110 protein-coding genes, 1 tRNA gene and 1 pseudogene (2 of these 112 running past the window's edge) are annotated in these 114,911 nt (G+C 59.8%); 79 read left to right on the forward strand and 33 right to left on the reverse strand.

What is annotated here, in order from left to right; translation table 11 throughout:
• Positions 1–4,009: the 5' portion of a beta strand repeat-containing protein gene (locus G359_RS19675; protein ID WP_052699271.1), read on the reverse strand. 794 nt of this gene lie to the left of the window's left edge; the window shows 4,009 of its 4,803 coding nt (coding positions 1–4,009); its start codon is at positions 4,007–4,009; its stop codon lies off the left edge, out of view.
• Positions 4,010–4,250: 241 nt separating this feature from the next.
• On the opposite strand from G359_RS19675, the gene G359_RS19680 reads away from it, so the two are divergent.
• Complete coding sequence (locus G359_RS19680) at positions 4,251–5,021, forward strand: helix-turn-helix domain-containing protein (protein ID WP_156150717.1); 771 nt, start codon at positions 4,251–4,253, stop codon at positions 5,019–5,021.
• A 288-nt stretch (positions 5,022–5,309) separates the two neighbouring features.
• Here the strand turns inward: G359_RS19680 and G359_RS08845 are convergent, their stop codons facing one another.
• Positions 5,310–5,705: a RidA family protein gene (locus G359_RS08845; protein WP_045835825.1), complete on the reverse strand. Its 396-nt coding sequence runs from the start codon at positions 5,703–5,705 to the stop codon at positions 5,310–5,312.
• 17 nt (positions 5,706–5,722) lie between these two features.
• A complete protein-coding gene (locus tag G359_RS08850; RefSeq protein ID WP_082072878.1) occupies positions 5,723–7,081 on the reverse strand; it encodes an NAD(P)/FAD-dependent oxidoreductase in 1,359 nt (452 codons plus the stop codon).
• Positions 7,082–7,236: 155 nt separating this feature from the next.
• Here G359_RS08850 and glnT point away from each other — a divergent pair, with 155 nt between their 5' ends.
• Genes glnT through G359_RS08870 form a run of 4 tightly spaced genes read left to right on the forward strand, consistent with a single transcriptional unit; the run spans position 7,237 to position 11,585 of the window.
• Complete coding sequence (gene glnT / locus G359_RS08855) at positions 7,237–8,634, forward strand: type III glutamate--ammonia ligase (protein WP_045835826.1); 1,398 nt, start codon at positions 7,237–7,239, stop codon at positions 8,632–8,634.
• A gap of 28 nt (positions 8,635–8,662) precedes the next feature.
• Positions 8,663–9,559: a class II glutamine amidotransferase gene (locus tag G359_RS08860; protein WP_045835827.1), complete on the forward strand. Its 897-nt coding sequence runs from the start codon at positions 8,663–8,665 to the stop codon at positions 9,557–9,559.
• The gene (locus tag G359_RS08865) at positions 9,559–10,248 is read left to right on the forward strand and encodes a GltB/FmdC/FwdC-like GXGXG domain-containing protein (RefSeq protein WP_045835828.1); all 690 of its coding nucleotides are present in this window, start codon (positions 9,559–9,561) and stop codon (positions 10,246–10,248) included. The genes G359_RS08860 and G359_RS08865 overlap by 1 nt, the downstream gene beginning before the upstream one ends.
• A complete protein-coding gene (locus G359_RS08870; RefSeq protein ID WP_045835829.1) occupies positions 10,248–11,585 on the forward strand; it encodes an FMN-binding glutamate synthase family protein in 1,338 nt (445 codons plus the stop codon). The genes G359_RS08865 and G359_RS08870 overlap by 1 nt, the downstream gene beginning before the upstream one ends.
• A gap of 72 nt (positions 11,586–11,657) precedes the next feature.
• On the opposite strand, the gene G359_RS08875 is transcribed toward G359_RS08870, so the two are convergent.
• Complete coding sequence (locus G359_RS08875) at positions 11,658–12,329, reverse strand: helix-turn-helix domain-containing protein (RefSeq protein WP_052699273.1); 672 nt, start codon at positions 12,327–12,329, stop codon at positions 11,658–11,660.
• Positions 12,330–12,587: 258 nt separating this feature from the next.
• On the opposite strand from G359_RS08875, the gene G359_RS08880 reads away from it, so the two are divergent.
• The 4 genes from G359_RS08880 (at position 12,588) to G359_RS08895 (ending at position 19,690) form a co-directional block, all read left to right on the forward strand.
• Positions 12,588–14,339 (forward strand): APC family permease, encoded by a 1,752-nt coding sequence (locus G359_RS08880; protein WP_371199100.1) that lies wholly within the window; start codon positions 12,588–12,590, stop codon positions 14,337–14,339.
• Positions 14,340–14,910: 571 nt separating this feature from the next.
• Positions 14,911–15,780 carry a glycosyltransferase family 2 protein gene (locus G359_RS08885; RefSeq protein ID WP_082072879.1) on the forward strand — a complete coding sequence of 290 codons (870 nt, stop codon included), beginning with the start codon at positions 14,911–14,913 and terminating at the stop codon, positions 15,778–15,780.
• Between the two features lie 161 nt (positions 15,781–15,941).
• Positions 15,942–17,714, forward strand: coding sequence for an ABC transporter ATP-binding protein (locus G359_RS08890; protein WP_045835831.1), 1,773 nt, complete (start codon positions 15,942–15,944; stop codon positions 17,712–17,714).
• A 176-nt stretch (positions 17,715–17,890) separates the two neighbouring features.
• Positions 17,891–19,690: a hypothetical protein gene (locus G359_RS08895; protein ID WP_045835832.1), complete on the forward strand. Its 1,800-nt coding sequence runs from the start codon at positions 17,891–17,893 to the stop codon at positions 19,688–19,690.
• 9 nt (positions 19,691–19,699) lie between these two features.
• Here the strand turns inward: G359_RS08895 and otsB are convergent, their stop codons facing one another.
• Genes otsB through G359_RS08915 form a run of 4 tightly spaced genes read right to left on the reverse strand, consistent with a single transcriptional unit; the run spans position 19,700 to position 23,915 of the window.
• Complete coding sequence (gene otsB, locus G359_RS08900; protein ID WP_245279969.1) at positions 19,700–20,524, reverse strand: trehalose-phosphatase; 825 nt, start codon at positions 20,522–20,524, stop codon at positions 19,700–19,702.
• 18 nt (positions 20,525–20,542) lie between these two features.
• Positions 20,543–21,637, reverse strand: a complete 1,095-nt coding sequence (locus G359_RS08905; RefSeq protein ID WP_045835833.1) for a carbohydrate kinase family protein — start codon at positions 21,635–21,637, stop codon at positions 20,543–20,545.
• Entirely contained in the window at positions 21,634–22,392 is a 759-nt protein-coding gene (locus G359_RS08910) for an ROK family protein (protein WP_245279970.1), read from the reverse strand. Before G359_RS08910 ends, G359_RS08905 begins: the two co-directional genes overlap by 4 nt.
• 47 nt (positions 22,393–22,439) lie before the next feature.
• Entirely contained in the window at positions 22,440–23,915 is a 1,476-nt protein-coding gene (locus G359_RS08915; RefSeq protein ID WP_045835834.1) for an alpha,alpha-trehalose-phosphate synthase (UDP-forming), read from the reverse strand.
• 313 nt (positions 23,916–24,228) lie between these two features.
• Here G359_RS08915 and G359_RS08920 point away from each other — a divergent pair, with 313 nt between their 5' ends.
• On the forward strand, positions 24,229–25,287 hold the full coding sequence (locus tag G359_RS08920; RefSeq protein WP_045835835.1) for an HWE histidine kinase domain-containing protein: 1,059 nt from the start codon (positions 24,229–24,231) through the stop codon (positions 25,285–25,287).
• Here G359_RS08920 and G359_RS08925 read toward each other — a convergent pair.
• The gene (locus G359_RS08925) at positions 25,280–27,187 is read right to left on the reverse strand and encodes a glycoside hydrolase family 15 protein (protein WP_045835836.1); all 1,908 of its coding nucleotides are present in this window, start codon (positions 27,185–27,187) and stop codon (positions 25,280–25,282) included. The two genes, G359_RS08920 and G359_RS08925, sit on opposite strands and share 8 nt — an antisense overlap.
• An 84-nt stretch (positions 27,188–27,271) precedes the next feature.
• Between G359_RS08925 and G359_RS08930 the strand changes: the two genes are divergently transcribed.
• Positions 27,272–28,363, forward strand: a complete 1,092-nt coding sequence (locus G359_RS08930) for an ROK family protein (RefSeq protein ID WP_045835837.1) — start codon at positions 27,272–27,274, stop codon at positions 28,361–28,363.
• A gap of 32 nt (positions 28,364–28,395) precedes the next feature.
• Here the strand turns inward: G359_RS08930 and G359_RS08935 are convergent, their stop codons facing one another.
• The 4 genes from G359_RS08935 to G359_RS21115 form a co-directional block, all read right to left on the reverse strand.
• Positions 28,396–30,315, reverse strand: a complete 1,920-nt coding sequence (locus G359_RS08935) for a response regulator (RefSeq protein WP_045835838.1) — start codon at positions 30,313–30,315, stop codon at positions 28,396–28,398.
• Positions 30,316–30,325: 10 nt separating this feature from the next.
• Positions 30,326–36,022 carry a HAMP domain-containing protein gene (locus tag G359_RS08940; protein WP_082072880.1) on the reverse strand — a complete coding sequence of 1,899 codons (5,697 nt, stop codon included), beginning with the start codon at positions 36,020–36,022 and terminating at the stop codon, positions 30,326–30,328.
• 217 nt (positions 36,023–36,239) lie between these two features.
• Positions 36,240–36,764 (reverse strand): sigma-70 family RNA polymerase sigma factor, encoded by a 525-nt coding sequence (locus G359_RS08945; protein WP_045835839.1) that lies wholly within the window; start codon positions 36,762–36,764, stop codon positions 36,240–36,242.
• Positions 36,764–37,000 (reverse strand): NepR family anti-sigma factor, encoded by a 237-nt coding sequence (locus G359_RS21115; protein ID WP_082072881.1) that lies wholly within the window; start codon positions 36,998–37,000, stop codon positions 36,764–36,766. The genes G359_RS08945 and G359_RS21115 overlap by 1 nt, the downstream gene beginning before the upstream one ends.
• A 247-nt stretch (positions 37,001–37,247) precedes the next feature.
• Here G359_RS21115 and G359_RS08955 point away from each other — a divergent pair, with 247 nt between their 5' ends.
• A complete protein-coding gene (locus tag G359_RS08955) occupies positions 37,248–38,051 on the forward strand; it encodes a response regulator (protein WP_045835841.1) in 804 nt (267 codons plus the stop codon).
• Positions 38,052–38,210: 159 nt separating this feature from the next.
• Positions 38,211–38,738: an SRPBCC family protein gene (locus tag G359_RS08960; protein ID WP_045837833.1), complete on the forward strand. Its 528-nt coding sequence runs from the start codon at positions 38,211–38,213 to the stop codon at positions 38,736–38,738.
• A gap of 47 nt (positions 38,739–38,785) precedes the next feature.
• On the opposite strand, the gene G359_RS08965 is transcribed toward G359_RS08960, so the two are convergent.
• The 4 genes from G359_RS08965 to G359_RS08980 form a co-directional block, all read right to left on the reverse strand.
• Positions 38,786–39,403, reverse strand: a complete 618-nt coding sequence (locus G359_RS08965; RefSeq protein ID WP_045835842.1) for a response regulator — start codon at positions 39,401–39,403, stop codon at positions 38,786–38,788.
• Entirely contained in the window at positions 39,400–40,764 is a 1,365-nt protein-coding gene (locus G359_RS08970) for a HAMP domain-containing protein (protein WP_045835843.1), read from the reverse strand. Before G359_RS08970 ends, G359_RS08965 begins: the two co-directional genes overlap by 4 nt.
• Positions 40,765–41,151: 387 nt before the next feature.
• A complete protein-coding gene (locus tag G359_RS08975; RefSeq protein ID WP_045835844.1) occupies positions 41,152–42,318 on the reverse strand; it encodes a glycosyltransferase family 4 protein in 1,167 nt (388 codons plus the stop codon).
• Positions 42,319–42,362: 44 nt separating this feature from the next.
• Entirely contained in the window at positions 42,363–43,052 is a 690-nt protein-coding gene (locus G359_RS08980; RefSeq protein ID WP_245279971.1) for a polysaccharide biosynthesis/export family protein, read from the reverse strand.
• Between the two features lie 194 nt (positions 43,053–43,246).
• On the opposite strand from G359_RS08980, the gene G359_RS08985 reads away from it, so the two are divergent.
• Both G359_RS08985 and G359_RS08990 read left to right on the forward strand, forming a co-directional pair.
• Positions 43,247–45,490 (forward strand): lipopolysaccharide biosynthesis protein, encoded by a 2,244-nt coding sequence (locus G359_RS08985; protein WP_245279972.1) that lies wholly within the window; start codon positions 43,247–43,249, stop codon positions 45,488–45,490.
• A 28-nt stretch (positions 45,491–45,518) separates the two neighbouring features.
• A complete protein-coding gene (locus G359_RS08990; RefSeq protein WP_045835847.1) occupies positions 45,519–46,631 on the forward strand; it encodes a polysaccharide deacetylase family protein in 1,113 nt (370 codons plus the stop codon).
• Here G359_RS08990 and G359_RS08995 read toward each other — a convergent pair.
• Positions 46,600–46,809, reverse strand: coding sequence for a DUF2842 domain-containing protein (locus G359_RS08995; RefSeq protein WP_045835848.1), 210 nt, complete (start codon positions 46,807–46,809; stop codon positions 46,600–46,602). The two genes, G359_RS08990 and G359_RS08995, sit on opposite strands and share 32 nt — an antisense overlap.
• A 121-nt stretch (positions 46,810–46,930) precedes the next feature.
• Between G359_RS08995 and G359_RS09000 the strand changes: the two genes are divergently transcribed.
• A complete protein-coding gene (locus G359_RS09000; protein ID WP_045835849.1) occupies positions 46,931–48,049 on the forward strand; it encodes a COX15/CtaA family protein in 1,119 nt (372 codons plus the stop codon).
• Here the strand turns inward: G359_RS09000 and argC are convergent.
• The 4 genes from argC to rplM all read right to left on the reverse strand — a co-directional run bounded on the left by argC (position 48,024) and on the right by rplM (position 50,839).
• Entirely contained in the window at positions 48,024–48,968 is a 945-nt protein-coding gene (gene argC / locus G359_RS09005; protein WP_045837834.1) for an N-acetyl-gamma-glutamyl-phosphate reductase, read from the reverse strand. The two genes, G359_RS09000 and argC, sit on opposite strands and share 26 nt — an antisense overlap.
• A gap of 4 nt (positions 48,969–48,972) precedes the next feature.
• Positions 48,973–49,734: a TerC family protein gene (locus G359_RS09010; protein WP_045835850.1), complete on the reverse strand. Its 762-nt coding sequence runs from the start codon at positions 49,732–49,734 to the stop codon at positions 48,973–48,975.
• A gap of 155 nt (positions 49,735–49,889) precedes the next feature.
• Positions 49,890–50,372, reverse strand: a complete 483-nt coding sequence (rpsI, locus tag G359_RS09015; protein ID WP_045835851.1) for a 30S ribosomal protein S9 — start codon at positions 50,370–50,372, stop codon at positions 49,890–49,892.
• Between the two features lie 5 nt (positions 50,373–50,377).
• Positions 50,378–50,839 carry a 50S ribosomal protein L13 gene (rplM, locus tag G359_RS09020; protein WP_045837835.1) on the reverse strand — a complete coding sequence of 154 codons (462 nt, stop codon included), beginning with the start codon at positions 50,837–50,839 and terminating at the stop codon, positions 50,378–50,380.
• 399 nt (positions 50,840–51,238) lie between these two features.
• Here rplM and G359_RS09025 point away from each other — a divergent pair, with 399 nt between their 5' ends.
• The 5 genes from G359_RS09025 (at position 51,239) to G359_RS09045 (ending at position 54,433) form a co-directional block, all read left to right on the forward strand.
• A complete protein-coding gene (locus tag G359_RS09025) occupies positions 51,239–51,835 on the forward strand; it encodes a hypothetical protein (protein ID WP_045837836.1) in 597 nt (198 codons plus the stop codon).
• A gap of 51 nt (positions 51,836–51,886) precedes the next feature.
• Positions 51,887–52,702 (forward strand): enoyl-CoA hydratase, encoded by an 816-nt coding sequence (locus G359_RS09030; protein WP_045835852.1) that lies wholly within the window; start codon positions 51,887–51,889, stop codon positions 52,700–52,702.
• 1 nt (position 52,703) lies between these two features.
• Entirely contained in the window at positions 52,704–53,138 is a 435-nt protein-coding gene (locus G359_RS09035) for a VOC family protein (RefSeq protein WP_045835853.1), read from the forward strand.
• On the forward strand, positions 53,135–53,572 hold the full coding sequence (locus G359_RS09040) for a CoA-binding protein (protein WP_045835854.1): 438 nt from the start codon (positions 53,135–53,137) through the stop codon (positions 53,570–53,572). The genes G359_RS09035 and G359_RS09040 overlap by 4 nt, the downstream gene beginning before the upstream one ends.
• Positions 53,573–53,791: 219 nt before the next feature.
• Complete coding sequence (locus G359_RS09045; protein ID WP_045835855.1) at positions 53,792–54,433, forward strand: GTP cyclohydrolase II; 642 nt, start codon at positions 53,792–53,794, stop codon at positions 54,431–54,433.
• A gap of 9 nt (positions 54,434–54,442) precedes the next feature.
• On the opposite strand, the gene G359_RS09050 is transcribed toward G359_RS09045, so the two are convergent.
• Positions 54,443–56,218 carry a glucan ABC transporter ATP-binding protein/ permease gene (locus tag G359_RS09050; RefSeq protein ID WP_045835856.1) on the reverse strand — a complete coding sequence of 592 codons (1,776 nt, stop codon included), beginning with the start codon at positions 56,216–56,218 and terminating at the stop codon, positions 54,443–54,445.
• 126 nt (positions 56,219–56,344) lie between these two features.
• Between G359_RS09050 and G359_RS09055 the strand changes: the two genes are divergently transcribed.
• Positions 56,345–57,058: a RibD family protein gene (locus G359_RS09055; RefSeq protein ID WP_045835857.1), complete on the forward strand. Its 714-nt coding sequence runs from the start codon at positions 56,345–56,347 to the stop codon at positions 57,056–57,058.
• 3 nt (positions 57,059–57,061) lie between these two features.
• Positions 57,062–57,661 carry a cytochrome b gene (locus G359_RS09060; RefSeq protein WP_045835858.1) on the forward strand — a complete coding sequence of 200 codons (600 nt, stop codon included), beginning with the start codon at positions 57,062–57,064 and terminating at the stop codon, positions 57,659–57,661.
• Between the two features lie 15 nt (positions 57,662–57,676).
• Here the strand turns inward: G359_RS09060 and G359_RS09065 are convergent, their stop codons facing one another.
• The 4 genes from G359_RS09065 to G359_RS09080 are packed head-to-tail and all read right to left on the reverse strand — an operon-like array spanning position 57,677 to position 60,929.
• Positions 57,677–58,510, reverse strand: coding sequence for a class I SAM-dependent methyltransferase (locus G359_RS09065; protein ID WP_045835859.1), 834 nt, complete (start codon positions 58,508–58,510; stop codon positions 57,677–57,679).
• On the reverse strand, positions 58,507–59,553 hold the full coding sequence (locus G359_RS09070) for a glycosyltransferase family 4 protein (protein ID WP_045835860.1): 1,047 nt from the start codon (positions 59,551–59,553) through the stop codon (positions 58,507–58,509). The genes G359_RS09065 and G359_RS09070 overlap by 4 nt, the downstream gene beginning before the upstream one ends.
• Positions 59,546–59,950: a 6-pyruvoyl trahydropterin synthase family protein gene (locus tag G359_RS09075; protein WP_045835861.1), complete on the reverse strand. Its 405-nt coding sequence runs from the start codon at positions 59,948–59,950 to the stop codon at positions 59,546–59,548. Before G359_RS09075 ends, G359_RS09070 begins: the two co-directional genes overlap by 8 nt.
• A gap of 19 nt (positions 59,951–59,969) precedes the next feature.
• Entirely contained in the window at positions 59,970–60,929 is a 960-nt protein-coding gene (locus G359_RS09080) for a zinc-dependent alcohol dehydrogenase (RefSeq protein WP_045835862.1), read from the reverse strand.
• 85 nt (positions 60,930–61,014) lie between these two features.
• On the opposite strand from G359_RS09080, the gene mdoH reads away from it, so the two are divergent.
• Genes mdoH through G359_RS09095 form a run of 3 tightly spaced genes read left to right on the forward strand, consistent with a single transcriptional unit; the run spans position 61,015 to position 64,618 of the window.
• Positions 61,015–62,817, forward strand: a complete 1,803-nt coding sequence (gene mdoH, locus G359_RS09085) for a glucans biosynthesis glucosyltransferase MdoH (RefSeq protein WP_045835863.1) — start codon at positions 61,015–61,017, stop codon at positions 62,815–62,817.
• Positions 62,818–62,821: 4 nt separating this feature from the next.
• Entirely contained in the window at positions 62,822–63,568 is a 747-nt protein-coding gene (locus G359_RS09090) for an FkbM family methyltransferase (protein WP_045835864.1), read from the forward strand.
• Positions 63,569–63,604: 36 nt separating this feature from the next.
• Positions 63,605–64,618, forward strand: a complete 1,014-nt coding sequence (locus tag G359_RS09095) for a hypothetical protein (protein ID WP_045835865.1) — start codon at positions 63,605–63,607, stop codon at positions 64,616–64,618.
• Positions 64,619–64,632: 14 nt separating this feature from the next.
• On the opposite strand, the gene G359_RS09100 is transcribed toward G359_RS09095, so the two are convergent.
• Positions 64,633–65,526, reverse strand: a complete 894-nt coding sequence (locus G359_RS09100; RefSeq protein ID WP_052699276.1) for a TIGR01459 family HAD-type hydrolase — start codon at positions 65,524–65,526, stop codon at positions 64,633–64,635.
• A 415-nt stretch (positions 65,527–65,941) separates the two neighbouring features.
• Between G359_RS09100 and G359_RS09105 the strand changes: the two genes are divergently transcribed.
• The 48 genes and pseudogenes from G359_RS09105 (at position 65,942) to G359_RS09340 (ending at position 107,581) form a co-directional block, all read left to right on the forward strand.
• Positions 65,942–67,606, forward strand: coding sequence for a putative bifunctional diguanylate cyclase/phosphodiesterase (locus G359_RS09105; protein ID WP_052699277.1), 1,665 nt, complete (start codon positions 65,942–65,944; stop codon positions 67,604–67,606).
• Positions 67,607–67,731: 125 nt separating this feature from the next.
• On the forward strand, positions 67,732–68,103 hold the full coding sequence (locus tag G359_RS09110) for a YbjQ family protein (RefSeq protein WP_045837839.1): 372 nt from the start codon (positions 67,732–67,734) through the stop codon (positions 68,101–68,103).
• 255 nt (positions 68,104–68,358) lie between these two features.
• A tRNA-Trp gene (locus G359_RS09115) sits at positions 68,359–68,434 on the forward strand.
• Positions 68,435–68,525: 91 nt separating this feature from the next.
• Positions 68,526–68,723, forward strand: coding sequence for a preprotein translocase subunit SecE (secE, locus tag G359_RS09120; protein WP_045837840.1), 198 nt, complete (start codon positions 68,526–68,528; stop codon positions 68,721–68,723).
• Between the two features lie 50 nt (positions 68,724–68,773).
• Positions 68,774–69,349: a transcription termination/antitermination protein NusG gene (gene nusG, locus G359_RS09125; protein ID WP_045835866.1), complete on the forward strand. Its 576-nt coding sequence runs from the start codon at positions 68,774–68,776 to the stop codon at positions 69,347–69,349.
• A gap of 186 nt (positions 69,350–69,535) precedes the next feature.
• The gene (gene rplK, locus G359_RS09130) at positions 69,536–69,982 is read left to right on the forward strand and encodes a 50S ribosomal protein L11 (RefSeq protein ID WP_045835867.1); all 447 of its coding nucleotides are present in this window, start codon (positions 69,536–69,538) and stop codon (positions 69,980–69,982) included.
• A gap of 4 nt (positions 69,983–69,986) precedes the next feature.
• A complete protein-coding gene (gene rplA, locus G359_RS09135) occupies positions 69,987–70,736 on the forward strand; it encodes a 50S ribosomal protein L1 (RefSeq protein WP_045835868.1) in 750 nt (249 codons plus the stop codon).
• Between the two features lie 329 nt (positions 70,737–71,065).
• Positions 71,066–71,587 (forward strand): 50S ribosomal protein L10, encoded by a 522-nt coding sequence (gene rplJ, locus G359_RS09140; protein WP_045835869.1) that lies wholly within the window; start codon positions 71,066–71,068, stop codon positions 71,585–71,587.
• Between the two features lie 108 nt (positions 71,588–71,695).
• Positions 71,696–72,070 carry a 50S ribosomal protein L7/L12 gene (gene rplL / locus G359_RS09145; RefSeq protein WP_045835870.1) on the forward strand — a complete coding sequence of 125 codons (375 nt, stop codon included), beginning with the start codon at positions 71,696–71,698 and terminating at the stop codon, positions 72,068–72,070.
• 280 nt (positions 72,071–72,350) lie between these two features.
• The gene (gene rpoB / locus G359_RS09150; RefSeq protein WP_045835871.1) at positions 72,351–76,511 is read left to right on the forward strand and encodes a DNA-directed RNA polymerase subunit beta; all 4,161 of its coding nucleotides are present in this window, start codon (positions 72,351–72,353) and stop codon (positions 76,509–76,511) included.
• A 108-nt stretch (positions 76,512–76,619) separates the two neighbouring features.
• Positions 76,620–80,840 carry a DNA-directed RNA polymerase subunit beta' gene (gene rpoC, locus G359_RS09155; RefSeq protein WP_045835872.1) on the forward strand — a complete coding sequence of 1,407 codons (4,221 nt, stop codon included), beginning with the start codon at positions 76,620–76,622 and terminating at the stop codon, positions 80,838–80,840.
• A 500-nt stretch (positions 80,841–81,340) separates the two neighbouring features.
• The gene (gene rpsL, locus G359_RS09160; protein WP_045835873.1) at positions 81,341–81,712 is read left to right on the forward strand and encodes a 30S ribosomal protein S12; all 372 of its coding nucleotides are present in this window, start codon (positions 81,341–81,343) and stop codon (positions 81,710–81,712) included.
• Between the two features lie 74 nt (positions 81,713–81,786).
• Positions 81,787–82,257, forward strand: coding sequence for a 30S ribosomal protein S7 (gene rpsG / locus G359_RS09165; protein WP_045835874.1), 471 nt, complete (start codon positions 81,787–81,789; stop codon positions 82,255–82,257).
• Between the two features lie 41 nt (positions 82,258–82,298).
• Complete coding sequence (gene fusA / locus G359_RS09170) at positions 82,299–84,389, forward strand: elongation factor G (RefSeq protein ID WP_045835875.1); 2,091 nt, start codon at positions 82,299–82,301, stop codon at positions 84,387–84,389.
• Positions 84,390–84,506: 117 nt separating this feature from the next.
• Entirely contained in the window at positions 84,507–85,715 is a 1,209-nt protein-coding gene (tuf, locus tag G359_RS09175; protein ID WP_045835876.1) for an elongation factor Tu, read from the forward strand.
• A gap of 75 nt (positions 85,716–85,790) precedes the next feature.
• Positions 85,791–86,099 carry a 30S ribosomal protein S10 gene (gene rpsJ / locus G359_RS09180; protein ID WP_013215045.1) on the forward strand — a complete coding sequence of 103 codons (309 nt, stop codon included), beginning with the start codon at positions 85,791–85,793 and terminating at the stop codon, positions 86,097–86,099.
• Positions 86,100–86,162: 63 nt separating this feature from the next.
• On the forward strand, positions 86,163–86,864 hold the full coding sequence (gene rplC / locus G359_RS09185; RefSeq protein ID WP_045837841.1) for a 50S ribosomal protein L3: 702 nt from the start codon (positions 86,163–86,165) through the stop codon (positions 86,862–86,864).
• The gene (rplD, locus tag G359_RS09190; protein ID WP_045835877.1) at positions 86,864–87,484 is read left to right on the forward strand and encodes a 50S ribosomal protein L4; all 621 of its coding nucleotides are present in this window, start codon (positions 86,864–86,866) and stop codon (positions 87,482–87,484) included. The genes rplC and rplD overlap by 1 nt, the downstream gene beginning before the upstream one ends.
• Positions 87,481–87,777: a 50S ribosomal protein L23 gene (locus tag G359_RS09195; RefSeq protein ID WP_045835878.1), complete on the forward strand. Its 297-nt coding sequence runs from the start codon at positions 87,481–87,483 to the stop codon at positions 87,775–87,777. Before rplD ends, G359_RS09195 begins: the two co-directional genes overlap by 4 nt.
• Before the next feature lie 12 nt (positions 87,778–87,789).
• Entirely contained in the window at positions 87,790–88,614 is an 825-nt protein-coding gene (rplB, locus tag G359_RS09200; protein WP_045835879.1) for a 50S ribosomal protein L2, read from the forward strand.
• 23 nt (positions 88,615–88,637) lie between these two features.
• Complete coding sequence (gene rpsS, locus G359_RS09205) at positions 88,638–88,916, forward strand: 30S ribosomal protein S19 (RefSeq protein ID WP_045835880.1); 279 nt, start codon at positions 88,638–88,640, stop codon at positions 88,914–88,916.
• Positions 88,916–89,290 (forward strand): annotated as a pseudogene (gene rplV / locus G359_RS09210) (50S ribosomal protein L22); the annotation flags it as partial. The gene rpsS and the pseudogene rplV, both read left to right, overlap by 1 nt.
• 73 nt (positions 89,291–89,363) lie before the next feature.
• Positions 89,364–90,203, forward strand: a complete 840-nt coding sequence (gene rpsC, locus G359_RS09215; protein ID WP_045835882.1) for a 30S ribosomal protein S3 — start codon at positions 89,364–89,366, stop codon at positions 90,201–90,203.
• Positions 90,204–90,224: 21 nt separating this feature from the next.
• A complete protein-coding gene (rplP, locus tag G359_RS09220; RefSeq protein WP_045835883.1) occupies positions 90,225–90,635 on the forward strand; it encodes a 50S ribosomal protein L16 in 411 nt (136 codons plus the stop codon).
• 17 nt (positions 90,636–90,652) lie between these two features.
• Positions 90,653–90,859, forward strand: a complete 207-nt coding sequence (gene rpmC, locus G359_RS09225; RefSeq protein WP_045835884.1) for a 50S ribosomal protein L29 — start codon at positions 90,653–90,655, stop codon at positions 90,857–90,859.
• Between the two features lie 14 nt (positions 90,860–90,873).
• Positions 90,874–91,104 (forward strand): 30S ribosomal protein S17, encoded by a 231-nt coding sequence (gene rpsQ, locus G359_RS09230; protein ID WP_045835885.1) that lies wholly within the window; start codon positions 90,874–90,876, stop codon positions 91,102–91,104.
• A gap of 162 nt (positions 91,105–91,266) precedes the next feature.
• Entirely contained in the window at positions 91,267–91,635 is a 369-nt protein-coding gene (gene rplN, locus G359_RS09235) for a 50S ribosomal protein L14 (protein WP_013215056.1), read from the forward strand.
• Entirely contained in the window at positions 91,635–91,961 is a 327-nt protein-coding gene (gene rplX / locus G359_RS09240) for a 50S ribosomal protein L24 (RefSeq protein WP_045835886.1), read from the forward strand. Before rplN ends, rplX begins: the two co-directional genes overlap by 1 nt.
• A 3-nt stretch (positions 91,962–91,964) precedes the next feature.
• A complete protein-coding gene (rplE, locus tag G359_RS09245) occupies positions 91,965–92,648 on the forward strand; it encodes a 50S ribosomal protein L5 (protein ID WP_045835887.1) in 684 nt (227 codons plus the stop codon).
• A gap of 41 nt (positions 92,649–92,689) precedes the next feature.
• On the forward strand, positions 92,690–92,995 hold the full coding sequence (gene rpsN, locus G359_RS09250) for a 30S ribosomal protein S14 (RefSeq protein ID WP_045835888.1): 306 nt from the start codon (positions 92,690–92,692) through the stop codon (positions 92,993–92,995).
• 12 nt (positions 92,996–93,007) lie between these two features.
• Positions 93,008–93,406: a 30S ribosomal protein S8 gene (gene rpsH / locus G359_RS09255; RefSeq protein ID WP_045835889.1), complete on the forward strand. Its 399-nt coding sequence runs from the start codon at positions 93,008–93,010 to the stop codon at positions 93,404–93,406.
• Positions 93,407–93,448: 42 nt separating this feature from the next.
• Complete coding sequence (gene rplF, locus G359_RS09260; protein ID WP_045835890.1) at positions 93,449–93,991, forward strand: 50S ribosomal protein L6; 543 nt, start codon at positions 93,449–93,451, stop codon at positions 93,989–93,991.
• A gap of 11 nt (positions 93,992–94,002) precedes the next feature.
• A complete protein-coding gene (gene rplR / locus G359_RS09265; protein ID WP_045835891.1) occupies positions 94,003–94,365 on the forward strand; it encodes a 50S ribosomal protein L18 in 363 nt (120 codons plus the stop codon).
• Between the two features lie 24 nt (positions 94,366–94,389).
• Positions 94,390–94,965, forward strand: a complete 576-nt coding sequence (gene rpsE, locus G359_RS09270; RefSeq protein ID WP_045835892.1) for a 30S ribosomal protein S5 — start codon at positions 94,390–94,392, stop codon at positions 94,963–94,965.
• Between the two features lie 61 nt (positions 94,966–95,026).
• Positions 95,027–95,218, forward strand: coding sequence for a 50S ribosomal protein L30 (gene rpmD, locus G359_RS09275; RefSeq protein ID WP_045835893.1), 192 nt, complete (start codon positions 95,027–95,029; stop codon positions 95,216–95,218).
• 5 nt (positions 95,219–95,223) lie between these two features.
• Positions 95,224–95,778: a 50S ribosomal protein L15 gene (gene rplO / locus G359_RS09280; RefSeq protein WP_045835894.1), complete on the forward strand. Its 555-nt coding sequence runs from the start codon at positions 95,224–95,226 to the stop codon at positions 95,776–95,778.
• Between the two features lie 136 nt (positions 95,779–95,914).
• Positions 95,915–97,258, forward strand: coding sequence for a preprotein translocase subunit SecY (gene secY / locus G359_RS09285; RefSeq protein ID WP_045835895.1), 1,344 nt, complete (start codon positions 95,915–95,917; stop codon positions 97,256–97,258).
• Positions 97,255–97,848: an adenylate kinase gene (locus G359_RS09290; RefSeq protein ID WP_045835896.1), complete on the forward strand. Its 594-nt coding sequence runs from the start codon at positions 97,255–97,257 to the stop codon at positions 97,846–97,848. The genes secY and G359_RS09290 overlap by 4 nt, the downstream gene beginning before the upstream one ends.
• 184 nt (positions 97,849–98,032) lie before the next feature.
• Positions 98,033–98,410, forward strand: coding sequence for a 30S ribosomal protein S13 (gene rpsM / locus G359_RS09295; protein WP_045835897.1), 378 nt, complete (start codon positions 98,033–98,035; stop codon positions 98,408–98,410).
• 88 nt (positions 98,411–98,498) lie between these two features.
• A complete protein-coding gene (rpsK, locus tag G359_RS09300; RefSeq protein WP_045835898.1) occupies positions 98,499–98,900 on the forward strand; it encodes a 30S ribosomal protein S11 in 402 nt (133 codons plus the stop codon).
• A gap of 113 nt (positions 98,901–99,013) precedes the next feature.
• Positions 99,014–100,036, forward strand: coding sequence for a DNA-directed RNA polymerase subunit alpha (locus G359_RS09305; protein WP_045835899.1), 1,023 nt, complete (start codon positions 99,014–99,016; stop codon positions 100,034–100,036).
• Between the two features lie 184 nt (positions 100,037–100,220).
• Positions 100,221–100,649 (forward strand): 50S ribosomal protein L17, encoded by a 429-nt coding sequence (rplQ, locus tag G359_RS09310; protein WP_082072883.1) that lies wholly within the window; start codon positions 100,221–100,223, stop codon positions 100,647–100,649.
• Positions 100,650–100,998: 349 nt separating this feature from the next.
• Positions 100,999–102,027 carry an NAD-dependent epimerase/dehydratase family protein gene (locus G359_RS09315; RefSeq protein ID WP_045835901.1) on the forward strand — a complete coding sequence of 343 codons (1,029 nt, stop codon included), beginning with the start codon at positions 100,999–101,001 and terminating at the stop codon, positions 102,025–102,027.
• Between the two features lie 97 nt (positions 102,028–102,124).
• Complete coding sequence (locus G359_RS09320) at positions 102,125–103,561, forward strand: Do family serine endopeptidase (RefSeq protein WP_045837842.1); 1,437 nt, start codon at positions 102,125–102,127, stop codon at positions 103,559–103,561.
• A gap of 122 nt (positions 103,562–103,683) precedes the next feature.
• The gene (locus G359_RS09325; RefSeq protein WP_045835902.1) at positions 103,684–104,337 is read left to right on the forward strand and encodes a cadherin-like domain-containing protein; all 654 of its coding nucleotides are present in this window, start codon (positions 103,684–103,686) and stop codon (positions 104,335–104,337) included.
• Between the two features lie 368 nt (positions 104,338–104,705).
• A complete protein-coding gene (locus G359_RS09330) occupies positions 104,706–106,019 on the forward strand; it encodes a replication-associated recombination protein A (RefSeq protein ID WP_045835903.1) in 1,314 nt (437 codons plus the stop codon).
• A gap of 163 nt (positions 106,020–106,182) precedes the next feature.
• The gene (locus G359_RS09335) at positions 106,183–106,851 is read left to right on the forward strand and encodes a ParB-like protein (protein ID WP_045835904.1); all 669 of its coding nucleotides are present in this window, start codon (positions 106,183–106,185) and stop codon (positions 106,849–106,851) included.
• Between the two features lie 22 nt (positions 106,852–106,873).
• Positions 106,874–107,581 (forward strand): VIT1/CCC1 transporter family protein, encoded by a 708-nt coding sequence (locus tag G359_RS09340; RefSeq protein ID WP_045835905.1) that lies wholly within the window; start codon positions 106,874–106,876, stop codon positions 107,579–107,581.
• Between the two features lie 28 nt (positions 107,582–107,609).
• On the opposite strand, the gene G359_RS09345 is transcribed toward G359_RS09340, so the two are convergent.
• Positions 107,610–107,954 carry a DUF190 domain-containing protein gene (locus G359_RS09345; protein ID WP_045835906.1) on the reverse strand — a complete coding sequence of 115 codons (345 nt, stop codon included), beginning with the start codon at positions 107,952–107,954 and terminating at the stop codon, positions 107,610–107,612.
• Between the two features lie 2 nt (positions 107,955–107,956).
• On the reverse strand, positions 107,957–108,355 hold the full coding sequence (gene crcB, locus G359_RS09350; RefSeq protein ID WP_045835907.1) for a fluoride efflux transporter CrcB: 399 nt from the start codon (positions 108,353–108,355) through the stop codon (positions 107,957–107,959).
• Between the two features lie 221 nt (positions 108,356–108,576).
• Here crcB and G359_RS09355 point away from each other — a divergent pair, with 221 nt between their 5' ends.
• The 5 genes from G359_RS09355 to G359_RS09375 all read left to right on the forward strand — a co-directional run bounded on the left by G359_RS09355 (position 108,577) and on the right by G359_RS09375 (position 113,695).
• Positions 108,577–109,554, forward strand: a complete 978-nt coding sequence (locus G359_RS09355) for an RluA family pseudouridine synthase (protein WP_045835908.1) — start codon at positions 108,577–108,579, stop codon at positions 109,552–109,554.
• Between the two features lie 141 nt (positions 109,555–109,695).
• Complete coding sequence (locus G359_RS09360) at positions 109,696–110,376, forward strand: HAD-IA family hydrolase (RefSeq protein WP_045835909.1); 681 nt, start codon at positions 109,696–109,698, stop codon at positions 110,374–110,376.
• On the forward strand, positions 110,373–111,173 hold the full coding sequence (locus G359_RS09365) for an ATP12 family chaperone protein (protein ID WP_052699278.1): 801 nt from the start codon (positions 110,373–110,375) through the stop codon (positions 111,171–111,173). The genes G359_RS09360 and G359_RS09365 overlap by 4 nt, the downstream gene beginning before the upstream one ends.
• A 157-nt stretch (positions 111,174–111,330) precedes the next feature.
• Positions 111,331–112,026, forward strand: a complete 696-nt coding sequence (locus tag G359_RS09370) for a DUF2750 domain-containing protein (protein WP_045835910.1) — start codon at positions 111,331–111,333, stop codon at positions 112,024–112,026.
• Between the two features lie 136 nt (positions 112,027–112,162).
• Positions 112,163–113,695 (forward strand): acyl-CoA carboxylase subunit beta, encoded by a 1,533-nt coding sequence (locus G359_RS09375; protein ID WP_045835911.1) that lies wholly within the window; start codon positions 112,163–112,165, stop codon positions 113,693–113,695.
• A 97-nt stretch (positions 113,696–113,792) separates the two neighbouring features.
• Here G359_RS09375 and G359_RS09380 read toward each other — a convergent pair whose 3' ends face one another.
• The 3 genes from G359_RS09380 to G359_RS09390 all read right to left on the reverse strand — a co-directional run.
• Positions 113,793–114,050, reverse strand: coding sequence for a hypothetical protein (locus tag G359_RS09380; protein WP_045835912.1), 258 nt, complete (start codon positions 114,048–114,050; stop codon positions 113,793–113,795).
• Between the two features lie 163 nt (positions 114,051–114,213).
• Positions 114,214–114,732, reverse strand: coding sequence for a DUF302 domain-containing protein (locus tag G359_RS09385; protein ID WP_045835913.1), 519 nt, complete (start codon positions 114,730–114,732; stop codon positions 114,214–114,216).
• Positions 114,733–114,750: 18 nt separating this feature from the next.
• Positions 114,751–114,911, reverse strand: partial view of an alpha/beta fold hydrolase gene (locus G359_RS09390; protein ID WP_045835914.1) — the end only. It continues 688 nt past the right edge of the window; 161 of the gene's 849 nt are visible here — the last part of the coding sequence; the start codon falls outside the window, past its right edge; it ends in the stop codon at positions 114,751–114,753.

Genomic DNA, 114,911 nt, shown 5'->3' on the forward strand with positions numbered 1-114,911 from the left:
ACGACTGGCTCGTATCGCGATCCTGATTGAAGCCCCAGCCCTTTGCCCAAACCGCCGACTTGAGGCCCGGAGCGCAAGGTCCGCTTGGATCTTTCAGGCTGGCTGCCTGTGGGCAACCATCTATTAGCGTAGTGCGCAGATCTGCAGTGCGGTCGAGCCAGACGCCGTTCGCCTGATGCCACATCGTCTGGGCCGCAGTCACGATGGAGGGCAGCTCGAAGAATGTCGCGTCCGGAGTGCTGGCGATAACCCAAGCATCAAACCCCTCTCCTTTGAAGTCAGGATTGAGGAAGACGTCGTACGAGAATAGTCCTTTGTCGATCGGGCCGTTCGCGGCATAGAAGTCGCCGCTTGCTGTCGATCCAGCGACCAGCGCGAAGATCACGCCATCACGATTGAATGCGCCGGCCTGGTGGGGGATCGTGTCGTTGATCTCGACTGCCGTTCCCGAGTTGGTGTTGCCGCCGACGCCGAGGAAGTCGGAGAGGGAGAGCCCGGAGCTGGCTCCCAGCTTCGCATCGATCGCCAGCCTGCTGCCCGCGCCACCATTGAAATTGCCCGTCGTGGTGGTGGAGTCGGTGATCGAGCCGTCCTGCATGTTGAGACGACCGCCTGCGTTGTTGAAGTTTTCGAGACCGACAAAATTGGTCGTCCCACTCACCCTGAACTCGCCACTATTGTTGACGGTGCTCGTTCCGCCGTTTGCAAATGCAAACACTGACAGACCAACGCTGTTGATCAGACCTCCGGCATTGTTGTTGATGACATTGTCGCCGCCGGTTGCGAACGCGTTCAGCCCGGACGTCGTCCAGGTGCCGCCATCCTTGTTATTGATGACGTTATCGCCGCCGTTCGTCGTCAGTGCGGCGATTGATCCGACTAAGTCGCCGGAGTTGTTGACGGTGAGCTGGCCGCCGATCGTAGCGATGATTGGACTATACGGCAGGCCACCGCTGTTTTTAATCGTTGCCCCCGAGTTGTTGTCGATCTCTGTTCCTCCGTCTGTGACCGACAAGATCGTGGGAATGAAGGCCGTTCTATTCGTGATCGTGCCATTGTTGGTCAGCTTGACGGTGTCGTGGCCGCTTGGGCCGACAGCCAGAGCTGTGACGCCGAAGGAGTCGCCGGTGACGGAGGCGTTCGCTCCGACGTCGATTGCGACATTGCCGTCGCCCAGCTTGAGGGCGGCGATGCCGACGCCGCCGAAGCCGGGGGTCGCTGTGACGGTCGCGTCTTTACCAACGTTGATATCGACTTCGCCCGTGCCGATGTTGCCGCCGAATACACCGATACCGTCAGCACTCACCGCTACGCCTTTCGCGACATTGGACTGTGCCGTGCCGGAACCGATGGTGAAGGAAGACACCCCAATGAACGGCGGATCGATGTTGGCGTTCGCCGTCGCCGTGGCATTGCCGCCGATTGAGAGGGCTCCAACCCCGACGAAGCCATTGGACACGGAGACTTCGGCGTTGTTCGTCGCCGTCGCATCTCCGTTAATCGCGAATGCGCCCACACCTGCAAGCCCGTTCGATATACTCACGGTGTTATAGCTTGTTGCATTCGCATTGCCGTCAATCGCAGTGCTGATCAGACCGCTGCCGTTGGTGGCTTTGACAGCGCCGTGAGTCGTTACGTTTGAGTCGCCGCCGATTGCTGTTGAAACCGCAGCCGATCCGTTGTCAGCGGTGATGGCTCCGAGGTCGATCGTCGAGTTTCCTCCGAGCGCCGTGGACAGGCCGCCCGCGCCGCCGGAGTTTACGATTGAATTCGCACCTTGGATTTTGGCGTCTCCGCCAGCTGACAGAGCGTTGAGACCAAGGCCCGTTGCATTCACCGTCGTATTATCTGCCACGGTGACTGTGGCGTTGGTGCCGATTGCGGAGCCGCCCACCAGCGGTCCGGGCCCCGTGATGTCTGCGTTGATGTTTGTGTTGGCATCGCCGCCGATGGCCAGCGAGCTGACGCCGACGAGCCCGTTGGTCACGGAGACTTTGTCGTTGTTGGTGGCCGTGGCGTTATTGCCGATGGAGGTGCTGGTGACGCCGTTGCCGTTCGTTACCGTAACGAGTTGGTTCGTCGTGACGTTGGAAGCGCCGTTTATTGCAATACCAGTTGCGCCGTCGCCATTGGTTGCGGTGATCGGTCCGTCGCCGTTGATGGTGACGCCCCCGCCCAACGCCAATCCGAAAATACCGGCGCCGTTGTTGGCCGTAACAGGGCCCGCACTGATGTTGACGTTGCCGGCACCCAAAGCCAAGCCGACGACGCCAGTCCCCTGCGAGATGGTCGTGATGTGATCGCCTGAGATGACCGAGTTGCCTGTTCCGGTTCCGACTGCAAGCAGGCCGACGTCTTGAGCGTTGACAACCACGTCGGCACCCACCGCCGTTTGGATCGTGGCGTCACCCGCGCCGCCGCTGCCGGCAGCGACGCCGAACGACGCGCCGCCAACATCGCCGGAGAGCGTAGCCGTACCGGAGTTGGCACCAATGGCGGCCACACCGACGAGGCCGTTCGTGGCCGTGACCGTGCCGGAATTGACTATAGCGTCATGTCCTGCAAGCGCGATGATGCCGGAGCCGTTGTTTGAAGTGACGGTGCCCGTCGCGGAGTCGACACGCGAGTCGTTGCCGAGCGCGGTGGCGGATACGCCGGTGCCGGTGGCAGTCGTGATCGTTCCGCCGGTGTTGGTGACGGTCGCGTCATTCGCGCCGAGCGCAACAACACCGCCGGTCTGCGCATTTATTGTTTTCGAATTCGTCACAACCGCATTGCCGCCAGTGCCCAGCGACGTCGAGATCGCGCCGATGTTTGTCGTGGACGTCAGCGTTCCGCTATTCGTGACAGTCGCAACTGCATTGGCGTTAAGGGACGTCGCGGATGCGCCGATACCACCGTTAGCGGTCAGTGTCCCGCTGTTCGTGACTGTGGAGTTGTCACCCGATAATACAATAGCGCCGCTGCCGCCCGCCGTGACTGTACGGGTGTTGGTAGCAGTGCCTGTCGTGGCGGCTCCAACCACCAATCCCGACCCCCCCGCCTTGATAGTGCCGTCGTTAGTCGCCGTCGCGTCGGCGCCGATCGAAAGCGCCGAGATGCCAATACCGTTTGTGGCGGTGATATTGCCGGTAGCGGAGTTCGTTCCGGTCGCAGTGCCCTGCGACGCGACAATGATGCCTGACTTGTTGGCATTGATCACAAAATTGTTCGTCGCTGTGGCCTTGCCGCCCGTCGGCACCAAACCTGTCAGCGAGTCTGTGGTGACGATGCCGGATCCGTTGGTTGACACCAAAGTACCGTTATTGATGGCGGTCGCATTCCCTGATTCCGACCATACGTTGATTGAGTTTCCAACTGACTGAACCGCCGCGTTGGCATTATTCGTAACCTTCGCGTCTCCGCTGCCGGTAGGACTTGCAAGAGGATTGCCCGCAACGGCGTTGAGGCCGACTCCGCCGGCGGTTACAAGGCCACTGTTGTTGATCGTGGCATCGTTGCCCGTGCCGTCCGTCCATACAAATACGCCGTCGCGCTGAGCGTTAATGCTGGCGAGCTGATTTACGTTGACGACCACATCGGTCGGCACACCGCCGGAAACGAGCCCGAGCGTATAGTTTGCGACCGTCACGCCGTTACCTGCAATTGGCCGATTGAGGGCCGCTGCGGCAGCTAGGTTCGCCACCCCAGTAATGTCTTGCGAGACGACACCTGTAGGCGTTGTTCCGTTACCTATGTTGAGCGTGAAGGGGTTCTGCGCACCCGTCGGCGTGTATTCGATGCCGCCGTTCTGAAGAGTTGGAATGGTATTGTTGGGAACGTAGTTGAGATTTGTGCAATTCTTCGTCGCTGCTATCGAGCCGCACTCGTCAGTTGCCAAGGCCACATCAGGAAGCAGCGCGATTGCCGTTAGCATCGTACCGGACATAAGGAACGCCCGAAACGGGCGCAGCGCTAGTGGTCTTTCGGCGGCATAAATATTGCCGCGAATATTGAAATATAATTTCATCCTGAATATCCCGCCTTGCGAAATAACTCTCTCTATCGGCAATCCGGCCGAGTTGAAGGTTTGGCTATCATCGGTAAGATGCGGCGCGTGAGATGCGTGAGCGCATCAGTGACCTTGTTTCGCTACAAAATTGCCAAATTCTAAGATCCGCGGCGGGAATTTCGGCTGTTGGAATGCTTTTTTTCGTTTCCAAAATTGATTTTTATCAACGCTCAAAGAGCTTCCCTGAACGGAGTAGGTCGTGTTAGCTAATCGGCATTGCCTATTTCGGTATTTTTCAAAAATGCATTGTGGCTCTGAAATTTTTCAGGACGTCGAGCTATTTGCTGGAGTCGAAGCGACGCTTCTGGCTGCGTTATCGTCGCAATTTTTCGTTTTGGACGTTCCGCGGCGCGTCGTGATTCTTAAGCAAAATCAGCCTGTCGACGCCCTTCGTGTTCTCCTCAACGGCAAGGCGATGGCGTTCTGCGAGCATGGTTTGCGCTTTGCGGCTATGGGGCTGTTCAACGCCGGCGACGGCTTTTGGTGGGACGGCTTAATCGGGGGAGGCGTCGCATCGATCTCCGTGCAAACGGTCGAAGATTCTCGTTTGCTAATTATGCCTTCGTCGCCACTGAAAGATCTGATCCACTCGAGCAATCGCTTCTGCGAAAATGTTATGAGGCAGCAAGCTTCTTTCGCGGAACGACAATTGCGCGCGATGAAAGGTCTTAAGCTGCGTTCAGCTTCGGAGCGCCTGGCGGCGTGGCTTTTGGAAAACGCCCACAAGACGAATTCCAAGGATAGGGTAGATTTGCCGATCGAAAAGCAATTGCTCGCCTCCGAATTGGCGATGACTCCCGAAAATCTGGCCAGATCTCTTGGTAATTTGGTTCCTCACGGAATTAAGCTCGATGGAAAGAGAATCTGGATCACGAATAGAGCTGCCTTGGAGAAATTTGTGCAGCCGACCGCTAGCATAGAAGGGCGGCCTGCCGAGCATTTTGCATCGCAGATTTGCGAGAATTTTTAGTCGCCATTTTCTGGTTCGCCCCCCCAAACGCACCGGGGCTGCGTGATGGATTGTACGCTCGTCGACGCGGTCAAATGGCTGGCGTGAGAAATACGCGCAGCGGGACGTTCGATCATGTGCTGTTGAAGACGACTGGCGGGTCGAAGTATTGGGTCACTGCGAACACGTCGCGTGAACGCGAGAATGTCCCGCGTCCCGCCAGCTTTCTCACTCCTGGAATCCGACACCAAATTTGTCAGTGGGGCCTAAGCGTCACTGCGTCCATTAAGGTGACGCGCTGCACGCGCCTCAGACGATCTTGGCGTAGGCCTCTATCTCTACCTTCTGCCAGGGACGCATCATGGACGTGACTTGCACGAGCGTGCTGGCCGGCCTGATCGCATCGAACGTTTCGAGGTGAGCCCTGGCCACGTCTTCGGCGTCGTTGATATCGCGAAGGTAGACGACCGTTCGAACGACCTGACTCGTCGTCGCTCCGGCATCGGCGAGCGCCTTTTCGATGATCGCGAGTGCGGCTCGCGTTTGTGTGTAAACGTCGCTTTTCTCGTTCCCGGCAGGCGCGCAGGTTCCGGAAACGTGCACGTCGTCTCCGACGCGCACCGCGCGCGAATATCCGAAGACGGACTCGTACGCGCCGCCTGATGAAATGTTGAGCCGGGTATTCTTGTTGGCAGCTTTCGTCATGTCGCTCCTTTCGAGGTCTATTTGTTCACTGCATCGCGAATTCGATACCAGGTCTCGACGACCGGCACGGCTCGCTTGGCAATCGGATGGAAGGGGAAGCTTGGGAAATCGAGATCGTCGAAGGCAGTCTTGCCTTCCGGATCTTGGAGCAGCTTGAGCGCGATCTTGTGTCCGAAGTACGTGGCGCGCGAAACGCCCGTGCCGCAATATCCAAGCGCGAAGTGAATTCCGCCAGCCGTGCGGCCAATGTGCGGAACTTCATCGTACGTGTATCCAATCTGGCCGGTCCACGCGTGCGTCACGGCCGTGTCGCGAAGGGCGGGAAACACATGCAGCATGTCTCTCGCCAGGTGGCGGTATGCGGCCGGAGATGTTTCGGACGCGAGCCTGCCGACACGGCCTCCCCAAATAACGCGACGTTCTCCGGGTGCCGCGCGGTAATAATAGAAAACGCGATTGGTATTCCCGTAAACGCGAAGCTTCGGCATCAAGGTTGAAAAGAGCGCCTCCGGAATTTCGTCCGTTGCGATGAGCGCGGAACCGACCGGAACGATGCGCCGCTGCAGCTCGGGAACGATGCCGCCGGTATATCCGTTGGTCGCGACGATGACCTCGCGACACGTCAGATCATCGATAGCGGTGCGGATTTTGAAGCCGTCGTAATCGTGCGTAATGCCGAGGACCGCCGCGTTGCCGATGACTTCACCGCCAAGCGCCTTGATCTTCTCGATCAACCCCGCGTGATAGCGGCCGGGATGCAATGAGGCATCGTTCGGAAGAACGGAGCCGCCAAAGAAAGCATCCGATCCGATCTCAGTGTGTTGCTCGGACTTCGGCACCATGAAGCTCTCGACGCCTGCGATCGCGCGGAGATCCTCCATATCGCGCGCCATGCCTTCATAGTGCTCGGGCTGCATCGCGCCGCGAAAGCGGCCGCAGCGCGAGAAGGCGCAATCGATGTTCTCGCTGGCGACCAGATGCTCGATATAGTCGAGCATGCGCGTGCCCTCGCGCAGAAGCTCTTCGGCCTTTCGCCGGCCGCGCAACGCGATGAGTTTTGCGACGCGGAATTTTTGATTGCCGCTTCCGACTTGGCCGCCATTGCGGGTGCTTGCGCCCATTCCCGGCACGCCAGCATCCAGGACGACGACCGAGCGGCCTCTCTTGAGAAGCGTCAAGGCTGCAGAGAGCCCCGTAAAGCCTGAGCCGACGATCACGACATCGGCGCGTGACAGCAGATATTGATTTCGCACTTCCGGCGCGCGCGGTGCGGCTTCCCACCAATACGGCTGGAATTTCAGGCTGCCTGCTGTGCCGTTTGCACGAGCGAGATCCAACGCGCGTATGCCGCCGGAGCTTGAGATCGGTTCATTCATAGTGCCTGGCAGCCCTGATTTTTGCGCGAAGTCTCGCGCGTCCTGTGTTTATTCTTGTACAAATAAGTTGCACTACGTGCAAGTTGATTGTATGCGCTGAGCCCGGGAAGAAACGCACAGCGCACAAGCGCGGCTCCGAACGTCCGAGGTTTCGCATGAACTCACTCGACCATTGGAATTGGCGACTCGCACCCGGTCAACAGGCGACGCCAGATCAACTAGATCTTCAAAAAGCTAAGCAATTCCTGACGCAAAATCACGTCCGGTACGTCCTTGCGCAATTTGTCGATATTCACGGTGTGGCGAAAAGCAAATCCGTGCCGGTCGATCATTTGGAAGATATTCTGACTGACGGAGTGGGATTTGCGGGTGGAGGTGTTCACGGGCTTCGCCTCGAGCCTCATCAAGCCGAATACATGCTTGTCGGAGATCTGTCGACGCTCAAGCTTTTGCCGTGGGCGCCCGGTTATGCGCGCGTGATGGGTACCGGGACGGTCGACGGAAAATCGCACGCCGTCGATACGCGCAACATTCTGAAAACTCAGACTGAGCGATTGCGCGACCGCGGTTGGGTGCTCAACACCGGCATCGAACCCGAGTTCAGCCTTCTGCAGCGCACCGCCGATGGATCAGTCAGCCCGCTCGACGATACCGACTGTCTGCAGAAGCCCGCGTACGATTATCGAGGGCTCTCACGAGTCCGCGTCTTCCTCGAGCGCGTGACTGAAAGTCTGCAGGCGCTAGGGATCGATGTTTATCAAATCGATCACGAGGACGCGAACGGCCAATACGAAATCAACTTCAAATATGCCGACGCCATGACGTCGGCTGACAATATCATCTTGTTCAAGATGGCGGCCGCGGAAATTGCGCATGAGCTCGGCGCCATCTGCTCGTTCATGCCGAAGCCCAAAAGCTCGATGACCGGCAATGGCATGCATATTCATTGCTCGCTCGCGGACGCGGCGGGAACGAACTTGTTCCACGACAAGTCTGATCAGAGCGGCATGGGTCTTTCGAAGCTCGCCTACTCATTCACAGCGGGAATTCTGGTCCACGCGAAGGCTCTCACGGCGCTCCTTGCTCCCTCGGTCAACTCCTACAAACGCCTCGTCGTCGGTCGAACGGCGTCGGGCACGACCTGGGCACCGGTCTTCGTTGCGTACGGCGACAACAATCGCACGGCCATGGTCCGCATCCCTTACGGGCGCATCGAGCTGCGTGTCGGTGATTCCGGCATGAACCCGTATCTCGCGCAGGCGGCGTTGATTGCGGCCGGCCTCGACGGGATCGATCGCAACCTGGATCCGGGCCAACCGAAGAACATCAATTTCTATGCGCTTACACCACGCGAGATCGCAGCTCACAAAATCGAGGTGCTGCCGCAATCACTTGGCGAGGCAATTAACGCGCTCGAGCAAAGTGAGTTCTTCAAGTCCGCGCTCGGCGCAGATTTCATCGACGAGTTTGTCTCTCACAAGCGCGATGAATGGATCGACTACCACCGGCACGTCTCCGATTGGGAGACGAAACGGTACTTGAGCTTCTTCTGAACAGCCACGCTAAGTTGGAGACAAAGATATGTGTGGAATTGCGGGCCTTTTTATCAAGGATCCGAAACTCGAGCCGAGGCTCGGTGAGCTTCTCGCGAAAATGACTTCGACGCTTTGCAGCCGGGGCCCGGACTCGGCTGGGTTTGCCATTTATGGACGCGGCGCGAATGGTCAAACCAAATTGACGATCGCAGGCGGCACTGCGGACGTCGATATTGCGAGCGCGGCTAATCTGCTGGTGTCCGCGATGGGTGGCGGCCAGGTCAGTGTGCGCCACTCTCACGCGGTCGTTACCCTGAAGAATGAAGATGTTCCTCGCGCCGAGGCCTGGCTGGAAAAGAATCTGCCGGGCGTCACGATCATGAGCGAAGGCCAGCGGCTCGAGATCTACAAGGAAGTCGGTTTCCCCGACGACGTTGCGCGCGATTTCGACATTTCAAAGATGAGCGGTACGCACGGCATTTCCCACACGCGTATGGCGACAGAGTCAGCGGTCACGACCAACGGCGCGCATCCGTTCTCGACGGCCACCGATCAATGTCTGGTTCATAACGGATCGCTGTCCAATCACGCTTCGCTTCGGCGCGAATTGCGGCGGGAAGGTATCAAAATTCGCACCGAGAACGATACCGAAGTCGCAGCTGGCTATCTGACGCGTCAGATGAAGAATGGTCAGACGCTCAGCGAAGCCCTGAAGTCCAGTCTCGATGATCTCGACGGTTTCTTCACGTTCGTTGTCGGCACGGAAACGGGCTTCGGCGTCCTCAGAGATCCGATCGCATGCAAGCCGGCGGTCATGGCCGAGACGGACGAGTACGTCGCATTCGGCTCCGAATACAAAACGCTCACGTGCTTGCCCGGCATCAAAGCCGCGCGCGTGTGGGAGCCCAAGCCCGCAACGGTTTATTTCTGGGAGCACGCCTGATGCCGCATGTCGATCTAGCCGAAACATCCGTACGCGATCTGAACCTGGCGCTGCACAAGCTCGGAGCAGACACGAACGAAACCCTTTGGTCCATCGCCAACCCAGGCGGCGAGCATTCGATTGCGGTCGGTATCAATGCGCCGATCACCGTGAACATAGCCGGCAACGTCGGCTACTTCTGCGGCGGCATGAATAAGTACGCCAACATCGTCATCGATGGCAGTGCCGGCCAAGGCGTCGGCGAAAACATGATGTCCGGGCGCATTCACGTCAAAGGGGACGCCAGCCAAAGCGCCGGCGCGACCGGAAGAGGCGGCCTGCTGCTCGTCGAAGGAAACGCGTCGGCGCGATGCGGGATTTCGATGAAGGGCATCGATATCGTCGTCAAAGGCGACATCGGCCATCTCTCGGCGTTCATGGGTCAGAATGGCCGGTTGGTCGTATTCGGAGAAGCCGGCGAGGCGCTCGGAGATTCGATCTACGAAGCGCACATCTATGTTCGCGGGCCCGTCGCCAGTTTGGGCGCCGATTGCATCGAGAAAGAGATGCGCGACGAACACCGAGCAGAACTTGGGGAACTGCTGAAGGCAGCAGGCGAAGGCCACAAGGTCGATGTCGCTGAATTCCGGCGCTACGGCTCGGCGCGGAAGCTCTACAACTTCAATATCGATAATGCGGGAGCGTACTGATGACCGAGCACCAGAGAAACTGGCTCGCGACTGAGCCTCGTAAATCGGCGACATTCGACGACGCAACGCTGTCCGAAATCCGGCGCGCCGCAGCGACCGGCATCTACGATATTCGCGGCGGCGGTTCCAAGCGGCGGATGCCGAACTTCGACGATCTCCTGTTGTTGGGCGCATCGATGTCTCGCTACCCCCTCGAAGGGTATCGCGAAAAATGCGGCACCGAAGTCGTCATCGGTTCGCGATTCGCATCGAAGCCTCTCAAGCTTGCCATTCCGATTACGATTTCCGGCATGAGCTTCGGATCGCTCTCGGCAAACGCCAAAGAGGCTTTGGGCCGTGGTGCAAGTCTTGCGGGCACGTCGACCACGACGGGCGATGGAGGCATGACACCGGAAGAGCGCGGTCAGTCGAAATATCTCGTCTACCAATATCTACCGTCACGTTACGGCATGAACCCCGACGATCTGCGCCGGGCCGACGCCATCGAGATCGTCATCGGGCAGGGGGCCAAACCCGGCGGCGGCGGCATGCTGCTTGGCCAGAAGATCTCAGACCGCGTCGCGCAAATGCGTCAGCTGCCGAAGGGCATCGATCAGCGTTCTGCGTGCCGTCATCCGGATTGGACCGGCGCCGACGACCTGGAAGTCAAGATCAACGAGCTTCGCGAAATCACGGATTGGGAAACGCCGATCTATTTGAAGATCGGCGCCAGCCGGCCCTACTTCGATGTCCAGCTGGCGGTGAAGTCGGGTGCCGACGCTATTGTCCTTGATGGCATGCAGGGCGGGACGGCGGCGACGCAGGAAGTCTTCATCGAGCATGTGGGCATTCCGTTGCTCTCGGCCATTCGACCTGCCGTGCAAGCGCTTCAAGACCTCGGCATGCATCGGAAGGTGCAGCTCATCGTATCGGGCGGAATCCGCAACGGAGGCGACGTCGCGAAGGCGCTTGCGCTCGGAGCCGACGCCGTTGGCATCGGCACCGCCGCGCTCGTGGCACTCGGCGACAACGATCCTCGCTGGGAAGCCGAATACAACAAGCTCGGCACGACGGCCGGTTGTTACGACGATTGGCACGAAGGCAAAGACCCGGCCGGCATCACCACGCAGACGCCAGAGCTGATGCAACGTCTCGACCCGGTCGCTGCTGGCCGCAGGCTGGCGAATTATCTGAAAGTCTTGACGCTCGAAGCGCAAACGCTGGCGCGCGCCTGTGGCAAGAACCACGTCCACAACCTCGAACCGGAAGATCTCGTCGCTCTCACCATGGAAGCTGCCGCTATGGCGAGAGTGCCGCTGGCCGGCACAAACTGGATCCCGGGAGCGCCGGGGTTCTGACGCGTACCGTCAGCGAACGAGTGACGCCGCCTTGATCCATGTCCGGGCGGCGTCGCCGATGAGCTGAACGAGCTATTCGCCGTAAAAGATGATCGCGAGAAACTTGATCCGCTCGTCGAGAAGTTTCTCCGGTCCATGCACGACCTCGCCGGAGAATGTGAACGCATCACCGGGCTCGATCAGATACGTGTGTTCGCCGAAGCGGTACTCCATTCTCCCTTGGAGCATGTAGATGAATTCGGTACCGGGATGCGCGAAGCGGGGATACGTCTCGCTCTTCTTGTCCATCTCGATGAAGAACGGCTCGAACAGCTTTCGCGGTCCACGATCGTAAGAGAGAAGGCGATATGTGTGCCCGAACTTCGTGCCGACGCGAACGACCTCCATCTGCTCGGGACGCTTCACGAGTTGTGCGGTGCCCTGCTTGGTCTCCGTTTCTCTGAAAAGGTCCGACAGTCCGATGCCGACGGCAGCGCACAAACGCTCAAGCGCGTCGAGACTTGCGGTCGCCATTCCGTTTTCGATCCGGCTGAGCATCGCACTCGACAAGCCCGCTCCGACGCTCAGATCGGAAAGCGTTAGATTGGCTTCCAACCGCCGCCTCTTGATGACCGAGCCGATGCGTTGTTCCAGCGGAACATGCGCCATGTCGCGACGATCGCTCCGCTCGTTGACGGCAACCTTCTCGGCGGCCGCCTTACGCGTTGTGGGCCGTGGTTTGGGACCGGCCTTTTCCTTGGTCATTCGTCGCTCTTTTCTCTCGGTGCAGAGTATTCATTAAAGTGGGTTGGCGCTGAAGCAAACCGCCGGTGCTGTGAACAACGCACATGCAATAAGCGGCTATTTATTGCTCTTCGCGACTGCAAAACAAACAGAATATCTAAAATTCAATATGCAGAACATGCAAAATACTTGCATATAATGCATCTTTGTGAATATGTCGCGCGATGTTTTGACCGAGGTAACGCATCGAGAAACCTAAGGGGAGAACTTCGCATGACGATGGTGACACCAACGCGGGACGTGGAGGTCGGCGCAGCGCCCGCTGACTCCCAAGGCCTGCATCGAACACTCGATTGGAAAGGTGCTTTTTGGATCGCCAGCGGCGTTCCCGCGCTGGTGTTGATCTCGATCGGTGGCATGGGGGCGACGGCGGGCAAGCTTGCGTTCGTTGTGTGGGCGATCTCGGTTGTGATGGGGCTCATCCAATCCTACAGCTATGCTGAAATTGCCGGCTTGTTCGCGAACAAGTCGGGCGGAGCTGCAGTCTATGGCGCCGCCGCATGGCTGCGTTACAGCAAGTTGATCGCGCCACTGTCAGTTTGGTGCAATTGGTTTGCCTGGACGCCGGTGCTGTCGTTGGGTTGCGCCGTCGCCGCCGGATACATTCTCAACGCGGTTGCGCCGCTTCCAAACTTCACAGCGGAATCTCCGCAAGTGGTCGCATGGCTGCAGGACGCGACGCACGCTGCGGCGATCGCCGGCAAGACCGGCGCAGAGGCCGCGAACGTTGCAATCACTGCGCTGACCGCTGACGCAACACCGGTCATCCGCTCATTCAAGCTTTTGGATTTCTCGTTCTTTGGCTTAGCAAAGATCGAGGTTGGAGCGACATTCTTTATCGGCGCCGCCCTGATGCTCGCGGCTTTTGCAATCCAGCATCGCGGCATTCTCGGAACCGCTCGCATCCAGATGTGGATCGGGCTGCTGGTGATCGTGCCGATGCTGATCGTTGGCATCGTGCCGTTTCTGACCGGCAACGTCGAATACTCGAACTTCACGCCCCTTGTTCCTCCAAACGGCGCCTGGGACAATGCCGGATGGACGTATTTCCTCGGCGCGCTGTTTATCGCGGGTTGGTCGAGCTACGCATTCGAGACGGCGGTTTGCTACACGCGTGAATTCAAGAATCCTGCTGTCGATACGAAGAAAGCGATCATCGCGGCCGGGCTCCTCTGCGTAGTAGTCTACTCGCTGGTGGCGGCCTCATTCCAAGGTCACCTCGGCCTTGAAGGCATGACGCAGCCTGGCATCGTCGACGGAACGGGCGTTGCGGCGGCCATGGGCGACATGGTCGGCGGGAACAACGCCATCGTCGTTCATCTCCTCGAGATGATGATGATCCTCGCCTTGGTCCTCGCGATCATGATGGCGATGGCTGGCTCGTCGCGTACGCTCTACCAGGGTGGCGTCGATGGCTGGCTCCCGAAATATCTCGGGCACGTCAATGAGCATGGCGCACCGACGCGAGCCATGTGGACGGACTTGGTCTTCAATCTCGGTCTCCTGACGTTCGCCGCTTCGGACGCCACGGCCTACTATCTGATCCTGTCGATCTCGAACGTCGGCTACATGATCTTCATCTTCCTAAACTTGCAGTCGACCTGGATTCACCGGATCGATAGTCCGAATATCAAACGCCCCTATCGAGCACCGAACTGGCTGGTCGGGTTCAACGCTTTCCTTGGCTTCGTGAACCTTGCACTCATGGGAGCAGGCGCCAAAGTGTGGGGCAATCCCAACGCACTTTGGTATGGATTGATATTTGCGGCGTTGATCATCCCGGTTTTCCTCTACCGGCACTACGTTCAGGATGGCGGCAAATTCCCCGCCCACATGCTCGAAGACCTGGATCTCAAGAGCCAGGATCTGGGTGAACGGCGAGCCGGTTTCCTTCCTTACCTCACGCTCATACTTGCAGCCGGTGTCGTTCTCTCATCGCACTATTACTTCCAGCTTCCTCCGGCCCCGTAACTTGAGGGGCGAATGCTCCGAGTTCGAAGGTGTTCCTCAGACGAAAAGTTGCTGCGGGGGCTTGCTCCCGCAGCATTGTTTTTATGTCGAGTAGATGCAACTCACGGTCCGGCTCCGTGTTCTGACTGACGCCCCAACTCGTGCGCCTCGATACGAGCCACGTGATCATTCTCTAGTGCTGAGCCGCATATGATTTGCCGTTGCGCAGCACCCGGAAGTTTCTGCATCGGAACGATTGCGCCGGCGCGCGAGCGCATACTTTGAAAATTCTCTCCGGATGAGAACACGACTTCCGAAATTATAGTCGTGCAAATAACCGCCTCGGACTGTCAATCACGCGTCGCACGGTGTATGCGGTCCATGCTTGCTCGCGACACAAGGCTTCATTTCAAGCCTTAAGTTGGGACCTCACTTTAAATCGCGGTGTTAGTTCGGATGTTCTCGGTCGTTAGGCCGAGGATAAATCAAGTACGAAGTATTGGATGACAGTGCAGCGCGTCGAACTTTGCCGGTAAGGCGGACGCGGTTGTGCGCGATGTGAGATTAACGCATATTTCGAAAGGCATTTTTCATGGATAAATTGCCGATCTCCTGTTTCATCATCGCAAAGAATGAAGCCGATCGCATCGGGCGCACCATTCGCTCGGTGAAGCCGTGGGTCGATGAAGTTGTCGTCATTGATAGCGAAAGCACCGACGATACCGTCCGTGTGGCCGCATCGGAAGGATGCCGCGTCGTCACCCAGCGATGGTTGGGATTCGGAGGGCAAAAGCGTTTCGGGGAAGACCAATGCCGCAACGACTGGGTGCTGAACCTCGATGCGGATGAGGTCGTCACTCCCGCGCTGAGAAGGGAAATCATGGCCCTCTTTAAATACGTCGCTCCGTCTCGGGTCGCCTATGGAATGCCGATTGAGCTCGTCTATCCGAACACCAAGCGGCCGAGACTTTGGGCGCGCGACCACTGGTACGTGCGATTGTACGATCGCCGCGTGGTAAGATTTCGCGATTCCAATGTGCACGATACCGTGGTGACGGACGGTCAAGCCGTCGGCATACTGCGGGCCCCTGCCTACCACTATATGTTCCGCAGCTACGAGCACCTGAAGCGAAAGCTTGGCGAAAGAATGTTGCTTTCCGCCAAACACGCCAACTCATCCACGGCTGCGCTCGTGGCGCGAATGGCTATCGAGTTCCCGGTCAATTTCTTTAAGTATTATATTGGTCGAAGGCACTTCACGGGAGGTTTGAACGGGCTCCGATACTCATGGATTCAGGCGGACTACCGCCTGTTGAAAATTTTCCACATGTGGCGCGACAGAAGCTCCAAGGGCCAGTCTCCCGAGCCCGACACCGCCGGCGGCCATGAAAATTTCAAAGCCAAAGCCGACGCCGACACCAAGGCCGGTTCTTCGGCGGCGGAATTGCCACTGTACGGCTAGCGGCCTTCGCCGTACGAGAGAGATAGCGCAGGGCTAAGTCGAGGGCACCTGTGAACGATGTCAAGATGAGCATCCGTTGACTTTGGCGGCGGAGCAAATCACCGTACCGCCGGTGGGCAAAAAATGGGCGGATTTCTTATACGGGCGGAATAGAGAAGCGAATGCCGACGACCATTGATCTTCTGAAGCGGTTGATGAAGGAAAACGGCCGCGAATACGCGCCGCAGTATGCGCTCGTGATCGTTTGCATGTTGCTGGTGGCCGGCATGACGTCGCTGAGCGCGTACGTGCTGAAGTACGTCATCGATACGATTTTCGTGCACCAGGATCGGGCCGCTCTCGTCGGGATCACGGTCGGTATTGTTGCGATATTCGTAGCGAAGGGTTTTGCGGCTTACTTCTCTGAGGTTGTCCTCGGCACCATCGGCAATCGGCTCGTTGCGCAGACGCAGAAGCGCATGTTCGAGCATATGCTGAAAGTCGATATCGCCTTCTTTCAGCAATACACCTCGAGCGATCTTGTTACCAAGATGTCTTATAACGCCAACGCCGTTAGAGACATGCTGAACATGGTGTCTCTGAACCTCGGGCGCGATCTCTTCACGATCATCGGTCTTGTCACGACAATGATTGTATTGGATCCGATCCTGTCCGCCATCGCGTTGATAGGCGGTCCCGTTGCGGCGTTGTCGTCTCGCAAAATGGTCGAGCGGATCAAGAAAGCGACGAAAAGCGAGGTCCACTCGCTAGGCGGCATTATTCAAATCACGCGCGAAGTGAGCCAAGGCGCACAGGTCGTCAAATCGTTCCAGCTTGAAAATAAGATGCGAAGGCGGATGTTCGACGCGATCGAGGCCGTTCAGCGAATATCCAACAAGATGCTCGCGATCGGTGCCGGCGTGAACCCGTTGATGGAAACGATCGGCGGTTGCGCTGTCGCTGCGGTCGTCTTCTACGCCGGCTGGCGAAATCTCTATCATGGCGAGAGCCCTGGGCAGTTCTTCGCATTCATCACCGCGCTTCTGATGTGCGCAGATCCTGCGCGACGGATTTCACGCGTTCAGCTTCAGTTGGCGACCGCGGCTGTCGGCGTTCGCATGATGTATGAACTGATCGATACCCCGGCGCGCGAGGACGAGCCTCCCGGCAAGCCCGAGCTTCAGATCGCGGACGGCCAAATCGTACTGCGGGATGTCTCGTTCCGGTATCAGCCGAACAAACCCGTCATCAACGGCATGAACTTCACTGTTCCAGCCGGTAAGGTGACAGCGCTTGTCGGACATTCGGGCGGAGGAAAGTCGACCGTGTTCGCGCTGCTGCAAAGGCTTCGTGAGCCGGACGCTGGCGTGATCATGATCGACGGTCAGACGATCGCCGATGTCTCCCTCGTGTCGCTCCGCCACAACATTTCTGTTGTTGGCCAGGATTCATTTCTTTTCGAAGGCTCGATCATCGAGAACATCCGAGCTGGCCTCGAAAGCGCGTCCGACGAAAAGTGCATCGAGGCGGCGAAGGCGGCGAGCGCGCACGAATTCATCATGTCCTTGCCGCGAGGCTACGAGAGCCAGGTCGGCGAACTCGGCGGCCAGGTGTCCGGCGGTCAGCGTCAGCGCATCGCGCTCGCGCGCGCCTACCTCAAGAACGCGCCGATCATTCTTCTCGACGAGCCAACATCGGCTCTGGATAGCGAAACTGAGGACGCCATTCAGCGAGAACTGCGCAACCTGACAAAGGGGAAGACGACGCTCGTCATCGCTCACCGCCTATCGACCATCCTTCATGCCGATCTTATCCATGTGATCGAGGCGGGACGCGTAATCGAAAGCGGAACGCACGATCAGTTGATCGCGAGCGGAGGGGCTTACAATCGTCTGTTCAAGCTCCAATTCGCCAAATACCTCGAAAGCAAGCCACCGATGGCGCAGGCCGTCTGATCTCTCAGCGTACGGCCTCAGCGGACATTTTCGGCAATCCGACTGCGAGTTCTGACGGGGAGGGAACCCAAACGCGTCCCCTCTCATGTGATTGCGCGGAGTGTTGCTCCCCGGTCACGGTTCATCCTTGCCAATTCGGCTATCTCAATACGTGAGAGATAGCGTGGGGATTGAGTATGCCGGATGCAGCCCAGCCGAACCAAGCTCAGCCAAGCCTGATCGGCAGAACGATCGACTACATCCTCGGCCGAAACACGCTGATCGGCATCGCATCGTTCATGCTGCTGATCATATCGGGCTACGCAACTTGGCACGGCATGCGCGACTTCATCGTCGGCGTATCGTCGACATCCGCAACGCCGGCCGGCGGCATGTCGGTTTCCAACGACGTTCTCGTTGCGGCTGTGGTCATCGCGCTCACATTCTTGATGTGGCTCACGCTCCGCGAGACGTTCGGCGCCAAGCGGCGCCTTCGTGAACGTCTCATCACATTCCCGCTCTACGTATTCCTTGCCATCTGGTCGATCGGCTTCGGCTACGGTTTCTGGTGGAGCCTTATCTCCGGCGAGGAAGCAACGAAGACTGGTCTTGCCGGATTGCAGGAAGATGCTCGCGATGCCAGCGCCGCTGTCGCCGCACGGCTCGACGCGGTGCGCGGTCAGCTCGACAACGTCGTCACGTGGTCCGACAGCCAAATGTCGCGCGAAGAAACGAGCGGCGGCAGTTGTGGCGTCGCCTCGGGTGCTGGAAAAGGCCCGCTCTACAACGCGCGCCGAAGCGTGCGCGACGCCGTCGGCGCGCTTCGCGATGGTATGACCAAGTTGTGGCTGGAGCCCGTGCAGGCCGATGTTCAGTCGCTTCGCCAGGCAGCCGACGTGCTCGGTGGGGCGACGATCGAGGAGCGCCAGCGCAACTTCGAGAACAAGGCTTCCGAAATTCGCGGCCTCGCGCGCAACATCGCGGCGCGCAGCAACCAACTCGGCCAATCGACAGCGTCCGAAATGCGCGCGCTGGCCGATTCCGTATCGCAGCCACCGGGCAAATCCGGGTCATCGTGTTATGATCCAACGCTCGCGGAGCGTTTACGCGATGCCGCAGCCCAGGCTGATCAACCAGCTGAGCTGAAGTTGCGCGAAGCCGTATTCAACGAAGGCCCCGCCGGCGTCGCGAACGCCGTCAAAAATCTTTGGAGCAATATCGGCGCTTACACGGCAAGCGCATTTCGATATGTGGTTTCGGGCGGAAAGGTCGTCACGGCCGGACACACCGATGCAGGTGAGCCGATAACGGGACGCGATGTCATCGCGCTTCTGGCGACGATCGGCATCGACATGGGCCTTCTCGCGATGGCCATCATCAATCCGCCGCGTGAACCGCCCTCGGTTCGTCCATCGGGCGCGCTCGCCCGTCAGATCCGCGACGCGATCGATACGGCGATCAACCGCGCGCCCGGCGCCGATCTCGAATGGGTACGCCGCCACTTCGTCCATCACAACAAGGCCTCCTACCTCGTTATTCCGAACCTCTACAGTTGCGATCCTGAAAACGGTGACGAAGCCGCGAAGGGCATGGCCGTCAATCAATTGGCAGGCGTATTGAGCGACCTCGATCTCGTCCGCTGGCCGAAGGGCGGCAGGTGGTGGCTCTTTCAGGAGAACGAGCTCAAGAAACTGAAGAAAGAGGAATCGCAGGGAAGCGATACCGACCTCACGGCAATCCGCAAGAAATGGGCGGAAGAGCAGGGGCTGACGGGCGAAGATCTAAAGCAATACGTCGATAAGCGAGCGGTTCGAAATCACGGGCTCTTCTCGAAAGCTGAACGCGCGCTGCAAATCGCAGGCTGGAGTGAAAAGGCGCGCAGTGACATCGAGATCTTCAAGCTCGTCAATTCCGAGGGATTGACCCCGCTTCTGATGGTGCTGAATGAGCCAAGCCGCGGCCGTAGCGAAGCGCCGGCACAAGCCGAGGCGGCGTAAGCTCGACTATTAGCGAGCGTCTAATTCTGCGAATTTCTGCAACCAGTCGAGAACTTCGGCAGGTCCCTGAAACGCGGATTCAGCCGCCGAAAAATTCTCGCCGGCCACTTTCAAACCGAAGCCGCCGAGTTCTTCGGCTGCTCGGAACGCGTCGACGTCGGCGATGTCGTCTCCGATCATGATGGGAATTTTGTTCGCGAACAGCGGCAGCGATGCAAGTTTTCTGAGCGCGCGTCCCTTGGAGAAGCCGATAGGCAAGACCTCGACGACTTTTCGGCCTGCGCAGATCGAGAATTCATTGGGATATTTCGGCACGAGCGTTTCAATCATCATCATCAAGGATGAATGAAGTTCAGGCGCGAGCCGATAATGAAGCGCGATGCCGCTGCCCTTATCCTCATAAACGATCCCCGGCAAATCCTCGACGATCTTCTTGATGTCAGCCGTAAGCACCGGACTGAACATCGATGTAAGGGCTTCAATCGAACCGTTTACGGATAATCGCATTTCCCCGCCATGCACGCCGCCCCCAACCAACTTCGCCGGGTGGAGCAGGTGGTCGGCTTCGTCCAACGGCCGTCCGGTAACGATCGCCAATGCGCCGTGCAAGCGGCTCGCGAGAGCCTGCAGAACTTGTGAAAGGTTAGGCGGCACGTGAACAGTCGATGGCGTCAGCGCAACGTCCAGAAGCGTGCCATCGATGTCGAGAAAAAGCGCAACGGGTTCGTCGCGAGCAATGAGCCGCTCGACGATATCGCGCGCAGCGACGGCACGTTCATGCGTCGACAAAGCAATATCCTGCCAGGCGGCGCTTTTCTTTAATTGCTGGGTCAAAACAACTTAATCCCCTGCTTAGATGGAGAAGCTAAAGAGCGCAGCCTCGCTCGCAGTTTCGATTTCTCGCTCCAACACCGGCTTGGTCAGAAGGCCCGTCTGCGTGTCGATGAACTTCACCACGCTGGCTGCATTAATGGCTGCCGCACTCAGTGCTCGCGCCGGATCTTTCGTTTCCGTTAGATAGCATGCGAACGTAGCGGAGAACGCATCGCCGGCCCCCGTTGTTGCCGCTGCGACGACATGCTGCGCCGCCCGATAATAGAGGTTTTGGCCGCGCGCGATGAACGCGCCATTGGCGCCGTCGGTTAACACGATCACGCCGACACCCAACTCTATCAGGGCGCCTAAAAACTTTACCAATGACATTTCGTAGCCGCCGCTCCGCAGCCCGCGCTTGGCAAGAGGCGGAATGGGCACGTCGTCCTTGGCGATTAATGGAGCGCCGCCATCTCCGAAAGTTTGCAAGAGATGCGGCATCAACGTCTGTGCTTCTGCGCGGTTTAAGCAGAGAATATCGATGTGCTTGAGGCTATTCCAAAAGTCGTCGAAACGAGCCGTGAGTTGCCTGATGCCGGGATTGACACCAAGCAACGCGCCCGCGCTTTTCGCTCGGCTGACAACGAGCGGATAGTATTCCGCCGACTGATTGCTGAGATTTGCCACATAAACCAGATCGCGCCCCGCAAAAGCCTCCGGCGGAAGATCACCCGCTTTGAGCTTCGTATTTGCGCCGCGATACGTGAAAACGGCCGCATTGCGATCATGGGAAGAAATGATGACGGACGAGCCTGTCGGCTGCTGCTCATCGACGACGATCCATGACACGTCGATGCCTTCCGCACGCAAGAGATTGAGAATTATTTCTGCCTTCTCGTCGCGGCCGATCTTCGCGATGATTGACGTCCTGTGACCGAGGCGGGCCGCCGCGACGGCTGCGTTTACCGCGCCACCCCCGCAACTCGATGCGATTTCTTCCGCCTCCGTCTTGTGCCCTTCCTCGAGAAGAAGGAACGAGCTTTCGGCGTTGCGCATCTTTACCTGTTCGATCTTGTCGTTCGCAATCGTGACGATCGTATCAACCATTGCGCCGCCAATGGTGAGGACGTTCATCTCGACTCCGCGGGTGTTCCGACAAGATCGCTCGTCTGCCTGAACCACCGATCCATCTCGGAGCGCCAGAGACGCGCCCCGCCTGCAATCCCGCTCGCTGGCGGAACGACGCTTGCCCACGGTGGAAGGGCGAAGTTGATACGCCGCGAGTTTCCCCCGCCGATGTAGAGATGATCGACGTTTGTCAAAGCTTGGACTTTGGCAATCACGTGCTTGGCGCGCTCGTTCCAAGCGTCATCGCCCAACGCGAGATACGCGGCGTGGCCGATGTATTGATCATAATTGAACTCGTCTTTCGCGTAGTGCTGGCCGAGCTCGAGCCCGAAGAAGGCGGAGCCGTCGCAAAAAAGGGCGCACCCCATGCCTGTGCCGAACGTCAAGACGCATTCGCGGCCTGGGCCCTTTGCAATGCCCAAGCCGTAGACGATCGCGTCGTTCAGCACGCGGACCGGAACGCCGAACGTCCTCTGTAGTGCGCCTTCGAGATCGAATTCGCTCCAGTGATGGGTGCCGAGATTGGGCGCCGTCTTGATGTGCTCTCGTCCGACAACGCCTGGAAAGCCCACCGAAGCACGCCCGAAAGTCGGCAACGATTTGACGATATCGCTGATGAGATCGACGAGCGCTTCCGGGGTGCTGGGCTTCGGAGTTTGCGTGGTGATGAAATCCGAAATCAACGCGCCCGAGGCGTTCACGGTCGCCGCCTTCACCAGCGTACCTCCGATATCCACGCAAAGGATGTTCGGATTGGACATGACGTCAACCCCGCTGGGAATGGTTTTTCTTTCCATGATGACGCCCATTATGTCACCACATTGGCCGTAAACCGGCTAGGCGGATTGTTTTTTTTAACGGTGCTCTGCAATCGCTCCAGAGCTTTCCCCATTTCCGATGATGATTTCAGCGCCCGAGCGAGACGGCGCTGTCCGGCTTTCATGAGCGCCGAAAAATAGCTGCGGCTCCAGTCATTTGAATCGCTCTTGCGGACGATGTCGAGAAGCCGCGCATGACGCGCACGCCGTTCGTCCAGCGGCATTTTAAGCGCGACACGCAAACCCTGAACCAAATCGCCGAGATCGTAAGGATTGACGAGGACAGCGTCTGAGAGTTGCTCCGCGGCGCCTGCAAACTTCGACAGAATGAGAACGCCGGGATCTGCGGGATCTTGGCAGGCAATGTACTCTTTCGCCACGAGGTTCATGCCGTCCATCAGCGGCGTGACCCATCCAATCCGCGATAGGCGATACACATCGCGAAGCTCGGCACGCGGAATGGTTCTGTGAATGTAATTGATCGGCACCCAGTCGAGTTCGCCGAAACGGCCGTTGATCGAACCGGCGAGAGATTCAAGCTCGGCTTTGATGTCGGCATAGGCTTCGACGCTTTCGCGCGTCGGCGGCGCGAACTGCGAAAGCACGATGTGGCGCCGGTATTCAGGATATTCTTCCAGGAACCTCCCGTAGGCTTTGAATTTCTGCGGCAAACCTTTGGTGTAATCCAACCGGTCGATTCCGATGATGCGATTGATCTCGGACATGTCCGCCGCCTTCAATGCTTCCGCTTCGCCGGGACCGAAGGCGAAATCGGCGGGATCGATGCCAACGGGGAAGCATCCGATATCGAGCTCCGCCTCGAAAACGCGGATACGGCCCGATGGCAGTAGCCTTCCGAAGACGCTTTGTTGGAAGAAGTCGATCAAGTTGCGCACGTCCGATTGCGTCTGCAGACCGATCAGATCGTAGGCGCTGAGAGCCTTCGCAATTTCCTTGTTTTCCGGAATGGCGAGCAACGCCTGCGCGGGGCCGACAGGAATGTGCAAGAAATAACCGATGGGGTTCTCGATGCCGAGCTTGCGCAACTCGAGCGCCATCGGCAGCAGGTGATAGTCATGTACCCAGATGACGTCGTCAGGCTCTATCAACGGAGCGAGATGGCGCGCGAACCTCTCGTTCACCGCCACATACCGAGAATAATATCCGGCTTCGAACTGCGCGAGATCCAGGCGGTTATGGAACACCGGCCACAACACTGAATTCGAATAGCCGAGGTAGTATTCGTTGTAGTCGTCTGTCGTCAGCGGCTCGGTGACGGTGGTGTGGCCGTCGGAACTCGTAACCTTTATGTCGGGTGAATCGGAATCATCGATTTGTCCATCCCAGCCGAACCAAAAGCCGTTCTGCTGGGCGAGGGTGTTATAAATCGCAACCGTGACGCCACCAGCCTGCTGGGCCACATTGAAATCAATGACACGGTTCGAAACCATGACAAGCCGGGCCAACGAGACCTCCTTCCATCCGACACGTGAGCGATGTAAAAGCCAGCCCCCGCGTGGCATTGCACTCGTTCTTAAACCCCCGGTATTCCTGTAGGTTCCCTCTTTTCGGGAGAACGTAACATTCTTCCCATATTCCATCGCACGGTGCGCCGTGGATTGTCGGCAGCAGGCATTCTTTGCCGCTGTCATCTGCCGCCTCTCGCATGAGCGAGAAATTCATGATAGTTATAAATAAATGCGAGTGGGGGACGGCGACGGCTCTACAGCGCCGCCGGGAAATGCTGGATGGGTGCTCGGGGCCGTTCGTGGGGCGCGAATGGTTCGACTCGTCGATAATCTGATCGAACGTGTGTTTCCGCGACTTCGGCGCAGGCCGTACTTCGCCTATCCAATAGGAATTGCGATTTTCGCCGTTGCCGCAATGGCGCGAATGGGCCTGTCGCGATGGCTCCAGGACAACGTTCCCTTCTTGACCTTCTTCCTGGCTGTTCTCTTGGCGGCACTCATCGCGGGAACCGGACCAGCACTGGTCGTCACTGGAGCCTCACTCATCTTTAGCTGGTACTTCTTTCTTCCCGGTCCTGGGTGGACGCTCGATGCGACGACATTCGTGGCCCTCGCGAGCTTCACGATCCTTTCCTGTCTGATCGTTGCGGTCGTTCATCTTCTCAATCGCAAGGTCGAGGGCCTGATGAATGAGCGCGCGCGCAACGAAGCATTGTTTCAGGACAGCGCGCTTGGGGAGCTGCAGTTGGAGCAACTCAACATCGAGCTGCGCCATCGACTGAAAAACACCTTCGCCGTTATCGGTGGCCTCGTTAGTCAATCCGCCCGTTATAGCCGGGACGTTGACAGCTTTGCGCAGTCGCTCTCCGGCCGCCTCTCGGCGATGGGTAACGCGATGGATCTAATCGCGACGCGCAGTTTCCTCGGCGCCTCGCTGAAAGAGCTGATCGCGGAGACGTTGAAGCCGCTGGTACCCCCCGGCGCTAAGCGATTGGACATGGGGGGACCCGATACTGTCATCCCCGGCGATGTCGCGAGCGCGCTCGCTTTGACGCTTCACGAACTCGGAACGAACGCGATCAAATACGGCGCCTGGTCCGATAAACGCGGGGCAGTCAGCGTGAAATGGACGCTAAGCAAGATGGACGAAGACGAATTATCCTTCGAACTCGTCTGGGATGAACGTGGTGGCCCGCGCGTTTCGGCTCCTGAACGACGAGGGCTCGGAACGACGCTGATCGATAGCGGATTTCCGAGTGCCAAGGTCGAACGCGAGTTCAACGAGGAGGGCGTTCGTTGCCGCATCGTCGCCGTGTTGAAACAGGCAACGACGCGGCGGACGCGGGGACGGGCACCCTCGCTTAGCTGACGTTTAGTGACCGGCGGGGAATAGCCAGGCCCGCAGCTGTGAGATCGTGATCCCGCTCCAAACCTTTGGGAGTGGTGTCATGTTTTGCTGGCGATCCGCACCACGCGTCTTCCCAAGTCCGCGATAGCGTCATCGCAGAATTAATCATTCCGGCCATCGAGTAGGTCTGGGGAAGGTTGCCCCACAACTGCCCGGTTGCGGGATTGACATCCTCGCTCAACATTCCGAACGCGTTGCGCTTCTTTAGAAGCTCATCAAAGAGTTCGCGGGCCTCGTCCTTACGCCCGACGGACGCGAGCGCGTCGATGTACCAGAACTGACAGGCGAGGAAGGCCGATTCCGGCAAGCCGAAATCGTCTTCGGCCGCATAGCGCAACATCAAGCCGTTGCGCATCAACTCGCGGCCGATAGCATTTGTCGTTTTGACAAACCGCGGATCGTTCGGCGGCAGGAAGCCCAAATCGGCCAAGAGCAGCACGCTGGCGTCCAGTTCGTCATGATCGAATGCGCCCGTAAATGAACCGCGCTTGTCGCTCCACGCTCGAGTGAGAATTTCGGCGCGGATCTTTTCGGCGGAGTCCTTCCAGTGCGCCACACGTTCCGGCAATCCGAGAAGCTGCGCTATGCGGGCAAGGCGATCGCACGCGACCCAGCACAACAGTGCCGAGTGCGTATGAATGCGCATCCGCCCACGATACTCCCATATGCCCGCATCCGGTTCCAGATAGAGACGGCGGGCATGCTCTCCGAGGAATTCGAGTTCTCGGAACAGACAGACATCCCCCATCCGCGGCAGTCGCTGATCGATGAACATCTGCGCGACGCCGAGGATGACACTGCCGTACGCGTCATGCTGCAGCTGGTCGGAAGCGAGATTTCCAACCCGCACGGGCCCCATGCCGAGATAGCCCTGGAGATGCGGCGCGATCCGCTCCTCTGACGTATCGTTGTGAACGATGCCGTAGACGGGCTTCAACGGGCTCTGCGTATCCGAGACGACGGTCGTGATGTAGTCGAGATAGTTCTCCATCGACTGCGTTGCGCCCAATCGGTTGAGCGCGCGGATAACGAAATAGGCGTCACGCAGCCAGCAGAACCGGTAATCCCAAGTTCTCGGAGTATTCGGCGCTTCCGGGATCGACGTCGTCAAAGCGGCGATGATTGCGCCCGTTTCCTCAAACGTGCAGAGCTTGAGCGAAATCGCTGCGCGAATGACCTCGGGCTGCCATTCATAGCTGACGGCAAGTCCTCGTACCCACGTCACCCAGAAATCGCGGGTGCGTTCGAGAAACTCCGTCGACATGGAATCGATCGCACTATCAATCGGCTCATCCGACCCTATGACGAGCGTCGCCGGACGGGTCAGCGAGAACGATGTCTCGTGAACAACATAAGAGATGGGAAGATCCGTTGTGAGGCGAACCGCAGCTTCCCCGCAGAGATAACGAATGTGATTTGATCCGTAGGACGCGCTGCAGGCGGGTTGGCCATAATTATAAGTAGGCCTGACGCGAACCGAGATGCGCGGCAATCCCCTGAGCGGTTCGATCCGCCGGATGAGCTGTGTGGGATGGAAGGACCGGTCGAACCGCCAGAAGCGCGGGCAGAAGTCGGTCACCTTTACGCTGGCGCCGTTCTCCGCGACCAGAATCGTCTCAAGAATGCACGTATTGCGTATGTAGTAGGATCGCGCCGAGACTTGGCCCTCCAGCACGACATCGCAAAAGCCCTTTTCCTCGTCGCCGGCGAGCAACCGGCAAAAAATCGGATCGCCGTCCAATCGCGGGACGCACCACCAGACGATGCGCGCGCCTTCGTCAATGAGGGCAGCCACACGCCCGTTGCCGATTGCCGCGACATTGAGTGACGAGCGATAAGGATGGGAGGTCGTCAGGGTCATCAGGTCCCCCTAGGGAATGCTTGCAAACGGGAACAACTCCGAAGCAAGGACGTTGGTTGCCTGCAGTGCACAATGCGAGGACAGATGGACGACGTGCCGAGCGAATTCCAGAAGCCCCTCAAGCTTAGTGATTTGCACCACGGGATGAGCCTGCTTCAGGGTGTCCGCATCGATTGTTATAATAGTATGCTCCGCGACGGAGATGGCTTCCTAGGAGATCGGGCCAACAAGGGAGCATTTCAAGAGCGCATACGGGAATGGCGCGCGATCTTCGGGCGAGCGTCGGAAGATCCGTTATCCGCCCTGCCAACAGAGGGCCCGATCCCAAAATCTGAATTGGATGTTTTACTTTTAACCGGCAATTTTAAGGAACGCGCCGTTATCCATAGCGCGATCGACGATTTCGCCGGGGCGTTTGTCAGCGTCGTGCAGTCCTTCCTGGAATTGAAGGAATGGTCCGGCACGGAGCGAATTGTCGTCGGCGGAGGGTTTATCGACTCTGTCATCGGTAAGCTCGCTATCGGCCGGGCGCAAGCGATCCTCTTTTCCCGAGGACCAGCTCCCGATCTCCGGATCATCAGTAATCATCCCGATGAAGCAGGCCTGGTCGGAGCGGCATACATGCTGCCTGCCGAAATGCTGAAAGAGTTTAACGCGTTTCTCGCGATCGATATTGGCGGCACCAACGTGCGCTGCGGAATTGTAAAATACAAACTCTACAAAGATGGCAGCGTCGAGAAAACCAAGGCCCGGTCTGTGAATCTCTGGCGGCATGGCGACGAAGACGTTTCCAGAAACGATATCGTCGCGCGCATTACGCTCTCGCTCCTAGAACTCGAAAAGCGCGCCGCCAAGTCGAGGCTACGCCTCGCGCCTTTCGTATGCGCGGGGTGCCCGGGGCTCATTGGGCCAGACGGCTCCATTCGTTCCGGCACGCAAAATCTTCCGGGCAATTGGGATGGCGACGAGTTCCATCTTGGTGAGGCGCTAGAAGCCGAAGTTCCGCAAATCGCGGGAAATAAAACCGAGGTCATTATTCATAACGACGCCGTTATCCAAGGCCTGAGCGAACGCCCTGCGATGAGGGATTGCCGGAACTGGGCCGTATTGACGATTGGTACGGGCCTCGGCAACGCTCACTTCAGCAATCTTCAAGTTGAACCGCCAAGCGCTTGAACGCCGGGGACTTGGCTCACCGCGGAAAGCCTCTACGCGACCTGGTTGTCTCCGGAACGACGCTGTTCGGCGTCATACGCGAGGAGCGTAACAAGATCTTTCACGTCCGCCGGATTGTAAGGCTTCGTCAGGTGCGGATAATCCCTGAGCCGCGGCGGCAGAAAGACCAGATCGTTATATCCCGTCGTGAAAGCGAAAGGGATTCTCCGCCGGTCGAGAATTTCGGCGATTGGCGCGCTGTTGTCGGCGCCGAGATTGATATCGATAAGCGCGATGTCGAAGTTTGAATCCGCGGCAGCCTTGAGACCTTCGTGAAGTTGCGCGAACGGGCCGACAACCGTATGGCCTTCCGCTTCGAGATCGAGCTGCAACTGCATGGCGATCAGTGCCTCATCTTCCACCAGCAGAATGTGGCAGGGTTCTGGCGCCGCTATGCGGGCGGCGGGCAAAGGCCCTCGCGCTTTCGGCACGATCGCGATGTGCCGTGTGCCGACCATATGCGCGCGCGACGATAACTCCCCGAGGAAGTCGAATTGAAAACCTTCCGGTGCGAAATTCATTTCCGCCACGCCACCGCATTCGGAGGCAGCACTGCGAATGACGGCAAGACCAAATCCATTGCGTTCGGGCGCGGCGCAAAGAGGTCCTCCGCTCTCCTGCCACGAGAACCGGATCTTATCGCCATCGGGAGTTACAATTCGCGACCAGTGGACGGACACGCGTCCACCCGGTTCGGAAAGGGCTCCGTGCTTCACAGCGTTGGTGACGAGTTCATGTAGAACGAGCGCCATCGACTGGCCGAATTTCGACGTCAGCCGCACCCGCTCGCCATCCACCACAATGTCATTGTCGGAGCGCGAACGGAAAGGCGCAAGCGCGCCTTGGACGAGTTCGTGAAGATCGACGCCCGTCCAGCTGCTCTGCCGCAAAAGGTCATGCGCCGCGGACATCGCATGAATTCGCCCATCGAGTGCGGACGCAAACGAGCCGACGGAAACGGCATTGGAGCTTGAAAGCCGCGCAATCGCCGCGACGTTGGCGAGAATGTTCTTCACGCGGTGATCGAGCTCGGCCATGAGGAGCTGCTGATGGCTTTCGGCCGATTTGCGATCGGTGATGTCAAGCAGAGTTCCAAGCACGCGCGTCGTGTCGGCGTTGCTGGTGTTGAAAGCCCTGGCGCGGGCGAGGATCCATGCAACACCGCGCGCACCCGTTACGCGAAACTCCAATTCCGCCGTCGTCTCGGCATAATTTGCGGTGCGGACGTAGCTGCGCACCATTTCGCGATCGTCTTCATGCACGAAGGTGACGAACGACTCGAAGGTCTGGTTCTGCGGCAGATTATTATGCAGGACGTCAGCGATATTCGCTGACCACTGAAGCGTCTGCGCTTTCTGGTCGAATTCGAATGTTGCGAGCTTCGCAGCTTCACTCGCGAGACGAAGCCGCTCCTCGCTCTCCTGGAGTCTGGCGTGGGATTCTTCGAGTTGTTGCGCACGCTGCTGAACGCGCGCCTCGAGCTCGGCATTGAGCGCGTCGAGCTGCCGGCTTTTTCTGAAAAGCTCGACGAAGATCTGAACCTTGGCCTTCAGAATTTCCGGCACGACCGGAACGGACACGTAATCGACCGCACCTGTCCGGTACCCCTTCAGGAGGTCATCGGTTTCAAGCCGAACCGCTGAGATGAAGATGACCGCAGTCTTCTCGTGTCGCGGATGGTCTCTGATCATCGCAGCAAGCTCGAAACCGTCGAGGTCGGGCATGCAGACGTCCATCAGTATGACGGCAATGTCCGTCTTGAGGAGCGCGGAAAGAGCTTCCTCGGCAGTCGTGGCCTTGATGAGCGTCGCGTCGAGGCCGTCGAGAATAGCCTCGTACGTGAGCAGCTTTCCCGGCTGGTCATCGACCAGAAGGATATTGACTGGATCTATCGAAACGGATTCGCCTGCCATGTTTTCCCCGTCACCGATGCAGCCACATGCGCAGCGCCGAAATCAGCTGCTCAGTGTCAACGGGCTTGGCGAGATAATCGGAGGCGCCGGCTTCAAGACATTTTTCGCGGTCGCCCTTCATCGCCTTTGCGGTCAGCGCTATGATCGGCAGCCGCTGGTTCTTCTCGCTGCTCCGAATTTTCTGCATGGTTTGGTAACCGTCCATCTCCGGCATCATGATGTCCATCAAGACGATCGAAACATCGGTCGCGCTCAAGGTCTCGATGGCTTCTAACCCGGTGGTCGCCGTCAGGACTTCCATTCCGCGACGTTCGAGAAGACTGCTCAAAGCAAATATGTTTCGCGCGTCGTCGTCGACAAGAAGCACCTTACGTCCGATGAGATAGTCGTCCGTATCGTGCAGCCGCGACAGGAGTTCCTGCTTCTCGGCCGGAAGTTCGGCAACGACACGGTGCAGAAATAGCGCAGTCTCGTCCAGCAGCCGTTCCGGGGATTCCACGCCCTTCACAACGACGGTACGGGCGTATTGCCGTATCTGCAAGTTCTCCTCGCTCGATAACTCCCGTCCCGTGAAAACAATGACGGGGATATCGCGCATCGTCTCCTGCTGGCTCATATGTTCCAGGATCTCGAAGCCCGACATATCTGGCAATTTGAGATCGAGAACGACACAATCGACATTTTCGCGCTTCAGAATCTCGATGGCAGCCTGCCCGCTCGACGCGGCCAGGATCGCAACATCGTTGTCTTCGAGCAGCGCAGAGACGCTCAGCAATTCCGCGGGGTCGTCTTCGATGATCAGCAGCTTTTTGGTCGTCGATGCCGAAAACGTGCCGATCTTCCGCAACGCGGATTTCAGCTGGTCAGCCTGCAGCGGCTTGGTGAGGAACGAATAGGCGCCCCGCGCCAGACCGTGATGACGATCATCATCGAGCGTCAGTACCTGTACCGGAATATGCCGCGTGAGCGGGTTGTGTTTGAGCTGGCTGAGCACCGACCAGCCGAGCACGTCGGGCAAATGGATATCAAGTGAAATGGCCGTCGGATTATAATCGGTCGCCAGCGTCATCGCATCGACGCCTCGCTGACAGACGATGCCCTTGAAGCCGGTCTCGTGCGCCGCATCGAGCAGTATCCGCGCGAAATTGATATCGTCCTCGACGATGAGAAGGACCTGATCGCCGGCTGCGATGTTGTCGCGATCATCCTCGATGGGCGAAGGCAACGGACCGGCGAGGGATAATGGCATTGGAACGGAGGAGGGCGCGTCGGGCTTCGTGCGAACCTCGCTCGCCAGGGAAGCGTATCGGAGCGGCAGGTAGAGCGTGAATACGCTTCCGACTCCCGGTTCGCTTCGAAGCTGAATCTCGCCTCCGAGAAGGTGAGCGAGTTCGCGACTGATCGCGAGGCCGAGACCCGTGCCGCCATACTTTCGACTCGTGCTGGCGTCCGCCTGCTGGAACGCTTCGAATATGAGCTTTTGCTTGTCGGCAGGAATGCCGATTCCGGAATCCTGCACCTCGAAGGCGACGATCGTCTGCGCCGTCGAGAGGATCGGGTGATCGCTGCCCCACTTGCCCGTTGCTGGCTTGACGGTCAGCCGAACGTGACCTTCGCGCGTGAATTTGAACGCGTTCGACAGCAAGTTCTTCAGCACCTGCTGCAGTCGCTTCGAGTCCGTGAAGATCGTCTTCCCGAGGTCTGAATTGAAAGTGACCTGGAAGTCGAGTGCGCGCCGTTCGGCCTCGTGCCGGAACGGGCGAGCCACGGCTTCGATCAAGCCATTGAACGCAATCTCCTCGGCATCGACGGAAACCGTTCCGGATTCGATCTTCGAGAGGTCGAGAATGTCGCTGATCAAGTTCAAAAGATCGGTTCCCGCACCGTGAATGGTGCGCGCGAACTCCACCTGCCTGTCAGAAAGATTGCCGTCCGGATTGTCCGTCAACTGCTGCCCGAGAATGAGGATGCTGTTGAGCGGCGTCCGAAGCTCGTGGGACATGTTCGCGAGGAATTCGGATTTGTAGCGTGACGTCAGCGCGAGCTCAGCGGCCTTCTCTTCGACGGCGCGGCGAGCCTGATCGATTTCCTCGTTCTTGCGTTCCACTTCGACGTTGCGTTCAGCGAGCTGCTGCGCCTTCTGCGCCAACTCCTCGTTCGTCTTCTGCATCGCCTTTTGCTGATCTTGCAACTCGGCGGCCAACTGCTGCGACTGCATCAGCAGGCTTTCGGTTTGCATCGTGGCTTCGATGCTGTTCAAGACGACGCCGATGCTGACCGAAAGCTGTTCGAGGAACGTCAGCTGCGCCGGCTCGAAGTTCTGGAGCGAGCTGAGCGAGATGACAGCCTTGATCTGATCTTCGAATGTAATCGGATGTACGATGACGCTGCGGGGAGCAGCCTTGAAGACGACCGCGTCGATGCTGCCCGTTGGTTGGGGAATATCGGTCAATACCCGGCGTTTCTTTTCAATTGCGCATTGTCCGATGAGGCTGGAACCGAGTTCGAGCCTTTCAGGGTAGCGCGCGTCCACGTCGTCGGCGTACTTCGCGAGAATCTTGAGTTCGCTTCCCGCCGCGTCGAACTGATAGATCACGCCTTGATGCGCATTGATGAGCGGCACGAGTTCTGACAGCAGCTTTCTGCCGACAGTGACGACGTCGCGCTGACCCTGCAGCATGCTGGTGAAACGCGCGAGGTTCGTCTTTAGCCAGTCCTGTTCGGTATTGAGCTGCGTCGTCAGACGCAAATTGCCGATCATCGTGTTGATATAGTCTTTGAGTTCCGCCACCTCGCCACGCGCTTCGACCTGGATGGAGCGCGTCAAGTCGCCCTTCGTCACCGCCGTCGTAACTTCTGCAATCGCGCGCACCTGTGTGGTGAGGTTCGCGGCGAGCAAGTTGACGTTGCCGGTGAGGTCTTTCCACGTGCCAGCTGCGCCGGGAACATTTGCCTGACCGCCGAGACGCCCTTCGACGCCGACTTCGCGCGCGACCGTCGTCACCTGATCCGCGAAGAGTGCCAGCGTGTCCGTCATGTCGTTGATCGTCTCGGCAAGCGCCGCGACTTCGCCCTTCGACTTCACGGTTAGCTTCGGCTTCAGATCGCCGTTCGCCACGGCAGTCACGACCTTCACGATGCCGCGAACCTGTTCGGTGAGGTTCGCCGCCATGACGTTCACGGTGTCGGTTAAGTCCTTCCATGTGCCTGCGACGCCCGGCACAGTCGCCTGGCCGCCGAGACGGCCTTCGGTGCCGACTTCGCGCGCGACGCGCGTAACTTCCGACGCGAAGGCGTTGAGCTGATCGACCATCGTGTTGATGGTGTTTTTGAGTTCGAGAATTTCGCCTTTGACGTCGACGGTGATCTTGCGCGAAAGGTCGCCGCGGGCGACAGCCGTCGTGACCTCAGCAATGTTTCGAACCTGCGTCGTGAGGTTTGCAGCAAGCAGGTTGACGTTGTCGGTCAAGTCCTTCCACGTGCCGCCGACGCCGGGCACGACGGCTTGGCCGCCGAGACGGCCTTCGGTACCGACCTCGCGCGCAACGCGCGTCACCTCGGCCGCGAACGAGCGAAGCTGCTCGACCATCGTGTTCAACGTTTCCTTGAGCAGCAAAATCTCGCCACGAACGTCGACGGTGATCTTCTTTGACAAGTCGCCGCTGGCGATCGCCGTCGCCACTTCCGCAATGTTGCGAACCTGCGCTGTCAGGTTGCCGGCCATGAAGTTGACGTTGTCGGTGAGATCTTTCCACGTACCGGCGACGCCCGGCACCTGCGCCTGGCCGCCGAGCTTTCCTTCCGTGCCGACCTCGCGCGCAACGCGCGTCACTTCCGAAGCGAAGGCATTGAGCTGATCGACCATCGTGTTGATGGTGTTCTTGAGTTCGAGAATTTCGCCTTTGACGTCGACGGTGATCTTGCGCGAGAGGTCGCCGCGAGCAACCGCCGTCGTCACTTCGGCGATGTTGCGAACCTGTCCCGTCAGGTTGCCGGCCATCGAGTTGACGTTGTCCGTCAAATCTTTCCACGTACCCGCAACGCCCGGCACGGTCGCCTGTCCGCCGAGCTTTCCTTCGGTACCAACCTCGCGCGCAACGCGCGTCACTTCACCTGCGAATGCGTTGAGCTGATCGACCATCGTATTGATGGTCTCCTTGAGTTCCAGAACTTCGCCGCGAACATCGACATCGATCTTCTTCGACAAGTCGCCGCTCGCGATGGCCGTCGAAACTTCGGCGATGTTTCGAACCTGCGTCGTGAGGTTCGAAGCCATCGAGTTGACGCTGTCGGTCAAGTCTTTCCACGTACCTGCAACGCCCGACACCTGCGCCTGTCCGCCGAGCTTTCCTTCCGTGCCGACTTCGCGCGCGACACGCGTGACCTCCGACGCAAATGCGTTGAGCTGATCGACCATCGTATTGATGGTTTCCTTCAGCTGCAGAATTTCGCCAGAAACGTTGACGGTGATCTTCTTCGACAAGTCGCCGCGCGCGATCGCCGTCGCAACCTCGGCAATGTTTCGAACCTGTCCGGTCAGGTTGCCGGCCATCGAGTTCACGTTGTCGGTGAGATCCTTCCACGTACCCGCAACGCCGGGCACCGTGGCCTGACCGCCGAGACGGCCTTCGGTGCCGACTTCGCGCGCAACGCGCGTCACTTCCGAGGCGAAACCATTGAGCTGATCCACCATCGTGTTGATTGTGTTTTTGAGTTCGAGAATTTCGCCTTTGACGTCGACGGTGATCTTGCGAGAAAGGTCGCCGCGGGCGACAGCCGTCGTGACTTCAGCGATATTACGAACCTGCGTCGTGAGGTTTGCGGCAAGCAGGTTGACGTTATCAGTCAAGTCTTTCCACGTGCCACCGACACCAGGCACGACGGCCTGACCGCCGAGACGGCCTTCGGTGCCGACTTCGCGCGCAACGCGCGTCACCTCTGCAGCAAACGAGCGAAGCTGCTCGACCATCGTGTTGATGGCTTCTTTCAGCTGCAGAATCTCGCCGCGCACGTCCACGGTGATCTTCTTTGACAAGTCGCCGTTCGCCACGGCGATCGTCACGTCGGCGATGTTGCGAACCTGCGCCGTGAGGTTCGAAGCCATCGAGTTGACGCTCTCCGTCAGATCCTTCCAGACACCCGTGACTTCGCGAATCTGCGCCTGACCACCGAGCTTCCCTTCAGTGCCAACCTCTCGCGCAACGCGCGTCACCTCGGATGTGAAAACGGAAAGCTGCTTGATCATCGTGTTGACGATGGTTGCCGACCGAAGGAATTCGCCCTTGAGAGGGCGACCGTCCACATCGAGACGCATCGGCTGCAAGAGGTTCCCTTGCGCCACGGCTTCGATGGTGCGGGTGACCTCCGTCGTCGGCTGCAGCAGATCGTCGATGAGCGAGTTCACTGACTGTTCCATCTCGCCCCATGCGCCATGAGCAAGACCCAGTGTCACCCGCTGGTTGGTCAGTCCCTCCTTACCGACAACTTGGCCGACGCGCTGAAGCTGGCTGGCCATGCGCTGGTTGGTAATAATAATATCATTAATGGTGTCTGCGATTTTGCCGGGGAGCCCGTCCCAATCGCCGCGCATGCGGACGCTGAAATCGCCGGCCTTCACGGCCTGCAAGGTTTGGAGCATCTCGAACAGAATGCTGCCCGGGCCCGCAGTTATTCGGTCGGACCCAACGGCGCCCAGCTGCTCCGACATGTAAAACTCCCCTCAAATGCGTTTAACCCCGACAAACGCGCTGGACTGGGAATTGGTTCCCGCCGTGTTAATCAGTCCGCCGTGGACCTTCGTTTCGCCCCGGCTTCGTGCGGGAAGCTCCTGTGCTCTGCCAGGGCTAGGATAGCCCGTTCCCAGGGGATACCAGCCGGGACGGACGCGCGATGCGTGGAACGCTATTTAGACTGCGCCGTTTTTTTTATTTCCGTACGCTAAAGGGCTCGTGGTCTTCGGTCGGTGGGCGACCAGTCATCTCTTCGAGTAGCCGGCTGCGCGCCCTGTTGACCCGGCTTTTCATCGTGCCGACGGCACAGCCGCAGACCTTCGCCGCATCCTCGTAGGAAAAACCTTCTGCGGTGATCAATAGCAAAGCCTCGCGATGATCGGCGGTGAGACGCATCAACGCCTTCTGCATGTCGTCGAATTCCAGATGCATCAGCTGCGTCGCCGGAACGCTGGCATTCATGGCGGCGTGGTCCTCGTCCAGTTCTTCACGCTGCGATTTGCGATAATGCGTAAAGTACGTGTTGCGAAGAATGGTGAACAGCCAAGCTTTCAAATTGGAATCGGGCACGAACGACTCTTTGTGAGTCCAGGCTTTGAGAAGTGTTTCCTGAACAAGATCGTTCGAAAGCTGCGCATCGCCGCTAAGCGAATGTGCAAATGCCCGAAGGTTTGGGATCGCCTGAATGAGGGCATCCCCAAAGGTTGGAGTTTCCGTCACTATGTCTCCTCCTTACCCTCGAGCTTGCGAACGAGATCAAGGAGGTCGTCCGGTATTGGTTCCTGGGCGATATTCTCGTACATTGCACGCATACGCTCGCCTATGAGTTGAGCAGCGAATCCAGGAAGTCGTGGAACCGAGTGCTGTGCTGCATCGAGTTCCGGGTGTCGCTCTACTTCCGGAAAGTCATCGTCCGGTCGCGCACAATCATCCGGCGTATCGAGGCGTTGCTGCATGATAGCCTTATGCCTTTGAAGTTTTTGATTGGCCCCGATTGGGACAAACTCCTCTAGGAAGGTTCTGATGGGGGCTCGTCTGGCGAACGTCGCGCGAGAGAAATTGTTCCTGAGGCGGAACCATCCCGATTGCCTATGAGTTTATGTTTCGCTGCATATTGGCCGCCATACTGAAACACGCGGTGGAGTTGGCGGTTCCAGGGAACTGAAAATTGTTCGTCTGGCTGGTTCGGGAGGCTCAGAATAGATGTCGATTGCCCAGACAATCCGCGTGCATTTGCCGTATCTACGGCGGTTTGCGCGCACGCTGACAGGGGCTCAGCAGACGGGCGATGCCTACGTTGCGATGTTGCTTGAAAGCTTGGTTTCGACCCCTTCAGATTTTCCGGCAAACATGCCGCCGAGAATGGCGCTCTATAATTTGTTTCTGCGCGTCTGGAATTCGGTGCGTCTCGACGGCAGCGCTTCCGAGGACGGCGAGAATTCTATCGGTGCCGCTCAAAAACACATAAATTCCATAAGCTCTCTTCCGCGTCAGGCATTTCTGCTTGTTGCTGTGGAGGGCTTCACCTCCGCCGAGACAGCCGGAATTCTGGAGGTCGGCGAGCCCGAGGTCGAAAAGCTGCTCGAGATTGCGGGTCAGGAAATCGCGCATCAGGTTGCGACGAACGTCCTCATCATCGAGGACGAGCTCTTGATCGCGATGGATCTCGAGACAATTGTCACCAGTCTCGGTCACACCGTCCAGGACGTCGCGACGACAAAGAGCGAGGCGCTTGCCGCGGTAAAGCGTCAGATGCCCGGGCTGATCCTGGCCGACGTCAAGCTTGCCGACGGCAGCAGCGGCTTGGAAGCCGCCAAGGAGATCGTGTCGGAACGCGAAGTGCCGATCATCTTCATCACGGCCTACCCGGAAAAGGTCCTGACCGGAGAACGGCCCGAGCCGACATTCTTGATTTCGAAGCCATTCCAGCGTGACACTGTCATGGCCATAATCAGTCAGGCGCTTTTCTTCGACACCAAAGCCCACCCTCGCACGGCCGCGGCTTAGATCGACTGAGTACGATCTTCACTGCTGCCCTCGCTGAGGGCGGCAAAAGTCGTTGTCTTGGGCGAAATCCCCTTTGTAATATAGTAACACAGTTGTGAACCCGCCGGCCGTCTTTTTTTCGTAAGAGCGGACAGCAGAAAAAGAAGGGGAGTGACGTCAATGAAATTTGTACAGGGCCTTGTGATCGCAGGCGCCGTTGCCGGGATGCTCGCCGCAGCTCCGCTGGCTGAAGCCGCGAGCCTCGCTGTCGGCAAGAAGCTCGAGCTCAAAGTTAACCCGGCGAAAATGAAGGAAGAGCGCGATAGGCTCTGGGCTCAGTTCGGCGGCTGGTGTGCGATCAAGGATTGGCACCCGGCCATTGCGAGCTGCGAGCAAGTCACCGAGGGTGACGCGAAGTTCCGCATTTTGACTCTCAAGGACGGCGGAAAGATCAAGGAAAAGCTTCTCGACGTAAAGCCGAACTTCTATCGCTACGAGATCGTCGAGAGCCCATTGCCGGTCAAAAATTATCAGGCTCAGTTCGCACTGACGCCCGACGATGACGATGAGGACGAAATCAACTTTGCCTGGTCGGCTGTTTTCGATGCCAATGGCAAGCCCGACACAGAAGCTAAGGGCGTGATCGACGGCATCTTCAAGGCCGGCCTCGATAACATCAAGGCCACGGCGGGCACGAAGCACGACTGATCAGTTTGAGTGAGAAAACAAGGGTGCCGCTTTGAGCGGCGCCTTTTTTAGGTTTTGAGCGTTTCGATCGCGAGCCGGATGAGATCGGCGGTGCGATCAACGCCAAGCTTGACCTTCATCTGTGTGCAGATGTTTGCGACCGTCTTGTAGGCAATGCCCAAACTGTCCGAGATTGCCGTCATGCTCTTGCCTTGTCCGAGCATGCGAAGGATCTCGACTTCGCGAATGGAGAGCGATTGCAGAGGGTCGTCGGAGGAAATCTGGCTGACCGCAATTCGCGACGCGAGATCACGGTCGATGTACTGCTCGCCGGCGCGAACCTTGCGAATGGCGTTGATCAATTCCTCAACAGGCGCACTCTTGCTGACGTAGCCGCGTGCTCCGCCGCGAAGCGCGCGAACCGCGTAGAGCGGTTCGTGATGCATGCTGAAAACGACGACGCGCGCCGCGCCGTCAAGGGCAGTGATCCGCCTTAACACTTCAAGCCCACCCGCACCCTCGAGGTTAAGGTCGAGCACGACAACATCCGGCCGCTCCGCAGCATAGACCGCCAGCGCATCATCGATGCCCGCCGTTTCGAGGACGTTCGCTTCAAAATGGGCAACGAAGAGTTTTCGCAAGCCTTCGCGAACGACGCCGTGATCGTCGACGATTAGAATTTTCATGCCGCACTCGTGGTCAGGGGTTCGTGCTTGTTGGAGTTACCGCTCGAGGCGGGGAGGGGAATTTCGACGATCAACATGACACCTTTGCCTTCCTTCTGATCGGCAATGCTGAGCCGCCCATCGAGCGATGCAACGCGCTCTCGCATTCCAGCAAGTCCAAAACCTCGTGTGGTCTTTGCGGTAATTCCACTGCCGTCGTCGGACACGACGATACGCAGCATCCCGCCTTCGGTCCGCCGCACCGTGAGCCCGATTGTGCCCGGCTGGCCATGGCGAACGGCATTGCTCGTTCCTTCCTGCAGGATGCGGAATGCCACTTCCTCGATCGCGGTCGGGAACCGCTCATCCTCGATGTCGGTCTGAAAATCGATTTGCGGGCGCCTCGCCTTCCAGAAGCCAATGAGCTGCTCGACCGCGATAGGCAGTCCCTGATCGATCAGATGCGCTGGCCGGAGACGGCTTAGCACACCCCGCAAATGCACCTGCATATGCTGAACGGATTGCCGAATGGCCTTGCTGCAATTGACGACCTCATCGTTCGCCTGCCGCGATACGAGAAGAGGTATCGCCTGCGCGTCGACGTCTGCTGCGAAGAGAAACGGTCCGATCTCGTCGTGAAGATCGCGTGCGATCTCTGAACGCTCCTCCTCTTGCACGGTCGAAAGCTGCTCATTGAGCCGCTGGTTCTGCTGCTCGGAATCCCGCAGCTGCTCGGCCATGCGATTGAACGCGCGATAAATGCGCTTGAGGTCATCAGGACCGTCTTCTGAAACGTGTGCCGTGTAGTCCCCGTCGCCCACACGATCGAGCGCCGAGGAGAGCTGTTCGAGGGGCCTCAGCGCCCGGCCGAGAGAAGCGTAGATGAGCGCGAGCACGACACCGCAGAAGCCGCCGATGATCGCGAACTTGAGCTTGAGGTCCTCCCAAACCTCGCCCACCTCGTTGTGCGAGTCAGCCGCGATCGTGATCGTGCCGATTTTTCTTAGGTCCCCGGGCAAGTCGAACGTGCGCTCGCGGGTTGATCCGGAAAGCAGCCAATAGAGCCAACGCGGCGGCGGATCCGACGGTAGCTGCAAACGCGAAGCATTGATAAGTTTCCCGTCCGGAGAGACGAGGCTCACCCTGATATGGCGGTCGCCGTCAAACGAGGAGAGCAGCCGAAGCACTTGCGCTCTCGCATCTGCGCCGGGGGACATCGTCGAAAGCGCATCGCTGACTGCGCTCGCAGCCACGTCGATCGCCGACGACATTTCAAGGTCTACTTTTCTCAGCCCGTGCCAATAGGACAGCGCGCCTCCGGCGATGAGGCAAAGCGCCAGGACGAGCGCAACGAGCGCGAGAAGACGACGTCTCAGTGGCATGCGGGCTTCGTAAGCTGTGTAATTTCATCAGTGTAATATTATAGCTTTGAGCCACACGAACAGGACCGTCAAGTTCTGTCACCATCGGGAAAAATTCCCGATCAGCCTGGGCTGGCAGAGAAACTGCATCACCGGCAACGAGAGAGCATTCGTTGCCGGAACCGTGCCATTTTATGTCGAATTTTAAATCATATGTCTCGAACTTGAACCGCGTGCGTCTCATCGAGATGATTGATCATCACGCAGCGCTGGCGCGGCGTGCCAAAATTCGGCTGTCTATCGTCGGGAGCCCGTTTGTTCCGCTCGTCGAGGACAATGCTCAAGACACGTCTGCGAAACCTATCGACCCAGCGTTACAGACTTGGGCGTAAGCGGAAACTGTCGCGATTAACCACGCTGACCCAGAAGTTTCGGAACCCTGAGCGGCAGACGTGCGCGCCGGATGGCAGCTTCCTCATAAAAGTCGAGAACCGCCTCGGTCATGGCAGCAACCGTGAACGTTCTCTCGACCTTCGCCCTGACGCGGTTGGCGCGTTCCCGCGCCTTGTCGATATCGCCAAGCGTATCGATGAGTGCGAACGCGAGTGCGTCGACGCTTCCGGCAGCGATCAACTGGGTATCCGTGCCGGCAACGATCTCCGGAATTCCACCGACGTCAGTGGCGATCAGCGGCAGCCCCGCGGCCGACGCTTCGAGCACGACGTAGGGAAAACTCTCGGCGAGAGAAGGGACGACCATGACTCGCCCGAGCTTGAATGCTTCGCGCGCGGGCATGGCGCCGGCGAAACGCACGATGTCGTCAAGTCCGAGGCTCGTCGCCAGGCTGCGGAGCGCATCGCCGTCCGGTCCTGAGCCCACGATCGTCGCTGTGACGGCGCGCGACGGCCGGAGCTGAGCGACCGCTTTGAGAAGAAGGTCGACGCCCTTGATCTGTCGAAGCTCGCCGATGAAAAGCACGTCCGTAGCATCCGCGTTCGTCGCGACGCGAATGAAGTCGTTAGGTCCCAAGCCGTTCGGGACGATGCGCTGAGGCGCGCCCAAGGCACCGACGTGTGAAGTATATTTTTGCGCGGCGTACTGACTTTCGAAGATGAGACCGGTCGTCATCGAGTCGAGATTGCGCTCGACGGAAAGCAGAAGTTTGCTTTCGAGTGTACCGGGTTTGAAATTCAAGCTGCCGCCGTGCGGCGTGTAGAAAGACTTCACATCGCGGCCGGTAACGGACAGGCCATAAGATGCCAAACGCGCATAGGCGCCGCCCTTTGCGCCGTGGCCGTGAATGACATCGAGTTCGAGTTCGCCAGCATGCCGGAAGGCAGCGTGAGCGGCCGCGAAATCGCCAAGACCCGGCATTCGCCTCATCGGAATGCGCGAAATTCCAAGCGATAGTTTGGGGAGAAGAGCCGCGAGCTTTCCTGCCGTCAGACGATCCTCAACCGTGTTTCCGGCGAGAATGCCGACATCGTGACCGCGGTTCGCCTGTTCTGCAGCAAGATCGAGAACATGGCGAAAGAGGCCGCCGACGGGCGCCCGGAAACAGTGAAGTATACGCATCTTGAACTTTTCTCGATTTTTTCTGCGGAAGGCAGATGAGATGCTCAGAAAAATCTCTCAAACACGTAAACGGTGTCGCTCGGCTTCAGGGGGAAGTCGGCCGGGACTTCCAGGTCCTGCACGAAGCCATTGAGCCGCCGCTTCACCCGGAAGCTGCGCTCGCTCGCACGCTCGGTGTAACCACCAGCGATCGCGACGGCCGTTTCAACCGACATTCCCGAAACGTACGGATACTGGCCCGCATTCTTCACCTCTCCGAGAATGAAGAAGGGCCGGTTCTGCTGGATATCGACGGTGACTTGCGGGTCTTTGACATACTCGGTGCCGAGCCGCGAGCGTATGATGTTTTGGAGTTCGTTCGTCGTTTTTCCGCGCGCGGTCACGTTGCCGATCAGAGGCACGGAAATCTTGCCTTCTTGATTGACGATGTAGAGACGGGAAAGATTGGGCTGCCCGTAAACGAAAATGCGAAGCCGATCGCCGGTATCGAGCAGATACGGCCCCTCAGCGCCATCTGCAACTCGCTCGTAGACGGCCGGCGTGCCCCAGACGACGCTCTCCGCCGAAGCCGCCATGACGGGAACCGGATACCCATCTTTCACCGAAGCGCCGTCATCGAAAATCGCGGGTTCGCCGGCGATCCGAGCATCGAGACCGGCGAGTTCCCGATCAGGCGAACAGGCGCCTGCGAGCACCGAGAGAACGGCGATAAAAATCGAGAGCAGGCGGGGCATCAGCGGCATTTCCGGCAACAAATGAATGTTTGGAACATAGGTCGCTGAGGTTAACAAAACCTAAGAGGCTGTATTTTTTCGGCGCGCTTAAGCAGTTGCTAACCTCGCCGGCCGCTTACTGCCGGGGCGCTGAAACCCCTTGACCGAGCACAGATATGCCGCCGCGAGCCGCCGCTTCGCCCGACGAAATTCAAATGTCGACCGTCTTCGGAGCCTTGAAGAGCAAAAGCCGATGGCTCGTGCCTCTGAGCATCGCATTGGGAGGTGTGACGTTCGGTGTGCTGACGATGATGGCGCCGCGTTATCAGAGCGAAGTTGAGCTGGCCATCGTTGCGAAGGGCGCATCGAGCACGTTTTCCGATCCGCGCAGCCAGTCGTCCGGGCCCGATCTCGTCACGACGCGGATGGACAAGGAAGCCATCAACACGCATGTGCGGGCGCTCCAATCGCCTGATCTCATGCAGCAGATTGCCAACGACCTGAAGCTCAACGAACGGCGCGAATTCAACAGCGCGCTGGGTCCGGTGGATCAGCTTGATGCCGCGCTTCGCATGATCGGTATCGGCGGACCGCGAAGCGGCGAAAGCGAACGCGATCGCGTGATGTCAGCGTTCCGCAGCCGGCTTGAAGTCTATACCGCGAAAGAAAGCCGCTTCATCGGCGTCCGCATGACGTCACTCGATCCGGCGCTCGCCGCCAAAATCGCCAACGCGTTGGCTGAGAACTACCGCTCGTCTCTCGCCGAGCAGGGTGTGACCGAGATCGACGATCTGCAGACGGTGTTGAAAGCCAAGATCGACAAGCTCTCGGCCGAGGTCGCGAACGCCGAAACCGAGATCGACCGTTATCGAGGCAAGATCGACGGCTTCCGCGGTGGCTCCCAGAATACGGGCCTCAACGAGCAGCAGATGTCGGATTTGACCGCCGAACTGACGCGGGCAAAGACGGCTCGCGGCGAAGCGGAAGCACGCGCGGCATCCGCGCGCGAAATGATGAAGGCAGGCGCCGCCGACGCACTCGCCGACGTGCAGAAATCGCCGCTCATTCAAAACCTCGTGCAGCAGCGCGTGCGCATCGAACGGCAGATCTCGGAGCTGTCCGCAACGCTGCTTCCGGGCCATCCCCGTATGCGTCAGCTTAATGCTGATCTCGCCGGCCTCAAGCTGCAGATCAACTCTGAAATCGGCAAGATCGTCGCGAGCCTCGAAAAGGAAGCGAAGGTCGCCCAAGGCCGCGAAACAAGCATCGCGCAGAGCCTAGCGGACATCAAAGCTCGGGTCGTGACGAATGCGCCGGAAGAGGCGCAGCTTCGGCAACTCGAAGCCAACGCGAAAGCGAAACGAACCGAGCTCGAAAATATCCAGGCGCAGCTCGAGGCCAATCGCAAGAAGCTGGACGCGCGTGCACAGCCCGTCGAGGCGCAGATCATCTCGAAGGCGCAGGCCGAAAGCGTGCCTATCTTCCCGAAGAAGGTTCAGCTTTCGTCACTCGTGGCATTCGCATCGTTCATGTTCGGAACAGCCTGGATCGTTATGGGGGCGCTGTTCCAGACCGTGCCGCCGCAAGGATACCGCAAGCGCAATGCATCTGACCGGCGCAATGTCGAGCCCGTGCTGAATGCTCGTAGCGAAGAGCCGCTCATTACGGAAATAGTCGAAGAGGTGGATGAGGCCGCTATTCCCGAGACGCCGCCGATCTCAATTCCAGGACCCGCTCCCGCTCCCGAGTTGGCCGCGCCGATATTCGAGATGTCGGAGAACGACCCGCCGCCTGCGGCTTCCAATGACGGCGATATGGAAGCCTTGGCAGAGCGCATCAAGGTTCGACGTACGGCCGGAGGTGGCTATCGGACGCTGATAACGGGCGAGACGGACGAGATCGTTCCCTATGATGAGGCGGTCGAACTCGTTAAGGCGCTCGCGAAGCTCGGAACGCAGCCGATCCTCGTCGATTGGAGTCCGAGCGGCGAAGGCCTTGCTCGAGAAGCAGGCCTCGACATGAACGCCGGTTTCAATGATTTGCTCGTGGGCACTGCGGGCTTCGATGAGATCATCCAGCGTCTTCCCGGATCGAATGCTCACGTTGTGGCGAGCGGCCATGCCTTCAGCGGCGACGAAAGCGAAATCGAGGTCGATCGCTTGAACCTCGTGCTCGACGCCCTCGACGAGGCCTACGATCACATCGTTGTCGTCGGCCGTCACGACGAGGCGAAACGACTTTTCGAGGGCATCGAGGGCCGCTTCGACGCCGGCATAGCTGTCGCGTCAGCACGGCGAAGTGCGCCCGAAACCGAAGTTCGCGAAAGCACGTTCCTCGGCTTCGAGGTCGCGGAAATCGATGTCATTCGCTACGAACGGCAAGAGGTTGCTCCGGCTCGGTTGGTGCAGCGCCTGGCACGCGTGATGCCGCAACACGCGCCGATGGTCCGCCAAGCATAAAACGCCTGATTAATATTGAGTGGGGAGCATGGGGCGTCAAACAACCAGGTTGCTGAAAGCCGCTCTTGCCGCTCTCCACTATTCCGGTTCAGCCAAATTCGCCGCCCGCAATTCTCGTAAATGCGGCGTCGTGCTGATGCTTCATCACGTGACGCCCGAAGCGCCCCGTGGCTTTGAACCCAACGGAATCCTGAAGGTCACGCCGGATTTTCTCGAAGCCGTCATCGGCACGGTGCGAGGCGAAGGCTTCGAGATCATCGGTCTAGACGACGTCAAAGCGCGTATCGAGAACGGCGCATCTCGCGAAAGACCATTCGCGGTCTTCACGCTCGACGACGGCTATAAAGATAATCGCGATTTCGCCTATCCGGTCTTCAAGCGCCACAACGTTCCGTTCACGGTCTTTGTGCCGACCGCCTATGCCGACGGCGAGGGCGATCTTTGGTGGCTTGTGCTCGAGGAAGCGTTGCGGCGGCTCGCAGACGTGAAGATCGAACGCGACGGCGCCTTGAAAATCTACGTGCTCGGAAACGACGCCGAAAAGACAAAGGCGTTCGAAGAGATCTACTGGTGGCTGCGCCAGATGCCCGAGGCCCGTGCGCGCGCCATCACCCGCGACCTCGCCTCACAAGCGGGTTTCGATCCGCTCGCGCTGTGCCGCAAACTGGTTATGAACTGGGACGAGATCCGCGCCCTCGCACAAGATCCGCTTGTCACCATCGCCGCACACACATGCAATCATTTCGCGCTCGCTAAATTGCCCTCGGCCGAAGCGACGCGAGAAATCGCCGAGAGCGTGAAACGCGTCAGCGAAGAGCTAGGCAAGCCTTGCCGGCACTTCAGCTATCCCTACGGCGATGAGGAAAGTGCGGGAGAACGGGAATTCGAAATCGCGCGGAGCCTCGGCATTGAAACAGCCGTCACGACGCGCAAGGGCCTCATTGACCAGAGCCATGCTTCGGCGATGACGGCGCTTCCCCGTCTCTCTCTCAACGGCGATTATCAGGATCAGCGCTTCGTCAGCGTGCTGCTCTCGGGTCTGCCGTTCGCGCTTCGCGATCGGGCGAAAAGCGCGCTCTCTCCGTTGCGATCCAGAGGGGCGGGGGAGGTCATGCGTCAGGACGTTGCATCCAGGCGATGAGCCAGCCAGCGGGTAAAACCCAGAGCAAACCCGCGACGACGTAGTAAACGAGCTCCGCGACCTTACTAACGTTGCGCACTTGCAAGACGATCGCCACGGCGACGGCTAGAACAGCATAGGCGCCGATCAACAAAAGCAGTGCGACCGTCCCTAGAAGCTTCCTTTTGCGTTGCGTCATCTCTCTCGAAATCGCCCCTGAATTCTAGGTTTTGTTCCGCCGCGCCGCATGGGCGCATTGTCCTGCCGCGGTGAAGGAGTATCACACGCGATCTGGGACGGCTTGAGGATATGTCCGACCGATGACGATGACGCAACTTTCTGGAAAACGAGAGACCGCCGCCGGGCTTGCTGGTGACACGGGTAGCCGGGCCGTTTCGATTTGGCTATGGTTTGTCGCGGCGCTTGTTTTTGCGATGGTTGTTGTCGGAGGCGCGACGCGCCTGACGGAGAGCGGACTCTCCATCACCGAATGGCAGCCGCTTCTCGGCGCCTTTCCGCCGCTCAACGAAGCCGACTGGATGGCGGCCTTCGAGAAGTACAAGCAAATACCCCAGTACACCGCGCTCAATCACGGCATGTCACTGGAGGACTTCAAATCCATCTATTGGTGGGAGTGGAGTCACCGGCTCCTCGGACGCCTCATCGGCATCGTGTTCGCTTTGCCGCTCGTCTTCTTCTGGTGGACCGGCCGCCTCGATCGCGGAACTGGAATGAAGTTCCTCGGCATCCTTGGCCTCGGAGCGCTTCAGGGTGTCATCGGCTGGTACATGGTAAAGTCGGGTCTAAGCGACCGCATCGAAGTCAGCCAGTATCGCCTCGCACTGCATCTGACGACCGCCTTCCTGATCCTCGGTCTGCTTGTCTGGCTCGCGCTCGACGAGTGGCCGTCGGAACCGCACGTCACGGGCGAAGTCGCGACACCGCTTATAAGGCGCATGGCAACGATCATTGTCGCAGCCATCGTTCTTCAGGTGGTGCTTGGGGCATTCGTAGCGGGCCTCAGAGCCGGCCTGATCTACAACACGTGGCCGACGATGGACGGCCAGTGGATCCCGAGCGATTACTGGATCAATCCGTCTTACCTCAGCTTCTTTGAAGGTCACGCGGCCGCGCAGTTCAACCATCGCATGATGGCTTATCTCGTCACGGCGCTCGTCCTGGTGCAAATCTGGCTGACCTACCGGACGGCAGTCGATGACCGTATTCGCCTGACCGCGGTTTGGCTGGGCGGCGCGATTATTCTGCAGGTTTCGCTGGGCATCGCGACGCTCCTCGGCCACGTTCCGCTGGATCTGGGGCTCGCCCATCAGGCGGGTGGAGCCCTCGTCTTCGCGATGGCTGTCGTGCACCTTTATGCGACGCGGCGCGCTGGGATCGTGCCGCGCGACTTCTCTAGTCGAGGCCGAGCATCAGCTTGATGTTCTGAACGGCCGCGCCTGCCGCGCCCTTCCCGAGATTGTCCAGCCGCGCAACAAGTACCGCCTGATTGAGTTCGGGCTTCCCGAACACGAACAGCTCAAGGCGGTCGGTGTCGTTCAAGCCTTCCGCTTCGAGCCGTCCGGCTTTCGCCGCTGAGCCGGTCACGACGCTGACGAGCGCGGCGTTCTTGTAGTAATCGCGAAGCGCGGCTTCGACGTCAGCCAAGCTCGGCCGACCGCTCAGCGTGTCGAGGTGAAGCGGCACTGAGACGAGCATGCCCTTACGGAAATTGCCGACGCTCGGCACGAAGATCGGCCGCCGCGTCAGTCCCGAATAGGTCTGCAGTTCCGGCACGTGCTTGTGCTCGAGGCCGAGCCCATAAAGCTCGAAAGGTGGCGCAGTTCCGGCTTCATAAGCCTCGATCATCGTGCGGCCGCCGCCCGAATATCCCGACACCGCGTTGACCGTGATCGGGTGATCGGGCTCGATGATCCCGGCTTCGACGAGCGGCCGGATGAGCGCGATGCCGCCCGTTGGATAACAGCCGGGGTTGGCGACGCGCGTTGCGCTCCTGATGGCATCGGCCTGACCAGGCGCCATCTCGGCAAAGCCATAGACCCAGCCGTCGGCGACGCGATGCGCCGTCGAAGCATCGACGATTTTGGGCGCGTTCGAGCCAAGCTCATCGGCGAGCGCAACCGTTTCCCGCGCCGCGTCATCCGGCAGGCAGAGCACGACGAGATCGACATCGCGCAGCATTTCCGCGCGCGCGGCGCGGTCCTTCCGCTTCGCCGGATCGATGCTCTTGACGTCGATCTGAGGGACGCCCGCGAGCCGCTCGCGGATTTCGAGGCCCGTCGTGCCCGCTTCGCCGTCGATGAACACGCGAGCAAGTTTGGTTTTCGTCGTCGTGGTCATAACGCTAACCGTCAAACATGAGGCCAAGCCGGTGCTTGATGCCCTGCCAAATGGTTTCCGAACAGCCGACGCCGTACGTCTCGCAGACGATGCGATGACTGTCGCGATAGATCATATCGGCCGCCACGTAGAGAATAATAAGGAGTCCGAACCACGCAATCCAAGGATACTTGGCGAGGAGCTTGGCGATGAACGTCGAGGCGACCGCCATCAGGATAATGGCAACGCCAAGCCCGATGACCAGCACCAGCGTGGATTCGCCCGCGGCGCCCGCGACAGCCAAAACATTGTCGAGCGACATCGACAAGTCGGCGAGGATGATCGTCCAGAGCGCGCTCCAGAACGATGTTTGGTTGGGGTGAGGAGTGTTGGACGCGAGGTTCTTTTCCACCTCGTGGATCGAGTGCGTGTCCGCCTCGACAATCTGCTTGTACATCTTCCAGCAGACGAAAAGCAGAAGAATGCCACCGGCAAGCGTCAAGCCGATGACCTGCAGCATCTGCTGCGCAATGCTCGAGAAGATGATCCTGAGGACGACCGCGCCGAGAATGCCCCAGAAGATCACCTTGGCGCGCATCGACTTTTCAACGCGCGACGCCGCCATGCCGACGACGATCGCGTTATCGCCGGCGAGCGTCAGATCGATCATCAGGATGTTGAAGAGCGCGACGGCATGCGTCCGCCACCAGTGGGGAGAGAGGAGATAACCAATATCGGTGACAAGCGTTGAAAACAGCTCGTTCGCCCCACTCAGCACCCAGTCCATTGTGTCTCCGAATTCCCTCGTCGCGACTGCCGAGCCGCGCTGTCCACGGAGGCGTATGTGGCATTGGCGCGCCGCGCCCGCAACCCTCCGGCAACAGGAAATGAAACAGCCCGCCGAATGGGCGGGCTGTTTTTGTCTCAGGTATCGGAAGCGGATTAGCGCTTCGAGAACTGGAACGACTTGCGAGCCTTGACCTTGCCGTACTTCTTACGTTCGACGACGCGGCTATCGCGAGTCAGGAAGCCCTGCTTCTTCAGCACGCCACGAAGGTCGGGCTCATAATACGTGAGCGCCTTCGAGATGCCGTGACGAACGGCGCCGGCTTGACCCGAAAGTCCACCGCCTGCGACCGAAATACGAATGTCATATTGCGTCGAGCGGTTGGCGAGGTTCAGCGGCTGCTGCAAGAGCATCTGCAGAACGGGACGGGCGAAATAGGCCTTGAAGTCCTTTTCGTTGACCGTGATCTGGCCCTTGCCGGGCTTCAGCCAGACGCGGGCGACAGCGTTCTTACGCTTGCCGGTCGCGTAAGCGCGGCCGAGCTTGTCGAGCTTCTGCGTCCGGACAGGCGCTGCTGCCTGCGGCTCGGCGCCCTTGACGGCGGCGAGATCGGCCAGGGTCTTTGTTTCAGTAGCCATGGATCTCAGACCCTCACATTCTTACGGTTGAGCTTCGCGACATCGAGCTTTTCCGGATTCTGCGCTTCGTGGGGATGCGCGCCGCCCTTATAAACTCGGAGGTTGCGCATGATCTCACGGTGCAAAGGACCGCGTGCGAGCATGCGCTCGACGGCCTTCTCGATGATCCGCTCGGGATGCTTGCTGTCGAAGATCTGGCGCGGCGTGCGCTCTTTGATGCCGCCCGGATAGCCGGTGTGGCGGTAGTAGACTTTGTCTTCGCGCTTGGCGCCGGTGAAGACGACCTTCTCGGCGTTGATGACGACGATGTTATCGCCGCAATCGACGTGAGGCGTGTAAATCGGTTTGTGCTTGCCCTTGAGGCGCGTCGCGATGAGAGCAGCAAGTCGGCCGACAACGAGCCCTTCGGCGTCGATGAGAACCCACTTCTTCTCCACCGTGGCCGGCTTGGCGACATAGGTAGACATTATTGAAGCTCCTTGGCGGATGACTGCGCACGCTTCAATCGTCCACTGCGCGCCGCATTCCGAGAAGCCGCGTGCATACGCGAAGTCACCGGCGTCTTGCAAGGAGAATTTTCATAGTCCGTGAAATGTCTATGAAAATCAATAAATTAGGCGATACGGTATTATAATACCTCCATGCGGTATCATTTTACCACCTGAAGACGGCGCTAACCTCCCGCACCCTCCTTGTTCATTGGCGATAAATCCAGCATGCGGTAGACCTCTGCGGGGCTTCCGGAACCACATCGCTCGAAATTTGGCTCAGCCGGGGTCCAGCGCTTCTTATTCTCGTCGTAGTCGGCGTATCAGTTCGAACGGTAATCTCGCTCGCGAGCCGCGAGCGCAATGTGGAGCAACACGATGGCGGTCTCTCTGACCCGGACGGCGGCACGCATCTTCATCGGCGCACTGGGCCTATGCGCGATGATCTCGATTGCCTGGGCTGAGGACGCAGCCGCGCCCCAAGCCGCGCCGGCCAAGCAGGGCGCAGCTGATGCGACGGGCGGCAACCCGCCCCCTTCGGACGACGTCAAGCAAATCAAGTTGACGGACGAGCAAGTGACGCATTTCATCGCCGCGCAAGCCGATCTCGCCTCGATCGCCTCGAAAATTCAGTCGGCGGGCGATAAGCCCGATCCTACTCTTCAGACCGAACTCGAAGCCATCGCGACGAAGCACGGCTTCACAAACTTCGCCGAACTCGATGACGTGGCAGCCAACATCTCGATCGTCATGGCCGGGCTCGACGCCACGACGGGTAATTTCGTCGACCCGGTCGATGCGCTGAAAAAGGAACGCGAGGAGGTCCAGAAGGACTCGAGCATTCCCGAAGCGGATAAGAAGCAGCTTCTCGATGAGCTGAACGAAGCGATCAGCACGACGCCGAAGCTGCAATACAAAGAAAACGTCGATCTCGTGAAAGCGCATCGGGCTGAAATCGAGAAGGCGCTGCAGTAGAACGGCGCGCTTCGGAAGCGGCGACATCGCCGCGAACTGACAGGTTCTCTGATGCAAGATCTTTCGCCCCTGGGGACGAAGTTGGTCCTGGCCGACACCGTCGAGCCGGGCGTTGTCCGGCTGACATTGAACCGGCCCGCGGCGCGCAACGCACTTTCGCGCGCGTTGCTGAGCGAATTGCATTCAGAGATCGAGCGGTCGGGCGCGGATAAGTCTGTCGCCGCCATTGTTCTCGGCGCGAACGGGAATGTCTTTTCATCTGGTCACGACCTGAAGGAATTGACCGCACACCGTGCCGATGCCGACGGCGGCGAAGCCTTCTTTCGGGAGACGATGACGGCGTGCTCGGCGATGATGCGCGCCATCGTCGCCTGTCCGAAACCGGTCATCGCAGCCGTCGAGGGACGGGCAACCGCGGCGGGTTGCCAGCTCGTCGCGACGTGCGACTTGGCCGTTGCTGCCGAGACCGCGGACTTCGCAACGCCCGGCGTGAATATTGGCCTCTTCTGCTCGACACCGATGGTCGCGCTCTCTCGCAATGTTTCGCGAAAGCGCGCGATGGAGATGCTGCTTCTCGGGCAGCCTGTCTCGGCAGCCGACGCGCTTCTCTACGGCCTGTTGAACCGTGTCGTCCCTGCGAGCGATGTCATAACGGAAGCGCTGGGCATGGCTCGCGCGATTGCGTCCAAATCGAAAGCGACGGTCGCGATCGGAAAGGCGGCCTTCTATCGGCAAGCAGAGCTGTCGCTCGATGAAGCTTATGACTACGCGAGCGAAGTCATGGTGAAAAATATGATGGTCGCGGATGCGGGTGAGGGCATCTGCGCCTTCATCGAAAGGCGCAAGCCCGAGTGGAAGGACCGTTGAATTGGAGCCACGGCTTTCGTTCGTCACGCTCGGCGTCAGTGACGTCGGACGGTCTCGCAAATTCTACGAGGCGTTAGGCTTTCGCGCGTCTGCCGCGAGCCAAGCTGGCGTGGCCTTCTTTGACCTGGGGGGAATTGTACTTTCAGTGTTCGGCCGTGAAGCCCTCGCGAACGATGCAGGCGTGCCGGTCAGCAAGCCCGGATTCTCCGGCGTCTCCCTCGCACATAACGTCAACTCGGAAGCTGAGGTCGACCGCATTCTGAACGAAGCCCAATCCGCGGGTGGAAAGCTGCTGAAGCTCGGCCAGAAAGCATTTTGGGGCGGATATTCCGGTTATTTCGCCGATCCCGATGGCCACCTTTGGGAGATCGCCCACAATCCCTTCATGCCGCTCGACGCAAAGGGCCGCGTGACGCTTCCGGAGCCGGCACCATGAGCATCGACGGACTGAGTGATGATGAGGTCCGCGAAATTTTAAAGCGGGCCAAAACATTTGCCGTCGTCGGCGCGTCGCCAAAGCCCGAACGCCCGAGTAATTACGTCAGCCGTTTCCTTATCGATCAGGGATATGTCGTAAAGCCCGTGAATCCCGGCATCGCCGGTTCAACCATTCACGACCAATTGGTTTATGCGGAACTGGCTGCCGTCCCGGCACCCATCGACGTCGTCGACGTCTTCAGAACCGCCGATGCAGTACCCGAGATCGTGCGCGATGCGATCGCGGTGAAGAAAAACACGGGCGCCAGCGTGATTTGGATGCAGCTCGGAGTCATCAACGAAGAAGCCGCCGCTAGCGCGCGCGCCGCCGGTTTCACCGTCGTCATGGACCGTTGTCCGAAAATCGAATTCGCCAGACTGATGCGAAACTGAAAGTTCCAATATGCCGGAAGCAAGCCGGCATTAACCGCCCCGCGTCATCCTGACCTTCTAAATCTTCCGGGCGAGTATGCCTAAGTAAGGGCATCGGCAACACAATTTGGCGCAGCTGTTCCCTTGGGAACATGCTGAAGCCATGCAAAGGTACGAGACTTTGCCTTCTCTCGGCAAATGAGGCATATGCCTTTTTGAGCTCCCGGAGCCACGGTAACAATGAAGTCGGGTACCTTGACGTCTGTGCAACTGCCAGCTGATTGGTCGGTGGAAACCATTCTGCCGATCGAATTCCAAGGCCGAGAGCTTATGCTCGAAGCCCATGCCTATCGCGGCGCGACCGATGAAGAGCAGATCTTGGCGCTCGTCCATCGCGACGCCACCAAGATGAATGGCTCATCGCCGATCCCGGTCGTTCGCGTTCATTCCGGATGTGTGACGGGTGACATTTTTCACTCGCTTCGCTGCGACTGCTATCAGCAACTTCAGGCAGCTTTGAAGATCATCAGCGAGGTCCCGTACGGCGCGATCATTTACGTGCCCTATCATGAGGGCCGCGGAATCGGTCTCTTCAAGAAGATCCAAGCGTATGCGCTGCAAGACCAGGGGTTTGATACCGTCGAAGCCAACATCGAAGTCGGCGCGCCGATCGATAGCCGCGATTACGGCCTGACCGCGCGCGTGCTGAGCGATCTCGAAATGACCGAGATCAAACTTCTGTCGAACAACCCGGCGAAGGAATTGGCGCTCAAATCGCACGGCATCCGCGTTGTCGAGCGGCTGCCCATCGTCGCCATGCCGAACAAGTTCAATGCGCGCTATCTTGAAACGAAGCGCGCGCGCATGGCCCACAAGCTTTAGTCGTCAGCTTTAGAGTGTCGACTTGCGCGGTTTCTCGGTTGTCTTTGGAACGGTGAAACCGCCTTCCGCGACGAGACGCGAGAAAAGTCCGCCGCGTTCCGCAAGTTCGACGAACTGGCCGTGTTCGACGATCTTCCCCTGATCGAGCACGAAAATCTGATCGGCATCGGCGACCGTCGAGAGCCGGTGCGCGATGACGAACGTCGTGCGACCCGCGCGCAGCGTATCGAGCGCCCGCTTGATCTTGGCTTCCGTCTCTGAATCGAGCGCGCTTGTTGCTTCGTCCAGAATGAGGATGGGCGCGTCCTTCAGAATGGCGCGTGCAATCGCAAGTCGCTGACGTTCGCCGCCCGATAGCGCCGCGCCGCGTTCGCCGATCATGAAGTCATAACCGCCGGGCTTCCGCATGATGAAGTCGTGCGCCTCTGCGAGCCGGCTGGCGCGCTCGACCTCGGCGTCCGTCGCATCCGGCTTTCCGATGCGAATGTTCTCGCCGATCGATCGGTTGAAGAGCCCCGCATCCTGAAAGACGACGGCAATTGCGCTTCTCAATGATTGCAGAGTGACGCCCGAGATATCTTGGCCGTCGATCAGGATGCGCCCGGATTTCGGCTTCAAGAATCGTTGCAGCAAACCGATCGTCGTTGACTTGCCCGATCCCGTCGGGCCGACGAATGCGACCGTCTCGCCGGCCTTGGCGGCGAATGACACGTCGCTGATGCCCTGCGAGCCCCCTTCATAGCGGAACGTCACGTCATCGAACGTGACTGCGCCATCAACCGCGCGAAGAGGCTTGGCGCCCGGCCCGTCAGCCGGCGCGCCCGCCTCGTCGATCAGCGCGAACAACGCGGTAATCGTCGGAGCCTGCTGGTCGATCCGCACCGCGAACCCCGAAAGCGCATCGAGCTTCGAAATCAGCAAGCTCGCGAAGGCGACGAAACTGACGATCTCGCCGACGGTAAGCTCGCCGCGTCCGGCGAGCACCGCGCCTGCCGTGAATATGATGACCATCGTGAGCGTCGCGGCGGAACGCTGCAACACTGTCAGCACACCCCACCACGTCAGCACTGGATATTGGGCGGCAAGGAGATCGCGCGCGAGGCCGCGAAGCGCGTCGGCCTCGGCCTTGAGCCGGGCATAACTCTGCACGACGGTCACGTTGCCGATGACATCGACGACGCGGCTCGAAAGCGCGGTCTCGTGCTCCTCGACGGCCGCTTGCCCAACGGCCGTGCGTTTCACCACGATGACATGCATCAGCGTGTATGCGGCGGCGAGCGTCATCAGAATGGCGGCCATTCTCGGGTCCATCGTGAACGCCGTCGGGACCAGCAGGATGATGCCGAAAACGACCGCCAGTTGCTCGCGCATCACGCCAAGCCAAAGCCAGAACAGCGCGCTCATTCCCGAAAGGATCGTCCGTATGGTCGCGCCCGACCCACGCGAGGCGTGTGAACTTTGCGGGAGCGCGATCGTTTTCTCGAAGATGCTGGCGAGATGCGCGAGCTTCTGGCGATGCGCCAGCCGGTCCGCGTTGATACCGACGATGACGCCTGCAAAAATTCCGAAGAGCCCCAGGAGTGCCCAAAGTCCGATATAGAAGAATGCGCTCTCGCCTTTGCTCAGCGCGTCCACGACCCGTCCGAACAGAATGGGTTCGGCAAGCTGCGTAATGGCTATCACCACGCCTGCCGCCGCGAGCCCAATCGCGAGATATTTCTCTGGCGCCAAAAGAGCGAGCGCGCGCCTGTAGATTTCAATGAGGCCAAGCGGCTTCGGGTTCATGATCGGGTGCTATGAGAGTTGGAAGGAAACGATGCCTGTAGACGAAGAGCGAAATCCCGAATTGGCCCGAGTCACGATCATTCGGCGACACGTTTATTTGAGCGCGTTATATCATTCTGAGATCTCATGACATCCGGCAAAATTGGTAATCAAGCTTCTTTGCAATCGATTTTCGATCCGATCATCGCCGCCCCATCGGACAGGCCGTTCGTCGTCGCGCAGCTTGGCCAATCCCTCGACGGTCGAATTGCGACGGCCAGCGGTGACTCGCGGGGCATCAATGGCGCCGCCGCCCTTGATCATCTGCATCGGTTGAGGTCGAACGTCGATGCCATCGTCGTCGGAATAGGAACCATCATCGCGGACGATCCGCAGCTGACCGTCCGGCGCGTTGACGGCCCGCAACCGATCCGCGTCATCATCGATCCGAAGGGCCGCCTTCCGGCAACTGCCCGCTGCTTGGCCACCGGCGACAGCAAATGCCTCGTCGTGACGAGCAAAGCCGAGGCCGTGCCAAAGGGCGCCGAAGGCCTCGTCATAAAAGCTTCCGCGCCGCGGATCGAACCTGGCGATATCGTGGAGGCGCTGTTCAAGCGCGGTCTGAAGAAAATCCTTGTGGAAGGCGGCGGCACCACGATCTCGCATTTCATCAATGCCGGAATGATTGACAGAATTCATATTCTCGTCGCGCCGCTGATATTGGGGTCGGGCATTCCCGGTCTTTCGCTGATACCGGTTGGCAGCATCGACGAGGCAATATGGCCAAAAACTTCAGCACACGTTCTTGACGGCGGCGATGTGCTGTTCGATTGTGATCTGAGGCATCAGCGGCGAGGCTAACGCATGGCCCAGGATCCCAAGTACGACCTCCCGACGTACACGCCGATCGCGCGTGGCCTCCATTGGTGGATCGCGTTGCTTGTCCTTATCCAGCTGCCCCTTGGCTTTTACATGGCCTATCGCGGCAACGAGATGCCGGGCGTCAATGAAAAGGGCGAGCCGGTCAAGGGCGTCTGGGATGCGCTGACGGACACTCTTTATAGCTCGCACAAGGTCATCGGACTGACGATTTTGCTGTTTGTCGTCCTGCGGCTGCTTTATCGCCTCACGCAGGGAGCGCCGCGTTCCGATCCGACCGTGCCACCCGCGCTGACCGGTATCAGCCATCTCGTACATTGGGCGCTCTATGCGTTGCTGATCGCTGTTCCGGTTATCGGTTACAAGGCGATTTCCTACGGCAACTATATGGACGTCTTCGGAGTCCACCTCCCTGCAATTGCCGAAAAGAACGAGGACCTCGCAAAGGAAGTCTTCGAGTGGCACGAGACAGGCGCAATCCTGATCATCGTTTTCGCCGCGATACATATCGCGGCTGCCGCCTATCATCGGTTCATTCGTAGAGATCGGGTCGTCGAGCGGATGATCCCGAAGCGTGCCGTCTGACAGGTTCAGCCGATTTCACGATGGCGCGGCGAACACGTCGGTATGCCCGACGAACGCCCCAGTTCGCGTGACGTTGACCCAGCCCACGACGGCTTTCTCATCGACGCCACCGATTTCGGTCACGGCAACGGCATGACCGCGGACCAGTTCGTCGATCAGCATGCGGTCGCTGCGTTCAAGCCGCCATGGACTCTCGCCCTCGACAACCACGTGTCCGTTGATGCGGAATTGATCGACCAGATGTGAAGCCGCGAGCGGGCCAGCCGCCGGACCGAACCCTTTGTCCCGCATCTGGTGACGTTGAAACGCCGCCGTCATCTGATTGTCGGCCGGCCGGTGCGGTGTCCACTTTTGCAAGCCGTTATAGGTGAGCGTCGCGTAGAACGCCGCGCCCGCAGCAACGACGGCCTTCGCCAGCGCCCGGATGTAGTCTTCTGATGTCAGATCGAAGAAAGCCGATGCCGTAACGAGCTGAGGCTTGTCATCGAGAAGAGCTTGCAGGTCGCGCGCGAGGTCGGCTGCCTTGAACAGCACGGTTATCCGCTTGCCGCCTTTATCGAGCACCAGCCGCTCGCCATCTTCCTCGTAACGGTCGGCCCAGCGAATGAGTTTCGCTTTCGCCGCGTCCAATAATCTCGTGTCGTGATCGACAAGCGTCCACGTCTGCCGGTCCGGCAGCAGAGCCGACGTCGCACGAAGATTGGCGCCCGTACCGGCTCCGAGATCGAGGACGCTGAGCTCGCTGCGAAGTGCAAAGCGGGCAGCCACGGCACTCGCGACACTTTGATTGCGGGCGCGCGCATCGGCGGCTTCGCGCAGGTCGAGCCATTCCGGCGAAAAATCGCTCACGGCCGCAATCCCAATATGACGGCTGCAATGCGCCGCGCCGTCTCATGCCAAGTCGGTAATGTGCGGCCCGCTTCCCAGGCAGCATCCGCGAGCCGGTTGCGGAGCTTCTTGTCGGTCAGTGCCTTCTGCAGCGCCGACGTGAGTTCGCCGACATTCCCGGCCTCGACGTGGAGTGCGGCGGACTCGCCTGCGGTATCGGCCGCAGCGCCTCCAGCCGCGAGGACGATCGGCAAGCCGCGAGCCATCGCTTCGGCGAGAACCATCCCGTATCCTTCAAACAGTGACGCGGAAACGAAGAGATCTGCACAATCGTAAAAACGTTCGAGCGTCGCCGGCACGACCTTTCCGGCAAGCGTGACGCGATCTTCGAGGCCATGCTTGGCAATAGCACACTGAACGGCTTCGACGGCCTGCGGATGACGGTCGAGCGCGCCCGCGATCGTCAACCGCCAATCGAGATGCTTGAGCGGTGCCAGCGCCTCGACGAGAAGATCGTAGCCCTTGCGCGGCATCACGGCGCCGACGGCCAGAATTTGCAACGGTGCGCCAGTGCCGGTCGCGCGCTGGGCCGGATCCGTTCCGGGCTCCGCGATTGTGATTTTGTCGGCCGGGATCGCCATGTGCTCGGTCAGGATGCGTTTGGTGGCGCGGCTCGTCACGATGACATGGTTGGCCCGCTGAAGCGCGTGCTCTTCGCTGACCTTCAATTCCACCTTGCGCGCGTGCGGCAGTCCGGTTTCGAGAAACAGCGGATGATGGACAAGCCCGATCACGCGGCCGCGAAGTGCGCCGAGGATACCATCGGGAAATGCACCATAGGCGAGACCATCGACAAGAAGCACCGAATCCGGGTGACGCTTTTCGAGAATGCGCCGCGTTTCATCGAGGTCTTTCGCGTTCGGGTTTGGAAACGAGTCCGGCAATCCAAGGACGGATACCGGAACGCCGAATGCGGGCAACAGCTCGATGACGCGCCGGTCAAAGGCATAGCCACCTGTCGTAGCCTTTAGATCCCCAGGAATGGCGAAGACGGCTTCAGCCACCGATCGGTCCCTCGAAGCTGGCGCGCGCGAGGTCAGTTTCCGACAACGTCACGCGAATTCGCGAAAGCGTCTTTCCATCGTCTCCGAGCGCACCGGCTTTCGCCGCCTCCGCAATACGATCGAAGACATACTTGCAGAGAAATTCGGTCGTGGTGAGGACGCCCTTGAATTGCGGAAGAACGTCGAGGTTCTGATAGGCGAGCGGTTGGAGCGTCGTGCCGAGCACCTTCAATGCAGCGCCGATATCGACGACGACGTTCTGCTCTGTCAGCTTCTCGCGAAAGAAGGCGACATCGACGACGAAGGTCGCACCGTGAAGGTTCTGCGCCGGCCCGAAGAACGGATCGGGCAGCGAATGGGCAATCATGATGCGGTCGCGAACTTCGACGGAGTACATGGAACTTCAGCCTGTAAAATTAGTAGCGGACGATGGGTGGCAGATCGGACGACGACCAGATTTTCGGCAGCGTGGAGGGCAGATCCTCGAAATTGACCGTATCAGCCACGAGCACATCTAGACGCTCGTCATCGAGCATGGCAATCGCGCGTTCCATCCGGTCTTTGTGCTTGAGCTGGTTACGATGGCTAGGGGCCACGTGCCCAACCTGCGAAGAGATGATCTTAAGACGACGGCTATGGAACGCCCCGCCGAGGTTCACGGTAACAGGGTTCGTCCCATACCAGCTCATCTCGACCACGCATCCCTCGAACGCACACGCGTTGATTGCTGTCTCGAGCCCCGCGCTTGTCGCGCTCGCATGAAAGACGATCCGGTTGTCAGCCGGTACATCTGCCGGAGACACGAATCTGATCCCGAGCTTTTCCGCGTACTTTGCCCGCGCCGGATTGATGTCGGTGATTGCAACCTCGGTTCCCGCGATACGGCTCGCGAGATGCGCGGTCAGCAGCCCGACAATGCCCGCCCCGACCACGAGCACCCGGTCGCCGAGCGTCGTGCCTGCGTCCCAGTGTGCGTTGAGAGCGGTCTCCATATTCGCGGCCAGCACGGCACGGCGCGAGGGCACATTGTCCGGCAGGATCGCGAGAAGCGGTTCCGGCGCGTGGAAATGATCCTGGTGCGGATGCAACACAAATATCCGCTTGCCGATATATTTCTCGGAACCGGCAGTGACGCGCCCAGTCGCGGAATAGCCGTATTTGACGGGGAAGGAGAAATCTCCGGCTTGCAACGGTGCACGCATTCGCGGCCATTCGCTTTTGGGAATCTCGCCGAGCGCGACCATGCGCTCGGTGCCGCGACTGATTGCGGAATATTCCGTTGCGACGCGTACTTCACCGGGTGAAGGCGGAGGGAGGCGTTCAGGTCGCACTTCCGCGACGCCAGGCTTGACGTACCAGAGGGCGCGAGCAACCACGATCTGGCCCTGGCTGCGCCTTAGGGGTTGGGCACTGGAGTCGAATCTGCTCTGCGGGTCACTCATTGCGAAGGATGGGTCCGTAATGACGATCGGTGCCGAGCACGAGAGGGTCTCGGACCTGAACAGAACGATTATCGTCGAGGATCCAAGCCTTACGACTCCCGTAGGCCAGGACGCAAGAGGCGCCCTGACCAGGCGGCGGCGCCTCGTCTTATTTCTCAATCTTGCGACGTGGCTTCTCATCATTGCCGCTGCCTGTGCAATTTTCTTGACCGGCGGCTGGACGATGCTCGGCGTCGCCATGGTTATTTGCTTGGCGCTCGGCACGCCGTGGCCGGTCCTTGGTTTCTGGAACGCTGTCATCGGCCTATGGCAGCTTCATGGGCCAAAAGGGAAAGCTCAGGCCGAGCAGCCCTTTTACGAAGCGTCGGATGACCAGTCGCCGTTGACGGTTAATACCGCAGTCTTGATGACCTTGCGCAACGAGGACCCCGCCCGGGCCCTGTTGCGGCTGAAGACGGTGAAGGCAAGCCTCGACCGCACGCCCGAAGGCGCCCGCTTCTCCTATTTCGTGCTGAGCGACAGTGATCGCGATGAGATCGCCCTGCGCGAGGAAGCCGAAGTCGCCGCGTGGCAGAAGTCCGACTCCGATCGGACCCGCATCATCTATCGCCGCAGGAAGGACAACGCAGGGTTCAAAGCCGGCAACATCCGCGAATTCGCGAGACACTGGGGCTCCGATTACGAGTTCATGCTGCCGCTTGACGCTGACAGTCTGATGACGGGAGAGGCGATCGTCGATCTCGTGCGCATCATGCAGATGAACCCGCAAATCGGGATTCTCCAAAGTCTCGTCGTCGGCACCCCGTCCTCTTCGGCGTTCGCGCGCATTTTCCAGTTCGGCATGCGGCTCGGCATGCGGACGTATACGATGGGCCAAGCCTGGTGGGTGGGGGACTGCGGACCGTTCTGGGGTCACAATGCGCTCCTGCGCATCGAACCCTATCTTCAGCATTGCGCACTGGATGGTCTGATCAAAAGCGGTCCGATTTTATCGCACGATCAGGTCGAAGCCGTTCTGATGCGCAAGGCGGCCTACGAGGTTCGAGTGTTGCCCGTTGAAACGGGCTCCTACGAAGACAATCCTCCTGATGCCCTCGAATTCATGCGCCGCGAGGCGCGCTGGTGCCAGGGCAACATGCAATATCTGAGACTGATCGGGATGAGGGGCATAGAGCCGGTCAGCCGCTTCCAACTGCTGTGGGCGGTGCTGATGTTCCTTGGCGTCCCCGCCTGGACGCTACTCGCTGCGCTCTTTCCGCTCGCAATGTTGAGCGCGCAAAGCCAAGCCGACTTTCCTTGGTCTGCCGTCGAGATCATTTACGCGCTGCTTCTCGTGATGCATCTTGCGCCGAAGCTCGCGGGCATCGTCGATGCCATTCTGACGCCCGGCGAAGTCCGCCGCTTCGGAGGCTGGCTCAGCTTTGCATCCAGCGCGATCATCGAAATCGTGTTCTCGCTCATCCTCGGCGCCGTGACGACCATACGCACGTCAATGTTCATGGCCGGCCTCTTGATCGGCAGAGCCGTCGTTTGGAACGGCCAACGCCGCGACGGAGAAGGCGTGGCGTGGACCGACGCGTTGCGATGGCTGTGGCCACAGCTTCTCTTCGGATTGTCCCTCTACGCGGCAATGGCTCTGATTTCGCCAGCCGCGGTCTTTTGGAGCTTGCCGCTGACGGCTGGCTACGTACTCGCGGTTCCCTTCGTCGTTTTCACGGCGAGCCCCGCGGTTGGTCGCTTCTTTCGCCGTCACGGCATTGCGGGCATTCCCGAGGACTTCACGCCGCCGCCTGAAATACGAGCCGTGCAGGCGGGGAACTGACCTCATGGTGTCACCGTCTCTCGAGGGCGTCTTCCGATCGCTCCGGATCTATCTCGGGCCCGACGCCCCGCGAAGCGCAATGGATGCGCTCTATCGCCGTTTTGTCGAGCCGGGCGATCTCGTCTTCGATGTCGGCGCCCATGTTGGCGACCGCGTGTCGTCGTTCCGGCGGCTCGGCGCCCGCGTCATCGCGATCGAGCCCCAGCCGTTGCTCTTTTCTGCCCTGAGCCACATCCACGGCCGCGATCCTTTGGTCGAGATCATCGACCGCGCGGTCGGCGCGGAAGCCGGAACGCGTCAGCTCTTCGTCAATACGACGAACCCGACAGTCTCGACATTGTCGCATGACTTCGTTCGCCAGGCCGAAGGCGCTAGAGGATGGGAAGGCCAAACCTGGGACGAACAGATTCCGATCGAGGTCGTCACACTCGATGGGCTAATCGCACGCTATGGATTGCCGTCGTTCGTCAAGATCGACGTCGAAGGTTACGAAGACGCGGTGCTGCGCGGCCTCTCACGTCCGGTCAAGGCGCTTTCGTTCGAGTTCACGACGATCGCCCGCGACGTGGCGATGGCCTGTTTCGACCGGTTATCGTCGCTGGCAGGCTATGGCTACAATGTCGCCCTTGGTGAAGGACAGACGTTGGTCTTCGATCGCTGGCTCTCTGATACGGAGATGGCTGGCTATCTCAGCAAACTGCCGCACGATGCGAACTCAGGCGACATTTATGCCGTGCTCGAGCCACGCTAGACCGGCAAAACCGAATGAATCGAAACGGAGTATTGAATGCCATTTTACGTTCGCCTGCTGGCCGCCGCGCTGTTGCTGCTGGCTTCTGAGATCGTGCCGGCTAATGCCGCATCATTGGACGGTCTTGCCGTTGACGTGTTGAACCAGAGCGAGCAGGTCCTCTGCGCCGAGAAGGACAACGTCGCCATCTCGCTGACAAATAAGAACGTCCGGGCATTTCGCATCGAAGCCGCACATCCGGTCTATCTCTCCGCCGATATGCGCGCAAACGTAGAGGCCGATTGGACCGCCTGCGATATGGCATCGGACCCGAGCTACGCCGCACCGAACCCGCCTAAGAAAGTGACGCTTTATGAAGACGAAAAGCTTTGGCTCGTCGGCTTCTCCTATCCGACGTTCTGGCGTCCCGCGACGACGACGGTGCGCGTCGGAGATCGCGTCGAGACCGGCCTCCACTTGCTTCAACTCTGGATGAAGCGCGACGACGGGGCCGAAGAAGTCCTCGTTCTCTATCCTCAGGACGGCTATTGGCGCGCCCGCCCGATGACGCCGTCGAATATGCGGAACACTGCCTATGGCTCGTCCTTCATCGTCGGTCCCATCGAGCAGGACGGCCGCCCGCTGGTCAAAATCAAGGAAGTTTCGTACGAGCCGCAAACCCGCACGTTCAATCTCGCGTTCGAGAAGGGCGGTTCGGCAGCGGTGCGCATGGTGAGCGTAGACGCCAACAAGCAAGCGATCGACGTCGTCTTCGATAAAGGGATCAACGGCGGCCCGTTCGCGATGCTGAGATCGATGTACATCACCGAGTTCAACAACGACACCGCACGCATCGCCGTTCGCGAGCAGGGCGCCAAGGGCTGGCGCGAAGACAATATCATGAAGTTCGATCACGCTCACGCAACCGACGTCTGGATCGGCCGGCTCGTGCCATCACAGCACAACACGACCTCGCCCGATACTGTGTTCAACAGCTTCTCGGACGGTCCGACGCCGAAGCGCCCGAAAGCCGAGCCGCCAGCTCCCCTGCCTTTGACGAAGGAAAACTAAGAGCGCTGGGAACGCTACCAGGCGAGTTCCACCATGGCGCCGAGTGCCGGCGGCGAACCTGGTCCGAACAAGTCGGACAGCTTCGCCGTCGAGAGATCTATGCCGTCGATGGTTTCATGCCGGTGAATGCCCGAGGCAATGAAAAGCGCGTCGCAGCCGTAGTTCTCTGCCCCTTTGAGGTCCGTCCGTAGTGCGTCGCCGATGACCAGAACCTTGCTGCGATCGACGTTGGAGTTGCGCAGCGCCTCCGCTTTTTGATGCGCCGTCTCGTAGGTGTTCAGGTGAGGTTTACCTGTCCAGAACACCGGGCCGCCCATATGGAGGTAAAGGTCCGCAATGGCCCCGGCGCAATAAAGAAGCGTTCCTCCGACGTCGACGACGAGATCCGGATTTGCGCAGACGAACGGCAAACGCTTCGCCAGGGCCCTCTCGAGAAGAGGCCGGTAATCGTCCGGCGTTTCGTTTCGGTCGTCATTGAGTCCGGTGCAGATGATCGCCTCCGCCTCGTCCAGCGGAACGGAGCGCGTGTGAAGCGCAGAGAAGAAGGCTTGATCGCGATCCTGCGGGCCTATGCAATGGAGCGCCTCAAACCCGCGCGCCGCCACGTGATCGAGAGCAAGATCGCCGGATGAGACGATATCGTCCCAGGCGCTTGTCGGAACATGTCGCGAGGCGAGCATGTCGGCCACCCGCCTCTTGGGAACGGGCGCGTTGGTCACGAGAATGACCGTGCCGCCGGCGGCACGAAACTTTTCGAGCGCCCGGCAGGCGCCGACGAATGCCGTCGTCCCGTTATGAAGAACGCCCCATACATCGCAGAAAATCACGTCATAACGCGCTAAAATGGGCCCCGCGTGCGCCAAGATCGACGGTGCTTTCGGGCCTTGGTCGGACGAAGATTTTCGCAAATTTGTCTCGCACAGTGCTAGCGTGAAATTGACACGCGGTTTTGATTGAATTGATCGGAGCAGAAGAGATCGCCGTGAGTTAACGGCCATCGAGTTCGCAATCAAGTTCATTCGAAGCGAACCAATTTCAGAAGCCACGCCCGAATGGCGAGCAGGTGCCGAGCCCGAGCATAAGCCTTATGCCTTCAGATGACTGGCGAAGTAGCCAGTAGCCGCTCGGCATATCCAAAGACAACATACGATATATTTTTAAATTCATTTGTAGACTGACTAATTTGCGACGACCCGATTTCCCCGAAAGACAAAAATGAAGCCCGACGGCCATTCATCCAAGCCCATTGCGCGTAGGACATATGGGTCTAGAAAAAAGCCGATCGAACAACCAGGCGGGCTCTTTGAGAGCGCGCTGTATAGTATGGTTCGCGGCTTGGCGATGTTCGATAAGGAGCATCGCCTTGTCGTTTGCAACAACCTCTATCGCGAAATTTTGGATCTGCCCGATGCACTGACGAAGCCGGGCACTTCCTTCGCCGATGTCGTCGGCCATCACGTGTCGGTGGAACGAGGTCTCGACGCAAAAGGGGATCGCGCCCTTCAACAGCGTTGGATGAAGGAGCATCTGGCCGCGCTGTCCGAAGGCAAGTCATTTACGCAAACGAGATATCTGAAGAATGGCCGGAGCATTCGCCTTTCCAGTGAGCCTTTGCCGGATGACGGATGGGTGGACATTTTGGAGGATATTACCGACGAGCACCAAGCGGAGAAAAAGATCGCTTGGCTCACGCACCATGACGCGCTGACTGAACTTTATAATCGCGTCCATTTTTGCGAAGAGCTTCAAAGCGCACTTGCGAGAGGCAGCAATCTCGCGGTCCTCTGGATCGACCTCGACGACTTCAAGAGCGTCAACGATACGTTCGGCCAACCGGTCGGCGACGCTTTGCTGAAAAGCGTTGCAATGCGCATGTTGAAAATCGTCCGCAAATCCGATGTTCTCGCGCGGCTCGGAGGCGATGAATTTGCACTGATTAGGTTTGGTCCGACCACGCGCGAGCAGCTCGAGCGCTTGGCACAGCGGTTGCTGGCGGCCATTGCATCCGAGCAGAGACTGCTCGGCCGCAAGCTGTATGTCACCGCAAGCTTGAGCATCGCACTTGCCCCCGAACATGGCACCGATCCCAATGAGATCCTGAAGAATGCCGATCTCGCTCTCCATCGCGCCAAGACATCGGGAAGGGGCCGGTACGAGTTTTTCGATCCGCACGGCGATTACGCTCCGGGGAAAGCAAAGAGACTAGACGCCGACATGAAGGTCGCCGTGAAGAAGAAGCAGTTCGAACTGCACTATCAGCCGGTCGTCGATGTCACCGCAAAACGCGTCAGTAGTTTCGAAGCTCTGCTACGCTGGCGTCATCCGGAGCATGGCCTCATTCCGCCCGGCGATTTTATTCCCTTTGCCGAACAGTGCGGGTGGATCGTCGAAATCGGCAAATGGGCACTGGGCCAAGCGTGTAAGGACGCGGCTTCATGGCCCGCCGATATCAAAGTTGCGGTCAATCTCTCGTCGGTGCAATTCGAGCGCGGCGACCTTTATGTTGCGGTCACGGATGCGATCGCGCAATCGGGTCTCGCTTGCGACCGTCTCGAACTCGAAATCACGGAATCCGTGTTGCTTCGGGATCATCCAAAGACGCATGAGCTCCTGCATCGTCTCCGGTCTCTCGGCATCAAAATCCTGCTCGACGATTTCGGAACTGCCTACGGCTCGCTGAGCTACTTGCGGAGTTTCCCCTTCGACAAGCTCAAGATCGAGCGGTCTTTCGTGCGAGATTTCGGCACGCGAAATGAGCGCGACGCCGCAGCAATCGTGCAATCGATCGCCGAGCTCGCAAAACGCTTGCACATGACGACGATCGCCGAAGGCGTCGAGACGGCCGATCAGTTGGCGATGGTTATGAATGCCGGTTGCGAGGAGGTTCAGGGCTTCTATTTCAGCAAGCCGGTGCCCGTCAGCGAAATCGCCGCTACGATCGCTCGCTGCCGTGAAATCCTTTCCGCGGCACTCCAGACGAGCGCCTGAGCGTGCCTCGATGGCTTTCTGGCCAAACCCGTCAGGTCGCTCGTATCGAAACGCATCTCGCGTTAGCCTGCGGCGAATCGGGAAGGGGCCGGCGCGATGCCGGCTGGGATGAAAAGGGGAGTGCCATGCTGGTCGTTACAACGAACGACATTCCAGGGTTTCGGGTTGTTCGCCATCTGGGACTGGTGCGCGGGCTGACGGTTCGGTCACGCAGCGTCGTCGGCAATATCGGCGCCGCGATCCAGATCTTCTTCGGCGGCAACATCTCCGTTTATACGCGGCTTGCCGAGCATACGCGCCAGGAAGCCTTCGATCTCCTCGTCGAGCACGCGCAAAGCATGGGCGCCAACGCCGTCATCGCGATGCGCTACGACGCCAACGAGATCGCCGCCGCGGTGACAGAGGTCTTGGCCTACGGCTCGGCCGTCATCATTGAGCCGGTGACGGACGGAAGCTCGGCCTCGACGGCACCGCCGGGACCCTGGTCGGGCCGCTGACCTCGAAAACGTCTGATCGCCGGCATTTGGACGCTTCATCCGAAACCGGATGAGGCGTTCATATCGCCGCGCCAAAGGTTGGCGGCCCACCTCCCAGGGGGAGGGAAGGGGCTGCCGAAGCTCTCCGATGCCATCTATCGCAGGTCGAATAAGAAAAAAGGCGCGAGCGGGGCTGACAAGCTCTCAAACATCGGTTAAGGGTGCACGCCCCGAAAGAGGCTGCTCGACGATCGGGTTTTCGCTCGTATCGGGTTTAGGGGTGTAGCTCAATTGGTAGAGCGTCGGTCTCCAAAACCGAAGGTCGGGGGTTCGAGACCCTCCGCCCCTGCCAGCCTCATGACGGTTTGATCTGCCGACCGACCCGGTAAGCATACCGAGGCCGGTGCGGCATGTTGTCGCTTATGCGCACGGAAAGCAGTTTGATGGCGAAGTTGAATCCCATAACCTTTATGAAGGAAGTTCGGCAGGAAGTCGCCAAGGTGACCTGGCCGACTTGGAAAGAGGTGTGGATCACGACTTTGATGGTGCTCATCATGGTCGCGCTCGCCTCTGTTTTCTTTTTGCTCGTTGATCAGGCGTTGAGCCATATAGTGCGTTTCGTCTTAGGGGTGGGCACCTGAAAATCGGCTCGAATACTCGATTTTACTGACGCGCCAGAGGGCCTTTGAGAATGGTTGTCGCGCAAGAACGCGAAGATAAAGCAACGGTTGCCGGTACGCGCTGGTACATCGTGCACGCATATACGAATTTCGAACGCAAGGTCGCTGACGCTATCCGCGAGCGGGCCAAGGCGGGCGGTCTCGATAATCTCTTCGAAGAGATCGTCGTGCCGACCGAGGAAGTCGTTGAAATCAAGCGCGGCCGGAAGATTCCGACCGAGCGGAAGTTTCTGCCGGGCTACGTCCTCGTCAAAATGAAGATGACCGACGCCGCGTTCGTCATGATCAAGAACACGCCCAAGGTCACGGGCTTCCTCGGCGCGGACAACAAGCCGATGCCGATCCCTGAAGCCGAGGCGATGCGCATCTTGAATCAGGTCAAGGAGGGTGTTGAGCGGCCGAAGCCGACGATCACCTTCGAGATCGGCGAGAACGTCAAGGTGGCTGACGGCCCGTTTGCCTCGTTCACCGGTATCGTCGAGGAGGTCGACGAGGAGCGTTCGCGCGTCAAGGTCGCGGTTTCGATCTTTGGGCGTCCGACGCCTGTCGAACTCGAATTCACGCAGGTTGAAAAGGTACCTGCCTGACGTCGCCGCTTCGGTGATGCAGGCATGAGCAAGTTCCGGCGCAGTGCCGCCGGAGACCGCATCGGGATTTGAATTCCGGAGCGGCGATGTGCGGGAGGGCAGGTCGTCCGAAATGGAGGCCGGTCCGTTTGACCGCTAACCCTGAGCCCGGTCATCCGGCGCGGGCTCTAACGCTGAAGGGGAACTATGGCGAAGAAAATAGACGGCTTTATCAATCTTCAAGTACCGGCTGGGGCGGCCAATCCGTCGCCTCCGATCGGTCCCGCGCTTGGTCAGCGCGGCGTCAATATCATGGAATTCTGCAAGTCCTTCAATGCGAAAACGAAGGACCTTGAGCAGGGTACACCGATTCCCGTGAAGATCACGGTCTACTCGGATCGTTCCTTCACGTTCGAGATGCGCCAGCCTCCGGCGACGTATCTCATCAAGAAGGCCGCTGGCCTTCGTCCCACGGGTAAGGGCGGTCAGGGCTCGAAAGAGCCGGGCCGTATCGTTGCCGGTCAGGTGACGATCGATCAGCTGAAAGAGATTGCCAAGGGCAAGCTCAAGGACATGAACACCGACGATCTCGACGCCGCCGCCCGCACGCTTGCGGGTAGTGCGCGTTCGATGGGTCTCAAGGTGGTGGAGTAGTCCAATGGCAAAAGCTCAAATCAGCGCTGAAAAGATCAAGGAAACGCGCGATGCCGGTGGCAAGCGCATGGAAGCCATCAAGCAGGGCATTTCGGCTGGCAAGGCTTACGGTGTCGACGAGGCTGTAAAGCTCATCAAGCAGCGCGCCAAGGCGAAGTTCGATGAGACGATCGAGGTTGCAGTCAACCTCGGCGTCGATCCCAAGCACGCCGACCAGATGGTGCGTGGCGTCTGCAACCTGCCGAACGGCTCGGGCCGTACGGCTCGCGTTGCTGTCTTCGCGCGTGGCGCCAAGGCTGAAGAGGCGAAGGCTGCGGGAGCTGACGTTGTCGGCGCCGAAGACCTCGTCGAAATCGTCTCGAAGGGCACGATCAACTTCGATCGCTGCATTGCGACGCCGGACATGATGGGCCTCGTCGGTCGTCTCGGTAAAGTGTTGGGCCCGCGCGGTCTGATGCCGAACCCGCGTGTCGGCACTGTGACGATGGACGTCACGGGCGCCGTCAAGGGTGCGAAGGGCGGCTCGGTTGAGTTCCGCGTCGAGAAGGCTGGCATCGTTCACGCTGGCGTCGGCAAGGCAAGCTTCACCGAGGAAGCGCTCGTCCAGAACATCAAGGCTTTCGTCGATGCGGTCATCAAGGCCAAGCCGACGGGCTCGAAGGGCACGTACCTGAAGAAGGTTTCGCTGTCCTCGACGATGGGTCCGGGCGTGAAGCTCGATACGGCGACCGTCGCATCGGGGCCAGTCGTCTAAGTTTTGAAGAATTCCGGGGCAACCCGGAAAACCCTGAACCGGGGCTTCGCGCTTCGGTTCAGCACTGTCCGAGATTGTGGGTGCGGTCCGGTTCGCCGGAAAGCCTAAGTCTCTCTCTCGAGAGAGCCTACATGAGACAGAAGTGGATCGGATTTGAGGCGAGAGCCTCCAGTTCGGTTTGAACCTTCTGGGTCAGCACCGTGCCGCTCACCACTCGCGGTCCACGGGAACGAGGACAGACTAGAGTCGCCCGATCCTAATTGGAGACGGCGGCAAAGGTGCAACCCGCGGGGCTTCGTAAATGAAGCTTCGCAGCAAGGAGACGAGACGTGGATAGAGCCGCGAAACGTGAGCTCATTGATCATCTCCACACAGAGCTGAAGAGCACTGGCGTGGTTGTGGTCGCCCACAACACCGGCATGGTGGCTGCTCAATCCGCAGAGTTCCGCAGGCGCGTCAAAGACGCTGGCGGCTCTGTGAAGGTAGCCAAGAACAAGCTGGCACAGCTCGCGCTCAAGGACACCGACGCCGAAAAGCTTTCAGATCTTTTGAAGGGGCCGACCGTTCTGGCCTTCTCGAAGGATCCGATCGCAGCGGCGAAGGCGACCGTCGCTTATGCCAAGGGTAACGACAAGCTCGTGATCCTCGGCGGCGCGATGGGCAAAACGATCCTTGACGCGAAAGGCGTGCAAGCTCTTGCCGATCTGCCGTCGCTTGATGAACTGCGCGCGAAGATCATCGGTCTCTTGAATGCTCCGGCGACGAAAATCGCCCGGACCGTCAAGGAGCCCGGTGCCAAGCTCGCACGCGTCATCCAGGCGAAGGCGTCGAAGGAAGAGGCAGCTGCCTAGCCGAAGACGAGTTGTGGGCTCTTTGAGTCCTCGAAAACCACATGCAGTACGGCCCAAAAGGGGGTGCTGCAATTCAACCTCTAGGTTCAAACCGTAAGGACACTATATATGTCTAAGATCGAAAAAATTGTTGATGACCTTTCGAGCCTGACCGTGCTCGAAGCCGCTGAGCTTGCCAAGGCTCTGGAAGAGAAGTGGGGCGTGTCGGCAGCAGCAGCTGTCGCAGTTGCCGCACCTGCAGCTGGCGCAGCCGCTGCACCGGCAGAAGAGCAGACGGAGTTCACCGTCATCCTGAAGTCTGGCGGCGACAAGAAGATCAACGTCATCAAGGAAGTTCGCGCCATCACGGGCCTCGGCCTGAAGGAAGCCAAAGACCTCGTCGAGGCCGGTGGCAAGACTGTGAAGGAAGGCGTCTCGAAGGACGAAGCCCAGAAGCTCAAGAAGCAGCTTGAGGATCAGGGCGCAGTCGTCGAAGTGAAGTAATCGATCTTCGGCACCGGCTGGGACCATCCTGGCCGGTGCCGATGCCTGCTTCCCACCCGGCCGTCGGGTGACACGTACATACCGCGCATTGCGGCCGGCTCCAGACGTGGAGCTTCAATGCGCAAACAAAACGGTTTTCCGGAGGGTCCGGGGTTCGCACGAGCCTCAAAACGGACCTTCCGGTGAACCGTTTCAAGAGGTCCCAGTTCTCCAGGGACCCTGAGCGCGTCGCATTTGGATCGCGGGTCTGCCCCGCAAACGAGAGCACGAAGGGACCGACATGGCTCAAACCCTCACCAGCCGTAAACGCCTCCGGAAGCAATTTGGACATCTCGGAGAAGTCGCGAAGATGCCGAACCTCATCGAGGTTCAGAAAGCATCTTATGATGACTTCCTGATGGTCAAAGAGCCGCCGGGCGGAAGGTCGGACGACTTCGGCCTTCAGTCGGTTTTCCGCAGCGTATTTCCGATCTCGGATTTCGCCGGAAAGTCGACGCTGGAATTCGTCAGCTACGAGTTCGAACCGCCGAAATTCGATACCGATGAGTGCATGCAGCGCGATATGACATACGCAGCGCCGCTCAAGGTCAAGCTGCGTTTGATCGTATTCGACGTGAACGAAGAGACGGGTTCGAAGTCGATCAAGGACGTCAAGGAGCAGGACGTCTACATGGGCGACATGCCCCTGATGACCTTGAACGGCACGTTCATCATCAACGGCACCGAGCGCGTTATCGTCTCGCAGATGCACCGCTCGCCGGGCGTTTTCTTCGACCACGATCGCGGCAAGACGCACTCGTCCGGCAAGCTGTTGTTCGCGGCTCGCATCATTCCCTATCGCGGTTCCTGGCTCGATTTCGAGTTCGACGCGAAGGACAACGTTTATGTTCGTATCGACCGTCGCCGCAAGTTGCCGGTGACGACGATGCTGTATGCGCTCGGCCTCGATGACGAGGAAATCCTGGCGCACTTCTACAGGCACATCCCGATCAAGGAATCGAAGCGCGGCTGGAAGATGCCGTTCCTGGCGGAGAAGTTCCGCGGCGTAACTCCGCAGTCGGATATCGCTGACGCCAAGACGGGTGAAGTCATTGCGCGCGCCACCGAGAAGATCACCGCGCGGCGTTCGCGCGAGATCGCCGAGAGCGGCGTCAAGGAAATCTTGATCTCCGCCGAGGATCTCGCCGGCCGCTTCATCGCCGAAGATATCGTCGATCTCGAGACCGGTAAGATCTTCGCAGAAGCCGGCGACGAGCTGGATGAAAACCTGCTGGCCGAGCTCAAGGAGCAGAAGGTCAAGGAATTCCACATCCTCGACATCGACTACGTCAACACCGGCGCGTTCATCCGCAACACGCTGAACATCGACAAGAACGCCAATCAGCAGGAAGCGCTGATGGACATCTACCGGGTCATGCGCCCGGGCGAGCCGCCGACCATCGAAGCCGCGACCGCGCTGTTCCAAGGCCTGTTCTTCGATCCCGAGCGTTTCGATCTCTCGGCCGTCGGCCGCGTGAAGATGAACATGCGTCTTGAACTCGATGCGCCCGATACGATGCGCGTGCTCCGCAAGGAAGACATCCTCGCGGTCGTGAAGACGCTTGTCGATCTGCGCGACGGCAAGGGCGAAATCGACGACATCGACCATCTCGGCAACCGCCGCGTACGTTCCGTCGGCGAGCTGATGGAAAACCAGTATCGCGTCGGCCTGCTGCGGATGGAGCGCGCCATCAAGGAGCGTATGTCGTCCGTCGATATCGACACGGTGATGCCGCAGGACTTGATCAACGCCAAGCCGGCAGCGGCTGCGGTGCGCGAGTTCTTCGGATCTTCGCAGCTCTCGCAGTTCATGGACCAGACGAACCCACTCTCCGAGATCACCCACAAGCGCCGTCTTTCGGCACTTGGACCGGGCGGTTTGACGCGTGAGCGCGCAGGCTTCGAAGTCCGCGACGTGCATCCGACGCACTATGGCCGTATCTGCCCGATTGAAACGCCGGAAGGTCCGAACATCGGTCTGATCAACTCGCTCGCGACGTTCGCGCGCGTAAACAAGTATGGCTTCATCGAGAGCCCGTATCGCAAGGTCGTCAACGGCCGCGTAACGGACGAGGTCGCGTATCTTTCAGCCATGGAAGAAATGCGTCACCACGTGGCGCAGGCGAACGCCGAGATCGATTCCAAAGGCAAGCTGACGGAAGATCTCGTCACGGTTCGCCACAACGGCGACGTGATGCTCGTCCCGACGGACAAGGTCGACTACATCGACGTGTCGCCCAAGCAGCTCGTATCGGTCGCGGCCGCGCTCATCCCGTTCCTCGAGAACGACGACGCCAACCGCGCTCTGATGGGCTCGAACATGCAGCGTCAGGCCGTTCCTCTGATCAAGGCGGAAGCGCCGTTGGTCGGAACCGGCATGGAAGAGCGTGTGGCGCAGGATTCGGGCGCCGCGATCGCGGCACGCCGGACGGGCATCGTTGATCAGGTCGATGCAACCCGTATCGTTATCCGCGCGACGGAAGAGCAGGATCCTTCGAAGCCGGGCGTCGACATCTATCGTCTTCGCAAGTTCCAGCGCTCGAACCAGAACACCTGTATCAACCAGCGTCCGCTGATCAACGTCGGCGACCACGTGAGGGCAGGCGACATCATCGCTGACGGTCCGTCGACCGAGCTCGGCGAGCTGGCGCTCGGCAAGAACGTGCTCGTCGCGTTCATGCCGTGGATGGGCTACAACTTCGAAGACTCGATTTTGATGAACGAACGCGTCGTCTCTGAGGACGTGTTCACCTCGATCCACATCGAGGAATTCGAAGTCATGGCGCGAGACACGAAGCTCGGGCCTGAGGAAATCACGCGTGATATTCCGAACGTTTCGGAAGAAGCGCTGAAGAACCTCGACGAAGCCGGCATCGTCTACATCGGCGCCGAAGTCCACCCGGGCGACATCCTCGTCGGCAAGATCACGCCGAAGGGCGAAAGCCCGATGACGCCGGAAGAGAAGCTGCTTCGCGCCATCTTCGGCGAGAAGGCGTCCGACGTGCGCGACACCTCGCTCCGTCTGCCGCCGGGCGTCTCCGGAACGATCGTCGAAGTCCGCGTCTTCAATCGTCACGGCGTCGAGAAAGACGAGCGTGCGATGGCGATCGAGCGTGAGGAGATCGAGCGTCTCGCGAAGGACCGCGACGACGAATTGCAGATCCTCGACCGTAACGTCTATGCGCGCCTCAAAGACGCGCTGATGGGCAAGGAAGTCGCCAAGGGTCCGAAGAACGCTCGCAAGGGCACGGTGATCGACACCGCGATCCTCGACGATATCCCCCGCAGCCAGTGGTGGGAAATCGGTCTCGCGAACGAGAAGGCACAGGCCGAAGTCGAGGCGATCCAGAAGCAGTACGAAGACGCCAAGAAGGGCTTGGGCCTTCGCTTTGCCGACAAGGTCGACAAGCTTCAGCGTGGTGACGAACTGCCGCCAGGCGTCATGAAGATGGTCAAGGTCTTCGTCGCCGTGAAGCGCAAGATCCAGCCGGGCGATAAGATGGCCGGCCGTCACGGCAACAAGGGCGTCGTGTCGATGATCGTCCCGTCGGAAGACATGCCGTTCCTCGAGGACGGCACGCCGGTCGACGTCGTTCTGAACCCGCTCGGCGTGCCTTCGCGCATGAACGTCGGACAGATTCTCGAAACGCATCTTGGCTGGGCGTGCCGTGGTCTCGGTCGCCTGATCGACGACGCTATCCACCAGTTCCACGAGAGTGGGCAGGCGAAGGCGTTGCGTGATCAGATGACGCGCGTTTACGGCGCGGACGAGATCAAGCCGTCGATGAAGGACGAAGAGCTTCTCGGCATCGCGGAAAACCTCAAGACGGGGGTTCCGATTGCAACGCCGGTGTTCGACGGCGCGCGCGAAAAAGACATCGTCGAGATGTTGCAGCTCGCGGGCTTCGATACCTCGGGCCAGTCGACGCTGTTCGACGGACGCACGGGCGAGCCTTTCGATCGTAAGGTCACGGTTGGCTACAAGTACGTCCTGAAGCTGCACCACCTTGTCGACGACAAGATCCACGCCCGTTCGATCGGTCCCTACTCGCTCGTCACCCAGCAGCCGCTGGGCGGTAAGGCGCAGTTCGGTGGCCAGCGCTTCGGCGAAATGGAAGTCTGGGCTCTCGAAGCTTACGGTGCTGCGTACACGCTGCAGGAAATGCTCACGGTCAAATCGGACGACGTCGCGGGCCGAACGAAGGTTTACGAGGCGATCGTCAGGGGTGACGACGCATTCGAGGCCGGCGTTCCGGAAAGCTTCAACGTGCTCGTCAAGGAAATGCGCGCTCTCGGCTTGAACGTCGAGCTCGTCAACAGCGAGGCGCCTCCGCTGATCGAAGCCGAAGTCGAGCCGGAAGAGGAAGCACCTCAGGCACAGCTGCCGCCGGCGGCCGAATAACGAACAACGAAGACGGCCTTCGCTCGGGATCGAGCGGAGGCCCTCACGACTCGACCACTAGATTCCACGGGCGCGGCCACCCCCGCCGAGCCCTCGAGGAGACAGCCGATGAACGAAATCACCAACATTTTTAAATCGCAGGCTCCGGTGCCGGTCTTCGACCAGATCCGGATCTCGATCGCTTCGCCCGAGGACATCCTGTCCTGGTCCTATGGTGAGATCAAAAAGCCGGAAACGATCAACTACCGCACGTTCAAGCCGGAGCGCGACGGTCTGTTCTGCGCCCGCATCTTCGGGCCGATCAAGGATTACGAATGCTTGTGCGGCAAGTACAAGCGCATGAAGTACAAGGGACTGATCTGCGAAAAGTGCGGCGTCGAGGTGACGCTCGCAAAGGTTCGGCGCGAGCGCATGGGCCACATCGAGCTCGCCGCTCCCGTTGCGCACATCTGGTTCCTGAAGTCGCTGCCCTCGCGCATCGGCCTGCTGATGGACATGGCGCTCAAGGATCTCGAGCGCGTTCTCTATTTCGAAAACTACATCGTCATCGAGCCGGGCACGACGCCGTTCGCCGAGCGCCAGCTTCTCACGGAAGAGCAGTACAACCAGGCGATCGATGAGTACGGCGCCGACACCTTCACCGCCGGCATCGGCGCGGAGGCGATCCGCGAGCTGTTGTCCGCGATGGACCTGCCGAAGATCGCAGCCCATCTCCGCCAGGAGATTGCCGAAGCGACGACGGAACTGAAGCCGAAGAAGCTCGGCAAGCGCCTGAAGGTCATCGAAGCCTTCATGGAAAGCGGCAACCGTCCGGAGTGGATGATCCTGACCCAGGTTCCGGTCATTCCGCCGGAATTGCGTCCGCTTGTTCCGCTCGATGGCGGCCGATTCGCGACGTCGGATCTCAACGATCTCTATCGCCGCGTCATCAACCGTAACAACCGTTTGAAGCGGTTGATGGAGCTGCGTGCGCCGGACATCATCATCCGCAACGAAAAGCGCATGCTGCAGGAAGCCGTCGACGCTCTGTTCGACAACGGCCGCCGCGGCCGCGTCATCACGGGCGCCAACAAGCGTCCGCTGAAGTCGCTCGCCGACATGCTGAAGGGCAAGCAGGGCCGCTTCCGTCAGAACTTGCTCGGCAAGCGCGTCGACTATTCGGGCCGTTCGGTCATCGTCGTCGGTCCGGAGCTGAAGCTCCACCAGTGCGGCCTGCCGAAGAAGATGGCGCTCGAACTCTTCAAGCCGTTCATCTACGCGCGTCTGCAGACGCTCGGTCAGGCAGCAACCGTCAAGCAGGCGAAGAAGCTCGTCGAAAAAGAGAAACCCGAGGTCTGGGACGTTCTCGATGAGGTCATTCGCGAGCATCCGGTGATGCTGAACCGCGCGCCGACGCTTCACCGCCTCGGCATTCAGGCGTTCGAACCACAACTGATCGAGGGTAAGGCCATCCAGCTTCACCCGCTGGTCTGCGCTGCCTTCAACGCCGACTTCGACGGCGACCAGATGGCCGTGCATGTTCCGCTGTCGCTCGAAGCGCAGCTGGAAGCGCGCGTCCTGATGATGTCGACGAACAACATTCTGCATCCGGCGAACGGCCAGCCGATCATCGTGCCGTCGCAGGACATCGTGTTGGGTCTCTACTACCTGTCGATGATGCGCGACGGCGAACCCGGCGAAGGCATGTTGCTCGGCTCGATCAACGAGGTGCTGCACGCCCTCGAATCGAAATCCGTCAGCTTGCACGCCAAGGTGAAGGGCCGCTTCACGTCGACCACGCCGGAAGGCGAAAAGCTGGTCGAAGTCCACGAGACGACGCCGGGCCGCATGTTGCTCGCAGAGCATCTGCCGAAGTCGGGCAACGTCAAGTTCGGACTCATCAACCAGCTTCTGACGAAGAAGAACATCTCCGGCATGATCGACGCCGTGTACCGTAACTGCGGTCAGAAGGAGACGGTGATCTTCTGCGACCGCATCATGGCGCTCGGCTTCCATCACGCTTTCAAGGCAGGCATCTCGTTCGGCAAGGACGACATGTTGATCCCGGAGACGAAGGAAAAGATCGTCGAAAAGACCAACGTCGAAGTCCGCGATTTCGAGCAGCAGTATCAGGACGGTCTGATCACGCAGCTCGAGAAGTACAACAAGGTCGTCGACGCCTGGTCGCGTTGCACCGACTTGATCGCGAAGGAAATGATGGACCGTATTTCGGCGGTTCATAAGGACCCGGTGACGGGCCGCGACAAGCCGATCAACTCGGTCTACATGATGAGCCACTCGGGTGCGCGCGGTTCGCCGGCGCAGATGAAGCAGCTCGCCGGTATGCGCGGCCTGATGACGAAACCTTCGGGCGAAATCATCGAGACGCCGATCATCTCGAACTTCAAGGAAGGCCTCTCCGTTCTCGAGTACTTCAACTCGACGCACGGCGCCCGTAAGGGTCTGGCCGACACCGCCTTGAAGACGGCGAACTCGGGCTACCTCACGCGTCGTCTCGTCGACGTCGCGCAGGATGCCATCATTTCCGAGATCGATTGCGGAACCGACGCCGGCATCAACGTGCAGGCAGTCGTCGACGCCGGTCAGGTTATCGTGTCGCTTGCGGCGCGCGTGCTTGGCCGTACGGCTCAGGAAGACATCAAGCATCCGGTGACGGGCGAAGTCATCGTCGCCAACGGCGAACTGATCGAGGAAAAGCAGGCCGAAGCCATCGGCAAGGCTGAGATCCAGGAAGTCCGCATCCGTTCGGTGCTGACGTGCGAAACGATCAACGGCGTGTGCGCCAAGTGCTACGGCCGCGACCTTGCTCGCGGTACGCCGGTCAACATCGGTGAAGCTGTCGGCGTCATCGCTGCACAGTCGATCGGTGAGCCCGGCACGCAGCTGACGATGCGTACGTTCCACATCGGCGGCACGGCGAACCTTGTCGACTCTTCGTTCATTGAGAGTAACTTCAACGGCACGGTGAAGCTGAAGAACCGCGCCATCGCGAAGGACTCGAAGGGCCAGAACGTCGCGATGACCCGGATCATGTCCGTCGTCATCGTCGATCAGTCGGGCAAGGAACTTGCGACCCATAAGATCAGCTATGGTTCGCGCATGTTCGTCGACGAGGGCGATACCGTGAAGCGCGGCACCAAGATCGCGCAGTGGGATCCCTACACCCGTCCGATCCTTTCGGAAGCCAACGGTACGGTCGATTTCGAAGACTTGATCGAAGGTGCATCCGTCCGCGAGCAAACGGACGAGATGAAGGGTACGTCGAACCGCGTCATCGTCGATTGGCGTACCTCGCCGCGGGGCAACGAGCTGAAGCCCGCAATCGTGATCAAGGACTCGAAAGGCAAGCCGATCAAGGTCGCGCGTGGCGGCGATGCCCGCTACCTGCTCTCGGTCGAGGCTGTTCTCTCGGTCGATCGCGGTGCGGAAGTGAAGGCGGGCGACGTTCTTGCTCGTATTCCGACGGCTTCGGCGAAGTCGGGCGACATCACCGGCGGTCTGCCGCGCGTCGCGGAACTCTTCGAAGCCCGGCGTCCGAAGGATCACGCGATCCTCGCGGAAGTCTCCGGCACGGTCGAGTTCGGCAAGGACTACAAGAACAAGCAGCGCATCACGATCAAGCCAGATGATGAGTCGCTGGAAGCGGTCGAATATCTGATCCCGCGTGGCAAGAGCCTTGCGGTTCAGCACGGCGATCGCGTCGAGCGTGGCGACTTCGTGTACGACGGCAATCCGGCGCCGCACGACATCTTGGCCATCAAGGGCGTCGAGGAACTCGCGAACTACCTGATCAACGAGATCCAGGACGTCTACCGTCTGCAGGGCGTGACGATCAACGATAAGCATATCGAAGTGATCGTTCGTCAGATGCTGCAGAAGGTCGAAGTCACGGATGCGGGCGAGACCGAGCTCATCAAGGGCGAGCAGCTCGACCGTATCGAGTACGACGAAGTCAACGCTGCGGCTCAGAAGGCAGGCAAGCGTGCGGCGACGGCGACCCCGGTTCTGCTCGGCATCACCAAGGCGTCGCTCCAGACCCGTTCGTTCATCTCCGCTGCGTCGTTCCAGGAAACCACGCGCGTGCTCACCGACGCCGCCGTCAACGGCAAGTCGGATACGCTCGACGGTCTCAAGGAAAACGTCATCGTCGGCCGTCTCATCCCGGCTGGTACGGGCGGCATGCTGCGTCAGCTCCGCAAGGTTGCTGTCCAGCGTGACGATCTGATCGCCAAGGAGAAGGCCAAGACGAGCAACCTGCCGTCGCCTGACGCGGGAGCCGGCCCTGCCGCTCGCCGCCGCCGGCGCCCGGCTGAGGAGGCTGCCGAGTAAATCCTTCACGCTTCGAAAAAACGAGAATAACCAAGACGGCCGCTTCAACCATGAAGCGGCCGTTTTGCTGCTTCATTTCGCAGTGCGGCGTCGAATCTGATTCTTGGGGAAATCTCGCCGATCGCGATTCCCGCGCCGTTAAAACGCGCTTAGCCTTCGCCCCGACAACGGGTCGCAGGTCAACTTTGCCCCGCAGCAGCGCATTCTGCGAAAATAATTTCGCAACCTCTTCGACGGGCTGTTGACCAATATGGCGGGTGTGTATATAGCTCCGCCCACTCTCACGGGTTGGTGGTAGGTCACTCGGCGCTTTTAGCGCCAATTTTGGACCTAAACGCTCCCGTCAATAAAGCAGAGCACATCGACGGGCCATGATCTGTCACCCTCCGGGCGGCACGATCCTCTGGTTTTTTCCTTGCTAGGGGCGGACTTCGCGCACCTGGCAGGTTTGCTTGGCGCATTTCCGGTTCGGGGATGTGTCGCGAAGTAGGATTGGGCGAATGCCGACGATACAACAGTTGATCCGGAAGCCCCGGGTAAAGCCAGTCTACCGCGAGAAATCGCGCCACATGGAAGCTTGCCCGCAGAAGCGTGGCGTCTGCACGCGCGTCTATACGACGACGCCGAAGAAGCCGAACTCCGCTTTGCGTAAGGTCGCCAAGATCCGGCTGACCAATGGCTTTGAAGTTATCGGCTACATCCCGGGCGAGGGTCACAACCTTCAGGAACACTCCGTGGTCCTGATCCGTGGCGGCCGCGTCAAGGACTTGCCGGGCGTTCGTTACCACATCATTCGTGGCGTGCTCGATACGCAGGGCGTCTCTGCCCGCCGTCAGCGTCGCTCGAAGTACGGTGCAAAGCGGCCGAAGTAAGTATCGGTCTCGTCTGGGCCGGATGATCTGGCCTGTAAGATTTAAAAAGAATTCGAAGCGAAGGGTCAGACAGGATGTCTCGTCGTCACGCGGCGCAAAAGCGGGAAGTGATCCCCGATCCGAAGTTCAACGATGTTGTTGTCACCAAGTTCATGAATGCGGTGATGGAGCATGGTAAGAAGTCGGTTGCCGAGCGCATGGTTTACGGTGCTTTCGATAAGATGGAGCAGCGGGGCAAGGCAAACCCGATCGACCTCTTCCGTCAGGCGCTCGACAACGTCATGCCGTCGGTAGAAGTTCGTTCGCGCCGCGTTGGTGGTGCGACGTACCAGGTGCCGGTCGAAGTTCGCAACGAGCGCCGTCAGGCACTCGCCATTCGCTGGTTGATCTCCGCCGCTCGTGCGCGGAATGAATCGACGCTGATTGATAAGCTCTCGGGCGAATTGCTCGACGCCGCGAACAACCGCGGTACGGCCGTTAAGAAGCGCGAAGACACGCATAAGATGGCGGAAGCCAACCGCGCCTTCTCGCACTACCGCTGGTAGGACTGGCGCACTAAGGTAATTACAAGGATTTCGAGGCAGATATGGCCCGGCAATACGCAATTGAGGACTACCGCAATTTCGGCATCATGGCCCACATTGATGCCGGGAAAACTACGACTACCGAGCGCGTCCTCTATTTCACCGGTAAGTCCTATAAAATCGGCGAAGTCCATGACGGCGCCGCGACGATGGACTTTATGGATCAGGAAGCCGAGCGCGGCATCACGATCACGTCTGCCGCGACGACCTGCTTCTGGCCCGGCCGCGACGGCAGAAAGCGCCGTCTGAACATCATCGACACCCCAGGCCACGTCGACTTCACGATCGAAGTCGAGCGTTCGCTTCGCGTGCTCGACGGCGCCGTGTGTGTTCTCGACTCCAACCAGGGCGTCGAGCCGCAGACGGAAACCGTCTGGCGTCAGGGCGACAAGTACAACGTTCCGCGCATTATCTTCTCCAACAAGATGGATAAGACCGGCGCAGACTTCTACATGTGCCTCGCAGACATCAAGGATAAGCTTGGTGCCCGCGCTGTGCCGCTGCAGATTCCGATCGGTGCCGAATCCGACTTCCGTGGCGTCGTCGACCTTATCCGTATGGTCGCGATCACCTGGGACGGTGATGGCAAAGAAGCCAAGATGACCGAGGGGCCGATCCCGGCCGATCTCGCCGACAAGGCTGCCGAATACCGCGCTGCGCTGATCGAAGCCGCCGTCGAAATGGATGACGCGGCGATGGAAGCTTACCTCGAAGGCAAGGAGCCCGATGAGGACACGCTTCGCAAGCTGATCCGTAAGGCGACCGTTACGCGCGCTTTCTATCCGATGATGTGCGGCTCGGCTTTCAAGAACAAGGGCGTGCAGCCGTTGCTCGACGCCGTCGTCGACTTCCTGCCTTCGCCGCTCGATCGCGAAGCTTATACCGGCATCGATCCGAAGACGGACGCAGAGATTCTCCGCAAGCCGTCAGACAGCGAGCCGCTGTCGATGATCGCCTTCAAGATCATGAGCTTCGAGCACGTCGGCTCGATCACGTTCTGCCGCATCTACTCGGGCAAGCTCGAGCAGGGCATGGCGCTTGCGAACACGACGCGCGACAAGAAAGAGCGCGCCGGCCGCATGTACCTCATGCACGCTGCTGACCGCGAAGAAATCAAGGAAGCCTTCGCTGGCGACATCGTCGCTCTGCAGGGCCTCAAGGATACCCGCACGGGCGAAACGCTCTGCGATCCCTCGAAGCCGGTCATTCTCGAGAAGATGGAGTTCCCGAACCCCGTCATCGAAATGAAGGTCGAGCCGAAGACGAAGGCCGATCAGGAAAAGATGGCGATCGCGCTGCATACGCTCGCTCTCGAAGATCCCTCTTTCCGCGTTTCGGTCGATCCGGAATCGGGCGAGACGATTCTGAAGGGCATGGGCGAGCTTCATCTCGACATTAAGGTCGACATCCTGAAGCGCACCTACGGCGTCGAAGCCAACACGGGCGCTCCGCAGGTTGCGTATCGTGAGACGCTCGCACGCGCTGCCGATATCGACTACACGCATAAGAAGCAGACGGGCGGTACGGGTCAGTTCGCGCGCGTCAAGCTGAAGCTCGAGCCGAATGAAACGGGCAAGGGCAACGAGTTCACGACGACGATCGTCGGCGGCTCGATCCCGAAGGAATACATCCCGGGCGTCGAAAAGGGCGTGAACTCGGTTTGGGACAGCGGCATGCTCATCGGCTTCCCGATGGTCGACATGAAGGTCAACCTTTATGACGGCGCCTTCCACGAAGTGGACTCGTCGGCGATCGCCTTCGAAATCGCCACCCGTGCGGCCATGAAGGAAGGCTGCGAGAAGGCCGGCGTTAAGCTGCTCGAGCCGATCATGGACGTTGAAGTCGTCTCGCCGCAGGAATTCGTCGGCGGCGTCATCGGCGACATCAACTCCCGGCGCGGTCAGATCCGGAACCAGGAGATGCGTGGCAACGCCGTTGTCATTCGTGCCTACGTGCCGCTCGCAAACATGTTCGGCTACATCAACACACTGCGCTCGATGTCGACAGGCCGCGCGCAGTACACGATGCAGTTCGCGCACTATGCGGACGTTCCGCGCAACGTGGCGGATGAGGTCAAGGCCAAGTACGCCTGATAAAGAAGTTGGGCTTGGCCGGCGAGAGTAACCCGCCATCGAGCTCGAAGAAACGAAGCCTGAATGCCCGGATCGGAAGATTGCGGGACCTGATAGTAGGACTAAGGAGAGCCAACGATGGCGAAGGCAAAATTCGAGCGGACCAAGCCGCATTGCAACGTCGGTACGATCGGACACGTCGACCACGGCAAGACCACGCTGACCGCAGCCTTGACGAAGGTTTCAGCCGACCGCGGCTGGACGTCAACCTCGATCGCGTATGACGAAGTTGCGAAGGCTTCCGAGAGCCAGGGTCGCCGCGACCCGACGAAGATTTTGACGATCGCCACGTCGCACGTCGAATACGCGACGCCGAACCGTCACTATGCACACGTCGACTGCCCCGGCCACGCCGACTACGTCAAGAACATGATCACTGGTGCTGCCCAGATGGACGGCGCGATCCTCGTTGTGTCCGCTGTCGACGGCCCGATGCCCCAGACGCGTGAGCACATCCTTCTCGCTCGCCAGGTCGGCGTGCCGAAGATCGTCGTCTTCCTGAACAAGTGCGATATCGTCGAAGACGAAGAACTCCTTGATCTCGTTGAGATGGAAGTTCGCGAACTTCTCTCGAAGTACAACTTCCCGGGCGACGACACCCCGGTCATCCGCGGTGCAGCCGTCAAGGCCCTCAACGGTGAGAAGGGCCCGCTCGCCGACGAAGCCATCATCAAGCTTTACGAAGCGATGGACAGCTTCATCCCGATCCCGGAGCGTCCGAAGGATCAGCCGTTCCTGATGCCGATCGAAGACGTGTTCTCGATCTCGGGGCGCGGCACAGTAGTCACCGGCCGTATCGAACGTGGCGTCATCAAGGTCGGCGAAGAAGTCGAGATCGTTGGTCTCCGCGACACGCAGAAGTCGGTCGTCACCGGCGTCGAAATGTTCCGCAAGCTGCTCGACTCGGGTGAAGCTGGCGATAACGTCGGCTGCCTCCTGCGCGGCATCGACAAGGAATCGGTCGAGCGTGGCCAGGTTCTCTGCAAGCCGGGCTCTGTTAAGCCGCACAAGAAGTTCACCGCCGAAGCCTACATCCTGAACAAGGAAGAAGGTGGACGCCACACGCCGTTCTTCACGAACTATCGTCCGCAGTTCTACTTCCGCACGACCGACGTCACGGGCACCGTTAAGCTCGCCGAAGGCACGGAAATGGTTATGCCGGGCGACAACGTCTCGGTCACCGTCGAACTCGTCCAGCCGATCGCAATGGAAGAGAAGGTCCGCTTCGCCATTCGCGAAGGTGGCCGTACGGTCGGCGCCGGCGTGGTAACGAAGATCCTCGAGTAGCAGGCATTTCAGGGGAAGCGTCCCTCAACTTCGCTTCCCCCAATCTTTTTCTGCGAGAAGTGAAAGCAAAAAGCCATGCACGGCCAAAACATCCGCATTCGGCTCAAAGCCTTCGATCATCGAATACTCGATGCGTCGACCCGCGAGATCGTGAATACGGCGAAGCGCACTGGTGCTGAGGTTCGCGGTCCCATTCCGCTGCCGACGCGCATTGAGCGCTTCACGGTGAACCGTTCGCCGCACATCGACAAGAAGAGCCGCGAGCAGTTCGAAATGCGGACCCACAAGCGTTTGCTCGACATTGTCGATCCCACGCCGCAGACGGTCGATGCCCTGATGAAGCTCGATCTCGCAGCCGGTGTCGACGTCGAGATCAAACTCTAAAACCAGAACTTACGGGCCCTCTGGCGGTAACGCGAACGGCCCCAACGATAGGAAGGAATGCAAATGCGTTCCGGAGTAATAGCACAGAAGATCGGTATGACCCGGATCTTCACCGACGCGGGCGAACATGTTCCCGTAACGGTGCTGCGTCTCGAGAACCTCCAGGTTCTCGCGCACCGCACCGAGGAGAAGAACGGCTATACCGCAATCCAGGTCGGCGGCGGCACGAGGAAGCCCTCGCGTCTGACGAAGTCCGAACGCGGCACTTTCGCGAAGGCCGAAGTCGAGCCGAAGCGCAAGTTAGCTGAGTTTCGTGTCAGTCCTGAGAACCTTATCGATGTTGGCGCGGAAATTACCGCAGACCACTTCGTGCCTGGCCAGTTCGTCGACGTGACGGGCACCACGCAGGGTAAGGGTTTCCAGGGCGCCATGAAGCGCTGGAACTTCGGCGGTCTGCGGGCAACCCACGGCGTCTCGGTCACGCACCGCGCCCACGGTTCGACCGGTCAGCGCCAGGATCCCGGCAAGGTGTTCAAAGGCAAGAAGATGGCCGGACACATGGGCGACGAGCGCGTCACGACGCAGAATCTCGTCGTTGCCAAGATCGACAAGGAACGTGGTCTCGTGATGGTTCGAGGCGCGGTCCCGGGTTCTAAGGGCGGCTGGGTCGTTGTCCGCGACGCCGTCAAGAAGGCCGCGCACGCTGATGCTCCGAAGCCCGGTGCATTCAAAGCGCGTGGCGAAGCTAAGAAGGAAGGCGCGTGATGAAAGCCGAAGTCACCAGCCTCGAGTCCGGCAAAGCCGGCGACATTGAGCTTGCCGACGACATTTTCGGTCTTGAGGTCCGCAGCGATCTCATTCACCGCATGGTGCGCTATCAGACCCTGAAGCGCATGGCCGGCACGCATCATGCTCAAGACCGCTCGGAAGTCGCGGTCACGGGCAAGAAGATGTACAAGCAGAAGGGCACCGGCGGTGCTCGTCACGGCGACAAGTCGGCTCCGCAGTTCCGCGGCGGCGGCAAGGCGTTCGGACCCAAGCCGCGCTCGCATGCGATCGATATGCCGAAGAAGGTTCGCGCACTGGCTCTCCGTCACGCGCTGTCCTCTAAGGCCAAGGCCGGCGAGATCATCGTCATCGACAAGGCAACATCGTCCGAAGGCAAGACGGCTGCGCTGAAGGCTCAGTTCGCCAAGCTCTCGCTCGTCAACGCGCTCATCATCGATGGCGCCGAGCTCGAGCCGACGTTCGCCCGCGCCGCTCGCAACATTCCGAACATCGACGTCCTTCCGATTCAGGGCATCAACGTCTACGACATCCTTCGTCGTAAGAAGCTGGTTCTGACCCGGGCTGCCGTCGCAGCGCTGGAGGCGCGCTTCAAATGACGAGCAAACGTTCCGCATACGACGTCATCGTCGCGCCGGTCATCACCGAAAAGGCGACGTTCGCCTCCGAGGCGAACCAGGTGATCTTCAAGGTCAAGCGCGACGCGACGAAGCCCGAGATCAAGTCGGCTATCGAAGGCTTGTTCAAGGTCAAGGTGAAGGCCGTCAATACGATCGTCCGCAAGGGCAAGCAGAGAACGTTCAAGGGCGTCAAGGCGCTGTTGAGCGATACGAAGAGGGCCATCGTGACGCTCGAGGAAGGCCATTCCATCGACGTGACGACTGGGCTCTGAGGATAACGCATCATGGCGCTTAAGACATACAACCCGACTTCGCCCGGACGTCGCCACCTCGTCCAGGTCGACCGTTCGACGCTCTGGAAGGGCGGTCCGCTCAAGACGCTCGTCGAGGGCAAGACGAAGACCGGCGGTCGCAACAGCGATGGCCGCATCACGTCACGCCACATCGGCGGCGGCGCGAAGCAGTCCTATCGCCGGATCGATTTCCGCCGCCGGAAGTTCGATTCGCCCGCGAGCGTGGAGCGCCTTGAGTACGATCCGAACCGGACCGCGTTCATCGCTCTGATCAAGTATCAGGACGGCACCCAGGCCTACATCCTGGCTCCGCAGCGCCTGGCCGTTGGCGACAGCGTCGTCTCGGGACCCAAGGTCGACGTGAAGCCTGGCAACGCAATGCCGCTTTCGGCGATGCCGATCGGCACGATCGTGCACAACGTCGAAATGAAGCCCGGCAAGGGCGGTCAGGTCGCACGTTCGGCAGGCTCGTTTGTTCAGCTCGTCGGCCGCGACTCTGGTTATGCAGTGTTGCGCTTGAACTCGGGCGAGACGCGCAAGGTCAGCGCTGAGTGCATGGCGACTGTCGGTGCGGTTTCGAACCCGGACCACATGAACACCGTCACCGGTAAGGCTGGCCGCACACGCTGGCAGGGTCGCCGTCCGACGGTTCGCTCGATTGCTATGAACCCGGTCGATCACCCGAACGGTGGTCGTACGAAGGGCGGTAAGCACTGGGCGACGCCTTGGGGCAAGCCGACCAAGGGCTTCAAGACTCGCAAGAACAAGACGACCACGAAATACATCGTACGCTCGCGCCAAAAGGCGAAGAAGTAGCGGCGAACTGAAGGAGATCGACTTTGACACGTTCAGTCTGGAAAGGTCCGTTCGTTGACGGCTACCTCCTTAAGAAGGCGGACAAGTCGCGCGCATCGGGGCGCAACGAAGTAATCAAGATCTGGAGCCGTCGCTCCACGATCCTGCCCCAGTTCGTCGGACTGACCTTCGGCGTGCACAACGGCCAGAAGCATATCCCCGTCAACGTGACGGAAGACATGATCGGCCACAAGTTCGGTGAATTCGCACCAACCCGTATCTTCCACGGGCACGGCGGCGACAAGAAAGCGGTGAAGAGATAATGGGCAAGCCAAGCCACGAGCGGCGCCTCCCCGACACCGAGGCCCAAGCAGTTCTCAAATCGCTGCGCATTTCACCGCAGAAGCTGAACCTCGTCGCGGGTTTGATCCGTGGTAAGAAGGTCGATCAGGCTTTGGCCGTGCTCGAGTTCAGCGAAAAGCGTATCGCCGGCGACGTCCGCAAGTGCGTGATGAGCGCCGTCGCGAACGCCGAGAACAACCACTCGCTCGACGTCAACGATCTGATCGTTGCTGAAGCGTTTGTCGGCAAGAACCTGGTCATGAAGCGCTTCCACGCTCGCGGCCGTGGTCGCGGCGCTTCGATCCTGAAGCCTTTCTCGCAGTTGACCGTCATCGTCCGTCAGGTCGAAGAGGAAAAGACCGAGAAGAAGAAAGCCGGAAAGAAGCCCGCGACGAAGACCGCCGCGGCGGCCAAGGAGGCCAAGTAATATGGGTCAAAAAGTCAATCCCGTCGGCCTCCGTCTCGGTATCAACCGGACCTGGGACAGCCGCTGGTTCGCCGCTCGCGGCGAATATGGCAAGCTGCTCCATGAGGACCGTGCAATCCGCGCTCACATCATGAAAGAGCAGCGCGAGGCCGGCATCTCGAAGGTCGTCATCGAGCGCCCGCACAAGAAGTGCCGCGTCACGGTCATGACTGCCCGTCCCGGCATTCTGATCGGCAAGAAGGGTGAGAAGATCGAGCGCCTCCGCGCGGATCTCGCAAAGCTGACGAGCTCGGAAGTTCATCTGAACATCCTCGAGATCCGCAAGCCCGAGATCGACGCGACGCTGATCGCCGAAGGCATCGCTCAGCAGCTTGAACGCCGCGTTGCGTTCCGCCGTGCGATGAAGCGCGCCGTTCAGTCGGCTCTGCGTCTCGGCGCTGTCGGCATTCGTATCAACGTCGCGGGCCGTTTGGGCGGCGCCGAAATCGCGCGTACGGAATGGTATCGCGAAGGCCGCGTGCCGCTGCACACGCTTCGCGCCGACATCGACTTCGGTTACGGCGTTGCTCGTACGGCGTACGGCATCATCGGTATCAAGGTTTGGGTCTTCAAGGGCGAGATCATCGAGCACGATCCGATGGCCTCCGACCGGAAGCTCACGGAAATGCAGGAAAGCGGCGCACCGCGCCCCCGTCGTGACGATGACCGCGGCGATCGCCGTGACCGTCGTCCGGGACGTGGCGGACGTGGTGGTGGACGTGGCCCAGGCGGTGGCGGCGGTGCTGGTGGCGGTAACGCGCCTGCGGCCTCGGATGCCGGCTCATCGACGCCAGAAGCGTAAGGATTCCAGAGGCAACTCATCATGCTGCAACCGAAACGGACAAAGTTCCGCAAACAGTTTAAGGGCCGCATCCACGGCGCCGCCAAGTCGGGCACCACGCTCGCTTACGGCGAAGTGGGTCTGAAGGCCATGGAGCCGGAGCGCCTGTCGGCGCGCCAGATCGAAGCCGCACGTCGCGCCATCGCTCGTCACACGAAGCGCGCAGGCCGCATGTGGCTGCGCATCTTCCCGGACGTGCCGGTGTCGAAGAAGCCGGCCGAAGTCCGCATGGGCTCCGGTAAGGGTTCGCCCGAGCTTTGGGTGGCACGCGTTAAGCCGGGCCGCATCATTTTCGAACTCGGCGGCGTCAATCAGCAAGTGGCGAAAGAAGCTCTCATTCTTGGAGCCGCCAAGCTGCCCATCAAATGCCGCGTCGTTACGCGGATCGAATAGGCGAGGTGAGGATAGTCATGGCCGACGATTTAAAGGGCATGTCGCTCGATCAGCTCGACGACCAGCTGGTGAAGCTCAAGAAAGAGCAGTTCAACCTGCGCTTTCAGCGGGCTTCGGGCCAACTTGAAAATACGGCGCGCATCCGGCTCGTCCGTCGAGATATCGCGCGCATCAAGACCGCAGCCGTTGCCCGGCGCGGTGGCAGCGTCAAAAAAGGCGCGTAAGGGAGAACGAGATTATGCCGAAGCGCGTGCTGCAGGGAGTCGTGGTATCCGACAAGAACGACAAGACGATCGTCGTTCAGGTCGAGCGTCGCTACACCCATCCGCTGCTGAAGAAGACCGTGCGCCGTACGAAAAAGTATCACGCACACGACGAAAAGAATTCGTTCAAGGTTGGCGACCAGGTCTCGATTGAAGAGACCCGGCCGATTTCCAAGAACAAACGTTGGATTGCAATAGCGTCTTGAGGTTATAAGCCTCGATTCGCAGAAGCGATCGAACGCCGGGAGCCGCCTTTCGAGCCGTCGGAGAGTTGGGAGTTATCCCAAGACCCCGCGAGCCAGATTGGCAAATGTAGAGATGGGCTTTGAGAGCACGACTCTTAAGGCCGTGAAAGAAGGAACGACGCGATGATCCAGATGGAGAGCAATCTCGACGTCGCCGACAACTCGGGCGCGCGCCGCGTTCAGTGCATCAAGGTGCTGGGCGGCTCGAAGCGCAAGTACGCGACGGTGGGTGACACCATCGTAGTCTCCGTCAAGGAGGCGATCCCGAAAGGACGCGTCAAGAAGGGTCAGGTGATGAAGGCCGTCATCGTTCGCGTCGCGAAGGGTATCCGCCGGGCCGATGGCTCGCTGATCCGCTTCGATCGCAACGCCGCCGTGCTGATCAACGCCAACGGCGAACCAGTCGGCACGCGTATTTTCGGACCTGTGACGCGCGAACTTCGCGCCAAGAACCACATGAAGATCGTATCGCTCGCGCCGGAGGTTCTCTGATGTCGGCATTTAAAATCAAGAAGGGCGACAAGGTCGTCGTTCTCGCCGGCCGCGACAAGGGCAAGCGGGGCGAAGTGATTGAGATCCGCCCGAAGGAACACCGCGCTCTCGTTCGCGGCGTCAACATGGTGCGCCGTCACCAGCGCCAGTCGGCGTCGCAGGAAGGCGGCATCATTTCCAAGGAAGGTCCGATCGACCTCTCGAACCTCGCGATCGAGGACCCGAAGGACGGCAAGCCGTCTCGCGTTGGCTTCAAGGTCCTTGAAGACGGCAAGAAGGTTCGCATTGCGAAGCGCTCGGGCGAGCAGATCCCGGAGAAGAACTAGGCCATGGCAAAAGATACATCAAAAGGCGCCAAGCCTCAGGGCGGCTCGCCGCAAGGTGCAGGCGAAACCAAGAAGGCACGCGCCGACAAGAAGGCTGCAGCCTCGGCAGCTCCGCGCGAGCCGGCAGCGCCGCGTCCGGCCGATTACAAGCCGCGCCTCAAGTCTCATTATGAGAAGGTCGTTCGCGACGCTCTCAAAGAGAAGTTCGGCTACTCGAACGTGATGCAGATCCCGCGTCTCGAGAAGATCGTGATCAACATGGGCGTCGGCGAAGCCGTCAACGATCGCAAGAAAGTTGACGTCGCAGCAGCCGATCTCGCTCTGATCGCCGGTCAGAAGCCGGTCGTCACGCGGGCCCGCAAGGCCATCGCGACGTACAAGCTTCGTGAAGGCATGGCGATCGGCGCCAAGGTCACGCTCCGCGGCGACCGCATGTACGAATTTCTCGACCGGTTCGTCACGATCGCGCTTCCGCGCGTGAAGGACTTCCGTGGTCTGAACCCGAAGAGCTTCGACGGCCGTGGCAACTATGCGACCGGCCTCAAGGAGCACCTCGTGTTCCCCGAAATCGACTACGACAAGGTCGACAACGTATTGGGCCTCGACGTGATCGTTTGCACGTCGGCCAAAACCGATGAAGAAGCCCGTGAATTGCTCAAGGGCTTCAACTTCCCGTTCCGTAGCTAGAGGACCTCGGCAGTCGCCGAAAGGCCTTTGGAGGAGATGAAATGGCTAAGACCAGTTCGATTGAAAAGAATAACCGTCGTCGCAAGATGACGGCGGAGCAGGCACCCAAGCGCAAGCGCTTGAAGCTGCTCGCCAAGGACAGGACGAAGACGCCGGAAGAGCGTTTCGCCGCTCGCCTGAAGCTTGCTGAGATGCCCCGTAACGGCTCGAAGGTTCGCATCCGCAATCGTTGCGAGATCACCGGTCGTCCGCGCGGCAACTACCGTAAGCTCCGGATGTGCCGCAACCAGCTGCGTGAGCTGGCGAGCCAGGGCCGTATCCCGGGCATGGTCAAGGCGAGCTGGTAAGAGGAAGCATCAATGTCCGTGAATGATCCGTTGGGCGATATGCTGACCCGTATCCGGAACGCGCAGATGCGCCGCCGGCCGAAGGTTGCCACCCCTGCTTCTAGCCTCCGCGCCCGCGTCCTCGACGTGCTCGCAGAGGAAGGCTATATCCGTGGCTACAGCCGCGTCGAATTGAAGGGCGAACTGCCTCAGTTCGAGATCGAGCTCAAGTATTACAATGGCCAGCCGGCCATCCGTGAGATCGAGCGCATCTCGAAGCCCGGCCGTCGCGTCTATTCGGCGGTAAAGGGAATTCCGATCGTCGCCAACGGCCTCGGCGTTGCTATCCTGTCTACGCCCAAGGGCGTCATGTCGGACTCGAAGGCGCGCGAAGCCAACGTCGGCGGCGAAGTCATCTGCAACGTATTCTAAGGCTGAGGCTCAGGCCTCGGCGAAACAAGGTTTGAAGAAGCCATGTCGCGCATCGGTAAGAAACCCGTTCCGGTCCCGTCGAACGTGACGGCGACGATCGCCGGTCAGACCGTCAAGATGAAGGGTCCTAAGGGCGAGCTCGCCTTCACGGTTCCCGACGCCTTGAAGGTCCAGCGGACGGACGAAGGCATCGACGTCAGCCTTCTCGAAGACACGAAGCTTGCACGCTCCGAGTGGGGCATGTCGCGGACACAGATCGCGAACCTCATCAAGGGCGTGACCGACGGATACAGCCAGGATCTCGAGATCCACGGCGTCGGCTTCAAGGCTTCGATGAAGGGCAAGGACACGCTGACGCTTTCCGTCGGTTACAGCCACGACGTCGTGCTGAAAATCCCGGCTGGCGTGGATGTCAAGGTCGGCGGCGCTAAGAGCGAACTGGTGTCGGTCTCCGGCATCGACAAGCAGGCGGTCGGCCAGGTGGCATCCATCATCCGTGCCTCCCGCAAGCCGGAGCCCTACCAGGGCAAGGGCGTGCGCTATAAGGGCGAATACATCCTCCGCAAGGAAGGCAAGAAGAAGTAGGACCGGCACCGATGGCCAACAGCAATCAGAAATTTACGAACCGCAAGGCGCGTGTTCGTCGAAGCCTCAGGGCCGCCTCGAACGGTCGTCCCCGGCTTTCCATCCACCGCTCGTCAGAGAATATCTACGCGCAGGTGATCGACGACGTGAAGGGCGTAACGCTCGCTTCGGCTTCGACGCTTGAGAAAGACCTCAAGAGCTCGCTGAAGACGGGCGCCGACAAGGCTGCAGCTGCCGCTATCGGCAAGCTCGTTGCCGAGCGTGCCGTCAAGGCCGGCGTCACCGAGGTCGTCTTCGACCGCGGCGGCTTCCTGTTTCATGGGCGCGTTAAGGCGCTCGCCGATGCCGCCCGCGATGGCGGTCTGAAGTTTTAAGAGATACCCGAGAGGAACCGAAACGTGGCACGTGGACCCCAGAGAGACCGTGGCAGAGATCGCGAGGAACGCGATAGCGAGTTTTCCGATAAGCTCGTTCACATCAATCGCGTCGCCAAGGTCGTCAAGGGCGGTAAGCGCTTCGGCTTTGCTGCGCTCGTCGTCGTAGGCGACCTGAAAGGCCGCGTCGGCTTCGGCCACGGCAAGGCCCGTGAGGTTCCGGAGGCGATCCGCAAGGCGACCGAAGGTGCAAAGCGCAACCTTCTTCGCGTGCCGCTTCGCGACGCTCGCACGCTTCATCACGATAGCGTCGGCCGTCACGGCGCCGGCAAGGTGATCCTGCGCTCGGCTCCGGCCGGTACCGGCATCATCGCAGGCGGTGCAATGCGCGCCGTTTTCGAGATGGTCGGTGTGCACGACATCGTTGCAAAGTCGATGGGCTCGACGAACCCCTATAACGTCGTCCGCGCCACGTTCGATGCGCTCAAGGCGCAGGAAAATCCGCGCGGCGTCGCAGCTCGCCGGAACAAGAAGGTTTCCGACATCGTGTCGCGTCGTCGCGACGGCTCGGCTGCGGCCGAGGCTGGTGCGGACGTCTGAAGAAAATAACGGAAGCGCTGCAGCATTTCTGCCGCTTCACAAAGGGACCTGAGGTTACGATATGGCGACGAAGAAAACGATCACGCTTAAGCAGGTGCGGAGTGCCAACCGGCGCCCCGAGCGGCAGGCCGATACGCTGATCGGCCTCGGGCTGAACAAGATCGGTCGCACCTCGACGGTTGAAGACACGCCGGCCGTACGCGGCATGCTGAAAAAAGTTCAGCATCTCGTTCAGGTCGAAGAAGGGAAATAACGACTATGCGGCTCAACGGCATTAAGGACAACCCCGGCGCCAAGAAGACGCGCGTCCGCATCGGTCGCGGTATCGGCTCGGGCATGGGCAAGATGGGCGGCCGCGGCGGCAAGGGCCAGACGGCTCGTACCGGCGTCGCGATCGGCGGCTTCGAAGGCGGTCAGATGCCGTTGCATCGCCGTCTGCCGAAGCGCGGCTTCAACAAGTGGCGCCCTGAGCACTTCAACGAGATCAACGTCGGCTCGCTGCAGCAGGCGATCGATGACAAGCGTCTCGACGGCTCCAAGCCGGTCGATCTCGCGACCCTCATCGAAGCTGGTATCGTGCGCCGTGCGAAGGACGGTCTTCGCCTTCTCGCCGATGGCGAGATCAAGGCCAAGATCTCCATCACGGTCAATCACGCCTCCGCGAAGGCTAAGGAAGCGATCGAGAAGGCTGGCGGCTCTGTCACCGTGATCGAGCGCAAGATCCTCGCCGCGGACGAAGAGAAGCGCAAGAAATCGGCCGACAAGAAGGCCGCAAAGGGCAAGAAGCCCGGCGCCGCGAAGTCAGAGGAATAAAGCGGGCGCGCGATTGAGGCTGGGCAACCAGCCTGATTGAGCGGTCGAGGCCGGAAGGCGCCGGAAACGGCGCTGTCCGGGCCCAAGTTGCGATAGCGCCATTCGGCATGGTCGCAACGGTTAGGAGAAGAGACCAATGGTTTCCGCTGCCGAGCAGCTTGCTTCGAATCTGAACTTCGGGGCCTTCGCTAAGGCGGAGGATTTGAAGCGGCGCCTGTGGTTCACGCTTGGCGCACTGATCGTATTCCGGCTTGGCACGTTCATCCCGCTGCCGGGCATCAATCCGGCTGCATTCGCCGAAACATTCAAGTCGCAGGCCGGCGGCATCCTGGGCATGTTCAACATGTTCTCGGGCGGCGCGCTCGAGCGTCTCGCGATCTTCTCGCTCAACATCATGCCTTATATTTCGGCGTCGATCATCATGCAGTTGATGAGCTCGATCTCGCCGAAGCTCGAAGCCATGAAGAAGGAAGGCGAGGCCGGCCGCAAGCAGATCAACCAGTATACGCGGTATCTGACGGTCATTCTTGCAGCGCTGCAGGCCTATGGCATCGCCGTTGGTCTCGAAGGCTCGCGAAACGCTGCTGGCGCCGTGGTTCTGGAACCAGGCATGTTCTTCCGCATGACGACGGTGATCACCCTCGTCGGCGGTACGGTCTTCCTGATGTGGCTCGGTGAGCAGATCACGCAGCGCGGCGTCGGTAACGGCACATCGCTGATCATCTTCGCCGGTATCGTCGCCGGACTTCCCGGAGCGCTGGTACACCTCTTTGAGCTGTCGCGTACCGGTTCGATCTCGCCCGGAATTCTCGTATTCTTCCTGGTATTGGCTCTGGCTGTCGTCGCCGCCATCGTGTTCTTCGAGCGCGCACAACGACGTCTGTTGGTCCAGTATCCGAAGCGACAAGTCGGGAACAAGATGTTCCAGGGCGAAGCTTCGCATCTCCCGCTGAAGCTCAACTCGTCGGGCGTCATTCCGCCGATCTTCGCGTCTTCGCTCTTGCTGCTGCCGATCACGGTTGCGCAGTTCACGGCGGGGCAGGGCCCGGAATGGCTCAACGAAGCTGTCGCCGCGCTCGGCTCAGGCCAGCCTCTGCACATGCTGGTCTACGCGCTGCTGATCCTCTTCTTCGCGTTCTTCTACACCGCGGTCGTGATCAACCCCAAGGAAACCGCGGATAACCTTCGCAAGTACGGCGGCTTCCTTCCCGGTATCCGCCCTGGCGAGAAGACGGCCGAATATATCGACTACGTCTTGACCCGCATTACCGTCGTCGGCGCACTTTATCTGGCTGCGGTCTGCGTACTTCCCGAGATCTTGACGTCGTATGCCGGCATCCCGCTCTACTTCGGCGGCACCTCGCTTCTCATCGCGGTTAGCGTCACGATGGACACAGTCGCCCAGATCCAGAGCCACCTCATCGCTCAGCAGTATGAGGGCTTGATCAAGAAGGCCAAACTGCGCGGGGCTCGGCGATGATCCTGATACTGCTTGGACCGCCAGGAGCGGGCAAGGGTACACAGTCTCAGCTGATCTCCGAGCGCCTCGGACTGCCGCAGCTTTCAACCGGCGACATGCTGCGCGCGGCCGTTAAGGCCGGCTCGCCGGTCGGTCTCAAGGCGAAGAAAATCATGGAGGCGGGTGGCCTCGTCAGCGACGAAATCGTCATCGGCATCATTGCCGACCGTATTTCGGAAGCCGACTGCGCCAAGGGGTTCATCCTCGACGGCTTTCCGCGGACGCTGCCCCAGGCCGATGCCCTGGATGAGCTGCTGAAGTCGAAAGGCCGCCACCTCGATTGCGTCGTCGAGCTGAAGGTCGACGACACGAAGCTCGTCGAACGGATCGAATGTCGCGCTCGCGAAACCCTCGCGGCCGGTGGCACCGTCCGGGCCGATGACAATGCGGAAGCCCTTAAGACGCGCCTGATCGCCTACTACCGCGAAACGGCGCCGCTTATTGGTTACTATTATGCGCATCGTTTGCTTAAGACGGTGGACGGCATGAAGCCTATCGCCGAGGTCAGCCGCCAGATCGGCGAAGTTCTGGACCAATTCCAGCATGCGTGACACAAAGAAGCACGGATTGACGGAAGGGATAACCCGCGGTAGAAGACACAACTTTCTTTTAGGGCTCAACTTGATCCGGACCAGGGCACGAAACCCCGGTGCTGCGGTCGTTGCGCCTATTTGCACTTGAGAATCAACAAGATAGATCGTTACTCGGTTCGAGATTTAAAGGCAGGAGACTGAAGTGGCCCGCATCGCAGGCGTCAACATTCCAACGGGTAAGCGCGTCGAGATCGCGCTTCGTTACATCCACGGCATTGGGCCCAAGTTCTCGGCAGAGATTTGCGCGAAGTGCAATATCCCCGCCGACCGTCGCGTCAATCAGCTGACGGACGCTGAGGTTCTGCAGATCCGTGAGACGATCGACCGCGATTACACGGTCGAAGGCGACCTGCGCCGCGAAGTTCAGACCAACATCAAGCGTCTGATGGATCTCGGTTGCTACCGCGGTCTGCGTCACCGCAAGGGTCTGCCCGTCCGCGGTCAGCGCACCCACACGAACGCCCGTACCCGCAAGGGCAAGGCCGTTCCGATTGCAGGCAAGAAGAAGGCGACGAAGTAGTTCGTCACCACACAGGGTTCATGCACGCCATCTGGCGTGCGCAACGATTTACGCCTCCGCTTGAACGAGGCATGGAGCAACGACGGTAATGGCCAAGGAAGCAGCGGCAGCACGCGGCAAAGTTAAGAAGCGCGAGAAGAAGAACATCACGTCGGGCGTCGCACACGTCAACGCGTCGTTCAACAACACGATGATCACCATCACGGACGCCCAGGGCAACACGATCGCGTGGTCGTCTTCGGGCACCAAGGGCTTCAAGGGCTCGCGCAAATCGACGCCTTATGCTGCTCAGATGGCCGCTGAAGATGCCGGCAAGAAAGCCCAGGAGCACGGCATGAAGGTGCTCGAGGTCGAGGTTTGCGGTCCGGGTTCGGGTCGTGAATCGGCTCTTCGCGCTCTGCAGGCCGTCGGCTTCCAGATCACTTCGATCCGCGACGTGACGCCGATCCCGCACAACGGTTGCCGCCCGCGCAAGCGTCGCCGCGTCTAAGACGAGATTTTGCGCGCGCCGGGACCGCTCGGCGCGCCGCTATTTGTAAAAGTTACCGCCAAGAGATTCCGCGGCCCGCTCCCCCGTCCGCGCAAAACTAGACGAGGTTTCTCGTGAATGTTCTCCAGAAGAACTGGCAAGACCTGATCAAGCCTTCGAAGCTTGAAATTCAGTCCGGCCGCGACCGCTCGCGCATCGCGACCGTTGTAGCAGAACCCCTCGAGCGCGGCTTCGGCATGACGCTCGGAAACGCACTGCGCCGCGTGCTTCTGTCGTCGCTCCAGGGCGCCGCCATCAAGACCGTGCAGATCGACGGTGTGCTGCATGAGTTCTCGTCCGTGCCTGGCGTCCGCGAGGACGTGACGAACATCATCCTCAACATCAAGGAAATTGCGCTCCGCATCCATTCGGAAGGCGTGAAGCGCATGGTGCTGAAGAAGGAAGGCGCCGGCCCCGTCACCGCTGGCGACATCGAAGCATCCTCCGAAGTCGAAGTTCTGAACCCCGATCACGTGATCTGCCACCTCGACCAGGGCGCGGCGATCCGCATGGAGTTCACCGCCGACATCGGTAAGGGCTACGTTGCATCCGACCGCAACCGTCCCGAGGACGCGCCGATCGGCCTGATCCCGGTCGACAGCCTCTATTCGCCGGTCAAGAAGGTCTCCTACAAGGTCGAGAATACGCGCGAAGGCCAGATCCTCGATTACGACAAGCTGACGATGGTCGTCGAAACGGACGGCTCGATCCGTCCCGAGGACGCGGTCGCTCTCGCAGCCCGTATTCTTCAGGATCAGCTCGCGGTCTTCATCAACTTCGAAGAGCCGAAGAAGGCCCAGGAAGAGCAGCGTCATCCGGAGCTCGCGTTCAACGCGGCACTCCTCAAGAAGGTCGACGAACTCGAGCTGTCGGTCCGCTCTGCGAACTGCCTCAAGAACGATAACATCGTCTACATCGGCGACCTCATTCAGAAGACCGAAGCCGAAATGCTTCGCACGCCGAACTTCGGCCGCAAGTCGCTGAACGAGATCAAGGAAGTCCTGGCGACGATGGGTCTTCACCTCGGCATGGAAGTGCCGAACTGGCCGCCGGACAATATCGACGAGCTGGCGAAGCGGTTCGAAGACCAGTACTGAGAATTCCAGCCGGCTCGCACCTCGCGGGTCGGCTGAAATAATCCGGATAGCTCAACAGCACCGGAATAGGACGGCGAAGGTGAGGCCATAGAAACTCCCGCGCCAGCCGGATGGCAGAAAAGCCAACGGTCAATCAAAGCCTGCAGCATGCGCCGTAGGCCAACAATGTAAGGATGAAGACACTATGCGACACAAGAAGCTTGGCCGCCGCTTTGGCCGTCACGTCGGTCACCGTCAGGCAATGTTCTCGAACATGGCCGCAGCTCTCATCAAGCACGAGCAGATCGTCACCACGCTGCCGAAGGCGAAAGACCTGAAGCGCGTTGTCGACAAGTACATCACGCTCGCAAAGCGCGGTGACTTGAACTCGCGTCGCTTGGCGATCGCGCGCCTCCGCGACGAAGACATGGTCAAGAAGCTCTTCGACATTCTCGGACCGCGCTACAAGGACCGCAACGGCGGCTATACGCGCGTGCTGAAAGCAGGCTTCCGCTACGGCGATAACTCACCCCGTGCCGTCATCGAACTCGTCGATCGCGACGAGAGCGTGAAGGGCGCCGAAGATAAGGCCCGCCACGAAGCGCAGCTCGCCGAGCAGGCTGCTTCGAACTGAGCCTGATAAGCCGCGAGCGTCAGTCTCGCAGGCAAACACCCAATTTAAAAACCCCGACGCTGAAAAGCGCCGGGGTTTTTGCTTTGAGGGCTGTGGTGCGATCGGGGAGCAGGCGCGGGATTAGTTCTGCAGGCGATACGCGAGAAAGGCCCTCTTCAGCCGTACGCAGACTAAATCCCCGGCCATTACAGCCGTGTGACGCCTCTTGGATGACAGCCCAATGCCTTGAAATTGCTGAGACGCGCGGCGCCTGTTGCCGATCGGACATTGCCATCGCCACACGTTCCGAAGACTATTCACATGATCGGAGCACGCGGGGCATGCCAGCGGCCGATAGGTGTCTCACGCCATGGCGTCAAATCCACCGGTCGTTGTAACCGGAGCGTCCGGGCTCATTGCCAAGCACACGATCGCCGAATTCCTGCGGCGCGGCTTTGCCGTGCGCGGAACGCTTCGGAGCATGGAGAAGGCGGACGAAGTCCGTCGCGCGGTGGTCAAGCTCGGCTGCGACCCCGAGAAGGTGTCATTTATCGTCGCCGATCTTTCGAGCGACGACGGCTGGGATGAAGCTGTCGCCGGCAGTCAGATCGTCGTCCACACCGCGTCGCCGTTTCCGATCGCTCAGCCCGATGATCCCGAAGAGGTGATCATGCCGGCGCGCGACGGCACGTTACGCGTCCTCCGATCCGCGACGGCGGGCGCTGTCGCGCGCGTCGTGCTGACCTCATCGGCGGTTGCGATCTTCTATCCGAGCGGTGTCGCGGAAGGACACGTCTATTCGGAAGACGATTTCTCGGACGAAACACGCAGCGATCTGACGCCCTACATCAAGTCGAAGACGATTGCCGAAAAGGCAGCGTGGGACTTCACCGAGTCGACACTCGGCGCTCCCGCACTTGCCGTGATCAACCCGGCTTTCGTGCAAGGGCCCGCGCTCGATGACGATTTATCGACCTCACACGAGCTTTATCGGATAATGGCGCGCGGCACCTATCCGGCGGTCCCGAAAATCAGCTTCCCCGTCGCGGATGTTCGCGATGTCGCTGCCGCGCACTTCGAAGCCGCGCTTAGGCCGCAGGCGGCAGGCAACCGCTATCTGATCGGAGAAGGCGCGCTCAGCCTCTATGACCTCGGTCAGCTCGTGGCCCGCGAGCTGCCCGATCTTCGCTCCAAGGTTCCGAAATTCGAGCTTCCCGATGCAGCCGTGAAAATTATGGCGCTCGTCGATAAAAAGATGCGGACGATCCTCCCGGAACTTGGCGAGAAGAAAGATTACACCAACGTAAGAGCGAAGAAGGATCTCGGCCTCGACCTTCGGTCTGCAGATACCGCCGCGATGGCCGCGATCCGATCATTACGAGAGCTTAGGTTGATCTAGGTGCTCGCTCGAACATATTTCTTCCGTCCGATTCGACTTGATTGAGACCGTCCGATATCTGAACGGCACGTATGTCCCTACCTGGAAGAGCCCATCGATGAGAATGAGAAACGTCGTCCTGGTTTGCGCCGCAGCCATCGCAGGTCTGAGCGTTGCGCCGAAGCTCTTCAGTCCAACCGAAGTGAGCTTCGCGCAGGAGAAACTGCCGCCGCCCTCGCGCGAGGCCGCGCAATATTCCTTTGCGCCGATTGTGAAAAAGGCCGCGCCTGCCGTCGTCAACGTCTATGTCCGAACGCGCGTTCAAACATTCGACTCGCCGTTCGCGAACGATCCGTTTTTCCGTCAGTTCTTTGGTCGAGCCCTCGGCCGCCCGTCGGAACGAGTGATGAGTTCTCTCGGCTCCGGCGTTATCGTCAGCCCTGATGGCTTGATTGTAACCAACACCCACGTGATCAAGGGCGGCGGCGATACGGCCATCCGCGTCGCGCTCACCGACAAGCGCGAATTCGACGCGAAAGTGATCGCGCAGGATGAAAAGGCCGACATCGCCGTTCTGAAAATCGACGGCGGCGGTGAGGGGAGCTTTCCCTATCTGCGGTTCGACGATTCCGACAGTCTCGAGGTTGGCGATCTCGTGCTCGCCATCGGCAACCCGTTCGGCGTCGGCCAAACCGTGACGAGCGGCATCGTCTCGGCGTTGTCGCGCTCCGAAGTCGGACAATCCGACAGCCAAGTCTTCATTCAGACGGATGCCGCGATCAACCCCGGCAACTCAGGCGGCGCGCTCGTGGATATGGGCGGCCGTCTCGTCGGCATCAACACGATGATCTATTCGCAGTCCGGCGGTTCTGTTGGCATCGGCTTCGCGATCCCATCGAACTTGGTGCGCCTCTATGCCGAAAGCGCAGCAGGCGGCCGGAAGGTCGAGAAGCCATGGATAGGCGCCAAGCTCGAAGCCATGTCCCACGATATCGCTGAGGGCCTCGGCCTCAATCGTGTGTCGGGTGCCGTCGTGACACGCCTCTACGACAAGGGACCTGCCGCCGCCGCGGGTCTTCAGGCGGGCGACGTCATTACCGCCGTCGATGGTGTTGAAGTCATCGATGCGCGCGCTGTCTATTATCGCCTGACGACGAAAGGCATCGGCCAGACCACGCGGCTGACGGTTCTTCGTAGCAACAAGTCGGTTGATGTTAGTCTGCCCCTCGTCGGCGCGCCAAAGCCCGGCAAGGACGATGCGAAAAACCTGTCGGGCAATCATCCCCTCGATGGTGCGAGAATTTCGAACATCTTGCCGTCGGTCGCCGACGAATTCGGATTGGATCAGACCGATGGCGTCGTCGTGACCTCAGTACGAGATGGGTCTACGGCCCAGACGTTCGGCTTCCAGCCGGGCGACGTCATCGCTGCTATCGGCAAGGATCAGATCGCAAACGTCGGCGAGGCCGAACAGGCTCTCGCGACCCGTAAGCGGCTCTGGCAGATCTCAGTCCGTCGAGGTGAGCGTGTCCTACAGCTCCAGGTTCCGGGTTGAGCGGCATATCTGCTTTGCCGTTAACCGTGTTGATGCTTGCCGGGCCGGTCTGTCGATAAGCTGACAAATTCATAGTCGACGGTCGCCCCCGATAGGGTGAGTTTGCGTAATGGAGTTCGCCGATGGCCGATAATCGTGGTGTGCTGATCATCGGCGAAGGCGCCGTCCTCAAGGGCGAGGTCAAGAGCGGCGGCCAGAAAGTCGAAATCTGGGGCTACGTCGAGGGCAAAGTTACCGCCTCCGAAGTTTTGGTCCAGGAAGGCGGTCAACTCTTCGGAACCGTCAACGCCGACACCGCCGAAATTCGTGGGCAGGTGCAGGGCGATGTGCGGGTGCAGCAACTCATCCAGATCAAGAGCACGGGCCATGCCGCAGGCAAAATAAAATACGGCCGCCTGTCGATGGAAGAGGGCGGCGAACTCTCCGCGCATGTCCGAAACATCCCCCCGGCGATCAGCGGCGACCTCGATCTCACCGTTCCGAAAGGGCGCTCGGTCCGCATCACCACGGCCGACCTGAATGCGGTCGATCCGGATGATAAGCCCGAGGATCTGAGCTTTCAGATCTCGAACGCGGCCGGCGGCTACGTCGCGCTTTCGAGCGACCCTAAACGCCCCGTCTCATCATTCTCACAAGCCGACCTCGAGAAGGGGACGGTTTATTTCGCTCATGACGGTTCGGACGCGCAGAAGGCCTGGTTCGACGTCCAGGTCACGGATCTCTCCGGTGCCAACTCCGGCCCCGCCAAAACCGTCAACGTCGCGGTTCGGAACTAGTACGCGCGCCACCGCCCTGCTTGTCATCCCGGCCGAGGCGCAGCGCCGACCTCAAATGCCACCCACCCCACCGTCATCCCGGCGAAGGCCGGGATCCAGCCGACCGTCCGCACATACGTTGCTAGCGAGCGTTGCTAGCGATCCGCTCCGAACGGACAGCATCCACCCGACCTGTTGAAACTTGTCCGGGTGCCGGCCTCCGCCGGCATGACGGCACTGGGGTATGGGCTGCCGGACGGAACCCGGCCCGGCTTGTCATCCCGGCCGTACACCAGCCAGAGCCGGGACGGATACGCTGGCTGTGCGCAATCTAGGGACCGGCGCTTTGCCATTTGGACGTCAGGCTGGCGGCCTTATATAACCCCCACATGGCTAACCTCTTCGAAGCTGCCGGACTGGAGAAAAGCGCACCGCGGCCGCTCGCCGACCGTTTGCGCCCGAAAACGCTCGCCGAGGTCGTCGGCCAGGACCATATCGTCGGGCCCGACGGCACGCTGACGCGCATGCTGAAAAGCGGCCGCGTCCCAAGCCTCATCTTTTGGGGACCGCCCGGCTCCGGCAAGACGACAATCGCCCGGCTTCTCGCCAACGAAACGAAACTCGTCTTCGAACAGCTGTCCGCAATTTTTTCCGGCGTCGCCGAGCTGCGCAAAGCCTTCGACCGCGCCAAGATGATGCGCGAGCAGGGCAAAGGCACGCTGCTCTTCATCGATGAAATCCATCGTTTCAACCGATCGCAGCAGGACAGCTTCCTTCCGTATATGGAAGACGGCACCATCACCCTCGTCGGCGCAACGACCGAGAACCCTTCGTTCGAGCTCAACGCCGCTGTTCTCTCGCGCGCCAGCGTCCTTGTGCTGAACCGCCTTGATGACGCGAACCTCGAGACGATCCTGTCGCGCGCCGAAACCGAGGTCGGCCGCCCCCTACCGCTGAACGACGATGCCCGCGACGCGCTGAAAGGCATGGCCGACGGCGACGGCCGCGCCATTCTCAATCTCGTTGAGGATGTGCTCGCAGCCGTGCCGGCGAAGGCCAAGCCGCTCAACCGCGAAGCCTTGGTGAAGCTCGTCCAGCGCCGCGCGCCGCTCTACGATAAGTCGCGCGAAGGTCACTACAACCTCATCTCGGCGCTGCATAAGGCCGTCCGCGGTTCCGATCCTGACGCGGCGCTCTATTATTTCTGCCGCATGCTCGACGGCGGAGAAGACCGCCTGTTTCTCGCCCGGCGACTGGTGCGCATGGCCGTCGAGGACATCGGGCTCGCTGATCCCCAAGCGCTCGTCGTCTGCAATGCGGCCAAGGACGCTTTCGATTTTCTCGGCAGCCCCGAGGGCGAGCTGGCATTGGCGGAAGCTGTCATCTACGTAGCGACGGCGCCAAAATCGAACGCGAACTATGTTGCCTTCAAAGCCGCGATGCGCGCTGCGAAGGAGCACGGCTCGCTATCCCCGCCCAAGACCATTCTCAACGCGCCGACAAAACTTATGGAGGAGGAGGGTTACGGCTCCGATTACCTCTACGATCACGATCAGCCGGACGCCTTCTCCGGCCAGAACTATTTTCCCGACGAGTTCAGGAAGCGCCCGCAATACTATGATCCGCCCGAACGCGGCTTCGAGCGGGAGATCCGGAAGCGTCTCGATTACTGGGCTAAGCTCCGGGCCGAACGGAATAAATAATTCGCGGCCCGCCAAATGCGGCGAGGTCTTAAGCGTTTGCTAAGTTCATAAGCGGTCGTTTCTTCATAGGCCCATCAGCTGACTTACAAATCACGCATTACACCTGCAATTTCTCGCCTGGCTTTTCTCGATAGTTTCTTGTGCGATTATTGGATGGTGAAAGATGGCTCAAGCAAACACGCAGACTGAAACGCAATCGCCGCGGTCATCTTCACCCTCGGCGTCGCCAACGCTCCACACCGTCGCAATTACCGATCTCCGGCCAACACAGATGACGGTCGGCATGAGAGAGGTCGAGCAGAAGCGTCAGGACTGGCGCGGCCTTGCCCCGACCAAATCGGGTCAATTCCTCGGCCGTCACATGATCCCCGTCGTTCGCGGCCCGAAAAGCCGCTACTACGTGATCGATCATCACCATCTTGCGCGCGCGCTGTTCGAAGAAGGCGTCGACCAGATTCTCATCTCGCCGGTCGCCGATCTCCGCGCGCTCGATAAGGATGAGTTCTGGACGCACATGGACAATCGCAACTGGATGCATCCCTTCGATGCGGATGGACAGCGCCAGCCCCGCACGGCGCTACCTAAAAGCGTTGCCGATCTCGTAGACGATCCCTATCGCAGTTTGGCGGGAGAGTTGCGCTTCGCGGGAGGATACGCCAAGGACACGACGCCCTTCAGCGAATTTCTCTGGGCCGATGCGTTGCGCCGCCGGGTCGACGCGAAGACCGCTAAAAACGATTTCGAGACGGCACTGCAGAAAGCCCTCGAATTCGCTAAAAGCGCAGACGCCGACTATCTGCCGGGATGGTGCGGCGCCCACGCCCGGACGTAGTCCAAAGCGCATGAACTTCGAAATGGAGGCGAAGCAAGCCGTGGCCATAGCCGAACAGCACGTTGTCGAACGATTGAACTGGCTCCGTGCCGCCGTGCTTGGAGCGAACGACGGCATCCTCTCGACCGCAAGCTTGATAGCGGGCGTGGCCGCTGCCGATTCCTCGCAAAAGTCGATTGTGATCGCGGGCATCGCCGGGCTCGTCGCCGGTGCTCTCTCGATGGCGGCTGGCGAGTACGTGTCAGTCAGCTCACAGGCCGACGCCGAAGGCGCTGACCTTGCGCGCGAACGCAAGGAGCTTGTCGAACAGCCTGAATTCGAGCTGCAAGAACTCGCGGATATCTACGCCAAGCGCGGAGTCGAGCCTGCGCTCGCCCGCCAGGTCGCCAAGCAACTCATGGCGAACGATGCCCTCGCCACCCATGCGCGGGAAGAGCTCGGTATTTCGGAAATAACGACCGCCCGCCCCATCACGGCTGCGCTCGCCTCCGCGGCGTCGTTCGCAGTTGGCGCTGCCGTGCCGCTGGTGGCCGCGATCGCGTCGTCCGGAGGCCACGTGACACTGATTGTAACCGTAGCCTCGCTCATATGCCTCGCGGGGCTGGGCGCGCTCGGAGCCCGCGCTGGCGGCGCAAATGCTTGGCGTGCAATCGTGCGTGTCACGTTCTGGGGCGCCCTGGCGATGGCTTTGACCGCCGCTATCGGCCACCTTTCCGGGTATGCGGTTTAAACCTCGCCTAGGATGCCGCTCTTCCTCCCTATGGCGTCGGTCCACCGTCGCCGTAGCGAAGCACCTTGACCTTTTCCAACGTGACCAGGCCGCTTCCCATCAGCGTTTCGAGCTCGGGTAAAAAGGCGTTGATCTTGTCTTCGGCGTCGACGATTTCGATGATCATCGGCAGATCCTCGGAGAGGCGAAGGACCTTGGCAGTGTGCAGGCGACTCGATCGGCCAAAGCCCAGCGGTCCCCTCAGAACGGTCGCTCCGGCCAGATGCATCTCGCGCGCCTTCAAAACGATGGCTTCATAAAGCGGCACCCGGCCCGCCTTGTCGTCCTCGCCAAAAAAGATCCTGAGCAGCACGGCATCGCGGGGGATCTGCATGGTCACACCCATTTAAGCGAATTGACGTGGACGGCAGCGACGTGCCCCAGCCAAACTGCAATAAGGCACAGGAAAACTGACGCGCCGATATTGAGAGCAGCATATAGCCACTGCCCGTCATTCATCATGTTCAGCGTTTGCAGACTGAACGAGGAGAAGGTCGTGTATCCGCCGCACAGCCCAATCATCATGAATTGACGCGTAGTGGAAGATACGAACAGGCGCCCATCGGGCCCAGTCAGCGTCGCGATAAATCCGATGGCGAGCGACCCGGTAATATTGACGATCAGCGTGCCCAAAGGAAAGGTTTCGCCGGCAAGGACCGCGATCACGCCTGAGAGCCAGTAGCGTCCCATCCCGCCGAGTGCACTGCCGAGGGCGATCCATATGTAGTTTTGCATGAGCGAACCGATTTGGAGCTGACATTTCCCTCAGCGGCGGGAATAGAGGTGGCGGGTCGTTAACGGAGTGGCGATCGGAAATAGGATAACAAAAGTCAGAGTAGATGGCCGAAGTCAAATCTGCTGGATGGCGCCGCCTAAGGCCACGGTTGTCGCTCGGCAAGTCGGTCCGGACAACGTGACCCTTGACCTCCGGTTGAAATCAGGGCTCACCCTTACTCATGAGTGTCGAAACAATCAAAGTCGCCGACAGCGAAGACGATATGCGTCTCGATCGTTGGTTCCGCGTGCATTTCCCTGAAGTCGGCTACACGTATCTGCAAAAGCTTTTGCGGTCCGGCCAAATTCGCGTCGATTCCAAGCGCGCTCAAGCCAACGATCGGTTGCGCGCCAAATCCGAAATCCGCGTTCCGGCGATCATCCGTCAGCCCAAGAAGGCGGGACCCGGACTGCAGGCGCCGCCGGGCGTCTCCAAGGGCGACCGCGACGCAATCGAGAAAATGATCCTGTTCGAGGACGAGTATGTGCTCGTTCTCAACAAGCCGTTTGGGCTCGCCGTGCAAGGCGGAACCGGGACGAAGAAGCACATCGATGGCATGCTGGAAGGCATGGCCGATCGTTTCGGCGGTGAACGCCCACGGCTCGTTCATCGTCTCGACCGCGACACGACCGGCGTGTTGCTCGTTGCGAAATCGCGCGACATGGCAGCGAAGCTCGGACGGACGTTCCAGACGCGTTCGGCGGCCAAAACCTATTGGGCGCTCGTGAAGGGCGTGCCGAAGCCGCCGCAGGGCAAGATCGAGGCCGCACTGGTGAAGGCGTCGGGTCCCGACGGCGACAAGGTCCGCAAAGCCCGTCCTGGCGAGCAGGACGTCGCCATGCACGCGACGACGCACTATTCCGTCATCGATCGCGCCGCGCAGAAGGCGTCCTGGGTTTCATTGAAGCCCGTAACCGGCCGCCAGCATCAGTTGCGTGCGCATATGCATCTCATTGGCCATCCGATCGTCGGCGACAACAAGTACGAAGGCGACGTCCATATGCCGGCCGAGAATATGGACAAGAAGCTTCACCTGCACGCGCGCCGTCTTGTCATTCCGCACCCGAAAGGCGGAACGATCGACGTCACCGCGCCTCTGCCTCAGCATATGCAAGCGACATGGGATCTGCTGGGCTTCGATCCGCAGAAGTTCGAATAACGGCTTGGGAGCCGCGCAACCTCCGTCGAAATTAACGAAAATCCGAGGCGGACCGATAATCCGGATCGCCCCGAAATCGGCGCCTCGGATCGGCTGCAACGGCGGTTTTGCATCGTCCGGCCCACATGCTAGATAGCCCGCATGAAGCTCGTAGTTTTCGATTGCGACGGCACCATCGTCGATAGTCAGGCAGGCATCGTCCTGTCTATGGATCACGCATTCTCGTCACTGGCTTTGACACCGCCAACACGGGCCGCGACGCTTGCGGTGGTGGGCTTATCTTTGCCTGAAGCATTTTCCGTTCTTGCACCCGACCATGATCGCGCGACGCGTACCGAACTTGCCGAACGCTACAAGTCCGCCTTTCGCGAATTGAAGCACGATCCGTCGGAATCCGAGATCCTGTTCCCGAACGCGAAAGAGATCATCGCGCATCTTGCCTTGCGCGACGATCACCTGCTTGGCATCGCAACGGGCAAATCGCGCCGAGGCGTTGACCGGTTGTTCCAGCGCGAAGGCTGGCACGAGAGCTTCGCAACAATTCAAACAGCCGACGATCATCCATCGAAGCCGCATCCCTCGATGCTTCTCCGCGCCATGCTCGAAACCGATACGACCCCGGATCTGACCGTGATGATCGGAGACACGACCTACGACATGGAGATGGCTCGCGCCGCGGGTGTCGCGGCGATTGGCGTCGCCTGGGGTTATCACGAAGTCGCCGCGCTGCAGGATGCGGGAGCGCATCTGATCATCGAGCGTTTCGAGGATCTTCCCGAAGCAATCGAGCGTGCGCTCGCTATGGAGAGATGTGAAGCATGAGCGCCGGCGAAAAGAACGGGAATGCTGGCGAGGGTTCAGGCGCCGGTCGCCCCTCAGGTGGTCCGCGTAGCCCCATCAGCGATAGTCTCGCAAAACCGCTCCCAAAACGTTTCTACAAAGACGTGACCGTCGGAGACGCCGCGCCGTTTCAGGTTCTGCTCGACGGCCGGCAAATCAAAACGCCGAAGAAGCGCGCACTCGTGCTCCCGGCGCGCCCGCTGGCCGAGGCCATCGCCGAGGAATGGCGAGCGCAGACCGACGTGATCAATCCGGCGAAGATGCCGCTGACGCGCTTTGCCAACACGGCAATCGACGCCGTAGCCGACGCAGTCGATGCTGTCGCGGCCGACATCACGGCCTACGCAGGAAGCGATCTCGTTTGCTATCGGGCCGAGACGCCTCAGCAACTCGTGGACAGTCAATCCGAGCACTGGGACCCGATCGTCGCCTGGGCGAACGAGACGCTCAAAGCTCATTTTCAGGTCGTGACGGGGATACTCCACGTCGACCAGCCGGAGGCGTCGCTCGCCGCATTCTTGAAGGCTTTGCCCGACGATCCATTCCGGCTTTCGGCCCTCCACGTCATCACCACGCTGACGGGATCGGCGCTGATCACGCTGGCGCTGTTCCGCCAATGGCTGAGCCCTGAGACGGCCTGGAAAGCCGCGCACGTCGATGAGGATTTCGAGATCGCGCGCTGGGGCGAGGACGCGGAAGCCACCGCCAGGCGACGGGGCCGCAAGGCCGAATTCGAGTCTGCCAATCGTTTCCTTTCGCTGCTCGGCCTTCCCGGCTAGGGACCTTACCGCTGCAAGGGCGGTCGGGCGGTCGATCATGCCGATAAGCGTGATCCCAATTCTGGCCTGTTATCAGCTTCGGCGAGCGGCCAAGGCTTGCTCTTAAGCCGCCTTTCGAGAAAACTTGCGAAGTGATTCGGTTGAGGGTCAGTGCCCTATGCTCCATGCGCCGCGCATCCCAGAGCTTGCGCAACGCGACCGGTTCGTGCGCCGGGCGGTGAGCGAAGGGCGTGTGCTGACGCTCGCCGACGAAGAGAATGCCTCCGTGCCGTCGCAGAAAGTCTCCGGTCGGACTGTGCAACTCTTCTGGTCGAGCCCACTCGAGGCCGAGCGCTGGGCCGAGGCCTTGGCTGGCAATAGCGAGCTTCAGGATATCTCCCTGGAAGTTTTTGCAACTGATATTTTGCCGGGCATCGCGAAGGCGAAAGGGTTTGCCGGGACGGATTGGGTTTCCGACCCCATCGAGGCCGAGATTGATCCACGCGATCTTCTAATCCGGCTACAGGTGGAGGCCGTGTCCCCCTATGCCGCCGCAGCTCGGACAAAGGGCGAGGTCTATTTCGTCGGCGGGGAGGATGCCCCCCTGGTGACGCCGGGCACTCAGAAGCCCCGGTCCGCCGACCGGCTGCACGTCTTTTCCACGCGTGCCGACGCCGAGGCCCACATGAAAAAGCTTGCCGGCAAGAAGGTCATCGCCGATCCGATCGCAGACTTCGTGGGGTCGACGCTCCCCTGGGCGGCCAAACAGGGGCATGCGGTCGTGATCGAGCCGATCCGTGGCGCGGGCTTCGTTGAGGTAAAGACCGCAGATCTCGCGGCCCAACTCAGTAAAGAAGCGTCCAGCACCCCTTAAAAGCGGGCTGCTCGCGTCCCCAAAGCCGCCTCTGGAACCGCCTCGCGCTCCTCGCGACAACTCATCGTTTGCGCTGTATGGGAGCCATGCTAGAGAGCCGTTCCGCACATTTTTCCCGAGCCAGGCAAGGGGTTCCATGAAAGACATCATCGACGAGCTTGAGAAGCGCCGCGACAACGCCCGTCTCGGCGGCGGCCGCGCCCGGATCGACGCCCAGCACGCTAAAGGCAAGCTGACCGCGCGCGAGCGTATTGAGCTTCTGATGGACGAAGGCTCGTTCGAAGAGTTCGACATGTACGTCGAGCACCGCTGCACCGACTTCGGCATGGAAAAGACGAAAATCCCCGGCGACGGCGTCGTGACCGGCTGGGGCACGATCAACGGCCGCGTGGTCTACGTCTTCGCCAAGGACTTCACGGTCATGGGCGGCTCGCTGTCCGAGACGCACGCCAAGAAAATCACGAAGATCCAAGATATGGCGCTGAAGAACCGCGCCCCGATCATCGGCGTCTTCGATGCTGGTGGCGCCCGCATCCAGGAGGGCGTCGATGCCCTCGGCGGCTACGGCGAAGTGTTCCAGCGCAACGTGCTGGCATCCGGCGTCATTCCGCAGATCTCGGTGATTATGGGTCCGTGCGCCGGTGGCGACGTTTACTCTCCGGCAATGACCGACTTCATCTTCATGGTGAAGGACACGAGCTATATGTTCGTCACCGGTCCCGACGTCGTGAAGACGGTCACGAACGAGACCGTCACGGCCGAGGAACTCGGCGGCGCCAAGGTTCACACCACGAAATCGTCGATCGCCGACAAGGCGTACGAGAACGATCTCGAAGCGCTGCTTCAGATGCGCCGGCTGATGGATTTCCTGCCGTCGAGCAACAGAGTGGGCGTGCCTGTCATTCCGAGCCATGACAGCCCGGATCGCATCGATCACTCGCTCGATACGATCATCCCGGACAATCCGAACAAGCCCTACGACATCAAGGAACTGATCCTGAAGGTTGTCGACGAAGCCGACTTCTTCGAAATTCAGGAAGCGTTCGCGAAGAACATCGTTACCGGCTTCGCGCGCATGGAAGGCGCGACCGTCGGCATCGTGGCGAACCAGCCGATGGTGCTCGCAGGCGTGCTCGACAGCGACGCCTCGCGCAAGGCCGCACGTTTTGTGCGCTTCTGCGACTGCTTCGATATTCCGATCGTCACGTTCGTCGACGTGCCGGGCTTCCTTCCCGGTACCGCGCAGGAATATGGCGGCCTGATCAAGCACGGCGCCAAGCTCCTGTTCGCTTACGCGGAAGCGACCGTGCCGAAAGTAACGGTCATCACCCGTAAGGCCTACGGCGGCGCATACGACGTGATGAGCTCAAAACATATTCGCGGCGACGTGAACTATGCTTGGCCGACAGCTGAAATCGCCGTCATGGGCGCGAAGGGGGCGGCCGAAATTCTCTATCGCTCCGAACTTTCCGATCCGGTGAAAATCCAGACGCGCATCGACGAATATAAGAAGCGCTTCGCCAATCCGTTCGTGGCTGCGGAACGTGGCTACATCGACGAAGTGATTACGCCGTCCACAACCAGAAAGCGCCTTTGCCGCGCACTCAACATGCTGCGCAACAAGACGCTCGAAAATCCCTGGAAGAAGCACGACAACATTCCGCTCTAGGCGTCATCAGAGCATCGACCATCAATGCCATCCTCGGCGCGCCGAGGATGGCATTTTTGAATCTTGCATTCGGTCGTTAAGCGCAGAAATCGATCTTCTACAGATCGACCCAGACGCCGCCACGCCAATAGCCGTGGCCTTCATGCTCGCGCCACCGGTAATGCGTGGCATCGGAATCGCGCCACTTCCAGTCATCCGGGTGAATACGGAGATGTAAATCAGGCGAGTATTTATGGCGTTCCTTGACGTGCCAGCAGTCGCCATCACCATTGCAAACGATATCGGCGGATGCCGTCGTCGCAGTAAATGCGAGCATGCTCGCGCCCAAGAGAGCAGCAGTCGTGACAAGCTTCATGAACAATCTCCTTTCCTGTCTGCTTCAACCTCAAGACAAACCTGCTCGGGGCGCGATGGTTTCCGCGCGTTAAGCAAGTTTTGTCTCGCCGACCCAAGCAGCTGAAAAGATTTCAGAAAGCGATTTCATGCGAGAGGAGAGGCGGCCACAATCGCCGCCTCGATCATTCATCCGCGCCGTGAGCGACTAAAGCAGCGAGCTTTTTGTCGAGCTCCCGCGCCGCATCGAGCAGCGGCTTATTCTCCTCGATGACCATAAGCGACGATGGCAGCACGTACGTAATCGTCGATCCCGCACCATCGGGATTGTCCGTCACGAGCAGCTCGACAGGCGCGAAAAGCCCCGCCGTGATATCGTGACGGATCATTGTGATCGCCAACAGCGGATTGCCGAGGATCAGGCGCACCACACGCGGCTTGATACCGAAGAGCGGAAGCCAGCCACTGTGATCGAAGACGGCAAAAAGCATGAAGCCGCTTTTGCCGACGAAACGTTCTTCGACTTCCTGCGTGAACTCAGCCTCGTTTGGGTGGTCTTTGAGAACCGCCGAAAAATCTGAATTCGAGGCCAAACCCATCACGCTGCGAAGCCGGTTCAGCACGTCGTCGAGGCTTCGCCGCGTTCGAACGACGACGCGTTTTCCCGCAAACGGTTTGGTCTCGATCTTGGCCCCGGTTGTCATCTCAGGGAACTCGCGCTCTCACTTTGATAGAAACGCATTGACGTCGGCGGCGAACTCAACGTTGTGCTGCCAGAGGAAGCCGTGTCCGGCGTCATCATAGATCTTGACCTGAGCGTTTGGAATGAGGCCGCCCATCAGGTGCGTAAGGTGAGGGGGAATCATCAAATCTGCGTCGCCGT

The sequence above is a fragment of the Hyphomicrobium sp. 99 genome (genome assembly GCF_000384335.2).
Lineage (GTDB): Bacteria > Pseudomonadota > Alphaproteobacteria > Rhizobiales > Hyphomicrobiaceae > Hyphomicrobium_B.

Bases quoted from the DNA above. Each gene is read 5' to 3' on its own strand.
- G359_RS09000 (WP_045835849.1), top strand. From the start codon at position 46,931: ATGACGATGACGCAACTTTCTGGAAAACGAGAGACCGCCGCCGGGCTT.
- G359_RS09355 (WP_045835908.1), top strand. From the start codon at position 108,577: ATGAGTGTCGAAACAATCAAAGTCGCCGACAGCGAAGACGATATGCGT.
- G359_RS08850 (WP_082072878.1), bottom strand. From the start codon at position 7,081: ATGAATGAACCGATCTCAAGCTCCGGCGGCATACGCGCGTTGGATCTC.
- G359_RS09335 (WP_045835904.1), top strand. From the start codon at position 106,183: ATGGCTCAAGCAAACACGCAGACTGAAACGCAATCGCCGCGGTCATCT.
- G359_RS09365 (WP_052699278.1), top strand. From the start codon at position 110,373: ATGAGCGCCGGCGAAAAGAACGGGAATGCTGGCGAGGGTTCAGGCGCC.
- G359_RS09030 (WP_045835852.1), top strand. From the start codon at position 51,887: ATGCAAGATCTTTCGCCCCTGGGGACGAAGTTGGTCCTGGCCGACACC.
- rplO (WP_045835894.1), top strand. From the start codon at position 95,224: ATGCGGCTCAACGGCATTAAGGACAACCCCGGCGCCAAGAAGACGCGC.
- rplX (WP_045835886.1), top strand. From the start codon at position 91,635: ATGTCGGCATTTAAAATCAAGAAGGGCGACAAGGTCGTCGTTCTCGCC.
- rplR (WP_045835891.1), top strand. From the start codon at position 94,003: ATGGCCAACAGCAATCAGAAATTTACGAACCGCAAGGCGCGTGTTCGT.
- secE (WP_045837840.1), top strand. From the start codon at position 68,526: ATGGCGAAGTTGAATCCCATAACCTTTATGAAGGAAGTTCGGCAGGAA.
- G359_RS08865 (WP_045835828.1), top strand. From the start codon at position 9,559: ATGCCGCATGTCGATCTAGCCGAAACATCCGTACGCGATCTGAACCTG.
- G359_RS09025 (WP_045837836.1), top strand. From the start codon at position 51,239: ATGGCGGTCTCTCTGACCCGGACGGCGGCACGCATCTTCATCGGCGCA.
- G359_RS09385 (WP_045835913.1), bottom strand. From the start codon at position 114,732: ATGACAACCGGGGCCAAGATCGAGACCAAACCGTTTGCGGGAAAACGC.
- argC (WP_045837834.1), bottom strand. From the start codon at position 48,968: ATGACCACGACGACGAAAACCAAACTTGCTCGCGTGTTCATCGACGGC.
- G359_RS09370 (WP_045835910.1), top strand. From the start codon at position 111,331: ATGCTCCATGCGCCGCGCATCCCAGAGCTTGCGCAACGCGACCGGTTC.
- G359_RS09040 (WP_045835854.1), top strand. From the start codon at position 53,135: ATGAGCATCGACGGACTGAGTGATGATGAGGTCCGCGAAATTTTAAAG.
- rpsH (WP_045835889.1), top strand. From the start codon at position 93,008: ATGTCCGTGAATGATCCGTTGGGCGATATGCTGACCCGTATCCGGAAC.
- G359_RS08870 (WP_045835829.1), top strand. From the start codon at position 10,248: ATGACCGAGCACCAGAGAAACTGGCTCGCGACTGAGCCTCGTAAATCG.
- G359_RS09090 (WP_045835864.1), top strand. From the start codon at position 62,822: ATGGTGTCACCGTCTCTCGAGGGCGTCTTCCGATCGCTCCGGATCTAT.
- G359_RS09195 (WP_045835878.1), top strand. From the start codon at position 87,481: ATGACGAGCAAACGTTCCGCATACGACGTCATCGTCGCGCCGGTCATC.
- G359_RS09325 (WP_045835902.1), top strand. From the start codon at position 103,684: ATGGCCGATAATCGTGGTGTGCTGATCATCGGCGAAGGCGCCGTCCTC.
- G359_RS08875 (WP_052699273.1), bottom strand. From the start codon at position 12,329: ATGACCAAGGAAAAGGCCGGTCCCAAACCACGGCCCACAACGCGTAAG.
- rplD (WP_045835877.1), top strand. From the start codon at position 86,864: ATGAAAGCCGAAGTCACCAGCCTCGAGTCCGGCAAAGCCGGCGACATT.
- G359_RS08930 (WP_045835837.1), top strand. From the start codon at position 27,272: ATGGACGACGTGCCGAGCGAATTCCAGAAGCCCCTCAAGCTTAGTGAT.
- crcB (WP_045835907.1), bottom strand. From the start codon at position 108,355: ATGCAAAACTACATATGGATCGCCCTCGGCAGTGCACTCGGCGGGATG.
- G359_RS08910 (WP_245279970.1), bottom strand. From the start codon at position 22,392: ATGTCCAATCCGAACATCCTTTGCGTGGATATCGGAGGTACGCTGGTG.
- G359_RS08990 (WP_045835847.1), top strand. From the start codon at position 45,519: ATGGGGCGTCAAACAACCAGGTTGCTGAAAGCCGCTCTTGCCGCTCTC.
- G359_RS09060 (WP_045835858.1), top strand. From the start codon at position 57,062: ATGGCCCAGGATCCCAAGTACGACCTCCCGACGTACACGCCGATCGCG.
- G359_RS09340 (WP_045835905.1), top strand. From the start codon at position 106,874: ATGGAGGCGAAGCAAGCCGTGGCCATAGCCGAACAGCACGTTGTCGAA.
- mdoH (WP_045835863.1), top strand. From the start codon at position 61,015: ATGACGATCGGTGCCGAGCACGAGAGGGTCTCGGACCTGAACAGAACG.
- G359_RS09315 (WP_045835901.1), top strand. From the start codon at position 100,999: ATGGCGTCAAATCCACCGGTCGTTGTAACCGGAGCGTCCGGGCTCATT.
- G359_RS09095 (WP_045835865.1), top strand. From the start codon at position 63,605: ATGCCATTTTACGTTCGCCTGCTGGCCGCCGCGCTGTTGCTGCTGGCT.
- G359_RS08965 (WP_045835842.1), bottom strand. From the start codon at position 39,403: ATGAAAATTCTAATCGTCGACGATCACGGCGTCGTTCGCGAAGGCTTG.
- G359_RS08925 (WP_045835836.1), bottom strand. From the start codon at position 27,187: ATGACCCTGACGACCTCCCATCCTTATCGCTCGTCACTCAATGTCGCG.
- rplN (WP_013215056.1), top strand. From the start codon at position 91,267: ATGATCCAGATGGAGAGCAATCTCGACGTCGCCGACAACTCGGGCGCG.
- G359_RS08845 (WP_045835825.1), bottom strand. From the start codon at position 5,705: ATGACGAAAGCTGCCAACAAGAATACCCGGCTCAACATTTCATCAGGC.
- G359_RS09375 (WP_045835911.1), top strand. From the start codon at position 112,163: ATGAAAGACATCATCGACGAGCTTGAGAAGCGCCGCGACAACGCCCGT.
- G359_RS08995 (WP_045835848.1), bottom strand. From the start codon at position 46,809: ATGACGCAACGCAAAAGGAAGCTTCTAGGGACGGTCGCACTGCTTTTG.
- G359_RS08955 (WP_045835841.1), top strand. From the start codon at position 37,248: ATGTCGATTGCCCAGACAATCCGCGTGCATTTGCCGTATCTACGGCGG.
- nusG (WP_045835866.1), top strand. From the start codon at position 68,774: ATGGTTGTCGCGCAAGAACGCGAAGATAAAGCAACGGTTGCCGGTACG.
- rpsQ (WP_045835885.1), top strand. From the start codon at position 90,874: ATGCCGAAGCGCGTGCTGCAGGGAGTCGTGGTATCCGACAAGAACGAC.
- G359_RS08970 (WP_045835843.1), bottom strand. From the start codon at position 40,764: ATGCCACTGAGACGTCGTCTTCTCGCGCTCGTTGCGCTCGTCCTGGCG.
- G359_RS09055 (WP_045835857.1), top strand. From the start codon at position 56,345: ATGACATCCGGCAAAATTGGTAATCAAGCTTCTTTGCAATCGATTTTC.
- G359_RS09045 (WP_045835855.1), top strand. From the start codon at position 53,792: ATGAAGTCGGGTACCTTGACGTCTGTGCAACTGCCAGCTGATTGGTCG.
- G359_RS08885 (WP_082072879.1), top strand. From the start codon at position 14,911: ATGGATAAATTGCCGATCTCCTGTTTCATCATCGCAAAGAATGAAGCC.
- glnT (WP_045835826.1), top strand. From the start codon at position 7,237: ATGAACTCACTCGACCATTGGAATTGGCGACTCGCACCCGGTCAACAG.
- rpmD (WP_045835893.1), top strand. From the start codon at position 95,027: ATGGCGACGAAGAAAACGATCACGCTTAAGCAGGTGCGGAGTGCCAAC.
- G359_RS08860 (WP_045835827.1), top strand. From the start codon at position 8,663: ATGTGTGGAATTGCGGGCCTTTTTATCAAGGATCCGAAACTCGAGCCG.
- rplE (WP_045835887.1), top strand. From the start codon at position 91,965: ATGGCAAAAGATACATCAAAAGGCGCCAAGCCTCAGGGCGGCTCGCCG.
- G359_RS09330 (WP_045835903.1), top strand. From the start codon at position 104,706: ATGGCTAACCTCTTCGAAGCTGCCGGACTGGAGAAAAGCGCACCGCGG.
- rpmC (WP_045835884.1), top strand. From the start codon at position 90,653: ATGGCCGACGATTTAAAGGGCATGTCGCTCGATCAGCTCGACGACCAG.
- rplQ (WP_082072883.1), top strand. From the start codon at position 100,221: ATGCGACACAAGAAGCTTGGCCGCCGCTTTGGCCGTCACGTCGGTCAC.
- G359_RS08895 (WP_045835832.1), top strand. From the start codon at position 17,891: ATGCCGGATGCAGCCCAGCCGAACCAAGCTCAGCCAAGCCTGATCGGC.
- G359_RS09105 (WP_052699277.1), top strand. From the start codon at position 65,942: ATGGTTCGCGGCTTGGCGATGTTCGATAAGGAGCATCGCCTTGTCGTT.
- G359_RS08905 (WP_045835833.1), bottom strand. From the start codon at position 21,637: ATGAACGTCCTCACCATTGGCGGCGCAATGGTTGATACGATCGTCACG.
- rpsN (WP_045835888.1), top strand. From the start codon at position 92,690: ATGGCTAAGACCAGTTCGATTGAAAAGAATAACCGTCGTCGCAAGATG.
- G359_RS08880 (WP_371199100.1), top strand. From the start codon at position 12,588: ATGGTGACACCAACGCGGGACGTGGAGGTCGGCGCAGCGCCCGCTGAC.
- G359_RS08890 (WP_045835831.1), top strand. From the start codon at position 15,942: ATGCCGACGACCATTGATCTTCTGAAGCGGTTGATGAAGGAAAACGGC.
- fusA (WP_045835875.1), top strand. From the start codon at position 82,299: ATGGCCCGGCAATACGCAATTGAGGACTACCGCAATTTCGGCATCATG.
- tuf (WP_045835876.1), top strand. From the start codon at position 84,507: ATGGCGAAGGCAAAATTCGAGCGGACCAAGCCGCATTGCAACGTCGGT.
- G359_RS09320 (WP_045837842.1), top strand. From the start codon at position 102,125: ATGAGAATGAGAAACGTCGTCCTGGTTTGCGCCGCAGCCATCGCAGGT.
- G359_RS09010 (WP_045835850.1), bottom strand. From the start codon at position 49,734: ATGGACTGGGTGCTGAGTGGGGCGAACGAGCTGTTTTCAACGCTTGTC.
- G359_RS08940 (WP_082072880.1), bottom strand. From the start codon at position 36,022: ATGTCGGAGCAGCTGGGCGCCGTTGGGTCCGACCGAATAACTGCGGGC.
- rplC (WP_045837841.1), top strand. From the start codon at position 86,163: ATGCGTTCCGGAGTAATAGCACAGAAGATCGGTATGACCCGGATCTTC.
- rplK (WP_045835867.1), top strand. From the start codon at position 69,536: ATGGCGAAGAAAATAGACGGCTTTATCAATCTTCAAGTACCGGCTGGG.
- rpsJ (WP_013215045.1), top strand. From the start codon at position 85,791: ATGCACGGCCAAAACATCCGCATTCGGCTCAAAGCCTTCGATCATCGA.
- rpsK (WP_045835898.1), top strand. From the start codon at position 98,499: ATGGCCAAGGAAGCAGCGGCAGCACGCGGCAAAGTTAAGAAGCGCGAG.
- rpsL (WP_045835873.1), top strand. From the start codon at position 81,341: ATGCCGACGATACAACAGTTGATCCGGAAGCCCCGGGTAAAGCCAGTC.
- rplP (WP_045835883.1), top strand. From the start codon at position 90,225: ATGCTGCAACCGAAACGGACAAAGTTCCGCAAACAGTTTAAGGGCCGC.
- rplA (WP_045835868.1), top strand. From the start codon at position 69,987: ATGGCAAAAGCTCAAATCAGCGCTGAAAAGATCAAGGAAACGCGCGAT.
- G359_RS09345 (WP_045835906.1), bottom strand. From the start codon at position 107,954: ATGCAGATCCCCCGCGATGCCGTGCTGCTCAGGATCTTTTTTGGCGAG.
- G359_RS08980 (WP_245279971.1), bottom strand. From the start codon at position 43,052: ATGCCCCGCCTGCTCTCGATTTTTATCGCCGTTCTCTCGGTGCTCGCA.
- rpoC (WP_045835872.1), top strand. From the start codon at position 76,620: ATGAACGAAATCACCAACATTTTTAAATCGCAGGCTCCGGTGCCGGTC.
- G359_RS09110 (WP_045837839.1), top strand. From the start codon at position 67,732: ATGCTGGTCGTTACAACGAACGACATTCCAGGGTTTCGGGTTGTTCGC.
- G359_RS09380 (WP_045835912.1), bottom strand. From the start codon at position 114,050: ATGAAGCTTGTCACGACTGCTGCTCTCTTGGGCGCGAGCATGCTCGCA.
- G359_RS09050 (WP_045835856.1), bottom strand. From the start codon at position 56,218: ATGAACCCGAAGCCGCTTGGCCTCATTGAAATCTACAGGCGCGCGCTC.
- rplB (WP_045835879.1), top strand. From the start codon at position 87,790: ATGGCGCTTAAGACATACAACCCGACTTCGCCCGGACGTCGCCACCTC.
- G359_RS08920 (WP_045835835.1), top strand. From the start codon at position 24,229: ATGGTTCGACTCGTCGATAATCTGATCGAACGTGTGTTTCCGCGACTT.
- G359_RS09290 (WP_045835896.1), top strand. From the start codon at position 97,255: ATGATCCTGATACTGCTTGGACCGCCAGGAGCGGGCAAGGGTACACAG.
- rplM (WP_045837835.1), bottom strand. From the start codon at position 50,839: ATGTCTACCTATGTCGCCAAGCCGGCCACGGTGGAGAAGAAGTGGGTT.
- G359_RS09360 (WP_045835909.1), top strand. From the start codon at position 109,696: ATGAAGCTCGTAGTTTTCGATTGCGACGGCACCATCGTCGATAGTCAG.
- G359_RS21115 (WP_082072881.1), bottom strand. From the start codon at position 37,000: ATGCAGCAACGCCTCGATACGCCGGATGATTGTGCGCGACCGGACGAT.
- rplF (WP_045835890.1), top strand. From the start codon at position 93,449: ATGTCGCGCATCGGTAAGAAACCCGTTCCGGTCCCGTCGAACGTGACG.
- G359_RS08985 (WP_245279972.1), top strand. From the start codon at position 43,247: ATGTCGACCGTCTTCGGAGCCTTGAAGAGCAAAAGCCGATGGCTCGTG.
- G359_RS08960 (WP_045837833.1), top strand. From the start codon at position 38,211: ATGAAATTTGTACAGGGCCTTGTGATCGCAGGCGCCGTTGCCGGGATG.
- G359_RS08935 (WP_045835838.1), bottom strand. From the start codon at position 30,315: ATGGCAGGCGAATCCGTTTCGATAGATCCAGTCAATATCCTTCTGGTC.
- rpsI (WP_045835851.1), bottom strand. From the start codon at position 50,372: ATGGCTACTGAAACAAAGACCCTGGCCGATCTCGCCGCCGTCAAGGGC.
- rpsG (WP_045835874.1), top strand. From the start codon at position 81,787: ATGTCTCGTCGTCACGCGGCGCAAAAGCGGGAAGTGATCCCCGATCCG.
- rplL (WP_045835870.1), top strand. From the start codon at position 71,696: ATGTCTAAGATCGAAAAAATTGTTGATGACCTTTCGAGCCTGACCGTG.
- rpoB (WP_045835871.1), top strand. From the start codon at position 72,351: ATGGCTCAAACCCTCACCAGCCGTAAACGCCTCCGGAAGCAATTTGGA.
- G359_RS09075 (WP_045835861.1), bottom strand. From the start codon at position 59,950: ATGTACTCCGTCGAAGTTCGCGACCGCATCATGATTGCCCATTCGCTG.
- rpsC (WP_045835882.1), top strand. From the start codon at position 89,364: ATGGGTCAAAAAGTCAATCCCGTCGGCCTCCGTCTCGGTATCAACCGG.
- secY (WP_045835895.1), top strand. From the start codon at position 95,915: ATGGTTTCCGCTGCCGAGCAGCTTGCTTCGAATCTGAACTTCGGGGCC.
- G359_RS08975 (WP_045835844.1), bottom strand. From the start codon at position 42,318: ATGCGTATACTTCACTGTTTCCGGGCGCCCGTCGGCGGCCTCTTTCGC.